Source organism: Kitasatospora sp. NPDC004614 (assembly GCF_042873675.1).
Classification (GTDB): domain Bacteria; phylum Actinomycetota; class Actinomycetes; order Streptomycetales; family Streptomycetaceae; genus Kitasatospora.
In genome coordinates this window covers 1-115,343 of the sequence record NZ_JBIALR010000018.1, presented here as the reverse complement: position 1 = coordinate 115,343, position 115,343 = coordinate 1, and the positions used below count along the sequence as shown (strand labels likewise).

Genomic DNA, 115,343 nt, shown 5'->3' with positions numbered 1-115,343 from the left:
ACGTCCCCCATTCTGGTGCAACGCCCGGTGGTGCCGTCAGGTGTCCGTGCGTCGGGCGCGTTCGCCAGCGGCGGAAGCGGCCCGGGTGACAGGCGGTGTCCCACCGAGGGTCCACAATGGGGGGCGTTCATGCCTTGGCCCTGCCCACCCCAGTACCGCAAGGGAGCCCCGCAGCGATGGCCCGCCGCAGTTCGCCCACCCCGCCGCCCGGTGACTTCGAGGAGCGCATCCTCGATGTCGATGTCGTGGACGAGATGCAGGGCTCGTTCCTGGAGTACGCCTACTCGGTGATCTACTCCCGGGCCCTGCCGGACGCCCGCGACGGCCTGAAGCCGGTGCATCGCCGGATCCTCTATCAGGCCAACGAAATGGGCCTGCGCCCGGAGCGCGGCCACGTCAAGTGCGCCCGCCTGGTCGGCGAGGTGATGGGCCGTCTCCACCCGCACGGCGACGCCTCGATCTACGACGCCGTGGTGCGCATGGCGCAGCCGTTCTCGATGCGGCTGCCGCTGATCGACGGTCACGGAAACTTCGGCTCGCTCGGCAACGACGACCCGCCGGCCGCGATGCGCTACACCGAGTCCCGGCTGACGGCCGCCTCGATGTCGATGGTGGAGTCGATCCACGAGGACACCGTCGACTTCGGCCCGAACTACGACGGCTCCGAGCAGGAGCCCCAGGTGCTCCCCTCGGCGTACCCGAACCTGCTGGTCAACGGCGCCACCGGGATCGCGGTCGGCATGGCCACCAACATGCCGCCGCACAACCTGTCCGAAGTGGTGGCCGCCGCCCGGCACTTGATCAAGCACCCGGCCGCGGACCTGGAAACCCTGATGCGGTTCGTCCCCGGCCCGGACCTGCCGACCGGCGGCCGGATCGTCGGCCTGTCCGGCATCCGCGACGCGTACGAGTCCGGCCGCGGCACCTTCAAGATCCGCGCCACCACCACGATCGAGAACGTCACCGCCCGCCGCAAGGGCATCGTGGTCACCGAACTGCCGTACACCGTCGGCCCGGAGAAGGTGATCGCGAAGATCAAGGACCTGGTCAACGCGAAGAAGCTCCAGGGCATCGCCGACGTCAAGGACCTCACCGACCGCGAGCACGGCCTGCGCCTCGTCATCGAGGTGAAGAACGGCTTCGTCCCCGAGGCGCTGCTGGAGCAGCTGTACAAGTTGACGCCGATGGAGGAGACCTTCGGCATCAACAACGTGGCGCTGGTGGACGGCCAGCCGCTGACGCTGGGCCTGAAGGAGCTGCTGGAGGTCTACGTCGACCACCGCTTCACGGTGGTCAAGCGCCGCAGCGACTTCCGCCGCCGCAAGCGCCAGGACCGGCTGCACCTGGTCGAGGGCCTGCTGATCGCCCTGGTCGACATCGACGAGGTGATCGCGATCATCCGCAACAGCGACGACGCGGCCCAGGCCAAGAACCGGCTGATGGAGCGCTTCGGCATCTCCGAGACGCAGACCGCGTACATCCTGGACACCCCGCTGCGCCGGCTCACCCGCTTCGACCGGGTCGAGCTGGAGGCCGAGCAGGCCAAGCTGCTCAAGGAGATCGCCGAGCTGACCGAGATCCTGGAGTCCGACACCAAGCTGCGTTCCGTGGTGTCCTCCGAACTCGGCGCGGTGGCCAAGCAGTTCGGCACCGAGCGGCGCACCGTGCTGCTGGAGGCCGGATCGGTGCCGTCGGCGGCGCTGTCGGTGCCGCTGGAGGTCGCGGACGACCCGTGCCGGGTGCTGCTGTCCTCCACCGGCCTGCTCGCCCGCACCTTCGACCTGGAGCCGGTCACCGACGAGCCGTCCCGGGCCAAGCACGACGTGCTGGTCTCCGCCGTCCCCGCCACCGCGCGCGGCGACATCGGCGTGGTCACCACGGCCGGCCGGGTGCTGCGCCTGCCGGTGATCGACCTGCCGGCGCTGCCCCCGGGCACCACGGCGCTGGCCGGCGGCGCCGCGGTCTCCGAGTTCCTCCGGTTGGAGGCCGACGAGACGGCGCTGGCGCTGACCACCCTGGACGAGTCCTCGCCGGGCCTGGCGCTCGGCACCGTGCAGGGCACGGTCAAGCGGGTGGTGCCCGAATGGCCCGCCAACAAGGACGAGTTCGAGGTGATCGCGCTCAAGGACGGCGACACCCTGGTCGGCGCGGTCGAACTGCGCACCGGCGAGGAGGACCTGGTCTTCCTCACCTCCGACGCCCAGCTGCTGCGCTACCAGGCGAGCCAGGTCCGCCCGCAGGGCCGCCCGGCCGGCGGCATGGCCGGCATCAAGCTGGCCGACGGCGCCCGGGTGCTGTCCTTCACCGCCGTCGACCCGGCCGAGGACGCGGTGGTCCTCTCGGTGGCCGCCGCCACCGGCACGCTGGACGGCGAACAGCAGACCAGCTGGAAGCTCACCCCGTTCGACCAGTACCCGCGCAAGGGCCGGGCCACTGGCGGCGTCCGCTGCCAGCGCTTCCTGCGCGGCGAGGACGGCCTGGCGTTCGCCTGGGCCGGCCCGGTGCCCGCCCTCGGCGCCGCCGCCAACGGCCAGCCCGTCACCCTCCCGGAGCGCGACCCGCGCCGCGACGGCTCCGGCACCCCGGTGCCGGCGCGGATCGCGGCGGTCGGCGGCCGGATGTGACGAAACGGCGGGCGCCCCCTCGTACGAAGGGGCGCCCGCCGTTTTCACCCGTGCGGATTCAGAACAGCGGCACGCGCTCCGCGGGGCGCTGCACCGGCAGCGGCGCCGGATCGTCCGTCAACACCTCGACGGTGTCGGTCAGTTCGGACAGCAGCGCAACGTACTCCGGCAGGTCGGGCAGCGACGGCGTCGTCAACGAGAACACCAGCAGCTCGGAGATCTCCGGCAGCGGCAGGTAGACGTCCACCCGGACCAGCGGCAGCGCCGGCTGCTCGGGCACCGGCGTCCACTCGACGCCGCTGAACGCCACCACGGCCGGGCCCTGCTCGGTCTCGGTGCGGTGCACGTCGGCGGCCGGGTCCAGCGAGAGGACCTCCTCCAGCGTCTCGATCACCGCCTCCGGGTCGGCCGCCGGCTCCAGCGTCTCGCTGCGGGCCACCAGCGACGCGGTGGACACCCGGTCGTCCTCGGTGGCCATCAGGCACACCCCGGCGTAGCTCGCACCGTCCTCGGCGGCGGCGTCGGCCAGCTCGCCGTAGAACTGCTGGACGCCCGCACGCTGCGCCTCGGTGCCGCCCGCCCATATCTCGCACGCCAGCTCCCGCAGGTGGACGGCGCGTTGATCATCGTCCAGGTGCATGCCGAGGTCGTGGAAGTGCACCGGCACGTCGAAGGTGTAGCTGCTCATCGGGCCACCGTCCGGTTCCACCCGGCCGCGGGGGCCACGGGGGCCAGCTCGACGCCGAACTCGCCCGCGGAGCGGGCCGTCAGGCCGTGCTCGGCGGCGATCGCGTGGATCCGCTCCGGCCGCACGCCCCGGTAGTCCTTCGGGGAGAGCAGGAACGCGGACATCTCGCTTCCCCAGCGCAGCCCGGCCCAGCCGTCGAGCTCCTGCTTCCCGGCCGGCCGGCGCGCGTAGGCCGCGGCCGCGGTGCGGCAGATCGCCGCCATCCGGGCGTCCCAGAGCCGCTCGCCGTCGCCCCACTCGCGGACCAGCCGGACCGGGCCGACGAACCTGGTCAGCGGCCGCAGCAGCATCCGCAGCCAGCCCCGGTCCGGCCACTCCAGGTCGGTGGCCACCTCGATCACCACGAATACCGGCACGTACAGCAGCCGGGCCATCAGGTCCAGCGGGACCAGCACCCACTGGACGGCGAACCACAGCACCAGCCCGATCCGCGAGCGCCGCCCCGCCGACGGGGTCAACGGCGCTGTGCCGTACGTCAACGGCGGTGTGCCGTACATCAGTTGCCTCCGCTGAACTGGTCGTGGATGCCGGTGACGATGCCCGGCAGCGAGGGCACCCCGTTGATGCCCCGGCTCCACCAGGACATCGGGTCGAGGCTGCCGTCGGCCCGGATCGCGTTCTGGAACGAGGGGATCGAGCGCAGGCCCGGCAGGTTGGCGACCCGGGTGGACTTGAACGTGTCGACCGCGGTGCCGTACACCGACTCGGCGACGTGCTTCTCCCAGGCGAACTTCATCCGGTTGCCCATGCCGGGCAGCGCCTTGAAGGTGGTCTTCAGCGCGCCCTCCGCGCCGATCTCGGTGACCCGGACGGCCGACCCGCGCAGTGCGTCGCCCATGTGGTCGACGATCTGGCTCTTGGCGATCTCCCGGACCTTCCCGCCGGTCTGCCGCATCACCGTCCCGCCGGTCTCCAGCGCCACCTTCTCGATCTTCGGGACCAGCTTGGTGGTGACCTTCATGACCGGCTTGGCCGCGGTGCCGACCAGCTTGCCGAACGGCAGCGCACCCAGCCCGTCGCCGACCAGGTCCATCGCGCTGACGTCCGCGCCGCCGAGCTTCGCCAGGCCGTGGCTGGCCAGCGCACCGGCCGAGAGCACGCCGCCGGCCAGCGCCAGCGCGCCGGACAGCGGCGGGAACCACAGGGTGCACAGGGCGGCCACGCCCAGGATGGTGGAGGCGATGCCCAGCCAGTCGCCGATCTTCTTCAGCAGGTCGGCGTGCTTGGTGGCCCACTCCTTGAGCGCGTGCCCGGCCCGCTTCAGCGCGTCCTTGAAGCCGTCCCACATGCTGGTGGACGGCGCGTTCTGGTTTGCCTTGCGCAGGGCCCGGGCGACCTTCCCGGCCTCGTCCTGGTGATCCTCGCGAAGCTCCTTCGCCTGCTTCACTATCGCCCGGAAGGCGTCCTCGGCGTTCTCCAACGCCTGCTTGGCGTCGTCGAGTTCCTCGCCGGCCGCGTTCAACTCGCGCTGCGCGGCGTCGATCTCGGCCTGGGCCTGCCGCAACTGCGCGTCGTCGGTGTACATCCGCCCGGCCAGCCGGAACGCCGGGGCGCCGGCCGCCGTCTCGTACCGCGAGCGGGCGCCGTCCTGCTGACGCTCGCAGGTCTCGCAGCGCCGCTTGGCCGCCTCCGCGTCCGCCTCGTAGCGTCTCGCCACCTCCTGGAAGTGCGTCAACTGGCCGCGCCAGCCTTCCAGTTGCCGGGCCGCCGTGCGCACCGCGTCGTCGCTGTCGCGGAGCAGGCCGGGCAGTTCGCCGACCTTCCCGGCGAACGCGCGCGCCGCGTCGCCGCGCCAGCTGCCGCCGGCCCGGGTGAGCCGCTCCAGGGTGCCGTGGGCACTCTCCAGCGCCCCGGCAGCGGTGGTCAGCCGCTGCACCAACTCGTCCACACTGGCCGGGTTTCCGGGCGCCGGGTCGAAGCCCAGCGCGGGGAACTGCGCCGTGTCGCTCACGCGGCACCGCCGCCGAACGCGTCGCGCAGCGCCTGGTCGGTCTCCGCGTAGGCCCGCCGGGTGATGTTCAGCCCCTCCTCCACCTGCTGGGTGGACTCGGCGATCTTCTTGATCGCGTCGTCCCAGCTGTCGTGGAACTCGTCGCAGGCGTGGTCCAAGGACTTGGCGCCGGTGGTCTTCGGCCCGGTGTCCCGCATCGCGTTCAACGCGGTGCGCAACTCGCCCTGACTTCGGTGCAGGTCCGCCAGCAGGCGGTCCAGGTCCGCCACATCGACCGCGAAAAAAGACCCCAAGACTCCCCCAAAAGAACGTCAAATCCAGGTAATGGAGCCCAGCATAGTGCGCACCCTCCCGACCCTCCGCAGGCGAAGCTCCACCGCTCCGAACGGCCGCCCGGACATAAGGTGGGCAGGTGAGCACCTGTACGACGCTGTCGCGCGAACTGACCGAGCCGCTGGCCGCCACCGCGGCCACCGCCACCACCTGGCTGCTGCTCGAACAGCCCGGCCCCTGGGGCGCCCAGGCGCTCGTCGGCAGCCACCTCGACCACGAGCTCGGGGCGGCGCTGGACCAGGTCACCGATGGCACCGGCGTCCGGGTCGCACTGATCCGCCGGCCCGGCCGGCACGCCGACACCGACACCGCCGCCCGGCACGAGGTGCTGATCGCGCACACCGCGCCCACCGACCCGTGGGTGCGCCGGGCCCGCCTGGACGACCCCGCCGCGCTGCTCGACCTCGACTTCGCCGCCCTCGGCGCGGGCCGCCACGACGGCTTCGGCGCCGAGCACATCGGCGGCCCGATCGCCCTGGTGTGCACCAACGGCCGCCGCGACCGCTGCTGCGCACTGCTCGGCCGCCCGCTGGCCGCCGACCTGGCGTCCGCCGGCCACAGCGAGGTCTGGGAGGTCACCCACCTCGGCGGCCACCGCTTCTCCCCCACCATGCTGGTGCTGCCGCACGGCTACGCCTACGGCCGGCTCACCGCGGAGTCCGCCAAGGAGGTGCTGTCCGCCACCGCCGCCGGCCACACCGTCCCCGCCCACTCCCGCGGCCGCTCGTACTGGCCCCGCCCGTCCCAGGCCGCCGAGCAGGCCGTCCGCGACCTGACCGGCGAGAGCGCCGCCGACGCGCTGACCATGCGCCAGACAGCCGACGGCGACGGCTGGACGGTCGAGGTGGCGCACACCGACGGCCGCCGCTGGCGGGCGACGGTCGCGGAGGCCGCGAGCGAGCCGCCCCGCGCCGAGAGCTGTGGCAAGGCCCCGGGCACCCCGTCCCGGATGGACGTCACCGCCCTCGCGGCCGTCACCGAATGACGAACGGGCCCCGCACCACCCGGTGCGGGGCCCGTCGTCGACGCTCCGTCAGGCGGCTCCGGCGCCGGTCAGGGCGCGGACCTCCAGCTCGGCGTAACCGTCCTCGTCGGCGGGCTCCCGGTCCAGCAGGGTGCCCAGCCAGCCGGCCAGGAAGCCGAGCGGGATGGAGACCAGTCCGGGGTTCTCCAGCGGGAACCAGTGGAAGTCCATGCCGGGCAGCACCGAGGTCTTCGCCCCGGAGACGACCGGCGAGAACAGCACCAGCACCACCGCCGGGACCAGGCCGCCGTATACCGACCAGACCGCACCCCGGGTGGAGAAGCGCTTCCAGAACAGCGAGTACAGCAGCGTCGGCAGGTTCGCCGAGGCGGCCACCGCGAACGCCAGGCCGACCAGGAAGGCGACGTTCAGGCGCTGCGCGTACAGGCTGAGCACGATCGCGAGCCCGCCGATCACCACGGCGGAGACCCGGGCCGCGATCACCTCCTCGCGCTCGGACACCTGCCGGCTGCCCTCCCGCCGCCAGGCCCGGGCGTACAGGTCGTGGGCGAAGGCCGCGGAGGACGCCAGGGTGAGTCCCGCGACCACCGCCAGGATGGTGGCGAACGCGATCGCCGAGATCACCGCGAACAGCAGCAGGCCCCAGGTCGAGCCGTCGCCGCCGCCGAGGTCCAGGGCGAGCAGCGGAACGGCCGTGTTGCCCGCCGCGTTGGACACCCGGAGGTCGTGTCCGCCGACCACCGCGCCCGCCCCGAGCCCGAGCACGATCGCCATCAGGTAGAACGAGCCGATCAGGCCGATCGCCCACATCGTGGAGCGCCGGGCGGCCCGCGCGGTCGGCACCGTGTAGAACCGGCTGAGGATGTGCGGCAGTCCGCCGGTGCCGAGCACCAGCGCCAGGCCGAGGCTGACGAAGTCCAGCCGGTCGAGCGCGCTGGAGCCGTAGTTGAGGCCCGGCCGCAGGTACTTCTCGCCCTCGCCGCTGCGCCGCGCGGCGGTCTCCATCAGCGCGCCCAGGTCGCCGTGGAAGCGGGCCACCACCAGCACCGTGAGCAGCACCGAACCGCCCACCAGCAGGAAGGCCTTGACGATCTGGATCCAGGTGGTGGCGCGCATTCCGCCGACCGTCACGTAGACGATCATCAGGGCGCCGACCCCGATGATGGTCCACGCCTTGGCGGCCCCGCTGTTGGTGCCCAGCAGCAGCGCGACCAGGCTGCCCGCGCCGACCATCTGCGCGATCAGGTACATCAGCGTGACGACCATGGACGACAGGCCGGCCGCGGCCCGCACCGGCCGCTGGCGCATCCGCAGCGCCAGCACGTCGGCCAGCGTGTACCGGCCCGCGTTGCGGACCAGTTCGGACACCAGCATCAGCACGACCAGCCAGGCGACCAGGAAGCCGATGCTGTAGAGCACGCCGTCGTAGCCGTACAGCGCGATCAGTCCGGTCACGCCCAGGAAGGAGGCGGCGGACAGGTAGTCACCGGACAGCGCGAAGCCGTTCTGCAGCGGGGAGAAGTCCCGGCCGCCGGCGAAGAAGTCCTCGGCGGCGTGGCCGCGGCGGCCGACCCAGACGGTGATGGTCAGCGTCACCGCGACGACGACGGCGAACAGGGCGACGGCGAGGCCGTGGTTCGGGTGGTGAGCGGTCATCGCAGCTGGTCCTGGGTGTCCCAGCGCAGCTCGAGGGCGGCTCGATCGCGCTTGGTGCGGGCATTACGGGCATAGAGCCAGGTGAGCAGGAACGTCGAGGCGAACTGGCCGAGGCCGAGCGTCCAGGCCACGTTCAGCGGCCCGGCGATCCGGCGGCCCAGCAGGTCCGGCATGAAGGCCTCGGCCGTCACGAACAGCAGGTACCAGGCCAGGAACCCGGCGCTGGCCGGGAACACGAACGAGCGGTAGCCCCGCCGGATCTCCTGGAAGGCCTCACTGTCCTGGACGCTCCGGTACACCGCGCCCCCGACCCGGTCCTCCGGCGGCACCGCGTCCACTTCCGCACTGCGCCGCGGCGCCACCACCCGCGGTTGGGGGGCGGCGGTCCCGGCCCACCAGTCGACTCTCTCCTGCTGCGCCACTTGCCGACACCTCATCATTTCGGTCGTTACGACCGAACCATGATGGAGTGTCACAAACCACACAACGAAACCCGTGAAGAAACCTTCAACCGAAGCAGCGAAAGGTCGGTACGTTCACCAACCTTCGGAAATTCCATGCTTGAAGGCGTACGCGACGGCCTGCGCCCGGTCCCGGACCGCCGTCTTCGCGAAAAGGTTGTTGATATGGGTTTTCACCGTTGCGGGGCTGACGAACAACCTCTCGGCGATCTCCGCGTTGGACAGTCCGGACGCGATCAGCGCCAGCACCTCGGCCTCCCGCTGGGTCAGCCCGTCCGGCAGCACCGCCCGGGCGGTCTTCCCGGCCTCGGGCTTCGACGGCCGCACCGGCTCCGGGGCCCCGCTCGGCGGCGGACTGGTGCTCGGCGCGCCCGAAAGCCGCTCCAGCAGCCGCAGTTGGACCTGTGGGGAGAGCCCGGCCGCGCCCGAACGGACGTCCGCGACCGCGCGGGCGATCTCCTCCGCGCCGGCGTCCTTGGTCAGGAAGCCGCGCGCCCCGGCCTGCAGCGCGGAGAACAGCGAATCGTCGTCGGCGTACGTGGTGAGCACCACCACCTCGGTGCCCGGGTGCTCGGCGCGGATCCGCCGGGTGGCCTCCACACCGTCGCAGCGCGGCATCCGCAGGTCCATCAGCACCACGTCGGGGGCGTGTTCGGCGACCAGCCGCACCGCCTCCTCGCCGTCCGCCGCCGAGCCGACCACCGTGATGCCCGGCAGCAGGCCGAGCAGCATCACGATGCCCTCGCGGACCACGGTCTGGTCGTCGGCGACCACCACCCGGATCGGTCCGCCCGTCATCTCCGCACCCGTCACGTCGGCACCCGCAGCAGCACGCGCCACCCTCCCTCCTCGGGGCCCGCCAGCAGTTCGCCGCCGAGCAGTTCCGCGCGTTCGCGCATCCCGAGCAGACCGTACCCGCTCCCGCTGTCCCCCAGCACCGGGTGTCCGCCGCGGGGCGCCCGGGAGTTGTGCACCCGCAGCTCCACCGCGCCGTCCAGGTAGCCGAGCCGGACGTCCACCCGGCCGCCGGGCGCGTGCTTGCGGGCGTTGGTCAGCGCCTCCTGGGCGACCCGGCGGACGGCCAGTCCGGCCTCGGCGGGCAGCGGACGGGGCACCCCGTCGACGGCCAGTTCGGCCCCGGACTGCGCGGCCAGCCCGGCCACGAACTCGGTGACGGGGGCGAAGTCGCCGCGCAGCGCGGACAGCGCCTGCCGGGTCTCGGCCAGCCCGTCCTGCGCCATCCGCCGGGCGGCGACCACCCGTTCGCGGATCTCCGCCCGTTCGGCGCCGGCGTCCAGCATCAGCCGGGCCGCCTCCAGGTGCACCAGCTGCGCGGACAGGCTGTGCGCGAGCACGTCGTGGATCTCCCGGGCGATCCTGGTCCGTTCGGCGAGCGCCGCGGACTCCGCCTGCGCGACCTGCGCGGCCCGCTCCTGGGCGAGCAGGGCGCGCTGCGCGGCGCGGGCCTGGCTGTCCAGGCGCAGCAGGTAGCCGAGCAGTCCGAGGCCGCCCGCGACGGCCAGCATCATCAGCATCGAGTCGCCCGAGCTGAGACCGTAACTGCCCAGCGCGGCACCGGCGGTGAGCAGCCCGGCGCCCAGCGGCAGCCGGATCACGGCGAGCACCGCGAGCCCGCACCAGATCACCGAGGCCAGGGTGTCGGCGCCGCCTTCGTGGGCCAGCGCGGAGAACACCAGCAGCCCGGCGGCGCAGCCCAGCGCGGGCCACAGCCGCTGGGCCCGGCAGTTGAAGAACCAGCCGGTGAACAGGGCGGCCGATCCCGCGATCCAGAAGATCGGGGGCAGCAACCGCCAGCCGGAGTACCGCTGTTCGGCGAAGGTCCCGAACAGCACGGCGGCCAGCATCGTGCCCCGGCCGAAGAACGACAGCACGAGCCGGGCCCGGGAGCTGCGTTCCCTGATCGGGACGTCCCCGGCCGGCCACCGGGTCCAGCGTTCCAGCGTGCTCACCGGCTGTTCCTCTCTCAACGGCGGTGCCGCCGACCCCCGTTGCGGGGCCGGCGGCTCTGGTGGTCCGACGGGCCGTCAGGCGGCCAGCGTGTGCTGCTTGCCGCCGTCCAGGTGCTTGGCCCGCCACTGGATGGCCACCGAGCGGGTCAGCAGCAGCAGGCCGAGCGACAGCAGCAGCACGCTGTTGGACTGGTGGATGTGCAGCGCGACGGCCACCCCGTACCAGCCGGCGCGGATCAGGATCGCGCCGACCCAGGCGAACGCGGTGGAGGCGGTGCCCTTGGTCCACAGCGCACCGTCCGACTCGCGCCAGATCCGCACCGTCCAGCCCCAGGCGCAGCCCATGCCGACGGTGGTGATCAGCGAGCAGCCCACGATGACGGCGGCGGCGGTCTTGTGCTGCGGGTCGATCAGCACCGGGTCGCGCAGCGCGACGGCGGCCAGCACCAGCGGCAGCAGCCAGAAGCGGCGTTCGGTGTCCAGCCGGCGGGCCCGCAGCTGCCGGCCGACCACGAGGGCGATCACGGCGACGGCGATCAGGACATCGGACAGGGCGGTCATTTCGGTTGCCTCCTGGGCGGGGTGTTCTCGACACCACGAACGCTACGGAGCACGGGCCGCGGAATCCTCGGAGCGCGGGTTGATCCCGCAGCTGAAAGGGCTCTCCACCCGTGGGTGGAGAGCCCTTCCGAGCGGCTTGCTCAGGCGTCGATCCGGGAGCGGTCCAGGGTGGCCGCCGAATCCACGATGAACTCCCGCCGCGGCGCGACGTCGTTGCCCATCAGCAGGTCGAAGGTCTTCTCCGCGGACTCCAGGTCGCCCAGATTGATCCGGCGCAGGATCCGGTGCCGCGGGTCCACGGTGGTCTCCGCCAGCTGGTCGGCGTCCATCTCGCCGAGGCCCTTGTAGCGCTGGATCGGGTCCTTCCAGCGCAGCCCCTTGCCCTGGAACTCCAGCAGGGTGCGGCGCAGTTCGGCGTCCGAGTAGGTGTAGTGGTACTTCTCCTGGCCGCGCTTGGGGTTGGTCAGTTCGATCCGGTGCAGCGGCGGCACCGCGGCGAACACCCGGCCCTGCTCGACCATCGGCCGCATGTAGCGGTGGAACAGCGTCAGCAGGAGGGTGCGGATGTGGGAGCCGTCGACGTCGGCGTCGGCCATGAAGATGACCTTGCCGTACCGGGCCTGGTCGATGTCGAAGGTGCGGCCGGAGCCTGCTCCTATGACCTGGATGATCGACGCGCACTCGGCGTTCTTGAGCATGTCGCTCACCGAGGCCTTCTGGACGTTCAGGATCTTGCCGCGGATCGGCAGCAGCGCCTGGAACTCGGAGTTGCGGGCCAGCTTGGCGGTGCCCAGCGCCGAGTCGCCCTCGACGATGAACAGTTCGCTGCGGTCCACGTCGTCGCTGCGGCAGTCGGCCAGCTTGGCGGGCAGCGAGGAGGTCTCCAGCGCGGTCTTCCGGCGCTGGGCCTCCTTGTGCTGCCGGGCGGCGACCCGGGTGCGGGCAGCGGCGACGACCTTCTCCAGCACGGCCCTGGCCTGGAGCTTCTCGTCCTTCTTGGCGGAGGTGAGGAAGCTCTTCAGCTCCTTGGCCACCACCGCGGCCACGATCCGGTTGGCCGCCGAGGTGCCCAGCACCTCCTTGGTCTGCCCCTCGAACTGCGGCTCGGCCAGCCGGACGGTGACCACCGCGGTCAGGCCCTCCAGCGCGTCGTCCTTGCTGATGTCGTCCTCGGCGACCCGCAGCAGTTTGCTGGCGCGCAGCACCTCGTTGACGGTCTTGGCGAGCTGCCGCTCGAAGCCGTTGACGTGGGTGCCGCCCTTGGGGGTGGAGATGATGTTGACGAAGGAGCGCACCGTGCTGTCGTAACCGGCGCCCCAGCGCAGCGCGATGTCCACCCCGAGCTCGCGGGTGACCTCGGTGGGGGTCATGTGCCCGAGCTCGTCGAGCACCGGGACGGTCTCCTTGAAGGTGCCCTCGCCGCGCAGCCGCAGCACGTCGGAGACCGGGCGGTCGGGCGCGAGGAACTCGCAGAACTCGCTGATGCCGCCGTCGAAGCGGAAGGTGTCCTCCTGGACCTGCTCGCTCTCCGTCAGCCGCTCGTCACGGACCACGATGGTCAGGCCGGGCACCAGGAACGCGGTCTGCCGGGCGCGGGCGTGCAGCGACTCCAGCGAGAGCTTGGCGTCCTTGAGGAAGATCTGCCGGTCCGCCCAGTACCGGATCCGGGTGCCGGTCCGGGTCTTGGCGAACTTGCCCTTCTTGGTCATTCCGCTGCCGGCCGTGAACTTCGCGTCCGGGCCGTCCTCGCCGAACGTGCCGGGGGTACCGCGCCGGAAGCTGATCGAGTGGGTGGTGCCGGAGCGGTCGACCTCCACGTCCAGCCGGGCGGACAGCGCGTTCACCACCGAGGCGCCGACGCCGTGCAGACCGCCGGAGGCCGCGTACGAGCCGCCGCCGAACTTGCCGCCCGCGTGCAGCTTGGTCATCACCACCTCGACGCCGGACAGCCCGGTCTTGGGCTCCACGTCCACCGGGATGCCGCGGCCGTTGTCCCGCACCTCGACCGAGCCGTCCTGGTGCAGCAGCACGTCGATCCGGTCGCAGAACCCGCCGAGGGCCTCGTCCACCGAGTTGTCGATGATCTCCCACAGGCAGTGCATCAGACCGCGACTGTCGGTCGACCCGATGTACATGCCCGGCCGCTTGCGGACCGCCTCCAGCCCTTCGAGGACGAGCAGATGCCGCGCGGTGTAGTCGGACCCGCCCTCGCCGGTCACCAGTGAGGACGGGACGGTCTTTTCTCCACTCACGCTCTGCACTCCTCCACGATGTTGACGGACACCCCGCATGCTCTCAGCAACTGAGACTTCGGCCGCCGAGGCCCGCGCGCCTTGTACGCGCTGCGCGAACACGACTCCCACCACGAACGCGGCCCCCACCCTGCCATGTCCTGCCGACACCACGGGTCCTGGCGGACCGGGGCGGCCGGGCAGGGCGGCGGAGCTGCTGCGATGCGGTCAAACGGGGTCCGGGACGGGGCTTATGCTCCAACCCAGCGGAGGATTATGCTACGCGGACCTCGCTCCCCGGCCCGATCGGGTGTTCGAGGTGATTGGCAGACCATCGGAATCGGTACGCATGAACCACCGGTGCCCGGGGCACGCCCTCATCAACGAGACAGCAGAATCCTCAAAGAGAAAAGCCACGAGCGGGAACGAATTCGACCTGGTTGGATGTTGATCCTGGTACACAGCTCGTCGAGCTAGAGAAGAGGCGACGTGACTACTGTTCTGACCCCTGCGAGCCCGCTCACCGCGGCAGACCGCTGCGACCGTTGCGGCGCTCAGGCCTACCTGCGCGTCGTCCTTTCCAGCGGTGGAGAGCTGCTGTTCTGCGCCCACCACGGGCGTAAGTTCGAGCCCGAGCTCAAGAAGATCGCCGTGGAGATACACGACGAGAGCGAGCGCCTCTCCGGCACCTCGGCAACGGCCGGCGAGGGCGAGCGCTGACGCTCCCGCTCGTCTCCTGAGCTGCCTGAACGGCCGGGCGGCCCACCCTTCGGGGCGGGCCGCCCGGCCGTGGCGTTCTGCCCGGCCGTCGCGGCAGCTCGCGTCGGGCACGTCACAGCACGTTCTGCACGGACTCCGCGACCGCCGAGATCCTGGTGTACACCCCCGGGCGCCCGGCCTGCGCGCAGCCGGCCCCCCAGGACACCAGGCCGGCCAGCCGCCCGCCCACCAGCAGCGGGCCGCCGCTGTCGCCCTGGCAGGCGTCCTTGCCGCCCCGGTCCTCCCCCGCGCACACCATGCTGCTCGCGTCGTACGCGCTGTCCGGTCCGCCCGGGTAGGCGCGCCCGCAGGCGGCGTCCGAGAGCACCGGCACCGTCACCTGCCGCAGCGTGTTCGAGTAGCTGCCGTTGCCCCGGGTGTCGCCCCAGCCGAACACCGTCGCCGGGGTGCCCACCGCGTACGGCCGGCTCTCGCCCGCGCCCACCATCTCCAGCACCTGCCGGTCCTCCTGCGGCTCGGCCAGGGTGACCACCGCCACGTCCCGCGAATTCGCGGCGAAGCTGTAGTTCGGCTCGATCCACACCCCGCTGACCGCCACCTCCCGCCCCGCGCTGCCCCGCAGGTCGTCCCGCCCGACGATCGCCCGCAGCCCCGGCCGCTGGACCGGCCGGCCGGTGGTCTCGTCGTAGAAGCAGTGCGCGGCCGTCACCACTTTGGTCGGGGTGACCAGCGCCCCGCCGCAGAACTGCCCGGAGCGGGACGAGCCGAACTGCGCACGGCTGGACAGCGCCACCATCCACGGATGATCGCCGGTGCTGGCACTCGTCCCCCCGACGATCCGCCGCTGCGCGGCGGCCGGGGCGGCCGCACCCAGCGCGATCAGCGGGGCAGGCAGGGCCGCCAGGGCGACGAGCGCGACCGCCCGGCGGCGGAGCCGAGGCGCGGACGGGTCCAGGATGGGCACCGGTTCTCCAGGGGGTTCGGCGTGCAGACGTGGGAAGTGCACTGGTCGGAGTGCGACAACCTGCCCAGCGTAGTCACCCCGTCACCCACCGTGCCCAATCTGAACGCACCGGCCACCCCATCGGGCGACCCCCGGACATACGAACGGGCCCCTCCGCCGGCGGCGAAGGGGCCCGTCCAGATGACGAACTGTCAGTCCAGGTAGTCGCGCAGCACCTGCGAACGCGACGGGTGGCGCAGCTTCGACATGGTCTTCGACTCGATCTGACGGATGCGCTCACGCGTCACGCCGTAGACCTTGCCGATCTCGTCCAGCGTCTTCGGCTGACCGTCGGTCAGGCCGAAGCGCATCGAGACCACGCCCGCCTCGCGCTCGGACAGGGTGTCCAGCACCGAGTGCAACTGCTCCTGGAGCAGGGTGAAGGAGACCGCGTCGGCCGGGACGACCGCCTCGGAGTCCTCGATCAGGTCACCGAACTCGCTGTCGCCATCCTCGCCGAGCGGGGTGTGCAGCGAGATCGGCTCGCGGCCGTACTTCTGAACCTCGATGACCTTCTCGGGGGTCATGTCGAGTTCCTTGGCCAGCTCCTCCGGGGTGGGCTCGCGGCCCAGGTCCTGGAGCATCTGGCGCTGCACGCGGGCGAGCTTGTTGATGACCTCGACCATGTGCACCGGGATACGGATGGTGCGGGCCTGGTCGGCCATGGCGCGGGTGATCGCCTGCCGGATCCACCAGGTCGCGTAGGTGGAGAACTTGTAGCCCTTGGTGTAGTCGAACTTCTCGACCGCACGGATCAGACCGAGGTTGCCCTCCTGGATCAGGTCCAGGAACAGCATGCCGCGGCCGGTGTAGCGCTTGGCCAGCGAGACCACCAGGCGGAGGTTGGCCTCCAGCAGGTGGTTCTTGGCGCGGCGGCCGTCCTCGGCGATGATCTCCAGCTCGCGCTTGAGCTTCGGGGCGAGCTTGTCGGCCTGGCTCAGCTTGTCCTCGGCGAACAGGCCGGCCTCGATCCGCTTGGCGAGCTCGACCTCCTGCTCGGCGTTGAGCAGCGGGACCTTGCCGATCTGCTTCAGGTAGTCCTTGACCGGGTCGGCGGTGGCACCGGCCACCGCGACCTGCTGCGCCGGGGCGTCGTCCTCGTCGTCGTCGGAGAGCACGAAGCCCTGGTCCGACTCCTCCTCGGGGCCGCTCTCTTCCTTGCTGTCGCCGGGCAGGGCCACGTCTTCGAGGAGCTCTTCCTCGCCGATCATGTCCTCGTCGCCCTTGGCGCCGGCCTTGCCGGCCGCGGTCTTCTTGGCGGCGGTCTTCTTCGCGGGAGCGGCGGTCTTCTTGGCCGCCGCCTTCTTCGCCGGCGCGGCCTTCTTGGCGACCGGGCGGGCCTCGGCGAGACCGATGGTCTCGACGACGGTGACCTCACCGGTCGTCACTGCGGCGGCCACGGCCACCGACGGGGCCGAGACGGGCGCGCCGGGGGCGATCCGGACCGGGGGCTTGGTCTGGGCGACCGGCGTGCGGGTGGTGACCGCCTTGGTCGCGGTGCGCTTGGTGGTGCTCTTGGCCGCAACGCTCTTGCGCTTGGCGCCGGCCGGCTCGGCCGCGCTGACCATGAGCTCCACCCCCTCCTCAATCAGCACCTGATTGAGGCTGCGCATGACGTTCTTCCACTTGGTGACCGGGATCTGGTCCGCCTCGAACGCGTGGCGCACGTCGTCACCGGCGATCTGCCCCTGGGCCTTGCCCCGCTCGATGAGCGCCAGCAGTGCCGCGGACTCGGCGATCTCGGGGGGAAGCGAACGGGATGTGCTGGCCGACACGAACAACCTCTCGGACGATGAGTGGACGATCCCGCACCGACCGCCCGAGCAGCTCGGGTGGGTGGACGGTGATCGGGGTCTGCAGGACGGCAGCAGCGCCGCGCACCAACACAGCCATCTGGTCTGTGGTGGTATTCCGGAGCTGCTTCCGCTCCGTACACATCGCTGCCGCCACTCAAGTGTTACGCATGCCCGTCGTGGCGCCCGTCACACCACCCGGCGGCCGGTACGGGCTGCCCCGGGCGGCCTATCGGCGAGCGGGGCGCCGGGGCCCTCGCGGCCGGCGGCCGAGGGCCCGGTGGCCCCCTCCCGGACGGACCGCGGGCCTTTGCGGACAAGGTGCCGGGGCCCTCGTGGGCGATGTCTTCGCGGGCCGCCTCGCGGTGTGGCCCGCGCAACTGTGTGGCACGCGACACGCCGATGGCCCCCCGGCTGCGGGTGGAGCAGCAGAAGGGCCATCCGTTCGGAACGGGCGGGGCTGGACCGCTCAGTGCTCCCGCGGGGCCGGGACGGCGTGCTCGACGTCCGGGTGGACGGTGAGCAGCGCGCGGACGGCGGCCTCGGCGGCGGTGCCGTCCCCGGCGCCGAGCGCGTCGACCAGGCGGGTGTGCAGGCCGACCGCCGACTCGGACGTGCGCTCGCAGGTGCTGCCGGAACCGCCGGACACCTGGAGCGCGCCGGCCACGATCCCGGACAGGTGCTCCAGCATCCGGTTCCCGGCCATCTGCAGCACCAGACCGTGCAGCTCGGCGTCGGCGCGGGAGTAGCTGACCAGATCGCCCTGGCTGCCCGCCTGGCTCATGATCTCGGTCAGCTCGGCCAGCCGCTGCTGAACGTCCTCCCGGCCGTGGCCGGCGGCGAGACGGGCGGCCAGCGGCTCGATCGCCCAGCGCAGCTCGAACAGCTCACGGCGCTGCTCGTCGCGCTGCGGCCCGAAGGCGCGCCATTCGATGATGTCCGGGTCCAGCAGGTTCCAGTCGCTGACCGGGCGGACCCGGGTCCCGACGTTCGGCCGGGCCGAGACCAGGCCCTTGGCCTCCAGCACCCGGAGCGACTCGCGCACCACGGTGCGGGAGACCTCGAAGCGCTGGCCGATCTCCTCCGGCACCAGCGGGCGGTCGGCGCCCAGGTCTCCGGAGACGATCATCTGGCCGAGCTGCTGAACCAGCTGGCCGTGCAGGCCGCGGCCGCGGCTGCTGGTGGTCTTCCGACCGGCCCGGGCGAGTTCGTTCTCCGCCCCCTCCCAGCGGGGAGCGGGTGGCATCGGGCGGTCGGCGTACGGAAAACGGTCCAGCTCGGAGGCGGAGATCGACTCGGCCTGGCGAGCGGCGGTCACGGTGGGGTGCGCAAGGGTACTCACGCCATCCTTTGTCGGCGATCGGCGGGGCCGTCTTGAGCATTCTCCTGAAAAGCACACGAAAGGGTGATCGGCCGTGTCTGGATAATTGACTTCTTATCAGCCAGAAATGCGCATATCGGTCATCCTGGCTCGAATTCAGCTGCCGTTCCGAACAGTGCTTCACCCCGCCGCCACCGGCTCCGCCACACCTGCCGAACCGTCAGCACCGGCTGCCCGATGCACCGCCACCGACAGTTCCGGGGCGGGGTTTCCGTGCGGATTCCCGCGGTGCGCGGGGCATCCGAAAGCGGGCGGGGCCTTCACGGCAGGCCGGGTCGCTACAATGCGCGGCGGCGGAACTGGGCCACCAGCACCGCCAGCACCAGCAGCCCGGCCGGCGCCAGCAGGGCGGCGATCACCACGACGTCCAGCGCCGCCGCCGTCCGGTCGGCCGCCTCGCGCACCAGGTTGAAGCCGTACTGGAAGGGCAGCAACTCCCATACCCACAGCGGCCAATTCCGGCCGGAGCGGTGCAGCAGCAGACCGGCGGTGGGCTCCAGCAGGGCAGGCGTCGCGCAGGTGAGCAGAACTCCCAGGACGGCACTGCGCACCAACGTCGCCAGCAACAGGCCGGCCCAGCCACCGGCCACCGCCAGCGCCAGGAACACCGGGAGCGGACGGCCGATCCCGCCCACCGCGAACGGGCCCGCCGCCGGGGCCGGCGCCAGGCCCGGGAAGGCCGTCAGTTCGGCGGGGTGCGGCAGGGCGAACACCGCCGAGGCATCCACCGCGCCGGGCAGCGCGAACCGGACCACCAGGGCGTTCACCACGAGCGTCAGCACCGCCAGCAGGAGCGCCGCCGCCCCGACCACCAGCAGCTTCGCGAGGAGCGCGCCGAGCCGGCGGCCCAGATTCACCCGGGACGCGGCCAGGCCCGGCCAGCGCATCTCGTGGCTGTACGCCAGCGCGCCGAGCACCGCAGCGGCCAGCGCGGTCAGCGGGAGCGGCAGCCACGGGACCACACCGGCCAGCGCCCGCACCGCCCCCGACACCGCCAACTTCCCGGCCGGGAACCGCTGGGCCAACGTCGCCGCCAGCGCCGCGTTCAGCAGCAGTGCCGCCGCGACCACCACCCACGTGGAGCGCACCCCGCGCAGCCGACGCACCTCACAAGCCAGCAACCGCACCGTTACTCACTCCCGTTCTCGTCACCGACGGCACGCCTGCGCACCGCACTTGCCCCGCCCTCGCCCGCCGGCACCTGCGCCCGACCCGCCGCCGCCGACCCGACCGGCCTGGCCGGCCCGGCCGACCGCAACTCGGTGGCGTGGACCGGCCGGAGACGCACCTGCGCCCGGTCCTGCTCCTGCGCGGGCACCGGCCCCTGGGCTTGCGCCGGAGTGGAACCGTGGCCAACTCCCCTGATCCGGGCGGGAGTCAGCAACTCGGCGTCGGTCGGGTTGGCGGCCAACTGGTCGGCCTCGAGCACGATCGGCGTGGACGCTGCGGGCGTCGGGCCGGGCCGGGTCGCTGCGGGCTCGGGAGCGTTTCCGGCGGGCTGCTCCAGGTGTTCGGAGACCGGCTGCTCGGTGCGTACTCGGCGGAGCGCGGAGGCGCCGCGGGGCGTCCGGCGGGTGAGGTCGACAACGGGCGGCTCGGCCGGGGGCGTCGGGGCTGCGGGCGTCGTCTCGGGGGCGGTCGGGGCTGCCGGGGCGGTCGGGGCCGCCGGGTCGGGCGCGAGGGCGGCGGCGGCCCAACGGCCGGCCTGGAGGCCGCGATGGCCGAGGGCGCGGTGCTCGATGGTTCGCTCGGCGTCCGGGCCGGTGGCCGGGCGGCCGACGGTGGCGGGCCTCGGGGCGGCGGGGGCGATCTGGGCCTGCCCGCCGGTACTTTGCCGGACCGGGCTCTGCCAGGCCGGCCGGATCGCGACCTGGCCGGAGTGGCCCGATCCGCTGGGCAGGGCGGCCGGGAAGGAGATCGAACGCTGCACCACCCGGTCGGCCAACTCGTGCAGCAGGACACCGTTGCGGTAGGCGAGTTCGCCGATCTCGGTGCGACCGACCCCGCTCACCGCGAGACCGACACCGCCCTCCCGCCGGACCTGCGCACCTTGGGCGACCAGCAAGTCCGCGAGACGGGCCATCTGCGGGCCCCGGACCAGGACTTCGGGGTGCAGCCGACTGCGGCGGAACTCCACCACGGGCTGGTCGGCGGCCAGCCTGCCAGCGTCCAGGGTGACCACCCGGTCGGCGAGCACGGCGGCCGACTCCGGGCTGCGGGTGGACATCAGCACGGTGCCGCCCGTCAGCGCGAAGGAGCGCAGAAAGCCGTGCAACCACTCCTCGCTGCGCGGAGACAGGCCCTCGGCCGGGGCATCCAGCAGCAGCGTCGCCGGGTCGCCGAGCAGGGCGGCGGCCAGGGCGAGCCGGCGGTGCATTCCGGGCGAGAAGGTGCCGATCCGGTGGTCGGCGACAGGGGCGAGGCGGACCTGCTCCAACAGGTCGTCGGCCCGACGTGCCGAAACCCCGACCGCCCCTGCCAGCATCCGCAGGTGCGCCCGGGCCCGCTGCCCCGGATGTCCGGCCTCCGGCCTGCCGGACGGCAGCAGCGTGCCGATCTCCCGCTCCGGTCGCCGGATCCGCCGATAGGTGCGGCCGTCGAACAGGGTGAGGCCGTGGCCGCGTTCGAGCTCCACCATCAGCCGGAAAGCGGTGGACTTGCCCGCCCCTTCCTCCCCCAGCACCGTGGTGATCATCCCTGGACGGGCGTCGAAGGTCAGGTCCAGCACCGCTGGGGGGTGACCCCTTCGGTATTTCTTGGTCAGTCCGGTGATTTGGATCATCGCCGCCCGCTCCCTCGCCCGCCGACAGACCGGGGTTCGTCCGCCAGGCCTGAGCCTGCACAGTAGGACGCGGAAGCGGTGAAACCAGGCATTCCGGATGGATCGTTGACGGTGTTAGCGCCGAGCTCACCCGAACAGGGGACAGCGCACTCGCGCCACTGACGATTTACTTACGGATCGCCACCACCCCACCACCACAAGGGAACTGGCCCACCTCGTCTCGCCGAGCCCTCCCCTCTGCGACGGCGGCCACGATCTCGCCAGGGTCGGGCGTCAGGCCTCGGGGCGGAGCATCGGCGGATTGAGGACGGTCGCCCCGCCCGCGGTGAACAGCTGTGCGGGGCGCCCGCCTTGACGGGTCGTCGTGCCGCCGGAGGGCAGCAGGAAGCCCGGGGTGCCGGTGACCTTGCGGTGGAAGTTCCGCGGGTCCAACACCACGCCCCAGACCGCCTCGTACACCCGGCGCAGCTCGCCGACGGTGAACTCCGGCGGGCAGAAGGCCGTTGCCAGCGAGGAGTACTCGATCTTCGACCTGGCCCGCTCCACGCCGTCCGCCAGGATCTGGCCGTGGTCGAAGGCCAGCAGTTCACCGTCGTTGCCGTCGACGCCGAACAGTTCACTGACCGGTGCCCACCGGGCGCTGCTGGCGTCGCCGCCCGCACGGGGCGACGGCAGGTCCGGGGCGAGCACCAGGTACGCGACGCTCACCACCCTCATCCGGGGGTCGCGCTGCGGGTGTCCGTAGGTGGCCAGTTGCTCCAGGTGCGCCCCGAACGGGTTCTGCCCCGCCAGGACTTGGCCCGGTGCGGACTGCGCCCTCAGCCCGGTCTCCTCCGCCAGCTCCCGGGACGCCGCCTCGGCCAAGCCCTCGTCCGGCCGCACGAACCCGCCGGGCAGCGCCCAGTAGCCCTGGAACGGCGCCTCACCACGCTTCACCAGCAGGGCGCACAGCTCATGGTCGCGCACCGTCAGCACCACCAGGTCAACCGTGACTGCGAACGGGGGGAAGGCCGACGGGTCATAACGCGACATGTCGCCGATCTTAGTCGTCTCTCTGACGATAATCACAGACCACGGCCTTTTCCCGTCCCCTTTCCCGCGCCTTTCTCTTGTCCTTCTCCCGTCCTTCCCGTCTTCTCTCCCGCCTCCTGGACCGCCCCGCGGACCGTCAGCCGGCGGCCAACTGCAGGAACGACGGCGCCTCTTCCACCACCGCGACGCCGATCCTGCTGACCCGAACCGAGAACGGCTCGCCGGCCACCCGCAGGCCGGTCAGTTCCAATGCGCCCAGGGGCGCGGTGCTCGCCGGGTGGGTGGCCACCCGCCCTGAGGGGACGTCGGGCCGGACTCCGGCCAGTGAGAGCACCAGGTGGACGGCCGCGGCCGCCGACATGGCGGCCGGACGGCAGGCCGCCGGGTGCGGCACCGGCGGGCAGTCGGCGACCTTCTGCTCGCCCGCGTACATCTCCGGCAGCCGGTACTCGAAGTGCGCGGACGCCTCCAACAGGCCTTCCAGCAGAATCTCGGCCTCCCGCTCGAATCCGGCGTCCACCAGCCCGCTCACCGCGAGCGCGGTCTCCTGCACCCGGACCACGCCGCTGCGGTGGCCGAGCGGGTTGAACCGTGGGGACTTCGCGCTCAACGTCCGCAGGCCCCACCCGCAGTCGAGTTCGGGCGTCACCAGCCGCTGGGCGAGCAACCTGGTCTGCTCCCGGTCGAGCAGGCCCTCGTGCAGCTCGCCCTCGGCGCCCAACCCGACGTCGAAGAGGTGGACCAGAGTTGAGGCGAGGGCCGGCACCGGCCGGTCCGGGGCCAGCAATGCGGCTGCCGGCCGACCGCCTGACAGGTCGTCGATCCAGAACTGCTCGCGGAACCGTTCCCTCAACTCTGCTGCCCAGGCCCGCCACTCCGCCGCTCCGGGACGGTCGAACGCCTCCAGAAGGTCCGCCCCTTGGAGCGCCGCGCGGTGCGCCTGCGCCTGGACTTCGCACCTGGCCGGACCTGGCCGCGCGGCCCGCTCCTCCGCCGGGCGACCGAGGTCGGTGACGAAGCCGACCGGCCCGTCCGGCCCCTCCGCCACTGCGGCCCGCAACGCCCCGAGGGCGCGCTCCGCGGCGGGCAGCAACTCGGCGACCTCGGCCCGGGGCATGCCCCAACGCCAGGCCTCTGCCAGCACGGTGACGAACAGCAGCGTCGCCTCCGTGGCCGTGCAGCTCGCCGGCAGCTCCGGGCCTCCGTGCCGCAGCGGCCCGGGGATCACGCCGTCCATCGCCTGCGCCGCCGCACCACTGTCAGTGGCCGGGGCGGACACGCTGCCCACGCCCTGCACAGCGGCAGGCTGCGCTGCCGGTGCGCCGCCCGGCGCGGCGGCGACGGCCGGCGACGAACCGACTGCCGATGGGCTGGACGCCCCGTCGACAGCGCCACTTTCGGCCGGGCGTGCGGCGCCTGCCGATGGCTGGGGCGCGAGGTGCTGGCGGCGGGCCGTCGCGCGGAGCGTTCCGGCAGCGAGCCGGGTGCCGAGCGGCAGCGTCATCCGGGCCGCCCAGAGCGCGTCGGCAGCGGTGAGGCCGAAACGCCAGGGGGCGCCCGAGGCGGTGTAGAGGTCGGTCGGACGGTCCGCGTCGGCGAGCAGCAGCCCGCTCAGCGTGTCGAGGGCGCGGCCGACCAGGCGTGTGGCACGGCGGTCGTCGGCCCGGACCTCCGGCTCGGACCACGGCAGCGGCACACCCGGGCCGCGCCCCGTCGGTGGACGACCGGTCGATGGAGCCTCCAGCTCCACCTGCAGGTCCACCGACCATCGGGCCCCTGGCTGGATGTCCAGATCCCACCGGAGCACACCCGCGCCGGCCAGCACCGCGTGCGGCGACGGGCGGGCGCTGACGGTGGCCGCGCGGCCCTGCCCGGCCCAGCGCAGGCCCGAGGACTGGACCTGGCCCGGCAGGTCGGCCGAGCGCCGGCCCGCCGCGATGTCGGTGAGCTGGCCCAGGTCGGTACCCAGGGCGATCTCCAGTGGGAGGCGGGCCGGTCGGGCACCGGTGTTCCGGACCGTCACGGTCTCCGCGCCGTCGGCGTGCCGCAGCCGTTCGACCGTCAGCGCCGGATCCGGGTCGAGATCGCCCGGCACCCGGACCGAGCCGAGGAACCGAGCCGCCGCCGCGGACGTCAGGGTGCCCTGGAGCGGGAGCGGCTCCACGCCACCGAGGCGCAGCTCCATCCTGGCCAACGTGCGCACGCCGTGCCGGAAGAAGCCGTGCAGGCTCTGGCCCCGAAGCTGTCCGTCCGGGCCGGAGGCTGCCATGCCCGGGGCATTGACGCACAGGACGTCGTGCGCCGCCGAGGGCTGCGGTCGTGGCACCGCCGCCGGAGCCGGCTGGCGGGCCGCCCCTGGAGCGGCCGCACCGGCCACCTGCTCCGAGCGTGCGCCCGCCACGCCACGCCCCGGGGCCGTCGCACCCGGGCCCGGCCGGGTCGGGGTGCCGTACGGCGGGGTGGGAGTGCCGTAGGGCGGGGTGGCCCCCGGTGCGTAGGGCGTGGGCGTGATGGGCGTGCCGTACGGCGGGGTGGCCCCCGGTGCGTACGGCGTGGGCGTGGTGAGCGTGCCGTACGGCGGCGTGGCCCCCGGTGCGTAGGGCGTGGGCGTGGTGGGAGTGCCGTACGGCGGCGTGCTGAGCGGGGCTCCGTGCTGCTGGACGGCGGCACCCGCGAGCGGCGTGCCGTACGCGGGGGTGGCGGATGCCGGGCTCGCGCCGGGCGTCCCGGTGGCGTGGCCGGTGGGTGCCGGGGCGCCGGTGGGCGTGCCGTACGGGGGTGTGGCCCGGCGCGGACTCGGTGGGCCGGCCAAGTGTGGGGGCATGGGGGGAGCCGCTGCTCCGATGGGTGCCGAAGCGCCGCCCGGTGCGGGCGGGTTGGTGGGCGGCAGCGGGTGGGACGCTGCGTGGGGTGGCCTTGAATCGGTCACCAGGCTCTCCTCCCCTCGACCGGCCGACGGCTGCGGGCCCGGCCGGCCGCGAGCGTGCTCGATCGCGGACTGTGCTGCTCTGCCGCCGGAACACGCGGCTCTGACCTGGGCGGGACCGGATCGCCGGTGCTCCGCCCCGACCGGGGTGGTGTCCCGGCCCGGACGCCAGGGTCGCGCGTGGCCCGGTCGCGCCGGGTCGAGCGACGCGTGACCGGTGCCCGACACGGTCGCCCTGGCCACTACTGGCCCGGCGGTGCCGGTTCTGGTTGCGGCGTTCCGCAGGTTGAACGCCGTACACCTGCCCGAGGTCACGCCTGTCCGGCGGACCTCCGGTCGAATGCGGCCACGCGCCGTCGGTCCTTCGGCAGTCTGCAGCCGGCACCTGGGGTGCCCGCTGTGTCGTGGCGCCGTTCGGGGTTCTCCGCACGTGGCGGCCGCCCCCGGGCGGCTCCTGTCCGCCGTCAGGATACGGTGCGAGCACGGCGACGGAACCCCTGGTGACCTCGGTGACCGGCGCCGCAACCAGCCTGTGACCAGCTCACATCTAGGAGTTGCATGTCCTCCCTCAGCCGCATCCCCGGGATCGTCGCCACGGATCATGTCTTCCGGGTGCCGCTGGACCACGGAGCTCCGGGCGGCGAAGCGATCAAGGTCTACGCCCGCGAGGTGGTGGCCGCCGGACGCGAGCACGACGAACTTCCTTGGCTGCTCTACTTGCAGGGCGGCCCGGGTGGAAAGGCCAATCGGCCGCTCGGCCGGGACGGCTGGCTGGACCGGGCGCTCGACGACCACCGGGTGCTGCTGCTGGACCAGCGCGGCACCGGCCGCTCCACGCCCGCCAACCGGCAGACCCTGGCCCGGCGCGGCGACGCCCGGCAGCAGGCCGACTACCTGGCGCACTTCCGTGCCGACTCGATCGTCCGGGACGCCGAGCTGATCCGCCGCCAGCTGCTGGGCGAGGACGGTCGATGGAGCCTGCTGGGGCAGAGCTTCGGCGGCTTCTGCACCCTCACCTACCTCTCGCTGGCCCCGGAGGGCCTGCGAGAGGCGTTCGTCACCGGCGGGCTGGCCGGCCTTCGCCGCTCGGCGGGCGAGGTCTACCGCGCGGCATACCCGCGGGTCGCCCGCAAGAACGCCGGGCACTACGCGCGCTTCCCCCAGGACGTGGCGGCGGTACGGCGAATCGCGGCGCACCTGATCGAGCAGCCCGCGCCTCTGCCGGACGGTGGGGTCCTCACCGTCGAGGCCTTCCAGGCGCTGGGCATGATGCTGGGCAGCGGCACCGGCTCCTACGCCCTGCACTATCTGCTGGAGGAGGCCTGGGTGGAGGGGGCGGACGGGCCGGAGCTGTCCGACACGTTCCTGGCGGGGGCGCAGGTGCAGCTGTCCTTCGCCCAGGGGCCGCTGTACGCCGTGCTGCACGAGTCGATCTACGGGCAGCGCTCGGTCGACGCCGGGGCCACCGGCTGGTCGGCGGAGCGGGTGCGCAAGGAGTTTCCCGAGTTCGACGCCGCGGCAGCGCTGGCCGGGGACGGGCCGGTACTGCTCACCGGCGAGATGATCTACCCCTGGATGTTCGAGACCGACCCGTCGCTGCGGCCGCTGCGCGAGACGGCGCAGCTGCTGGCCGAGCGCACCGAGTGGCCCGACCTGTACGACCCGCAGCGCCTGGCTTCGAACCAGGTGCCGGTGTACGCGGCGGTGTACCACGACGACATGTACGTGGACACGGCGCATTCGCTGGAAACCGCGGATGCGGTGGCCGGTGTGCGGACGTGGATCACCAACGAGTGGGAGCACGACGGGGTGCGGGTGAGTGGCCGCCGGGTGCTGGACCGCCTGATGCGGATGGCGCGCGGCGAGGTCTAGCCGTTCGCCCCGCGGCCGGGGGATGAGCGTACGCATGTCAGCCTCCGGTGGACTGCTGGTGTCGGAATGCCCTGCTGCGGGGCCTGGGGATTCGCGGCGACGCGGCCCGCAGCGGGCAGGATCGGTGCTCGCCGCCCGGCCGGCGGACCTCGGCTGACGCGGCGTCGGGCGAGATTGTCGACCGGCCGCCGCCTGGGCTGCCGTCCTCGCCCGGCTCGGCGTGGCCCGGCCCGGGCTCGGCGCCCGCGCGGTCCGGCCCGGATCCGCCCTGGCCTGCCCTGACGGCTTTCGTCGGTTCGGCGCCGGACCGGGGCGGGGGCCCGGGCGGGGCGGCGGACGCCCGCGAGGGACCGCCGGGCCGTTCGGCTCCCGACGGCCCGGCGGGCGGCAGGAGCTCTGGGTGCCGGCGGCTCCCCGCCCCGCGCAGCCGGGTGCTGCGTTCACTCCGGACCACCTGGAGCAGTGCCTCCGCGGCGAGGCCGGAGTTCAGTGATTCGTAGAGCAGTTGGGCAAGGGTGTAGCCCGCGTCCAGTTCCAGTGCCCTGGCCAGTACGACCCTCGCCGTGGCGGGGTCTCCGGCCAGCCAGGACGTCCAGGCCAGCAGTGTCATCGGCGGGGCGGCGAGGTGTTCGAACGGGTCGACGCAGCGCTGGATGAGGTAGCGCCACAGCTTCTGGGCGGTGGCGAGTTCGTGCGGTTCGGCGTACTCGGCAGCGCGATCGCGGCCGAGTTTGTCCTGCAGGCCGATCAGCAGGCGGGCCGTCCGTCTGGTGTCGAGCTCCCGGGCGCCGCTGCGGAACTCGGCCATCGCGCTGGCCAGCAGCTCGTCGGTGCGCTCGACCGCCGTATGGCGGCCGCCGGGGCCGGCCAGCTCACGGATGAACGGCGGCCCGGCGTCTTCCAGGGCGCGGCGCTGCACCTCGCAGAGCGGCGGGCCCACCGGGGCGAGGCCGGCCACGATCGCCTTGCGGCTGCCCCTCGGGGCGAGGCCCGCGAAGGTGGCCGCGGCGGCGAGCGGACTGGGCTCGTGGGCGGCACGGACCGGAGTGCCGTCCGGCGGACAGCAGTCGACTCCGGTGCACAGGAAGGACCACCAGCGGCCCGCAGAGACGCACAGCGACTCCTTGACGATCACCTGCTCGCCCTGGAAGGCCCTGGTGAGTGCGGCAGCCAGTGGGCGGAGCTCCGCCAGCACGGCCTGCCGCCCCTCGGACACTGGCGTGCCGTCGGCGGGATCCCGGCACAGGTACAGCAGGACTTGGACGGGGCGGCGGTCGCGCTGTTCGGACAGCTCGACCAGCAGCCGGGCGGATTCTTCGGCGGTGCGCTCCCAGGATTCCGGATCGGCCGGAATGTCGATCCGGATCACTCCGCCCTGATCGAGCGCGGGGCCCTGCAGGCCCACCGCGACGATGCTGTCGTCGGGGAAGAAACCCAGCAGGTAGGGGAGCATCTCCGCCATGTCGGCGGGGCCGCGCAGCCGGACCGGGAGGTGGCCGGGGCGCGAGGAGGGCTTGGTGGTGCGGTCGTCTGCGGTCATGGCGGAAAGCCTGGACCCGATTCCGCCACCACTGCGGATATTTCATTCGCCCTGTGGATAAACCGGGGGGTTCAGCATTTGCTACCCCTAATGGCGGACAATTCCGGCCCGAACAGCACACTCTGACGTCATATCACCCGATTAGAGCCAGGTTGTCCACAGCCTCCCATTCGCGGTCCGTCCGTGAAGCGCGGTATCCATGACCTCATGCAGACGCGCGAACTCCATCCGACCACCCCAGCCGACCGCGAAGCCGTCCGGGCCGCCGCGGAAGCCGTGCTGCACAGCCTCGCGGGGCCCTCCGCGACGCTGCGCGAGGACCAGTGGAAAGCCATCGAGGCCCTGGTGGTGGACAGTCGCCGCGCCCTGGTGGTGCAGCGCACCGGATGGGGCAAGTCCGCCGTCTACTTCATCGCCACAGCGCTGCTCCGCGCGCGCGGGGCCGGCCCGACGGTGATCGTCTCGCCGCTGCTGGCGCTGATGCGCAATCAGGTCGAATCGGCCGCCCGGGCGGGCATCCACGCCCGGACGATCAACTCGGCCAACCCGGAGGAGTGGGAGGAGATCCAGCAGGAGGTCGCCGACAGCCGGGTCGATGTCCTGCTGGTCAGCCCGGAGCGGCTCAACAACCCCGACTTCCGCGATCAGGTCCTGCCCAAGCTCGCCGCCTCCACCGGCCTGCTGGTGGTGGACGAGGCGCACTGCATCTCCGACTGGGGCCACGACTTCCGGCCCGACTACCGACGGCTGCGCACCATGCTCGCCGAGCTCTCCCCCGGCGTCCCGGTGCTGGCGACCACGGCGACCGCGAACGCCCGGGTCACCGCGGATGTGGCCGAGCAGCTCGGCACCGGCGTCGGTGACGCGCAGGCCCTGGTGCTGCGCGGCCCGCTGGACCGGGAGAGCCTCAGCCTCTCGGTGCTCTCGCTGCCCGACCCGGCGCACCGGCTGGCCTGGCTCGCCGACCACCTGGCCGATCTCCCCGGCTCCGGCATCATCTACACCCTGACGGTCGCCGCCGCCGAGGAGGTCACCGAGTTCCTGCGCGAGCGCGGCTACCCGGTCGCCTCCTACTCCGGCCGGACCGAGGACGCCGAGCGCCGCGAGGCCGAGGCCGCCCTGCTGGCCAACCGGGTCAAGGCCCTGGTCGCCACCTCCGCGCTCGGCATGGGCTTCGACAAGCCGGATCTCGGCTTCGTGGTCCACCTCGGCTCGCCGAGTTCTCCCATCGCCTACTACCAGCAGGTCGGCCGCGCCGGCCGTGGCGTCGACCGTGCCGAGGTGCTGCTGCTCCCGGGCCGGGAGGACGAGGCGATCTGGCGGTACTTCGCCTCCATCGGCTTCCCCGCCGAGGAGCAGGTCCGCCGCACCCTGGCCGCGCTGGCCGAGGCCGGCCGCCCGCTCTCCACGGCGGCACTGGAGACCTCTGTCGACCTCCGTCGCTCCCGGCTGGAGATCATGCTCAAGGTGCTCGACGTGGACGGCGCGGTCCGCCGGGTGCGCGGCGGCTGGGAGTCCACCGGCGAGCAGTGGCGGTACGACGGCGAGCGGTACGCCAAGGTCGCCCGGGCCCGCGCGGCCGAACAGCAGGCGATGCGGGACTACATCGCGACCGAGGGCTGCCGGATGGAGTTCCTGCGCCGCCAGCTCGACGACCCGGAGGCAGCCCCGTGCGGGCGCTGCGACCGGTGTACCCATGCCCAGCACTCCACCGAGGTGTCGGCCGAAGCCACCGGCGCGGCCCGCGCCGCCCTCGGCCGGCCCGGGGTCTCCTTCGAGACCCGGCGAATGTGGCCGACCGGCATGGAGTCCCTCGGTGTCCCGCTGCGTGGCCGCATCCCTCCCACCCAGCAGGCCGAGCCGGGGCGCGCCCTCGGCCGGCTCTCCGACATCGGCTGGGGCACCCGGCTTCGCACGCTGCTCGACGAGCGCTCCCCGGACGGCCCGCTGCCGCGCGAGGTGCTGGACGCCGTCGTCGGTGTGGTCGCGGACTGGGCACGCGGCCCGGGCGGCTGGGCCGGACCGGCCGGTCCGGACGGCACTCGGCTGGAGCGCCCGATCGGCGTGGTCGCCCTGGAGTCCTCCACCCGACCACAGTTGGTGTCCGATCTCGCCGGAGGCCTCGCCTCGATCGGCCGGATGCCGCTGCTCGGCCGGATCCAGTACGCCACCGGGGAGCCCCCGCACGGGCCGCGCAGCAACAGCGCCCAGCGGCTGCGCTCGGTCGCCGGAACGCTCGTACTCTCGCCGGGCCTGACCGACACATTGGCCGCGACTCCCGGCCCGGTCCTACTGGTGGACGACCTGGTGGATTCCGGCTGGACGCTGACGGTCGCGGCTCATCTGCTCCGCCAGGCGGGTGCCACCGCGGTGCTCCCACTCGTCCTGGCCATCCGGGGGTGAGGACGATTCGGCCGAGCTCGACGCCGGTCCTGGCACTCCGGCACGCCCGGACGCCAGGCCCCGTTCACCGGTCGGCCTCCACCCATACGCACCCCGCTCACCGATCGGTCAGCCGAATGGCCGCACGACAGGGCTGGGACATGTCGGGCAATTAGGCGGGTCCCGGGCGGCGTTTGTCAGTTCATCATTGCCGCCCGGCGGCTCTCGCCCGAGAATTGGAAGGCATCCAGCGCCCGGTCCGTCGGACCCGGCCTTCGGCGTACGCCCGCGCACCTCCGGGAGCGTGGGCACGGGAAGGAGGATCGTGATCAACGGCATCGACCGAGGTCCTTCCCACTACGACGGCCGTCGGGCCATCACGCTGCAGGAGTGGGAGCGCCTCGGCGTGCCCCTCCTTCGCACACCCCGAGAGTTCGTCACCGAACTTCACCAGCGGCACCTACCGCAGCCCGGCACCACCGTGGTCGCGGTACTCGACCCCGAGCATCGGGTGGTGGCGTCGGCCTCCTTCGGCGTCCGCCCGCAGTTCAGCGACGGCTGGGACCACCGCAACGCCCTGCTCGGCCACCTCCGCCGGGTCACCCCGCACGACCTGAGGCGGATATCCCCGAGCCGCACCGCCGTCCTGCTGCGCTGCCGGGACGGCGGGCCGGACTGGACCGAGCAGGACGGGGCCTGGATGTGGGCGCTGCGCGCCGCCGCCGAACTGCACGGGCTGCGCTGCGGCTCGTACCTGACGCTCACCCCGGCCGGCTGGCAGTCGCTCGGCGACGGCCGGCGCGGGCGCAATCCGCACGCCGGGTCGTGGGCGCTCGGCCCGATTCATACCGTCACCGAACTGCCGTCGCGCATCCCGTCCGGCACCGGCTCCGAACACCCCGCACTGCCGGCGCCCTTGGAGCCACCGGTCGCCCCGGTCACCTCACTGAACGCGATCCGCGCCCTGGAGGCCGGCCGCGACAGCCGGGCGATCCGTCGAACCGCCGCCCGCTGAGCGGTCGTCCACCCGCGGTGACCCGCTCACCAAAGCAGGCAGCCCGACGCGCCCCGGCAGCAAGAGCCCCAACGGCACCGCAGGACAACCGCGTTACGGCCCGACGGAACCAGGACACGGCAACGGTCCGGCCCCGCCCGCAGGCGGAGCCGGACCGGCACGACGAACCGGCGGTCAGGCGGACCGACGGACCAGCGGTCAGGCGAACAGCGGGGCGACGGTGTCCGTCTCGCCGCAGACCACCAGCAGCTTCGCGGCACGCTCCAGCGCCTTGCGCGCCGCAGCGGCCACCCGCTCCGGGTGGTTCTCGTTGACCACCAGCACCACCACGTCGCGGCGCAGCGTCCGGGCCGTGGCGGCGTCGGCGTAGAACACGTCGCCGCCGTCGGCAAGTTGAGCCCAGTAGCGCTCCTCGCCGAAGCTCGTCTCGTGCTCCTGCCAGGGGTGCGCGGCACCGACTGTCAGGACCAGCACGTCGCCGGGGCGGCGGCCGGACTCCAGCAGTGCGTCGACGGCCTCGTCGGCGCGGTCGAGCGCCTCGGCCGCAGCCACGGGCAGGAGTTGAACGGTCGGCCGACCAGGGCGCGGCGCGTGGCCGGGCTTGGGTCGGGGTGCGGGCCGCGGACCGGGAATCGGCCGGTCCGCACGGGGCGGTGCGGGACGCGGCGGGCCGGGGCGAGGGCCCGGGACCGGAGCGGCGACGGCGGTGGAGGAAGGCATACGGTGGGCAGGTGCGTCCGACTTGTGGGGAAGGGGAACGCCGGGGCCCGGGATCGTCTCGTGAATCTCCGGCTCCTCGGGGAAGACAGGCATACCCGGATTCCTATCAAATGCCGGTCGGATGCGCACGGGCACCCCACCACTTGAAAGTGTCGCCGCCGAAACGCGGGTACGCGACAACGCCCGAGTGACGGGTGGATGAATGTTGACGAACCGTCAGAATCGACGAATATCGACGGACCTGGTCGTCGCCAAAGCCCTCGGAGGGCACCCGGCAGCCGCAGCGAACCATCGGATTGTGCGACTGCCCGAGGGCGCGTTGCGGCACTGAGGGCGCTCAGAAACCGAGCGAGAGCTGCTCGCCGGTGTCGACCGGGACCCGCTGCCGCTTGAGGTGGCTCCACTTCGGCAGGGCGTCCATGTAGGCCCAGGACAGGCGATGGTGCTCGGTGGGCCCGAACTCCTCCAGCGCGGCGCGGTGGGTCGGCGAGGGGTAGCCGGCGTTCTCCTCGAACGCGAACGCCGGGTGGTCCACCCCGAGTTCGGCCATCAGCGCGTCCCGCCGGACCTTGGCCAGCACCGAGGCGGCGGAGACGCAGACGCACGACTGGTCGCCCTTGATCACCGTACGGACCCGCCACGGGCCGCCCAGGTAGTCGTGCTTGCCGTCCAGGATCACCGCGTCGGGCTGCACCGGCAGCGCCTCCAGGGCGCGGACGGCGGCCAGCCGCAGCGCGGCCGTCATGCCGAGGTCGTCGCACTCCTGGGACGAGGCGGCGCCGATCGCATAGGCGGTCACCCAGTCCTCCAGGATCGGGACGAGCGCCTCCCGGCGCCGCTCGGTGAGCAGCTTGGAGTCGGTGAGCCCCTCCGGCGGGCGGCGCAGGCCGGTGACGGCGGCACCGACCATGACCGGCCCGGCCCAGGCGCCGCGGCCCACCTCGTCCAGCCCGACCACCAGGCGGGCTCCGGCCCGGCGCAGGGAGCGCTCGACCGAGTGGGTCGGGGGGTCGTACGGCATCGGGGTTCCTTCACTGGACAGGGGGACGGCCGGGGCCGCGCCCGAGGACGCGCCCAGCTGCTTTCAGCCTACGCCGCCGCCCGGACAGCCCAGCCGCCCAAGCCGGGCCCGGCGGCCCCGGGCCCGGACCCGCCACGCCACGCCACGCCACGCCACGCCACCGGGCCAAGCCCGCTCCCCCGCCCGGCCCGCGTTACGGCCTGATCGCCGGCAGCAGCACCTGTCCGAGCAGGTCCTCGCAGAACTCGTCGTCGAACACCCCGGCGCAGAACTTGGCGCGGTACAGCAGCATCGCCGGCAGCACGTCGGCGACGATCGACACCGCCGCGCCCCGGCGGACGTCGCCCCGGGCCTCGCCGCGGCGCAGGATGCCGAGGATGCCCTCGGCAGTCGGTCCGACCACCCGCTCGTGCATGAAGCCCTTGAAGAACTCGGCGCGCTCGTAGTCCAGTTCACCCATCAGGGCGCGGACGGCCGCACCGGTCCGGGAGTTCAGCACCGCAATGTAGGCCTGGATGACGTGCCGCAGCTCGGCCTCCGCGGAGCCGAGGTCGGGGATGTCGGCGGGGGGCGGCATCACGGCGACCAGGGCGTCCATCACCAGGTCCGCCTTGGAGGCCCAGCGCCGGTAGAGCGCGGCCTTGCCGGTCTGCGCGGCGCCGGCCACGCCTTCCATCGTCATCCGGGCGAACCCGCCGGACGTGAGCTGGTCGAGCGCGGCCTCGAAAATCGCGGCCTCCAGCGCCTTGCCGCGCCTGCGCAGCGGGGCTCCCTCCACGGGGCCGTCGGCCGATTGCCGCCGGTCCGGCTGATCCATCGTCATCCACCCTAAAAGACGGTTGCGTTCACTATCGGCGCCGACTAATGTCCCCGATAGTGAACGAGACCGTTCACTATCCGTATTGCCGAGCACCTTACCCAGACAGCAACCGATAGCAGTAGCCGGCAGGGGGCACAACAGTGGCTATCTCCGACATGCTCAGCAAGTCGGCTCCACCGGGGGCCGGTCGCGACCGGCGCAAGGGCATCACGCTCACCGTCATCGCGGCCACGCAGCTCATGGTCGTCCTCGACGCGACCATCGTGAACATCGCGCTTCCGCACATCCAGGACGCGCTGAAGTTCTCCACCACCGACCTGTCCTGGGTGATCAACGCCTACACACTGACGTTCGGCGGCCTGCTCCTGCTCGGCGGCCGGGCCGGTGACATCCTCGGCCGCCGGCGGGTGTTCGTCGTGGGCGTGCTGTTGTTCGGCCTGGCCTCGCTGCTCGGCGGTTTCGCGCAGAACGGCGGCATGCTGCTGGCCGCCCGGGCGCTGCAGGGCGTCGGCGGTGCGATCTGTTCACCGACGGCGTTCGCGCTGATCGCCACCAACTTCAAGGAGGGACCGGAGCGGAACCGCGCGTTCGGCGTCTTCTCGGCGGTGGCCGGCTCGGGCGCCGCGATAGGCCTGCTGGCCGGCGGAGTGCTCACGGAGTACCTGAACTGGCGCTGGGTGTTCTTCGTGAACGTGCCGATCGCCGCGCTGATCGCCATCGCCGCGCCGCGCTACATCAACGAATCCGAGCGGCACCCGGGCGCCTTCGACCTGCCCGGCGCGCTCGCCTCCACCCTCGGCCTGGTCAGCCTGGTGTACGGGTTCATCCACGCCGCGGACCCGAAGGCCGGCTGGGGCGACGGCGTGACGATCGCCTCGTTCGCCGTCGGCGCGGCCCTGCTGGTCGCGTTCGCGGTGATCGAGCAGCGCACCGCCCAACCGATCACCCCGCTGCGGCTGCTGCGGAACCGCAACCGCACCGGCGGCCTGATCATGATGCTCTGCCTGGCCGCGGCCATGTTCGGCATCTTCTTCTACGTCACGCTCTTCGTTCAGCGCGTGCTCGGCTACAGCGCGCTCAAGGCGGGTGTGGCCTTCCTGCCGATCAGCGCCGCGATCATCGTCGCCGCGCAGCTCGCCTCCGCCCTCCAGGCCAGGCTCGGGCCCAAGCCGTTCCTGGCCACCGGCAGCCTCCTGGTGACGGCCGGTCTGAGCTGGCTGACGCAGACGGACGTGCACAGCAGCTACCCACTGGGCGTGCTCGGCCCGACGGTCACCTTCGGCTTCGGCATGGGCCTGATCTTCGTCCCGGTCATGCTGATGGCGGTCTCCGGGGTCGCGGCGCACGAGACGGGCGCGGCCTCGGGTCTGCTCAACTCGGTGCAGCAGATAGGTGGTTCGGTCGGCCTGTCGATACTCACCACGGTCTTCGCCAAGGCCGCCACCTCCGAGGGCAGCCGCCAGCAGCCGGACTTCCTCGCCCACGCCGGCCCGGCCGAGCTGCAGTTCGCCCAGCAGCACCAGACCTTCCCGCCCGGCAGCAGGTGGGCCAACGAGGTGCTGGCCTACGCCGTCTCGCACGCCTTCGTGGTGGGTGTGGCGTTCGCGGCGGTCGCGCTGCTGTCCGCAGTGTTCGTGGTCAGGGCGAGGGCCTCCGACCTGACGTCCGAAGCCCCGGCCGGAATAGCGATATGACGCCACATCACGCCGGCTGACACACAAGGAGGGCGGGGGGTGCCACTCGACACTCCCCCACCCCCGTCAACGACCGCCGGCCGCCGCCGCCGAACGTCAGCGGACCTCGATTTCCGTGCCCAGCCCGACCCTCTGGCAGGCCTGGTTCCGGTCCCAGACCACCGGGTGTGCCGCGAGGATCTCCCGGGCGCGGGCCTCGGCCCGGCTGACGGCGTACCAGGAGGGCGCGGGCTCGTTCGCCAGGTCGGCGGCGATCGGCTGGAGCGCGCAGGTGCGCAGGTCCTCGGGCAGCCGGTCGAGAGCGGGCACGGCGTCGACGGAGAGGCCACGCAGGTAGTCGACGTCGAGGCGGGCCGCAGAGGTGCGGTAGCGGTCGACGTTCTGCTCGGCGATCAGGCCGTCGGTCCGCAGCAGGCCGAACAGCGCCACGGCCAGGGCGGCACTGAGCACCACCGCGCGGGGCAGCCAGCGGCGGGAGGAGAGCACCGAGCCGACCAGCACCATCAGGAAGACCAGGCCTAGCCAGATCTCCATCGCGGCGACGTTGACCCGCAGGCGGGTGAGTCCGAACGCGTCCATGTACAGGCTCATCCGGACCAGCGCGGTGCCGACCACCACCAGGGTGAGCGCGCACAGCAGTCCGAGCATCACCTTGACCAGCAGCCGGTCGCCCGCGCTGCTGCGCGGCGCCCAGTACTTGGCGAGCGCGACGACCACCAGGGTGAGCACGGCGATCCAGAGCAGCTGCCAGAAGCCCTGGCGGGCGTACTCGGCGGGGGTCATCCCGGTGCGGCGCATGATCGAGCCGTAGCCGCCGATCAGCACCACCAACTGCACCACCACGAAGACGCCGAACAGCAGGTTCATGACCGCCAGCGGCATCGCCCACTCCAGCCGTCCGCGCTCCTTGCCGGCCCGGGTCCTGGTGCGGTCCCAGCGGCGGGGGACGGCGGCGGCGTGCGCGGCACCCAGGGCAAGCAGCACTCCACCGACGAAGTACACGAAACGCTGCGGGACATCCCCGGCCTCCACCGAGGGAACGAGGTGCCCCAGCAGGTCGGCAACGGTGGAGTCGGCGCCGGCGAACAGCATGCCGAAGACCACCAGCAGCACCAGGGAGACTCCGACGGCCTTCACCACCTGCCCGACCCGGGCCTTGGCCGGAAAGCGACGCTCCTTCAGCGCCCGTATTCCCCAGGCGAGTCCGGGCAGGAAGTGGGCCCACAGACCGATCGATCCCATCGCCACCCCGACCCAGCGGGCGCCGCCGTGCAGGGTGAGTGAGCCGACGCAGATCGCGGCGATCACCGCGAGCGTCACCGCCCCACCCGCACCGCTGACGGCCGGGACCAGGCAGAGCAGCAGCGCGGCCGCCGCGAACGCCAGGTGCCAGGGCTTGACCCGCCGCCCGGTGCCCAGTGCGGTGATCGCGGCACCGACCGCGCCCGCGAGGGCGCAGAGCAGCAGGTTGACGCCGAGTCCGCCACCGAGCGCCAGTGCGCTGACCAGCCCGGACGCGCCCGCCGCCGCCAGCACCCGCAGCCCGGCGGGCTCGATCGTCCGGGCCTTGCTGGGCCGCAGCCACTCCGGCTCGGGCAGCGGCGCCTGCGGCCGGTGCTGGTACGGCGCGTAGGGATTGGCACCCGCCGCACCCGCCGTACCCGCCGCAGTCGCCGAGCCCGCCGCACCCGCCGAGCCCGCAGCGACCCCCAGCGGCGCCCCCTTCCCGAACGCCCCCGGACGCGGCCCCGCAGGTGCCGCGAACGGGTCCGCCGGCTGCGGCTGTTCGCCGGAAGCACCGGGACCGGTAAAACCGCCAGCGCCACTGGAGTCGGACGGCTGCGACATGAAACCCCCTCAGAATGCGGGCATGCGGCGGTTTTTGGCCAGCCGCACGCCCGGTCGTGCCGGTGACTCTAGAGCCCGAACACCACTTCTGAACAGGTTCAAAAAGCCGCCGGGGCGGCTTGGTCACAGACTTGTGACACAAACCGCCCCGGCGGTGGGACGACAAGCGGGACAACGGGTGGGACGTCGGACGGGGCCAACAGGCCCGGTCAGTAGGCCCCGTACAGCGAGTACACGAGGTTGTCCTTCACGGCGGTGCCGAAGCTCGCCGGGAAGGTGCCGAACGGGACGCTCGCGTTGCTGTAGACGCCGGACCCGGCGGGGCCGGAGCTGTAGTGCATGTTGTTGACGGTGGAGCTGGTGCCGTTGGAGTTGTAGACCAGCCAGTAGGTGGTGTTGGCGGCCAGCGTGTAGGTGACGGTGGCGCTGTTCCAGGCGTTGGCGTTCAGCACGCCGACCGAACTGGTGGCCAGCAGGGCGTCCGGCGAGCCACCGTTGTCGCTGTAGACGGCGATCTGGAACTGGTTGTTGGGCGAGGCGCTGGTCTGTCCGGTGTGCACGTTCAGCGAGCTGAGCGCGATCGGCGAGTTGCCGGTGGTGATCTTCGAGCCGTTGAGGTGGTTGGAGTTGGTGTCGTCGAGCTGGGTGCCGATGGCGTTGTTGCCGATGGTCTGCGGCGGTGCGCCGGCGGTGGTGAAGGCCGCCGTGTAGGCGGCGGCCTGGGTGTTGCCCGCCAGGTCCTTCACGTTGGCGACGCTCAGCGTGTAGCCGGTGTTGAGCGAGAGGGCGGCGTTCGGGGTGAAGGTGGCGGTGTTGGTCGCGGAGTCCAGCGCGACGGTGCCGGCCACCGCGGTGCCGCCGCTGGTGGTCTTCAGCGTGACGTTGGTGGAGTTGACGGTGGCGGCCTGGACCGGCTCGCTGAAGGAGGCCTTCACCGGGGCGGTGGCGGCGACGCCGGTCGCGCCGTTGGCCGGGACGGAACCGGTGACGGTCGGCGGGACGGTGTCGGTGCCGTAGGTCGCGGTGTAGGAGCCCACGTTGCCGTCGAAGAAGGCGTACGTGATGCCGTGGATGGTCTCGATCCGGTAGTTGACGGCGGTGGTGCCCTGCTTGATGCCGGTGAGGGTGCCGCCCGCCGAGTTGACCGGGACCATGGCGCGCAGGCCGTTCGCGCCGCCGGTGATGCTGAAGCTCAGGGTGTTCGCGTTCCACGCCATCCCGGAGAACGCGGAGCCGTTGCGGAAGTCCAGCCAGTTCAGCAGCTGGCGGCCGGAGACCACGGGGGTGCCGTGCGCCTTGGCCGAGGCGATGACCTGGTCGGACGCGGTGGAAGCGGCGTAGTCGGTGTGGATGTTGGCGGTCAGGACGGTGTAGTAGCCCTTGGCGTTGTACGCGTTGTCCAGCAGCGTGTTGACGGTGCCCGGCATGGACTGCCCGGACTCGTCGGTGAGTTGGGTGGTGGCCTGGTACTCGTTGATGGTGGCGCCGTTGCTGTCCGCGAACTTCATCGGCAGGCCGGTGCCGTTGAAGTAGCCGGGCCGGTCCTGCACGAAGCTGCCCGGGTAGTAGTAGTAATCGGTGTCCAGCCGGATGCCGTTGGCCAGCTTGGTCTTGGCCTGGGTGGCCCAGTCGTCCCACTCGACGCAGTGGGTGCGGGTGCTGTCCGGGTTGGGCAGCGAGGGGTACTTGGCCTTCCAGGCGGCGAGCTGGGTGGTGTAGACGTTCGCCAGGTCGGTGGGGGCGCCCCACGGGGTGCAGTTGGTGGTGATGTGGGTGCTGATCTCGAAGCCCTGGTCGGAGTAGGCCTTGGCCTGGGCGTCGGTCATCGGCCCGCTGGCGTAGACGTTGGACGAGGCGCGCACGCACTCCCAGTTGGCGACATTGCAGCCGGCCGGGCTCTGCGCGATGTAGCCGTCGAAGCGTCCGGTGGTGCCGCCGATGCCGTGGTCGTCACCGGTCATCACCACGACGGCCTTGACGTCGCGGGGGAAGTACCAGAACTTCGGCAGCGGCTTCTTGGCGGCGTCCATGGTGGTGATCAGGTTGCCGAGCAGGCGCTGCTGTTCGTCGGCGATCGGGATCTGCGCCTTGTCGAGGTTGTTCCAGTTGAGTTGGCCGCCCGTGCCGAAGAACATCTCGCTGGCTTCGATGCCGTCCACGTTGTCGCGTTGCTGGCCGCCCCAGGCGATGTTGCCCTGGCGGGTCTGCACCACGGACTTGGCGAGGTCGAAGGTGAACGCGGCGGCCTGGCCGGTACCGGCGGTGCGCAGGGTGACGGCCGGGTTGGTGGTGGCCACGGCGACGTCGCTGTACAGGGTGGCTACGGCGGTGGCGCCGTTCAGCGTGTACTTGTCGGCGGTGCCGTGGAAGCCCATGGTGTCGGAGGTCAGTCCGGTGCCGGGCGCGGCGGTGGTGTCGATCTTCAGGTAGGAGTCGGCCAGCGTGTCGGTGGTGGCGGTGAGGCCGAGCAGCCCGGCGAGCTGCTTGTCGGGCCGCATCGCGACCAGCCGTCCGCCGCCGTTCACCCAGGTGGTGAACATGCTGGTCTGGGCGGCCGTCAGCTGGTTCTCCGCCAGCAGCACCACGTCGTACTGGGCGAGCGTGGCGGAGGTGACGGTGCCGAGGTCGGCGGTCTTGTAGTAGTTCAGGCCCTCGGCCTTGAGGATCTCGCCGTAGTACGAGGTGTACGGGTTGGCGGGGTCGGTGACCAGCAGGATCGGGCCCTCGTTGCCGGGGCCGTTGCCGGGTGTGGTGCTGCCGCCGCCGGACGGGGTGTAGGTGGCGTAGATGGAGTAGTTGAGGCTGCCGGTGGAGACGGCGCCGAAACTGCTGGGCCAGGTGCCGAAGGCCTGGCCGCCGGTGGAGTAGCCGCTCTGGCCGCCGCTGGAGTAGTTGAGGTTGTTGACGGCGGCGGAGACGCCGTTGGAGTTGTACGCCAGCCAGTAGGGCGTGTTGGGCGCGAGGGTCGCGGCGACCGGCAGGGTGTTCCAGGCGTGCGCGGTGAGCGTGCCGGACGCGGAGGAGCCGAGCAGCGGGCCGGGCTTGCCGGCGACGTCGCCGTACACCGCGACCTGGTACTGGTCGTTGGGCGTGGAGCCGACGGCGCCCACGTACACGCTGACGCTGTTGACCGTTCCGCCGCTGGAGCCGGTCACGAAGCGCGAGGTGTTGATGTAGTTGGAGTCGCCGGAGTCGGTGGCGGTACCGACGGTGTTGTTGCCGAGGACGGCGGTGGTGTCCGCGTGTGCCGCGGGCGCCGCCATCAGTCCGGTGGATGCGAGCAGGGCCACGAGCAGCCCGGCGAGCCGTTTTCTGAACCTCACGCCAACCCCCCAAGGTCGGATGACCGGATGAACGGCAGAAGTGCCGTCCTCCGTCCTATCGGCTCCGACCCCGGCGCGTCCGCAGAATCCTCACATCACAGCCACGACTTCCGGCCAACTCGAACGCGAAAGCTCCGCATCCGACCAGTATGTCTGCACACCTTCAACACAGGCGTTTGCGTTCAACACTTGAACAACCCGGTCGCAGGCGTCACAGGCGTCAGCCCTTCACCGACCCTGCCAGCAGCCCGCGGACGAAGAAGCGCTGCAGCGCGAAGAACACCGCCAGCGGCACCAGCATCGACAGGAAGGCGCCCGCCGAGAGCAGTTCCCAGCGGCTACCGTTGGAGCCGGACAGCTGGGCGAGCCGGGAGGTCATCGGCGCGACCGTCGGATTGCCGCCGGCGAAGGTGAGCGCCACCAGCAGGTCGTTCCACACCCACAGGAACTGGAAGATGGCGAACGAGGCCAGCGCGGGGGCGCTCAGCGGCAGCACGATCGAGCGGAAGATCTTGAAGTGCGAGGCGCCGTCCACCACCGCGGCCTCCATCAGGTCGCGCGGCAGCTGGGCGATGAAGTTGTGCAGCAGGAAGATCGCCAGCGGCAGCGCGAACATCGTGTGGGTCAGCCACACCGGCACATAGGTGTCCTTCAGATTGAGCGCCGGAATGATCGTCATCGAGCCGAGGTGGGCGCCGCCGGAGAACAGCCGCAGCAGCGGGATCAGCGACATCTGAAGCGGAACGATCTGCAGCGCGAAGATCACGAAGAACAGGGTGTCGCTGCCCTTGAACCGCACCCAGGCCAGCGCGTACGCCGCCATCGCGGCCAGCACCAGCGGGAAGACGGTGGCGGGGATGCTGATCGCCACCGAGTTGACCAGGTACGGCATCAGGCCGCCGGAGGTGCCGAAGGAGTTGTCGAACAGCACCGCCCGGTAGTTCTCCAGCCCGAAGTCGGGGTGGACGAACGCCTCCCACCAGCCGGTGGACGCGACGTCGGCCTTGGGGCGCAGCGAGGTGACCAGCAGACCGACGGTCGGGATGGTCCACAGAGCGGTCACGACGACCACCAGGAGGCTCGCCAGCGGGCTGCTGAAGGACCGCCGGACGGCCTTCACGGGCGGCAGTTCGGGCTCGGGTGCCTTGGCGGGGGCCAGGGTGGGCTGGGCGCTCATCGGGTCGCACGCTCCTTGCGCAGCAGGGCGATGTTGTAGACCACCAGGGGGACCACCGCGAGGAAGAGGATCACCGCGAGGGCGCTGCCGCGTCCGTAGTTGTACTGCTCGAAGCTCTGCGAGTACATCTCGTTGGCGAGCACCTGGGTGCCGTAGTTGCCTCCGGTCATGGTGCGGACGATGTCGAAGGCCTTCAGTGTGATGATCATGATGGTGGTGAGCACCACCACCAGCGTGGTGCGGATCATCGGCACGGTGACGTGCAGGAACAGCCGCAGGCCGGTGGCGCCGTCGAGCCGGGCGGCCTCGGTGATCTCGTCCGGGATGGCCTTGATCGCGGCGGACAGCACCACCATGGCGAAGCCGGTCTGCACCCAGATCAGGACGGCCATCAGCAGGAAGTTGTTCAGCGGCTGGGACAGGATCCAGTTCGGCGGGTCGTCCCAGCCGAGCGCGACGGCGAGCTGGCTGAGCAGGCCGACCTGGTTCTGCCCGGCGCCGCGCGACTCGTACACGAGCTTGAAGATCAGCGAGGCGGCCACCAGCGAGACCGCCATCGGCATGAAGATCAGCGACTTCCAGACCGCCTGCCCGCGCATCCGGTCCACCATAAGGGCCAGCGCGAGGCCGAGCCCGGTGGCCGCGAGGGGGGCGATCACCAGCCACAGCAGGGTGTTCAGCAGCACCCCGTGGATGGGTGAACTGGTCAGCGCCCAGCCGTAGTTCTTCCCGCCGACGAAGCTCGCGCTGTCGGCGTCCAGGAAGCTCAGCACGACGGTGCGCAGCAGCGGCACCACCAGGCCGGTGAGCAGCAGGACGATCGCCGGGCCGAGCATCAGCGCGATCGCCAGTGGCCGGGAGAAGCGTCCGGTGGCGCGGCCGGCCGCGAAGAACACGGCGAGCAGGACGCCGACGAAGCCCAGTACGGCGCCGCCGGTGTTGCCGAACTTGACTGCCGCGTCCTGCCACAGCGAGTCCGCGAGCTGGAACGCCGGCCCGGCGAGCCGGGTGTCGGTGGGCATGCGCAGGGTCCTTCCTCAAGACCTGGTGATCCCGGGCATGGGGAGGGCAGCGCGGGCGGACGGCTCACCTGCCCGCGCTGCCCTGCGAGTTCGACCTACTGGGGCCAGGCGGCGTCGATGTCGCCGGCCGTCTTCTGGATCGACTGGCCCTCGGCGAACCAGGCGGTGAGCGCCTTCCATTCGGCGCCGGCGCCGACGGCGGCGGGCATCAGGTCGGAGGCGTCGAACCGGAAGGTGGCGGTCGGGTCGGTGAGGAACTGGGCGGACAGCTTGTCGATCGGGTCGGTGTAGAGGCTCTTGTCGACGCCCTGGTTGGCGGAGACCCAGCCCGGCGAGACCTTGACCCGGCTGCCGGCCCACTCCGAGGTGGACAGGTAGTTCTGCACGGCCTGCACCTCGGGCCGGTCGGAGAACGCGGTGAGGAATTCGCCGCCGCCCTCGACCGGGCTGGTGACCTGCGGGTTCACCGCGGGCAGGTGGAAGGCGAAGACGTCGCCGTCGGGGCCGATGTTGGTGCCCTTGGGCCACTGCGCGCGGTAGAAGGACGCCTGCTGGAGCATCGCGCACTTGTTGCTGAGAATCGGGGTGCCGGCGTCCTGGAAGGTGGTGGTGGCGATCGACTTGACGTCGCCGAAGCCGCCGTTGACCCAGGCCGGGTTCTGCATCCAGTCGGCGACGGTCTTCATCGCTGTGGTGATCTTCTCGTCGGAGAACTTCACCTTGTGGCTGACCCACTGGTCGTAGACGTCGCCGCCGTACGAGCCGAGGACGATCTCCTCCAGCCAGTCGGTGGCGGGCCAGCCGGTGGCGGTGCCGGAGCCGATGCCGCCGCACCAGGGCTTGGTCGCGCCGGCCTTGGCGATCTTGTCGCTGAGCGCCATCAAGTCGGTCCAGGTCTTGGGGACTTCGTAGCCGGCGGCCTTGAAGGCCTTCGGGGAGTACCAGACCAGGGACTTCATGTTGGCGCTCATCGGCGCCGCGTAGAAGGTGCCGTTGACCGATCCGTAGGTCTTCCAGATCGGCGACCACTTGTTCTCGTTGTCGACGGTCTGCTGCGGGGGCTTGACCACCTTGCCGCTCTTCACCATCTGGGCGAGCAGGCCGGGTTGCGGGATGACCGCCAGGTCGGGGGCGTTGCCGCCGGCCACCCGGACCGGCAGCTGCGACTCGAAGTCGTTGGAGCCCTCGTAGACGATTTTGATGCCGGTGCAGGAGCTGAAGTCGGCCCAGGACTTCTCCAGCGAGTCCGACTCGGGCGCCAGGATCGACGCGTACATCGACACCTTGGTGCCCGAATGACCGGCGTAGGCCTGGTACTTGGCGCAGTCACCGGTGAGCGCGGCGGCCGACGATCCGCCCCCGCCGCCGGACGAGGAGCTGTTGGAACAGGCGGCTGTCAATGCCAGTGCCAGAACAGCCGGTACGGCCAGCAGCCTCCGGCGTCCAGTGGTCACGGGGGTGATCAATGCGGTCCTCCTTGCCAGGGCATGGGCATGCCAGCCGTAAGAGAAACAACACTGCGCTGTACCGAAGATGGGGTCTGTGTACCCAGCTGATCGCTGGCTCAAAGACGTTAACCCACCGGCCACCCCACGCCAAGGAGCGCGTTCGACCTTCATCACCCGGCGCCCCAGTTGTGACCGCGCCGTGCTACGAGGCCGCCGCCCGGCCGTCCGTCAGCGCCGCCTCCGCCTCCCGCTCCAGATCCGCCAGGTCCGCACCCCGCTCGCGCAGCAACCGCGCCGCCGCACCGCCCTCCCGGATCAGCCCGAGCAACAGGTGGCCGGTCTCGATCCGGCGCACCCGCCGCCCGGCCGCCGCGCGCAGCGACAGCGCCAGCACCCGCTTGGCCGAGTCGGTGAACCTCGGCCCGCCCCGGCGTGACGGCCGGCCCGGCAGCGGGGCGTCCAGCGCGCCAGGGCCGAACGTCGACTCGACGGCCTCGCGGACCGCCGCCAGGTCGATGCCGATCGCCGCCAGCGCCGCCCCGTCCCGCTCCGGGTCGGGGCCGCCCACCGCGCGCCTGGCCCCGTCGAGGCCGACGCCGAAGCGGCCGAGCAGTACGGCCGTCGGGTCCTGCGGCTGGGCGAGCAGACCGAGCAGCAGGTGCTCGGCGCCCAGGTGGTCGTGGTGCAGGCGCTGCGCCTCCTCGGCGGCGAGCGTCACCGTGCGGCGGGTCTCCGCCGCGAACCGTTCGAACATCTCAGTCCCCTCCCCGTTCCGTCGTCCGCTTGGCGTACTTCTTGTGCACCGCCTGCCGGGTGACGCCCAGGCAGACCGCGATCTCGTGCCAGGACCAGCCCTTGCCGCGGGCATTGCCGACCTGGAGTTCCTCCAGCCGGTCGGCCAGGTCGCGCAGCGCCCGGACGGCGCGCAGGCCGATCGCCGGGTCGCCACTGCTCGCGTCGGCCGCGAGCTGTCTCGTCTCGCTCATGGTGTCAACATAGGTTGACACGACGAGGGGCGTCAACCTTGGTTGACAAAGTCAGTACCGCTCCGCCAGGAACTCCGCGAAGGTGATCCGCCCGTCCGCGTGCTCGGGCGTCAGGTTCGCCCCGGCGCGCATCGCCCGCACCGCCCCGCCCGGCGTCGGCACCCGCAGCACCGGCCGCCGCCGGCCCCGCGCGTGCAGGAACTCGGCCGCCAGCGCCTCCACCGCGCGCACCTGCGGGCCGCCGAAGTCCGCCACCCGCCCGACCGGGCCGCCCTGCGTCAGATCCGCCAGCCGCTCGGCGACGTCCCGGACGTCCACCGGCTGGAAGGCGACGCCGCGCGGCAGCAGCAGCACCGGCGCCTTCGACAGCCCGTCCAGCACCCGCAGCACCAGGTCGTGGAACTGGGTGGCCCGCAGCACCGTCCAGCCGAGACCGGACCCGGCGATCAGCCGCTCGCACTCCTCCTTCGCCCGGTAGTAGCCGAGCGGCACCACGTCCACACCGACGATCGACACGTACACCAGGTGCGCGACGCCGGCCACGCGGGCCGCCGCGACCAGCCTCCGGGTGGCGTCCACGTCGCGCTTCCCGCTGGTGGTCGCGCAGTGCACCACCGTGGTCGCGCCCGCCAGCGCCGCCTCCACCCCGCGGCCGGTCACCAGATCCGCGACCGCCCACCCGTGCTCCCCCGGCGTGTGCGCCTGCCGGCTCAGCACCCGCACCGGGCACCCACGCGCCACCAGCCGGCGCACCACGACCTGCCCCAGCGTCCCCGTCCCGCCCGTCACCACGATCTGCCGCATCGCGCTCACCCCTCTCCTCCCCCAGCCTGCGCGGGCCACCCGCGTCCGGCAGCCCGGCCGACGCACCCGGGGGAACTGGGTCACCCCGGGGTCACAGGTCCTCCGGCCACGGGAAGCCGAGCAGCTCCGCGTACGCCGCGCTGCCGCCGCAGACCCGGGCCTGGCCGCGCGGGTCCGCCGAGGTCAAGCGGTCGACGAGGTCGGCGGCCAGGTCGACCGGGTCGCCGGCGGGGACGGTCAGCTCGGCCAGGAACTGCAGGTAGGGGGATTCGCCGAGGTGGTCCGGCGGTCCGTCCGGGCGCCAGATGAAGGTCAGGTCGATCCGGTCGGGGCCCGAAGTCCAGGTCCACAGGGCGTCGAACTCGCACTCCCAGGCGGCCAACAGCTCCGGCCGGCGGGCGAGTTCGGCCTGCACCAGGCGTCCGACGCCGCGCGCGGGCCAGTCCTCGACCCCGACGCCGGCGCGGTCGAGCTCCGCCAGGTACTGCGCGGCGTCGAACCGGTACGCCGGGAGGTCGAGGTCCTCGATGCCGGGGTTGCGCCATCCGCCCCAGACCACGGCGTCGCCGTCCTGGCGCACCGTCACGTACAGGGCGCCGCAGCACACTTCACCGCACCCGGCCACGTGGAGTTGGACTTCCCGGGGTTCGGGGCCGGGCAGCAGCGGGCTGTACGGCCCGAGCAGGGAGCGCGGGTCCGGGCCGAGGTGCCCGTCGGTGAAACCGGTGTCCAGCAGGTCGCGCCCGTCGGCCAGCAGCCGGAGCTGGCGCCGGCCCTCCGAGGCGTCCTCGATGCGGAGTTCCAGCCGGTTGTTCGATGCATCGTCCATCCCGGCATTGTGTCCGCACACGGCGCAGGGCGCCGACCGAATTAACGGTCGACGCCCTGCGCATCACTGCACGTTGACGGCTTGTCAGCTGCAGCCGCTGGTGGAGCCGCAGCCCTCGCAGAGGTAGCAGCTGCCGGCGCGGCGCATCTTGGTGCCGCAGGAGAAGCAGAGCGGCGCGTCGGCGTTCAGGCCGAGGCGGATCTCGGCGAGCTCCGTGGAGTTGTGCGCGGCCGGGGCCGACTTGGGCTGCTCGACGACCGGCAGGGCGACGTGCGGCTTCTCGGCGGCGAGCGGCGCGGACTGGGCCAGCGACTCGACGTCGAGCTCGTCCTCGATCGGCTCGTAGGAGCCGGTCTCCAGGTGCCGGGTGCGCTCCTCGACGGAGTGGATGCCGAGCGCGGAGCGGGTCTCGAACGGCAGGAAGTCGAGGGCCAGGCGGCGGAAGATGTAGTCCACGATGGACTGCGCCATCCGCACGTCCGGGTCGTCGGTCAGACCGGCCGGCTCGAAGCGCATGTTGGTGAACTTGGCGACGTACGTCTCCAGCGGGACGCCGTACTGGAGGCCGACCGAGACGGCGATGGAGAAGGCGTCCATCATGCCCGCGAGGGTCGAGCCCTGCTTGGACATCTTCAGGAAGACCTCGCCGAGGCCGTCGTCCGGGTAGGAGTTGGCGGTCATGTAGCCCTCGGCGCCGCCGACCGTGAAGGAGGTGGTGATGCCGGGGCGGCCCTTGGGCAGGCGCTTGCGGGTCGGGCGGTACTCGACGACCTTCTCGACCGCGGGGGCGGGCGCAGCCACGGTGGTGGCCACCGGGGCCTTGGTCTTGGCCGAGAGCGGCTGGCCGACCTTGCAGTTGTCGCGGTAGATGGCGAGCGCCTTGACGCCGAGCTTCCAGGCCTGGAAGTAGATCTCCTCGACGTCCTCGACGGTGGCGTTCTCCGGCATGTTGACGGTCTTGGAGATCGCGCCGGAGATCCACGGCTGGATCGCGGCCATCATCCGCACGTGGCCCATCGGGGAGATCGACCGCTCGCCCATGGCGCAGTCGAACACCTCATAGTGGGCGGCCTTCAGGCCGGGCGCGTCGATGACGTTTCCGGTCTCGCCGATGTGCGCGACGATCGCCTCGATCTGCTCGTCCTGGTAGCCGAGGCGCTTCAGGGCGCGCGGGACGGTGCCGTTGACGATCTGCATCGAGCCGCCGCCGACCAGCTTCTTGAACTTGACCAGGGCCAGGTCGGGTTCGACGCCGGTGGTGTCGCAGTCCATCATCAGGCCGATGGTGCCGGTCGGGGCGAGCACCGAGGCCTGCGCGTTGCGGAAGCCGTTCTGCGCGCCGAGCCGGACCACGTCGGTCCAGGTGTCGTTGGCGACGGCCCACACCGGAGCGTCCAGGTCGTCGAGCGGGGCGACGGCGGAGGAGGCGTCCGCGTGCTGCTTCATCACCCGCTGGTGCGGGGCGGCGTTGCGGGCGTAGCCGTCGTACGGGCCGACCACGCCGGCGAGTTCGGCGGAGCGGCGGTAGGCGGTGCCGGTCATCAGCGAGGTGATCGCGCCGGCCAGGGCGCGGCCGCCCGCGGAGTCGTAGGCGTGGCCGGTGGCCATCAGCAGGGCGCCGAGGTTGGCGTAGCCGATGCCGAGCTGGCGGTAGGCGCGGGTGGTCTCGCCGATCTTCTCGGTCGGGAAGTCGGCGAAGCAGATGGAGATGTCCATCGCGGTGATGACCAGCTCGACGACCTTGGCGAAGGTCTGCGCGTCGAAGGTGTCGTCGTCGCGGAGGAACTTCATCAGGTTCAGCGAGGCCAGGTTGCAGCTGGAGTTGTCCAGGTGCATGTACTCGGAACACGGGTTGGAGGCGTTGATCCGGCCCGACTCGGGGCATGTGTGCCAGTGGTTGATCACCGAGTCGTACTGGATGCCCGGGTCGGCGCAGGCCCACGCGGCCTCGGCCATCTTGCGGAACAGGCCCTTGGCGTCGACGGTCTCGATGACCTCGCCGGTCATCCGGCCGCGCAGGCCGAAGCCGGTGCCGTTCTCGACCGCGGTCATGAACTCGTCGTTGACGCGGACCGAGTTGTTGGCGTTCTGGTACTGGACGGAGGCGATGTCGTCGCCGCCGAGGTCCATGTCGAACCCGGCGTCGCGCAGGGCGCGGATCTTCTCCTCCTCCTTCACCTTGGTCTCGATGAAGGCCTCGACGTCCGGGTGGTCGACGTCGAGGACGACCATCTTGGCGGCCCGGCGGGTCGCGCCACCGGACTTGATGGTGCCGGCCGACGCGTCGGCGCCGCGCATGAAGGAGACCGGGCCGGAGGCGTTGCCGCCGGAGGAGAGCAGCTCCTTGGAGGAGCGGATCCGGGACAGGTTCAGGCCGGCGCCCGAACCGCCCTTGAAGATCATGCCCTCTTCCTTGTACCAGTCGAGGATCGACTCCATGGAGTCGTCGACGGACAGGATGAAGCAGGCGGAGACCTGCTGCGGCTGCTGGGTGCCGACGTTGAACCAGACCGGCGAGTTGAAGCTGAACACCTGGTGGAGGAGGGCGTACGTCAGCTCGTGCTCGAAGATCTCGGCGTCGGCCGGGGAGGCGAAGTAGCCGTGCTTCTCACCGGCGGCGCGGTAGGTGAGCACCACGCGGTCGATGATCTGCTTCAGGCTCCACTCGCGCTGCGGGGTGCCGACCGCGCCGCGGAAGTACTTGCTGGTGACGATGTTCACCGCGTTCACCGACCAGAAGTCGGGGAACTCGACGCCGCGCTGCTCGAAGTTGATCGAGCCGTCGCGCCAGTTGGTCATCACCACGTCACGGCGCTCCCAGGAGACCGCGTCGTACGGGTGGACCCCAGGAGTGGTGTAGATCCGCTCCAGCCGCAGGCCCGACTTGGGGGCCTTGGCGCCCTTCGCGGCCTTCTCCGACTTCGACCCGCGCGCGGAACCGCTCGTGGTGTCTGTCATGCCTTGCTCCTCCTCCTGGGCAAACGCCCGAAGTGCCCTGAAAAGTCCGGGCACGACTGGTTCGTTCTCCTGGTGCGCGGGCAGGCCGGAGCCCGGCCACGGCACACGGGTAATGCGGTGACTTGAATGAAAAAAGATGAAAGGAAGGACCCGGCCGTTACGGCACGGGCAGCGGGACCGCGGGCCGCTCGGAGCGCAGCTCCGCGATCGCGGCCTCGAAGTCCTCGAGGTTGTCGAACGCCCGGTAGACGGAGGCGAACCGCAGGTACGCCACCACGTCCAGCTCCTTCAGCGGGCCGAGTATCGCCAGGCCCACATCGTGGGTGGAGAGCTCGGCGCTGCCGCTGGCCCGCACGCACTCCTCGACCCGCTGCCCGAGCTGGGCCAGCGCGTCCTCGGTGACCGGGCGGCCCTGGCAGGCCTTACGGACGCCGGAGATCACCTTCTCGCGGGAGAAGGGCTCGGTGACACCACTGCGCTTGATCACCATCAGGGTGGCGGTCTCGACGGTGGTGAACCGGCGGCTGCAGTCCGGGCACTGCCGGCGGCGGCGGATCGAGCACCCGTCGTCGCTGGCGCGGCTGTCCACGACACGGCTGTCCGGATGCCGACAGAAGGGGCAGTGCACCTGGAACTCCCTCCCTGCGACCCGACGGCGAACGACTCGTACCACTCTACCCGACTCGAAACACAAGACCTGTGCCCGATCGAGGACACTAGCCACTAGATCTAGTGGCGGACGGTGCGGCACGCCGGGCGAACGGGTGACAGCCGGGGGCTGGCCGGGGACATCGCGCGCCGGGACCCCATAGACTGTTCGAGTCGAACATGCAATCGACTTACACCCGGAGGCTTGATCAAGTCAGGCAACCTCGAATAAATTCACTCGAACGTGTGTTTGGCGCAACCTTTCGATAGAGGCGCCAGTTGAGCTGGGCAGTTGGAGCACCAGTCGAGAGGGTCGCCCGCGATGTCCACCCCCAGCGCCGCCAGCGTCATGCACACCATCGAAGCCAAGACCGCCATCCCGGTGCAGGAGCGTTCCGCGCGCACCACTGACCAGGAGAGCATGGATCAGACCATGAGCCGTAGTCAGCCGATCGAGGAGTCCCCGCTCGGTGTGCCCACCCCCGTCGTCCGTGCCCTCCCCGGCCGACCCCCCGGCATCCGCACCGACGAGGCAGGACTGACCGAGCGCCAGCGCCGCGTCATCGAGGTCATCCGGGATTCCGTCCAGCGGCGCGGCTACCCGCCGTCCATGCGCGAGATCGGCCAGGCCGTCGGCCTGTCCTCCACCTCCTCGGTCGCCCACCAGCTGATGGCCCTGGAACGCAAGGGCTTCCTGCGCCGCGACCCGCACCGCCCGCGCGCCTACGAGGTCCGCGGCGTCGAGGTCGCCCGCCCCGCCGCGGCGGAAACCTCCGGCCGGCCCTCCACCTCCTACGTCCCGCTGGTCGGCCGGATCGCCGCCGGCGGCCCGATCCTCGCCGAACAGACCGTCGAGGACGTCTTCCCGCTCCCCCGCCAGCTGGTCGGCGAGGGCGAGCTGTTCGCCCTGACCGTCAAGGGCGACTCGATGATCGACGCCGCGATCTGCGACGGCGACTGGGTCACGGTCCGGCGCCAGCCGGTCGCCGAGAACGGGGACATCGTCGCGGCGATGATCGACGGCGAGGCGACGGTGAAGCGGCTGAAGCGCGAGGACGGGAAGATCTGGCTGATGCCGCACAACGTGGCGTACGAGCCGATTCCCGGCGACAACGCGACCATTCTGGGCAAGGTCGTGGCCGTTCTGCGCCGCCTCTGAACGCACTACGTGGATCGGCCCGAGGAGAGGGGTTCTCTCGTCGGGCCGATCTTTGCGTTCAGCGCCTTCCGCTTCGCGCAGTTCCCCGCGCCCCTGTCGGGGCGCGGGGAGTCAGCGAGGCTTGACCGGGGGCGCGGACGCGTCGATCGCGGCCAGCGACCGGCGGACCTGGTTGCGGTCCGTGGTGTACCAGAAGTCCGGCATGGAGGAGCGGAAGAAGCTCCCGTACCGCGCGGTGGCGAGTCGCGGGTCGAGGACGGCGACGACGCCGCGGTCGTCCGCCGCGCGGACCAGGCGGCCGGCGCCCTGCGCCATCAGGAGTGCGGCATGCGTCGCGGCGACGGCCATGAAGCCGTTGCCGCCGTGGGCTTCGACGTCCTTCTGGCGGGCGCTCATCAGCGGGTCGTCGGGGCGCGGGAAGGGGATCCGGTCCATGACGACGAGCTGGCAGGCGGAGCCGGGGACGTCGACGCCCTGCCAGAGCGAGAGGGTGCCGAACAGGCAGGTCTGCGCGTCGGAGGCGAAGGTGCGGATGAGTTCGCCGAGGGTGTCCTCGCCCTGGAGGAGGATCGGCACGTCGAGGCGTTCCCGGAGGGCTTCGGCCGCGGCCTGCGCGGCCCGCATCGAGGAGAACAGGCCGAGGGTGCGGCCGCCGGAGGCGCCGATCAGTTCGGTGAGTTCGTCGAGCATCTCGGGCCGGTCGGGTTCCCGGCCGGGCGGCGGCAGGTGCTTGGCGACGTAGAGGATGCCCTGCTTGGGGTAGGTGAACGGGGAGCCGACGTCCAGTCCGCGCCAGTACGGCGGGGCGTCCTCTCCGGTCTCGGCGCTGGGCCCGTCGGGGGTGCGGTGGTCGGGCAGCCTGGTCTCGCCGGGCAGGCCGAGGGACGCGGCGACGCCGTTGAAGTCGCCGCCGAGCTTGAGGGTGGCGGAGGTGAGGACCACCGAGCGGTCCTTGTACAGGTTCTCCCGGAGCAGCCCGGAGACGGACAGCGGGGCGACCCGCAGCGACGCGGTGCCGAGGCCGAAGCGGTCGCTTCGTTCGATCCAGATGACGTCGTACTCGGAGCCGGTGAGCAGCCGGTCCGCCGTCTCGTGCAGGGTCTCCGCGGAGGCCATCGCCTGCTTGCGGACGGCGTCCTCGTCGCTGAGGCCCTTGTCGCGGTTCTCGCCGAGCGAGGTGATGACCTGGCGGCAGGCGTCCCGGATGCCGGCCACGGCGTAGCCGAGGTACTCGGGGAGTTCCTCGACCTGGCCGGGCTGGGCGGTCTCCATCAGGCCGTGGAAGTTCTCGGCGGCGGCCTGCAGCGCGTCCACCGCCTTCTCGTTGGCGAGTTTCGCCGCGCGCTTGACCGCCCGGTTGACGGCGCCGACGGTGAGTTCGGCGGTGGCGGCGCCGGTGACGCGGTTCACCAGCTCGTGGGCCTCGTCGATGATCAGCAGGCCGTGTTCGGGGAGGACGGGCGCGCCCTCGATCGCGTCGATCGCCAGCATCGCGTGGTTGGTGACCACCACGTCCGCCAACTTGGCGCGTTCGCGGGCCTGTTCGGCGAAGCACTCCTGGCCGTAGGCGCACCGGGCGGCGCCCAGGCACTCCTTGGAGGTGACGGAGAGCTGGGCCCAGGCCTTGTCGGAGACGCCGGGGGTGAGGTCGTCTCGGTCGCCGGTCTCGGTCTCGTCGGCCCAGTCGCGCAGCCGCAGGACGTCCTGGCCGAGCTTGCCGGTGGGGCCGCCGAGCGCGTCGACCGGGTCGAACAGGCCCTCGCCCTCGTCGCTCGGGGTGCCCTCGTTGGCGCGGTGCAGGCACAGGTAGTTGGAGCGGCCCTTGAGCATCGCGTACAGCGGGCGGCGGCGCAGCGTCGGGTGCAGGGCGTCGACGGTGCGCGGCAGGTCGCGTTCGACGAGCTGGCGCTGGAGGGCGAGCGTCGCGGTGGCGATCACCACGTTGTCACCGTGGGCGAGGGCGGGCACCAGGTAGGCGAGGGACTTTCCGGTGCCGGTGCCGGCCTGGACGAGGAGGTGTTCGCCCTCGTCGACGGCGGCGGCGACCGCCTCGGCCATCCGGACCTGCCCGGGCCGCTCCACGCCGCCGACGGCGTTGACGGCGGCGTGCAGCAGCTCCGGGATACGGGAGGCGGGGACGGGGGGCGCCGATGCGTCCGGGCCGCCGGGCAGGGGTGCGGTGTCGTTCGTCATGACGCAACCAGCCTACGGGGCCGGGGTGACAATTCGGTGCCGTCGGGACGGGAGGTGCGCGGTGCTGTGCAGCGGGTTGTCGACCTGGCCGTGGACGGCGGCGTGCGGACGGTCCGGGCGGTCGCGGTAGCCGTCGAGCAGCAGCCGGTTGCGGTTCAGGCAGAGCCGGTCGATCCGCGGCGCGAACAGGTCGAACAGTTTGTGCCGGTCGGCGAGTTCCGGGAAGCGCCGCTGGCAGTCCCGGATCCGCTCGGCAAGCAGCTCCCAGAACTCGGTCTCGGGGAGGCCGAGTTGTTCCTCCAGCAGGGGTGCGAGGTAGCGGTAGACGCCGATGAACAGCCCGGAGTGCAGGAACTGGCACAGGTAGTCGGGGTTCTCGCGCAGCAGGACGTCGCCGATGCCGTCGGGCAGGTCGGCGAGTTCCGGCAGCGGCTGGTCGCTGATGTTGACGTCGTCGACGAAGTCCTTGACGGCGAGCCGGACGGGGACGTCCTGCTGGTCGAAGACGATGATCGCGTTCTCGCCGTGCGGGGAGAACACCAGGCCGTAGCGGTACAGGAAGTGCAGCAGCGGCGGCAGCATCACGGTGAACAGCCGGTCGGTCCACTCGCGGACGTCCAGGCCCGAGCGGGCGACGAGTTCGGCGGTCAGCGCGCGGCCGTCGGAGCCGGTCTGCAGCAGCGCGGCCAGGGTGCGGCCGTGTTCGCCGTCGTCGAGGTGGCGGCCGAGCGGCTCGCGCCAGATCGCGCCGAGCAGTTCCTTGTACTGGTAGGGCGCGTCGGGCAGGTCCCGGTACAGCGGGTGTTCGACGGTGACGGAGGCGATCTCGCCGAGCAGGATCACCCGGCATTCGTCGCGCAGGTACGGGTCCTGGTCGCGCAACCCCTGGATCCAGCGTGTGACGGCGGGCGCGGCGAGGGCGCGTTCGGTGGGCAGGCCGCGCCAGACCAGGGTGTTGAGGATGGCGAGCGGCAGTTTGACGGTGCACCGGTCGGGGCGGCTGAGGTTGAAGAACGATCGGATGGACTGCTGGGGCAGCCGCAGGTCGCCGTCGGTGGGCAGTGGGACGATCTCGCCGCTGGCGATCCAGGGCGCGAACAGGCCGACCACGGTCTCGTCCCACTGCCAGGGGTGCACCGGCAGCAGCCAGAACTCGTCGGCGCGTTCGCCGAGTTGGGCGCGGAACGCGGGGTCGAGTTCGGTGTCGTAGATGGTCTCGTCGCCGCGGAAGGCGGCCAGGTTCTTGTGCACGGCGAGCCACGGCAGGGCGCGGGGCAGCCGGGCCTCGGGGGCCCAGCGGGCGGCGTCGGCGGCGGAGAAGCCGAGCCGGCCCTTGTTGGCGACGATCCACGGGTGGCCGGTCTGTCTGCCCTCCAGCGCCGCGTGGTCGAGGTCGGCGAGTTCGGCGGCGGTCAGTGCGGTGGCCCGCAGGTGGGCGTCGGCGATCAGGGTGGCGGTGAGTTCGCGGACCAGGTGGCCGGTGGTGTCGCCGGTCAACTTCAGGGTGTGCCGGGCCTGTTGGAGGAATCTCAGCGGGTCGTCGCCGCCGATTATCGAGGCCGGGTCGACCCGCCAGCTGCCGTAGGCGCCCCGGCGCGCGGTGAACCGGTAGTCGGCGTCCGGGAGTTCGAGCAGGTAGTGGTCGCCCTCCGGCCGGGGGTGCAGCAGTTCCTCGTAGGCGAATTCGCCGAGCAGTTTGGCCAGCATGGCGCGTGCGGCGGCCTGCCAGTGACCGGTGGTGAGCTGGGGCGGCAGGTGGAGTGCGGTGTCAACGGCCGGCTGCGGCACGCTCGTTCCCTTCCTGGGGTCGCGGGAGCACCGGGGCCGGGGCGGGCTCGGGTGCGAAGGTGGTCCAGGCGGTGCGGTGGGGCAGCGGGTGCAGGGTCTTGCCCGCGACGGCGTTCAGGATCACGGCGGCGCGGTGCGCGCCGAGCCCGAGGTCCGGGGTGCCGACTCCGTGAGTGTGCAACTCGGCGTTCTGGACGTACAGCCCCCCGGTGAGTTCCGGCCGGGTGGCGACCCGGTGGTCGAGGTCGACCCGGTAGCGGCCCTGTGCGTCCCAGTCGATCAGCCCGGCGATCGGGTCGAGCAGGGCGGGGCGGTGCGCCCGGTAGCCGGTGGCGAGCACCACGGCGTCGGTGCGGATCAGGTGGCGGCGGCCGGAGTCGGTGTGCCGGCAGCGCAGTTCGAGCCGCCCGTCGGGGCCGGGGAGGGCCTCGGTGACGGCGGTGCCGGGGAGGATCTCGACGGGTTCGGCGTCGATCGGGCGGCCCACGGTGCGCTCGTACAGGTGGTCGTGGATCTCGGCGAGGGTCTCCGTGCTGGCCGCCTTGTGCAGTTGCCACTGAGCGGGCACCAGGGCGTCCCGGACCGGCTCGGGCAGGCCGTGGAAGTAGCGGGTGTAGTCGGGGGTGAACTGTTCCAGGCCGAGCTTGGAGTACTCCATCGGCGCGAGCGCCCTGGTGCGGGTGAGCCAGCGCACCCGGGTGCCGTCGCCGGCGTGCCGGCGCAGCAGGTCGAGGAACACCTCGGCGCCGGACTGGCCGGAGCCGACCACCGTGATGTCCCGTGCGCCGTCGAGCCTCCGACGCTCCGTCAGGTAGTCGGCAGAGTGCAGCACCGCCGGGTGGTGGCGCAGCGCCGCGAACGCCTCGGGGCGGGCGGGTTCGGTGCCGACGCCGAGCACCAGGTTCCGGGCCAGGTGCACCGCGCCGGCCGCGTGCACCCGGTAGTGCTGCTGCCCGGCGTCCCAGTGGACGGCGTCGACGGGGCTGTCGAAGCGGCAGTTGGGGAGCCGGTCGGCAGCCCAGCGGCAGTAGTGCTCGTACTCGCGGCGCGGCAGCTGGAAGCGTTCACTGAAGTAGAACGGGAACAGCCGCTGCTGGTGGCGCAGGTAGTTGAGGAACGACCACGGGTTGGTGGGGTCGACCAGCGAGACCAGGTCGGCGAGGAACGGGACCTGCATCCGGGCGCCGTCCACCAGCATGCCGGGGTGCCAGCGGAATTCGGGGCGGGCGTCGAGGAACAGCGCGCTGACGGTGTCGGCCCGGTCGGCGAGCGCGGCCAGCGAGAGGTTGAACGGGCCGATGCCGACGCCGATCAGGTCGTACGGCTCGGGCTGCTGAGTGTTCATGACGTCCTGGGTCTCGGGCCGCGCGCGGATCATCAGGGCGGCGCGCTTGTCGGGGAGGTCGAGATCGGCGGCGCGGGTGAATCCGGCGGCGGTGAACGCCCGGACGGAGGGCGTGTTGCGGACGTCGGGTTCGGCGAGCACCCGGGTGCAGCGGGGTTCGTCCCGCAGCAGCCGGGCAGCGATCGCGTCGAGCAGCAGGGTGCCCAGGCCCCGGCCCCGGGCGGCGGGGGCGAGCAGCAGGTGGATGCCCAGGTCGTGCGGGCGGGCGGGGTAGTGCGCGGCGAGCGGGTCGAGGTCGGCGCGGTACAGCTCGAAGTAGCCGGTGGGTTCGCCGTCGAGCAGCGCGAGGACGGGGCGGCTGCGGCCGTCGCCGTCGAGCTGCCCGGCGAGGTGCGCCGCGGTGGTCCCGGGCGGGCCCGCGAGGGCCCACCAGCGGTCGGTCTCCGGGTCGTTCATCCAGCCGGTGATCAGGTCCAGGTCGGTGCTCAACCGGACGGTGCGCAGGACGAGTTCACCGGCGCTGGTGGCGATGGGCCTCACGCCCGGGCCACCGGGTTGTCGATCTCCACGTACACCGACTGGGTCTCCACCGGGCCGACCAGTTCGTCCAGGCCGTGCAGCCGGGTCAGCAGGTTGGCCTTGCAGCGCAGGGTGGGGGCGTCCAGCAGGTGGGCGGGCAGCGTGGAGCGGGTGGCGGTGGCGGCGGGGCCGGACAGGAAGCGGCGCAGCGCGGCCAGCAGCAGTCGTTCGTCGGCGAGTTGCTGGGAGCCGAAGGCGCCGATGAGGCCGAGCACGTGGTTGATGCCGAGGTAGTAGGCGAAGCGCTCGTCGGCGACCGCATCGGGGACGAAGGTGTCGCTGTGTGCGCCGAGTCCGGGCAGCATCCGGTGCAGCCGGTCGGCGTGCGAGGTGCGGAAGTAGTAGCCCTGGTTGTCGCGGTAGCGGCCGCCGGTGGGCCAGCCCTGCGCGTCGAGCAGGACCAGGCTGTTCTGCTGGTGGGCCTCCAGCGCGATGCCGGCCTGCCCGTCGAGCCAGAGGATCGGCAGCACCACGGCGTCCAGGTAGCGCAGGAACCATTCGGTGGCCACGGTCGCCGCGGGTCGGCCGCTGCGGGCGGCGAGTTCGCCGATCAGCTGGGCGAGTTGCGAGCCGTCCGGGTCGATGGGCTGTTCGGCGACCAGGCCGGCCACGCACAGCGCCCGGTCGGCGGGGCCGAACGGCAGCTCCCGCAGCACGGTGTCCAGGCCGTTGGGGTCGCCGAGGGCGGGGTGGTCGACGCCGATCCAGGCCGGGTCGCGGACGATGTCGAAGCCGGGGTGGGCGGCCTGCCACTTCCGGCCCAGGCCGGCCTCCAGCAGCCGGTGCACCTCGACGCCGCGGTGGAGTTCCTTGCGCAGGTTCTCCCGGCGGGAGTTGGTGATCCGCAGGCCCAGCGAGAGTTTGAGCATCCACGGGGTGCCGGGTCGGCAGACGGTGCGCACCGAGCTGGTGGGGTGCCAGGGTTCGCCGTGCTGTCCGAGGTCGGTCAGCAGGCCCTGGTCCAGCAGGTCGGCGACGGCGGGACGGAGGGTCAGCTCCCGGGCCTGCCACGGGTGCAGCGGCAGTGCGGCGGTGCCGGCGGGCAGCGGGCGGCCGTACAGCTCGGCGGTGAGCCGCTCGGCGGGGGCGCCGGAGGCGGAGTCCGCGGCGAGCAGACTGCGGTCGACGGCCCACCAGTGCAGCCGGAACGAGCCGTGCAGCTCCGGCGAGTAGGCGGCGGACTGGGCGGGGCCGAGGCCGTCGCGGCTCTTCGGGGTGGGGTGCAGCGGGTGGCCGAGCAGCAGCGACTGTTCGGCGCGCAGGAACGGGTCGACGGGGGCGGAGGTGAACGTCCGCCGGTGGGCGAGGATCTCGGCGGTGCGGCCGACCGAGTCGGCCACCCGGGAGGTGAGGTCGGCGAGCTGGCCGGGTTCGGGGCGGCCAGTGGCGCCGGCCACCAGGGCGGCGACGGTGACGGCGTCCACCGGGTGTTCGGCGTTGCCGGTGGAGACGGTGGCGGGGCCGAACCGGTGCCAGCCGCAGGCCGACCAGTGCCGCACCGGCGCGGACAGCTGGGCGGCGCCGCCGAGGACGGGGATGCGCAGCAGGTCGCCGTCGGGGCGTTCGGCGGCGGTCTCCCGGGCCCAGCACCGCAGCAGGCTCTCGGTGGCGGCGTGTTCGGCGGCGACGGCCGGATCCGGGTGGAGCAGCAGGTCCGGGGTGGGGTGCCCGGCCGACGGCAGGACGACCGGGAGAACCTCGGTGAGGGTGGTGGACAAATCCGCTCCTTGAGCCGCGCGAGAGCCTTCGGGTAAGGGTTACCTATCCCGGAGCGCCGGATACAAAATCGCCTCACCCGTTCCAGTGAGTTTCCGTTGATCACCCGCGCAGCAGCCGGCCGGCTGGGATCCTGACGGACCGTCACCATCACGGTTCGATGACCGGACGCCAACAGGACCGCACCGCCCGCCGGTGGTTCGCGCCCCGAATGAAAGACTGTCCCGGGGGAACGGACCGTTTCAGGGGGGTTGAGAGTGAGGGCACGGGGGGTGCTGGCCGCGCTGACCGCGGCAGTGCTGCTGGGCGGGGTGGCCGGCTGCGGCTCGGACGGCGGCCCGGGCGGGGACGGGAACCCGCACAGCTTCGCCGAGTTGAAGCACTGGGGGTTCACCGAGTGGGACCACTGGGCGCAGCGGCACAGCTTCCGCAATCCGGTGGTGGCGGGCGCGTGGAGCGCCGAGACGATGGACCAGGCGCCGCCGCAGCAGCCCGCGCCGGCGCCCGAGTCGGCGGCACCTGAGTCGCCGTCCGCAGCACCCTCGGCGTCCACGGGAACCGGTCCGGGCCCGGTCCCGGCGGTCGCCGCGCAGCCGGTGCCGCGGCCGTACACCAGCTACCCGGCGTCCGGGAAGGTCTTCCTGACCGCGCCGAACGGCGGCACCGGCCAGTGCTCGGCCACCGTGGTGGCCGATCCGGCGAACCCGGGCCACAGCAACCTGGTGTGGACGGCCGCGCACTGCGTCCACCCGGGCAAGGGCGGCGACTGGTACAAGAACCTGGTCTTCGTCCCGGCCTACAACAGCTCGGGCGCGGCCAGCGACCACCAAAAAGCCCCGCTCGCCGAGGTCGCCCCGCTCGGACAGTGGTGGGCGGACAAGGTGATCACCTCACCGCTGTGGACCACCGAGGGCACCAGGGGCGGGGACGCCGCGAACCAGTACGACTTCGCGGTGATCAAGGTGCACGGCCCGGAGGGCGAGAGCCGCTCGCTGGAGGAGGTGCTCGGCACCGCCGTTCCGGTCTGGTTCGACGCGCCGCGCGAGCAGCTCGCCATCCAGGCCTGGGGCTACCCGGCCGTCGCGCCGTTCGACGGGCAGGAGCTGGAGCGCTGCGACTCCGGCCGCCCGGCCGCCCGGAGCTTCGACGCCGCCCGCCCCGCGATGCTGGTGATCGGCTGCACCATGACGGCCGGCGCCTCGGGCGGCGGCTGGTTCGCCGACGGCCCGGACGGCCGCCAACGCCTGGTCAGCAACACCTCCATCGGCACCCAGGCGCACACCGCCCTGAACGGCCCCTACCTGGAGGGCGTGGCCCGCCAGGCCCTCGACTACATCTCCCGGAAGTGACCGCCCGTCACCTCCGCACGACCTTCTCGACCGAACGACGACCACGGGGGGAATCACCCATGACCGATCAGCACCGCGTGAAGCGCCGCATCCGGAACGCGTCCGCGGCCGCCCTGGTGACGGTACTCGCCGTCACCACCGCCGCCTGCCAGAGCGACAAGCCGAAGGCGAGCCCGGCGCCGGCCGGACAGTCCTCCGGGGCTTCGAACAAGGACTCCGTCGACATCGGCGACGTGCAGAACTTCCTTTCCCAGGTGCCGAACTGGAGCGCCGACGACTGGAAGAAGTGGGCGGCCAAGAACGGCTTCAAGCCCGAGGACATCGCGAAGATCAAGGACTTCTGGGACAAGAAGAAGCCTTCCGACCCGACGAAGAGCACCGAGATCACGCCGGACGCCCCCTCGATCAAGGACCTGACCCTCCCGACCCCCGTCAAGGCCAAGGCCCAGCCGCACCCGTACAGCGCAGACACCGCCGTGATCGGGAAGGTCTTCTTCCAGGCCCCCGACGGTCCGATGGTCTGCTCGGGCACCGTGGTCTCCGACCCGGCCCACCCCGGCAAGAGCAACCTCGTGTGGACGGCCGGCCACTGCGTCCACGACGGCAAGGGCGGCGACTTCTTCACCAATTGGATGTTCGCGCCCGGCTACAACCGCAGCGGTGTCACCAGCAACGGGAAGAAGCCGGAGATCACCTGGGCCCAGGCCGCCCCGATGGGCCGCTGGCTGGCCACCGACATGCTGATCATGCCGCAGTGGGCCAAGGAGGGCACCAAGGTCGGCACCGCGGCAATGCAGTTCGACTTCGCGGTGGTCCGGGTGGCCGCGCTCGACGGCTCCGACCGCTCGCTGGAGGAGACCGTCGGCTCCTCCGTCCCGATCTGGTTCGGCGCCAAGCCGGACGAGATCACCTCGCCGTCGGGGTACGGCTACCCGGGCGCCGCGCCGTACAACGGCGAGGAGCTGGAGCACTGTGACGCCCCCAAGCTCAGCCCGTTCGTCTTCGACCGCTCGCGCCCGCCGATGCTCGCCATGGGCTGCACCATGACCGGTGGATCCTCGGGCGGCGGCTGGCTCACCCGCCAGAACGGCAAGACGATGCTGTTCTCCAACGTGTCGATCGGCGACCACGTGAACGACTGGCAGGCCGGGCCGACCCTCGGCCCGGAGGCCAAGAAGATGTTCGACGCCTTCGTCGCCAAGAAGTAGCCGGAACGCCGGACGGGCGGCACGCCACGAAGGTGTGCCGCCCGCCCGTCCGGATGCCTCAGGCCGTGACGACCGCGTACCGCTCCAGCTCGGCCGCCAGCACCGCCGCCACCTTGGCGTGCAGCAGCGTGCCTTCCGCGGTGTGCTCGGCGCTGATCAGCTCGCCCTCCGCGTGCACCCGGGAGACCAGGTCGCCGCGGGTGTAGGGGACCAGGACCTTGACCTCCACCGCGGGGCGGGGCAGTTCCTCGTCGATCAGGGTGAGGAGCTCCTCGATGCCCAGGCCGCTGCGGGCCGAGACCACGATGGCGTGCGGCTCGCGGCGCAGCAGGCGCTGGAGCACCGCCGGGTCGGCCGCGTCCGCCTTGTTGATCACCACGATCTCGGGCACGTTCTGGGCCTCGACCGAGACGATCACCTCGCGCACGGCGGCGAGCTGCGTCTCCGGCTCCGGGTGGGAGCCGTCCACCACGTGCAGGATGAGGTCGGCGTCGGCGACCTCCTCCATGGTGGAGCGGAACGCCTCGACCAGGTGGTGCGGCAGGTGCCGGACGAAGCCGACGGTGTCGGCCAGCGTGTACAGCCGGCCGCTCGGGGTCTGCGCCCGGCGGACCGTCGGGTCCAGGGTGGCGAACAGCGCGTTCTCCACCAGGACGCCGGCGCCGGTGAGCCGGTTGAGCAGCGAGGACTTGCCGGCGTTGGTGTACCCGGCGATGGCCACCGAGGGCACCTGGTGGCGTCGCCGCTCCTGCCGCTTGGTGTCGCGGCCCTTCTTCATGTCGGCGATCTCCTTGCGGAGCTTCGCCATCTTCTCGCGGATCCGCCGACGGTCGGTCTCGATCTTGGTCTCACCGGGACCACGGGTGGCCATACCGCCGCCCGAGGTACCGGAGCCACCGCCACCCATCTGCCGGGACAGCGACGCACCCCAGCCGCGCAGGCGCGGCAGCATGTACTGCATCTGCGCGAGCGAGACCTGCGCCTTGCCCTCACGGGACTTGGCGTGCTGGGCAAAGATGTCCAGGATCAGGGCGGTGCGGTCGACGACCTTGACCTTCACCACGTCTTCCAGGTGGATCAGCTGACCGGGCGTGAGCTCACCGTCGCAGACCACGGTGTCGGCGCCGGAGGAGGCGACCAGGTCGCGCAGCTCCTTGGCCTTGCCGGAGCCGATGTAGGTGGCCGCGTCGGGCTTGTCACGGCGCTGGATCACACCGTCCAGCACTTCGGAGCCGGCCGTCTCGGCGAGCGCGGCGAGCTCGGCCATCGAGTTCTCCGCCTCCTCGAGCGTGCCGTCCGTCCACACGCCGACGAGCACCACGCGCTCCAGGCGGAGCTGGCGGTACTCGACTTCGGTGACGTCCTGCAGTTCGGTGGAGAGGCCGGCGACACGCCGGAGCGCGGCGCGCTCGGAACGGTCGTACTGCTCTCCGTCGTAGTTGCCGAGGCCCTCGTCGATCGCCGCGAGGTCCTCGTCCATCAGGGCTTCCGCCTTGAGGTCGGCGAGGCGGTTGGCCGACTCGCTCGATCGGGTGCGGCTGTCGAACGTGGAGGTCATTTCATCCTTGGATTGATCGGGTGATGCTCTCGGACAACACGGCGGAACCGCCGTGAATTCCCCACGATGGTCGCACGCCCGCTGTGCCCGAGTCATCCCTTTTACCAGCCGCCACGACGGCCTCCGCCACCGGCCCCGGCACGGCCCGCTCCGCCCCGGCCGCCGGCGCCGGGGCCCGGCCGGGCAGCTCCTCGGGCCCGCCCGGCCGGTACACGTCGTACACGCCCGACACCCGGAAGATCGCCCGCATCACGGCGGGCAGCTTGGCGGCGTCGGCGAGTTCCAGGGTGTAGCTGTGCCGCACCCGCAGCTGGCGGGGCGGCTCGACGTCGGCGGAGAAGATCGACACGCCCTCACCGGAGATCGCGGCGGTCAGGTCGGCCAGTAGCCGGGGCCGGTTCAGCGCCTCGGCGTGCAGGGTGGCCCGGTAGCCCCACTGCGGGGCGCCGCCGGGCAGCCAGCGGACCGGGACCGCCCGGCGTCCGCCGCGCAGCATCCGGGTGCCGGCCGAACAGCCGGTCCGGTGCACCGCGACGACGCCGCCGCTCAGCACGATGCCGGTCACCGCGTCGGGCGGCACGGGCGTGCAGCAGCGCGCCAACCGGACGGCGGCGCCAGGCAGTTCGGGCACATCGGCGGGCGCGCCGGGTGCGGCGCCGGGCGACGCGGGCGGGGCGGCGGCGGGCACCGGGGCGCCGGCCGCGGGCGGCCGTTCGGCGGCGGGCGCGGGCAGCGGCCCGGCCGCCAGCCGGCGCTCGATGGCGAGCCGGGCGGCGGGGGTGCGGACGTACTCCAGCCACTCCCGGTCGGGGCCGCTGTCCTCGCCGGGCGGGGCGGTGAGCAGGCCGAGCACGTCGCCGTCGCGCAGTTCGGTGGAGAGCGCGGTGAGCCGGCCGTTGATCCGGGCGCCGATGCAGCGGTGGCCGGTCTCCTCGCCGATCAGGTAGGCGGCGTCCAGACAGCTGGCGCCGGCGGGCAGGTGCAGGGTGGTGCCGTCCTCGGTGACGGCGGTGATCTCGCGGTCGTCGCGCAGGTCGGCGGTGAGCGCGGACCAGAAGGCGTCCGGGTCGGGGGTGTCCTGCTGCCACTCCAGCAGCCGGGCCAGCCAGCCGGGGCGGGCGGGGTCGGTGCGGTCCTCGGGGTCGTCGGCGGCGCCCTGCCGGTCGGCGGTGCGCGGGTCGCCGAGCGCGACCACGCCGGTCTCGGCGACCTCGTGCATCCGCCGGGTGCGCACCAGGACCTCGATCACCTCGCCGCCGGGCAGCGCCACCGCGGTGTGCAGCGACTGGTACAGGTTGAACTTGGGGGCGGCCACGAAGTCCTTGAACTCGCCGGGCAGCGGCGTCCAGCAGGTGTGCAGTTCGCCGAGCACCGCGTAGCAGTCGGCGTTCTCCTCGACCACCACCAGCAGCCGCCCGTAGTCGGCGGGCCGCAGCGCCGCGCCGTCCGGGCCGGCCCCGCGTTTGATCATCACCCGGTGCAGCGAGACCAGGTGCCGGGGGCGGACGGTGACGGCGGAGGAGATCCCGGCCTCGCCGAGCTGGCGGCCGAGTTCGGTGGCGAACGGGGCGAGCACGCCGTCGGCCCAGCCGCCGGCCACGGCGCCGGTGTCCGCGTACTCCTCGGGGTGCAGGGTGGCGAACACGATGTCCTCCAGCTCCGCCTTCACCACCTGGATGCCGAGCCGTTCGGCGAGCGGGATCAGCACGTCCCGGGTGACCTTGGCGATCCGCACCTGGCTGGCCGGCTTCATGTGCCGGATGGTGCGCATGTTGTGCAGCCGGTCGGCGAGTTTGATCACCATCACCCGGACGTCGTCGCCGGTGGCGACCAGCATCTTGCGGAAGGTCTCGGGTTCGGCCGCCGCGCCGAAGTCGACCTTCTCCAGCTTGGTGACGCCGTCCACCAGGTACGCGATCTCCGGCCCGAAGACCTCGGCGACCTGATCGAGCGTCACTTCGGTGTCCTCGACGGTGTCGTGCAGCAGCGAGGCGACCAGCGTGGTGGTGTCCGCGCCGAGCTGGGCGAGGATCATGGTGACGGCGAGCGGGTGGGTGATGTACGGCTCGCCGCTCTTGCGGGTCTGCCCGCGGTGGCTCTCCTCGGCGACCCGGTAGGCCCGGGCCAGCAGCGCCAGATCGGCCTGCGGGTGGTGCACCCGGTGCGCCTGCACGATCGGTTCGATGGCGTCGGGGACGGGCGTCCGCCCGGTGGCGAGCAGCGCCGCCCGGCCGGCCCGGCCGAGCGCCGCACGGCTGAAGCGGCTCGCCTGCTGCTTGGACGGCGAGCCCGCCAACTCGGAGCGGATGGTCATCTGCACCTCCGGCAGCAACACCGGAGCGACGGCCGACCCGGTGGTCCATGCTACCGAGCACAGCACGTTCGGCGAGCCCCCGCTTCGGCTCTGCCACCGGTATCACCCGAACGGGGGGATTAGCCGGATAGCGGCGTGGGAAGCGGGGGCTGACGGTTCGTCCAGCTGACCTGCCGTTACACCAGGACGCCCTCGGCGACGATCACGGCGGGGCCGGTCATCTCGATCCGGCCGTCGGGGAACTCCTCGATCACCAGCCGCCCGCCAGGCAGGTCGACCGTCCAGCTGACGGCCCGTCCGGTGTCCGCCGGGTCCAGTCCCGCGCGGCGGATCGCGGCCACCGCGACGGCGCAGGCGCCCGTCCCGCAGGAGCGGGTCTCGCCGGAGCCGCGCTCGTGCACCCGCATCGCCACGTGCCGCTCGCCGCGGTCCACCACGAACTCCACGTTCACGCCCTGGGGGTACACGCCCTGGGGCGCGGTGGCCGGCGCGTCGTACAGGAGCCCGGCGTGCGCGAGGTCCTCGACGAACGCGACGGCGTGCGGATTGCCCATGTTGACGTTCAGCGCGGGCCAGCTGCGGTCGTCGACGGTGACGGTGATGTCGTCGGGGCCGGGCAGCACCGCGCGGCCCATGCCCACGGTGATCTCGCCCGGGGTGCCGTCGGCGGCGTCCTCGGCGATCCGCACCTGCTTCACCCCGGCCCGGGTGGCGACCGCCAGCTCGCCCGGCTTCGCGTGCCCGGCGTGCACCAGGTAGCGGGCGAACACCCGCACCCCGTTGCCGCACATCTCGGCGATCGAGCCGTCCGCGTTGCGGTAGTCCATGAACCACTCGGCCTGCCCGGCCATCCCCGCCGCCACCGGCTCGGCCGCCGAGCGCACCACCCGCAGCACGCCGTCCGCGCCGATCCCGGCCCGCCGGTCGCACAGGGCGGCGACGGTGGCCGCCGACAGCTCCAGCTCACCGTCCGGGTCGGGGACGATCACGAAGTCGTTCTGGGTGCCGTGCCCCTTGAGGAAGGCCGTTCCGCTGATTCCGCTGCGCTCGCTCACACCGCCGATGGTAACGGCCGCGAGGAGCTAACCGCGCAGGTGGACGACCCGCCAGACGGCCAGCGCCAGGGCGACGGCCACCAGCAGGGTGTAGACCACGATGGCCTTCCAGCCGGCCCGCTCCGAGGAGCCCCGGCGCGGCACGCCCGGCCACTTGTAACCGGCCCGGCGGGCGGCCATCGCACCCCAGCCGACCGAGGCGGCGGTGATCAGCAGGCCGAGCATCCCGATCATCGCGGTCGCGCCCTCGCTGCCGAAGGCCAGCGGGAAGGCGAACATCAGCGAGCCGAACATCACCGTTCCGGCGATCGGCAGGATCTGCCACCAGCGCAGCCGGCGGCGCGGCCGGATGTCCCGCACGTGCACCACGCCCGGCGCGGTGGCCAGGTCGTCGATCGCGGGAAGCGCCACCGCGTACGAGGTGGTCGGGACGGCCAGTTCGGGCAGCGTCTCGGAACCGTCGGACACGTCGCCCAGCAGCTCATCGGTTTCGGGGCCGGTACCCGTTGACACGCGGCCTCCCCTGACGGCTCGACGCGAACTCCGGAGCTCGCGGGCGGTGAGGCCGGCCCGCGTGCCGGGCCTCGGTGCTACCGATGATGGCACGCGGCAAGACCCGGACAGGGCGTCCCACGGGGTGATCGGGTGATCCGATGCCAGGACGTGATCCGGCCGTGACCGCCGGTACCTCCTGCACCTGCGTCTGCCGGTGCAACTGCCCGGGCGACTGGCCTGATCACGCCCCTGGGCAGCCGAAATCCGCCGGTCAGCCGGTGTCGCCGGGGCGTTCCGGGCGATCAATCAGTTCCATTGCGCGGCCCAGGAGTTCGACCGGATCGGCGCCCTCCGGACGGTCCAGCCAGTGGATCCGGTCGTCCCGCCGGAACCACGACTCCTGACGCCTGGCGAACCGCCGGGTGGCCCGCACCGTCTCCGCCCGCGCCTCGTCCTCGGTGCACTCGCCGGCGAAGAACGCCAGCACCTGCTGGTAGCCCAGCGCCCGGCTCGCGGTCAGCCCCTCGCGCAGCCCGACCCGCTCCAGCGCCCGCACCTCGTCCAGCAGGCCGGCCTCCCACATCCGGTCGACTCGCAGCTCGATCCGCCGGTCCAGCTCCGGCCGCGGCACCTGCACACCGATCTGCACCGCCTCGTACACCGCGCGCTGCGTCGGCAGGTTCGCGGTGAACGGCTGCCCGGTGATCTCGATGACCTCCAGCGCCCGGACGATCCGCCGCCCGTTGCTGGTCAGGATCGCCTCCGCGGCCGCCGGGTCCAGCTCGGCCAGCCGCCGGTGCAGCACGCCCGGCCCGACCCGCTCCAGCTCCTCCTCCAGCCGGGCCCGCACCTCGGGGTCCGTACCGGGGAACTCCATCTCGTCGATCGCCGCCCGCACGTACAGGCCCGAACCGCCCACCAGCACCGGCACCCGGCCGGCCGCCAGCAGCCGGTCCATCTCGGCCCGGGCGAGACGCTGGTACTCGGCCACCGAGGCGGTCTCGGTGACCTCCCAGATGTCCATCAGATGGTGCGGAACACCGCCGCGCTCGTCCTCGGGCAGCTTGGCGGTGCCGATGTCCATGCCCTTGTACAACTGCATCGAGTCGGTGTTCACCACCTCCCCGCCGAGCTCACGGGCGATCGCCACCGCCAGATCGGACTTGCCGGCCGCCGTCGAACCGACCACCGACACCACCCGGCGCGGACGTACAGAAGAAGAAGAGGAGGAACCGCTCACCCCACCAGTCTCGCAAAACCCGGGCACCTCTCGTGTCACGACCTCGTTGACCGGGGAAGATCAGCTATGCCTGGTACCGATCTGACACGAAAAGCGAGGAACGCCCCATGGGTCTGATGGACAACCTCAAGGGCAAGGCCGAGGAACTCAAGGACAAGGCCAGTGAGCTGGCCGGAAAGCACGGCGACAAGATCGACAACATGGTGGACAAGGCCGGCGAGACCATCGACAAGGCCACCAAGCACAAGTACAGCGAAAAGATCGAGAAGAGCACCTCGGCCGCCAAGCACGCCCGCGACGACTTCGCGGCGAAGCCCAAGGACGACTGAAACCTCGCGCCCCGGTGGCCTGCTGGCGATCAGCGCCAGGAGGCCACCAGGTAGCCGACACCGTACGGAGCGTCCTCGTACCGCAGCTCGCCGCCGAGCGAGGCACCCTCCGCCGCGCCCGCCAGCACCTGCCAGGGCGCCCGGCCCTCCGCGAGCAGCTCCGCCGAGAGGTCCGCGTCCAGCGCGGCCAGCGCCGCCACGTCCGCCGCGGCCAGCGCTGCCGCCACCGCCCCGTCGTAGCCCTCGGCCCGCTCGTCCAGATACCCCGGAGCCTTCACCGAACGCCGGGCACTGCCGTCACCCAGCACCAACAGACCCACCCGATCAGCGAGTTCGGCCAGCCCCCGGCCCAGCCCCAACAACCGCTCGGCAGCCGTGTCCGGCCGCACCGCGACGGCATGCGTCGGCACCTGGACGCCCGCCTCCTCCAGCAGCCACGCCCCCACCGTCAACGCCGGCGAAAGCTCCGGGCCGTCCACCCCGCCCAGCGGCAGCTTCACGGCCTTCGGCACCCCGTACCGACGGAACGACCCCGCCCCGCCCTCGGTCCACACCCCGGCCTTGTCGCCCGTCCCCACCACGACGACCAGCTCGACATCCGCGAGCCCCCGCACCGCGTCCAGGCACGCCCCCCGCAACGCCTCCGTCTCCCCCGCGGCCCCCACCGCGACCTCGGGCACGAGCAACGGCGGACACGGGCACACGGCGGCGGCAACAAGCATGCCGATCACTCTACGCGGTGCGAAAACAGGGGCGCGGGGATACTTGCGCGAGCTGGCGGGTGACCATTCAGGGGCGCGGGGAACTGCGCGCCAAGCGCACACCACGTCCGCAAGGTCGCGATCACGTGCAGGTCATTGCCCTGCGTCGCGACCTTGCGGTGGGGTTCCTTCCGCTACGCGCAGTTCCCCGCGCCCCCGGTTTCGCACCCACCAGCCGCAGGCACGGGAGCCGGAACGCCGATCGACGGCAGGCCCAGCATCACGCCGGCCGCCTTCGCAGGCGCAGCCTGTCGCTTCTCCCACGCGTCCCCCGCCCGGGTGCGGCGCACGCCGAGCGCGGGGCCCTCCGCGAGGAGGTGGTGCGGGGCGGCGTAGGTGATCTCGACGGTCACCACGTCGCCGGGGCGCACGCCCCCCTCGGGGCGGGTGAAGTGCACGAGCCGGTTGTCGGGCGCGCGGCCGGAGAGGCGGTCCGTCCGGTCGTCCTTCTTGCCTTCGCCCTCGGCGACCAGGATCTCCAGCTTGCGGCCGACCTGCTTCTTGTTCTCCTCCCAGGAGATCTCCTCCTGGAGGGCGATCAGCCGGTCGTAGCGCTCCTGCACCACGGCCTTGGGGATCTGGTTCTCCATCTCGGCGGCCGGCGTCCCCGGGCGCTTGGAGTACTGGAAGGTGAACGCGTTGGCGAACCGGGCCTCCCGGACGACGTGCAGGGTCTGCTCGAAGTCCTCGTCGGTCTCGCCGGGGAAGCCCACGATGATGTCGGTGGAGATGGCGGCGTCCGGCATCGCGGCGCGCACCTTCTCGATGATGCCGAGGAAGCGTTCCTGCCGGTAGGAGCGTCGCATCGCGCGCAGCACGGTGTCGGAGCCGGACTGGAGCGGCATGTGCAGCTGGTGCATCACGTTCGGCGTCTCGGCCATCGCGGCGATCACGTCGTCGGTGAAGTCCTTCGGGTGCGGCGAGGTGAAGCGGACCCGCTCCAGGCCGTCGATCTCCCCGCACGCCCGCAGCAGCTTGGAGAACGCCTGCCGGTCGCCGAGGTCGGAGCCGTAGGCGTTGACGTTCTGGCCGAGCAGGGTGACCTCGACGACGCCCTCGGCGACCAGCGCCTCGACCTCGGCGAGGATGTCGCCGGGCCGGCGGTCCTCCTCCTTGCCGCGCAGGGCGGGGACGATGCAGAAGGTGCAGGTGTTGTTGCAGCCGACCGAGATGGCGACCCAGGCCGCGTACGCGGACTCGCGCCGGGTGGGCAGGGTGGAGGGGAAGGTCTCCAGCGAGTCGAGGATCTCGACCTGCGCCGTCCGCTCGATCGCGGCGCGTTCGAGCAGGGCGGGCAGGTGGCCGATGTTGTGGGTGCCGAAGACCACGTCGACCCAGGGGGCCTTGCGGACGATGGTCTCGCGGTCCTTCTGGGCGAGGCAGCCGCCGACGGCGATCTGCATGCCGCGGTTGGCCTGCTTGGCGGGGGCGAGCCGACCGAGGTTGCCGTACAGCTTGTTGTCGGCGTTCTCGCGGACCGCGCAGGTGTTGAAGACCACCAGGTCGGGTTCGCCGTCGTCGGCGGCCTTGGCGTACCCGGCCTCCTCCAGCAGCCCGGACAGGCGCTCGGAGTCGTGGACGTTCATCTGGCAGCCGTACGTGACGACCTTGTAAGTTCGCAAGCTCTCCTCCATACCCACAGAGCAAGGGTACGGGCAGCGGAAGGGGCCTCCCGCCGGGCGGTCTCGGCTGGCAGTATCCCTGCATGGCTGCTTCGACCGATCCGCCCAGAACCACCGGTGCCGTGCTGCGTTCCGCGGTGCGCAGTCCGCTGGTGCGCGTGCTGGCGGTGTTGCTGCTGGTGGTGGCCGGTGCGAGTGGGTGGTGGGTGTCCTCGGCGCGGACGGGGTCGGGGCCGCGTGGGGAGGCGGCGTTCGCGACCGGGGTTCCGCGCGGGGTGTACGACCGTTACGGGGTGCTGCTGAAGGACTCGATGCGGTCGGCGATGCCGGGGGTGAAGGTCCGGCTGGACAACTCCGAGGGCTCGTTGGACAACCTGAAGCGGTTGGTGTCGGGCCAGGACGACTTCGCGATCGCCACGGCGGACGCGGTGGCCAGCTTCCTGAAGGACCAGGACCGGCCGAAGCCGGACCTGCGGGCGATCGCCCGGCTGTACGACGACTACATGCAGCTGGTGGTGCCGGCGGATTCGCCGGTGAAGACGGTGTCGGACCTGCGCGGCCTGCGGGTGGGGGTGGGCCAGGACGGGTCGGGCGTGAACCTGGTGACCAAGCGGCTGCTGGAGGCGGCGCACCTGAACCCGGGCACGGACATCCAGCCGAAGAAGCTGGGGGTGGGCGACGCGGCGGACGCGTTGCAGGCGAAGCAGCTGGACGCGTTCTTCTGGTCGGGCGGCCTACCGACGGCGGCGCTGACCGACCTCTCGGAGCACACCCCGATCCGGATCGTGCCGCTGGGCGAACTGTCGGATCCGCTGCACAAGTTGGAGGGCGGCGGGATGGACGCGTACCGGGCGGCGACCATCCCCGCGGACGCCTACCCGCTGGCGGGGCCACCGCACACGCCGGTGCCGACGGTGGCGGTGCCGAACCTGCTGGTGACCCGGGCGGGCATGGACCCGGCACTGGTGGAGGCGCTGACCCGGGTGGTGATCGACAGCCGGGACCGGATCGGCGGCGAGGTGCACGCGGCGCAGCTGGTGGACCTCCGCACCGCGGTGTACACCGATCCGCTGCCGCTGCACGAGGGCGCGAAGCGCTACTACCAGTCGGTCAAACCCTGACGTCAGTTCCACTTCCGGCGCGGCACGGTGAGCAGCACGCTCAGCCCGTTCGGTTCGGCGGTCGCGAAGCCGAGGCTGCCGCCGCCGGCCAGCAGCAGGGTGCGGGCGATGGAGAGGCCGAGGCCGGAGCCGTCGACGTTCTGGTGCCGGGAGGAGCGCCAGAACCGGTCGCCGATCCGGGCGAGTTCCTCCTCGGTGAGGCCGGGTCCGGCGTCGGTGACGGTGGCGGTGACCTCGTCCTTGGTGATGGTCAGGCCGACCCGGACGGTGCTGCCGACGGGGGAGAACTTGAGCGCGTTGTCGAGGACGGCGTCCAGCGCGCTGCCGAAGCCGATCGGGTCGGCCCAGGCGTGCGCCATCGGCGGTCCCTGCCACTGGAGCCGGACCTGGCGCCGGTCGGCGAGCGGCTGCCAGGCGTCGGTCCGGGTGCAGACCAGTTCGGCCAGGTCGACGGGTTCGGGTTCGGGCCGGGAGCCTTCGGCGGTGGCGAGTCCGAGCAGGTCGTCGAGGACTCGGGCGAGCCGGGCGCCCTCCTCGCGGACGGCGGCGAGTTCCTCCTCGCTGCCTTCGGGGAGGTCGAGTCCGATCAGTTCGACCCGGAGCATCAGTGCGGCCAGCGGGTTGCGCAGCTGGTGGGAGGCGTCGGCGACGAAGGCCCGCTGCTGGTCGATGGCGAGCACCACGTGGTCGGCCATGTCGTTGAACGAGCGGGCCAGGCGGCGCAGTTCGGGAGGTCCGCCGCTGGGGGCGACCCGGGCGCCGAGCCGTCCGGTGGCGATGTCGTGGGTGGCCCGGTCGAGGGTGCGGACGGGGCGCAGCACCCAGCCGGTGAGGCGCATGGCGAGCAGGATGGCGACGATCATGGCGAGCGCCTCGCCGCCGGCCAGCACCAGCCAGCGGTGCAGGATCCGGGCGCGCAGCGGGCCGGTGGGCGATTCGGTGAGCACCACGGCGACCACGTCGCCGTCGCGGACCACGGGCAGTGCGACGGTGAGGGTGCGGTCGGTGGTCCACGGCCACACCTGGGGCGGGTTGTGGCTGCGCCGGCCGGCCAGTGCCTCCCGGTAGGCCTGGGCGCCGGGGCCGTCCTCGGGGGCGTGCCAGTCGCCGGGGGCGACGGCGACGGCGCTGCCGTCGCGCTGGAAGACGCCGATCCGGGCGCCGTACAGCTCGCGGTAGCGGGCGGCTTCGGTGGTCAGGGCGTGCCGCCGGCCGTCGTCGCCGGGGACGGGCTGCGGGTCGCCCTTGACGGCGCTGGTGCTGGCGCCGCCCTGGGTGGGCAGGTCCTGGGCGAACCGGGCGGCGTCGTCGATCCGGTCGACGACGACCTTGGACTGCTCGGACGAGGCGATCAAGTAGGCCAGCGGCACTCCGAGGGCGGCCAGCACGCAGGCCATCAGGGCGATCAGGATGCCGAGCAGGCGGTTGCGCACGGGTGGTCAGCGCTCCGCGGTGTCGCCGGCGGGCCCGGCCGGGCCCTCGGGGTCGTCGGGGATGAGCCGGTAGCCGACGCCGCGGACGGCCTCGACCAGGCCGGGCAGGCCGAGTTTGGTGCGCAGTGAGCCGATGTGGACTTCCAGGGTGCGGCCGTTGCCCTCCCAGCCGGAGCGCCAGACCTCGCTGAAGATCTGCTCGCGGCGGTAGACCACGCCGGGGCTCTGGGCGAGCAGCGCCAGCAGGTCGAACTCCTTGCGGGTGAGCGGCACGTCGCGTCCGTTGACGCTGACCCGGCGGCGTTCGCGGTCGATCTCGACGCCGCGGGAGGCCAGCGGGCCGTCGAACTCGGGGCCGCTCTCCTCGGCGCCCTTGGGGGTGCCGCGGCGGGCCACCGCGTGGATGCGGGCGAGCAGTTCGCCCATGTCGTACGGCTTGACCACGTAGTCGTCGGCGCCGAGGTTGAGTCCGTGGATGCGGGAGCGGATGTCGGCGCGGGCGGTCACCATGATGACCGGGACGCCGCTGCCGGCCCGGATCCGGCTGCACACCTCGAAGCCGTCGCGGTCGGGCAGTCCGAGGTCGAGCAGCACCACCCGGTAGGGCTCGCTGCCGTCCGGGACGAGCGCGTCCAGCGCTTCGTGGCCGCTGCGGGCGTGCCGGACCTGGAAGCCGTGCCGGCCCAGCACCGCGACCAGAGCGGCGGCGACGCGGTCGTCGTCCTCGACCAGGAGCAGGCGCATCGGGCTCCTTCCTGCGGTGTTCGCCGGTGTACGTGCGGGCCGCCGTCGGCAGTCGGGCGGCATGGCTCGGTCCGATGTGGAACCGGGCCATCCTGGCATCCACTCCCATCCGGCGTCACCAGGTCAACCGCATCGGCCGGTCCGTTACAGCTCCGGTATTCGACGTGCGGTGACTACCTGGCGTAGCCGAACCGTGATCCTCAAGTTCAGCTCAGATCGGCTGACTGGACGTCGTGTACCTGCCTAAAGTCGCCCCGTTCGGGGGGCCGAGAGCTCCGCCGGCTCCGGCCCCCCAGACATCAGACGGACCATCACCGGCTCTGCGGACCAAGCGAGTTGGCCCCGGGTTCGGAGGACGAGGGAGCGGACGGCGATGACCGAGAACAGTGTCGAGCTGCGCGAAACCGCGCCGTTGGTGGCCCTGCGCGGGGTGAACAAGCACTACGGCGCCCTGCACGTGCTGCAGGACATCGACCTGGAGATCGCCCAGGGTGAGGTCGTGGTGCTGATCGGCCCGTCCGGCTCCGGCAAGTCGACGCTGTGCCGCACCATCAACCGGCTGGAGACCATCGACTCCGGGACGATCGAGGTCGACGGCAAGCCGCTGCCGGCCGAGGGCCGCGAACTGGCCCGGCTGCGTGCCCAGGTGGGCATGGTGTTCCAGTCCTTCAACCTGTTCTCGCACAAGACCGTGCTGGAGAACGTGGTGCTCGCCCAGGTGAAGGTGGGCAAGGTCGCCAAGGCCGAGGCCGAGAAGACGGCCCGCGAGCTGCTGGAGCGGGTGGGCGTCGGCGCCCAGGCCGACAAGTACCCGTCGCAGCTGTCCGGCGGCCAGCAGCAGCGCGTGGCGATCGCCCGCGCGCTGGCGATGAACCCGAAGGTGATGCTCTTCGACGAGCCGACCTCCGCCCTCGACCCGGAGATGGTCAACGAGGTGCTCGAGGTGATGCGTTCGCTCGCCGCGCGGGGCATGACCATGGTCGTGGTCACCCACGAGATGGGCTTCGCCCGCTCCGCGGCCAACCGCGTGCTGTTCATGGCGGACGGCCGGATCGTCGAGGAGAACACCCCCGACGCCTTCTTCACCGCGCCGCGCTCCGACCGTGCCAAGGATTTCCTGTCCAAGATCCTGCAGCACTGAGTCCCGCAGTCGATCAAGCGTCAGTAATCGTCAGTTCGCAGTGGCCCGGAGCCTGCCGTGGCCCCCACCCGAGGAGAAGAACGACCGCATGAAGGCCCGTCGCACTGTTGCCGCCACCCTGTCCGTTCTCGCCCTGACGGCTGTCGCCGCCTGCGGCAAGGACGGCTCCCCGAGCGAGACCGCCGCCCCCAACGGCTCGGCCGCCCCGCAGCTGCCGACCTACACCGTCAAGACCGACGCCAAGCTGGACGGTTCGCCGGCGTGGACCGAGGCCAAGAAGCGCGGCAAGCTGAAGATCGGCGCCAAGGCCGACCAGCCGTTCCTCGGCTTCGAGGACGTCCAGACCACCAAGCGCAGCGGCTTCGACATCGAGATCGCCAAGATGATCGCCGCCGACCTCGGCTTCTCGGCCGACCAGATCGAGTTCTCCACCATCGCCTCCGCCAACCGTGAGACCGCGATCACCGGCGGCCAGGTCGACTACTACGTCGGCACCTACTCGATCACCCAGACCCGCAAGGACAAGGGTGTCGCGTTCGGCGGCCCGTACTACATCGCCGGCCAGTCGCTGCTGGTGAACAAGGACAACACCGAGATCACCGGCGCCGAGTCCACCAAGGGCAAGTCGGTCTGCACCGCCACCGGTTCGACCTCGATCACCAACATCCAGAAGTACGAGGCCAAGGTCGTCCAGTTCGACAACTACTCGCTCTGCGTGGAGAAGCTGCTGACCAAGGAGGTCGACGCGGTCACCACCGACGACTCGATCCTCAAGGGCTACGCCGCGAAGAACCAGGGCAAGCTCAAGGTCGTCGGCACCCCCTTCTCCGAGGAGCGCTACGGCGTCGGCCTGAACAAGGGCGACGCGGTGCTGCAGAAGGCGATCAACGACGCCCTGAAGGCGCACGAGGACAACGGCGACTGGAAGAAGGCGTACGACGCCACCCTCGGCCTGTCCGGCTCCGCCGCGCCGAGCATCCCGGCCCTGGACCCGATCGCCGGCTGACGTCCGGTCAGATCCAACTACTGAGAAAGGAGGGCCGCCGGCATGGGATTGATCTTCGAGAACGGAAACTTCTCGGCATTCGCCGAGGGTTTCCTGCGGACGATCGAACTGAGCGCGCTCAGCGCCCTCTTCGCCCTGATCCTGGGCGTCGTGCTGGCGGCCTTCCGGGTCTCGCCCGTCCCGGTGCTCCGAATATTCGGCACCGCCTGGGTGACGATCTTCCGCAACACCCCGCTGACCCTGCTGTTCTTCGCGGTGACCTTCGTACTGCCGCCGCTGGACGTGCACTTCAGCAGCTTCACGCTCGCGGTGATCGCGCTCAGCGCCTACACCGGCAGCTTCGTCTGCGAGGTACTGCGGGCCGGCATCAACACCGTGCCGATCGGCCAGGCCGAGGCGGCCCGCTCGCTCGGCATGGGCTTCGGCCAGACCCTCCGGCTGGTGGTGCTGCCGCAGGCGGCCCGCTCGGTGATCGCCCCGATGGGTTCGGTGTTCATCGCCCTGCCCCGCAACTCGGCCATCGCCGGCGCCTTCAACGTGCCTGAGCTGTTCAGCTTCCAGAAGGTCCTGTCCGAGGAGGCATACGACATCTTCGCCATCTTCTTCTGGATCGCGCTCGCCTACCTGGCGATCAGCTTCAGCATCAACGCCGTGTTCTCCACCCTGGAGCGTCGTGTGGCGGTGGCCCGATGAGCACCCGCGCCGCCTCCGTCCTGTACGACGTCCCCGGCCCCCGGGCCCGGGTCCGCAACCTGATCCTCGGTCTGCTCGGCCTGGCCGGCATCGCCGGCCTGATCTGGTACGTCGTCGTCCGTCTCTCCGACGCCGGGCAGTTCGACGCCATGCTCTGGTCGCCGTTCGAGTACACGGCCGTCCAGCAGCGCATCCTCGACGGCGCGCTGTCCACCCTGGAGGCCTTCGGCCTGGCCGCGGTCGGCTCGCTGGTCCTCGGCTCGCTGCTCGCCGCCGGCCGGCTCTCCGACCACTTCCCGGTGCGCGTCGCCAGCAATGTGGTGGTCCAGTTCTTCCGGGCCATGCCGCTGGTCATCATGATCTTCGCGCTGTACCGCGCGGCGTTCGGCGCCCAGCCGATGTGGGCGCTGGTGATCGGTCTGACCCTCTACAACGGGGCCGTGCAGGCGGAGATCATCCGCTCCGGCATCAACGCCGTCCCCCGCGGCCAGGCCGAGGCGGCCTACGCCCTGGGCCTGCGCAAGACCCAGGTGATGGGCATCGTGCTGGTGCCGCAGGCCGTCCGCTCGATGCTCCCGGCGATCATCGGTCAGCTGGTGGTCACCCTCAAGGACACCTCGCTCGGCTACATCATCACCTACCCCGAGCTGCTGTGGCAGATGAAGCTCATCGCCTCCAACTCGGACGGCTACCCGTACATCCCGGTGGTCCTGATCGGCACCCCGATCTACATCGCGATGTGCCTCGCCCTCACCGCCCTCGCCCGGTGGATCGAGTCCCGCGGCCGCCGCGGCGCGAGCCGCCGCAGCACAACCGCTGCTTGACGGACACCCAGGTGATCTGTTGCATTGCTCTTCGTGACACCACCTGGGACCTCCCACCCGGCAGCTGACGAAACGGCCGCCGGCACCGCCGGCCAGAAGGCCCCGACATGGATCCAGTGATCATCGTCGGGGCCGGGCCGGTCGGTCTCGCCCTCGCCCTCGCCCTGGCCCGCAGCGAAGTTCCCAGCGTGGTCCTCGACGAGGGCACCGGCGTCTGCCCCGAGAGCCCCCGCACCGTCGTCCTCGGCTCCGACACCGCCGCCTTCCTCGCCCGCATCGGCTACACCCGGGTCGGCTCCGACGCCGCCCGCTGGGACGCCTTCACCGTCTGGCGCCGCCGCGCCGAGGTACTGCGGCTGCCGCTGGACGACGAGCCGGTCCTGCACCTCGCCCAGCACCGCCTCCAGCGCGGCCTGCGCGACGCCGCCACCGCCACCCCGCTGATCCGCCTCCTCCCGCGGCACCGGGTGGTCGAACTCGCCCAGGACCGCGACGGCGTGACGGTCCGCACCACCTCCGCCGACGGCGAGACCAGCTGGCGCGGCAGCCACCTGGTCGGCTGCGACGGTGCCCGCTCCACCGTCCGCAAACTCCTCAAGGTCCGCTTCCCCGGCCGTCCCGCCGTCGACCGGCACGCCGTCGCCACCGTCCGCGTCGACCTGCCCTTCCCCGGCGAGGCCCGGCTGCACCGCGAACCCCCGTGGCGCGGCGACCGCGAAGCCTCCGCCCGCCCGCTGCCCGACGGCGTGTGGCGACTCGACTGGCGGCTGCCCCCCGGCCGGCCCCAGCCCACCGAACCCGTCGACCCGCACGCCACCTGGCCGGGCATCGTCACCGGCGACACCCTGCTCACCCGGGTCACCTCCGCGCTCACCGGCTGGTGCGGCGAACTCCCCCCGCACCAACTGCTCGCCGCCGCCGACCACACCTACCAGCAGCGCCTGGCCGGCCGCTTCCGCACCGGCCGCTGCTTCCTGGCCGGCGACGCCGCCCACCTGCACGGCGCGCTCGGCATGCAGAACCTCGCCGACGGCCTGCGCGACGCCGACAACCTCGCCTGGCGGCTCGCCCTCGCCTGGCACCTGCCGCCCGGCGGCTCCCCCGCCGACAGCGCCCTGCTCGACGGCTACGAGACCGAACGCCGCGGCGCGGTCGGCGCCCGCCTGCGCGCCGTCGACCAGACCATGCCGCTGCTCCGCCCGCTGCGCGGCTGGGCCCAGACCCGGCGCGCGCTGATCTCCGGCTCCTTCCGCAAGAACGCTCCGCTGCTCGCCGACGGCCAGCTCGGCACCGGCCGCTTCGGCGGCGCCCCCGCCTACCCGGCGACACCCTCCGGCGTCGCCGTCCGCCTCCCCGAGCAGCGTGGCACCGGCCGCGGCACCTCACTCACCGAACAGCTCGCCCCGACCGCCCCCGGCGTCCAGGTTCCCGACCTGCCCGTGGTCACCGCCGACGGCACCGCCGACACCCTCCGGGCCCGCCTCGGCACCGCGTTCCTGCTCCTCCTGGTCGCCCCCGGCACCACCGTGTGGTCCGCCGAGCACTGGCTCGGCACCGGCCTGATGCCCCGCCTCACCGAACTGGCCGACGCCCTGCCCGTCCCCACCGAGGTCCTGGTCACCGACGCCTACCCGGGCGCCACCCCCCACACCGTCCTCCTCATCCGCCCCGACGGCCACCTCCTCGGCACCACCCCCGGCCTCCACCCCGAAACCCTCCACACCCTCACCGCGCCCTTCCAGGGCGAGCACCACCAGGGCGAGCACCACCAGGGAGGGCACCACCAGGGGCGCGGGGAACTGCGCGAATCGGAAGACGCTCAACCGTGAGGTCGCAACGCAGGACAATGACTTGCACGCGGGCGCGCCCTACCGGTCACGCCTACCGCGCGAACTCCGTCGCACGCGACTCTCGCACCACCGTGATCCGAATCTGCCCCGGGTACGTCAGTTCCTCCCGCACCTGCCGAGCCACGTCCCGCGCGATCTCCTGAGCGCGCACGTCGTCCACCTTCTCCGGCTGCACCATCACCCGGACTTCCCGCCCGGCCTGCATCGCGTAGACCTTGGTGACGCCGTCGTGCGCCCGGGCGATCTCCTCCAGCCGCTCCAGCCGCCGAACGTACGCCTCCACGGACTCCTTCCGCGCGCCGGGACGCCCGGCCGAGCAGGCGTCCGCGGCCTGGGTGAGCACCGCCTCGACGGTTTTCGCCTCGACCTCGCCGTGGTGGGCCGCTATCGCGTGGACGACCTCCGCCGACTCCCCGTGCCGCCGGGCGAATTCCGCGCCGATCAGGGCGTGGCTGCCGGCCACCTCGTGGCTGAGTGCCTTGCCGATGTCGTGCAGCAGCGCCGCCCGCCGTACGGGCTCGGGGTCGACGCCGAGTTCGGCGGCCATCATCCCGGCCAGGTGCGCGGACTCCACCAGGTGCCCGAGCACGTTCTGCCCGTAGGAGGTGCGGTACCGCAACGTCCCGAGGGTGCGCACCAGTTCGGGCGCCATCTCGCCGACGGTGCCGATACCGACGGTGAGCAGCGCGTCCTCCCCGGCCCGGATGCACAGCCGTTCGACCTCGCTGCGGCTGCGCTCGTGCGTCTCCTCGATCCGCGCGGGGTGGATCCGCCCGTCGGTGAGCAGCGACTCCAGGGTGAGCCGGGCGCTCTCCCGCCGGACCGGGTCGAAGCAGGAGAGCTGGACCAGCCCGGGGGTGTCGTCGACGATCAGGTTGACGCCGGTGACGGCTTCGAAGGCCCGGATGTTGCGGCCTTCCCGGCCGATCACCCGGCCCTTCATGTCCTCGCTGGGCAGCCGGAGCGTGGTGACCACGGTCTCGGCGGTGTGTTCGGCGGCCAGCCGCTGGACGGACGAGGCGATGATCTCGCGGGCCCGGCCCTCGCCCTCGACGACGGCCTGCCGTTCGATCTCCCGGACGGTCAGCGCGGCTTCCCGGCGGGCCTCGGCCTCGGCGCCGCGGACCACTTCGTCGCGGGCCTGGGCGGACGTCAGCCCCGCGGTGCGTTCCAGCAGCAGCCGGCTTTCGGTGTCCCGTTCGGCGAGTTCGCCGCGCACCCGCTCGGACTCGGTGGCGCGGGTGGCGAGTTCGTCCTCGTGCTGGTGCAGGCGGTGGAGTTCGGCGGTCAACCGCTCCTCGCGGCGATCGAGTTCGGCGCGGCGCTGCCGGAGCATCCGGAAGCCGACGGCCAGCACCAGGCCGAGCGCGACGATCAGTAGGCCCGCAACCAGCAGCAGGGAGGACCCGCTTCCGGTGTCCTGAGCGATCCCCATCCGGCCACTCCCCGTCCTGCGCGCGGCCGCTGAGATGACCTCCGCGATCGTCCAGCCACTGAGTGCGAGGCTAGGCCGAGGTTACGAAACGGTCAAGATGCGATCGAGAATTGGCTCCGATGATCCGATCAGCAGTCATCATGTCCTCCCGCCGAACAGCGCCGAACAGCGCGGAACGGCACCGGCCAGCGCCGAACGGCACCGGCCGAGACTCCGCGCTACCAGTCCTCGCCCTCCTCCGCCGGCTCCGCGTCCAGCGCCTCCCGGACCACCCGGTACGCCAGGCCCTCCGAGTAGCCGCGCCGGGCCAGCACCCCGACCAGCCGGCGCATCCGCACCTCCCGGTCCAGCCCGGCGGTGGAGCGCAACTTCCGTGCCACCAGCGCCCGGGCGGCCTCCGACTCGTCCTCGGCATCGACCTGCAGCAGTGCCTGCTCCGCGGTCTCGCCGGTGACGCCCTTGGTGCGCAACTCCTGGGCCAGCGCCCGCCGGGACAGTCCGCGCACCGCGTGCCGGGACTCCACCCACGCCTCGGCGAAGGCGGCGTCGTCGATCAGCCCGACCTCCTCCAGCCGGGACAGCACCTGCTCCGCGACCTCGTCCGGGATCTCCTTGCGGCGCAGCGCATCGGCCAGCTGCTTGCGGGACTTGGCGGCCCCGGTGAGCAGTCGCAGGCAGATGTCCCGGGCCCGCTCCGCCGGATCCCCCTGCTCGGCGGCAGCCCCCTGCCCACGCCGCTTCCCCCGCGCGCCCGCCTCGCCCGCCGGACGCTCCGGACCCTCCGAACGCTCCGAATCCTTCGAACGCTCGGACTTCGCCCGCCGCTTCGGCCGCGGCTGCTCCTCCGCCGGTGCCGCGACCGGCAGTTCACCCAGCGCGCTGCGCCGCCGACGCCGCCCCCCGGCCAGCTCGGACGCCCGCATCAGCCCGGGCAGCTCCCCCACCGCGGGCGACTCGCCCGAAGGCGGATCTCCCGCCGCAGGCGGCTCTTCGGCGACCGCCGCGAACCAGTCGGGCGGGCCGGAAGGATCGTCGTCCTCCGCGACCGCCGCGAACCAGTCCGGCGGGCCGGATGCGTCGTTCTGCTCGTCCGCCCATACGCCCGCACCGGGCTCGTCCTCGGACGGGCCCGGTGCCGGGTGGTCGGCGTCATGCCGGTGTGTCAACGGTTCAGCCCTTGGCGGCGGCCGCCGTCTTCTTGGCGGCCGCCTTGGCGGGGGCGGCCGCGGCCGGGATCTCCACCGCGGGGGCGTCGCCCTCGCCGTCGGCCGGCTTCGGGCCGATGCCGAGCTTGCCCTTGATCTTGGCTTCGATCTCGTCGGCCAGCTGCGGGTTGTCGCGCAGGAAGTTGCGGGCGTTCTCCTTGCCCTGGCCGAGCTGGTCGCCCTCGTAGGTGTACCAGGCGCCGGACTTCCGGATGAAGCCGTGCTCCACGCCCATGTCGATCAGGCCGCCCTCGCGGCTGATGCCCACGCCGTAGAGGATGTCGAACTCGGCCTGCTTGAACGGCGCGGCGACCTTGTTCTTGACGACCTTGACGCGGGTGCGGTTGCCGACCGCCTCGGTGCCGTCCTTCAGGGTCTCGATGCGCCGGATGTCGAGGCGGACCGAGGCGTAGAACTTCAGCGCCCGGCCACCGGTGGTGGTCTCGGGGGAGCCGAACATCACACCGATCTTCTCGCGCAGCTGGTTGATGAAGATCGCGGTGGTGTTCGACTGGTTCAGCGCACCGGCGATCTTGCGCAGCGCCTGGCTCATCAGACGGGCCTGGAGGCCGACGTGCGAGTCGCCCATCTCGCCCTCGATCTCGGCGCGCGGGACCAGCGCGGCCACCGAGTCGATGATCACCAGGTCGATCGCGCCGGAGCGGATCAGCATGTCGGTGATCTCCAGCGCCTGCTCACCGGTGTCCGGCTGGCTGACCAGCAGGGCATCGGTGTCTACGCCGAGCTTCTTGGCGTACTCGGGGTCGAGCGCGTGCTCGGCGTCGACGAAGGCGACGGTGCCGCCGGCCTTCTGGGCGTTGGCGGCCAGGTGCAGGGTCAGGGTGGTCTTGCCGGAGGACTCGGGGCCGTAGATCTCGACCACTCGGCCGCGAGGGATGCCGCCCACGCCCAGCGCCACGTCGAGCGCGGTGGACCCGGTGGAGATCACCTCGACCGGCTCGTTCGCCTTCTCGCCGAGGCGCATCACCGAGCCCTTGCCGAACTGCCGTTCGATCTGGGCGAGTGCGGCCTCCAGGGCCTTCTCGCGATCCGTTCCTGCCATGGCTTCCACCCTCGGGTTCTGTCCGTTGCGCTTCATCGTCATCGACGCTAGCGCGTCCCACCGACAAACGGCCCAGATCGGGCTCGGCCTGTGGAAAACTCTGCGCCGAAGCGTACAAAGAACACACGTTCGAATCCAGTCGAAGGTCACCCGACACACCGCGGCCCCGCCCCCCGAACCTCCGGGGACGGGGCCGCGACAGCGCACCGGCCGCTGCTTATCCGTGCTGGCCGGAGTCCGTCGGCGTGCCGCTCTGCTGGCCGGCGAACCGCCAGTCGCCGACGCCCTCGGTGGGCCGCGTCTGCACCCCGTTCACCTGGTACTGGGAGTCCGCGGGGCTGTTCCCGGTCTGCGGCGCGCCACTGGCGCCCTGGCCCGGCTGGCACCCGTCCCCCTTGGCGGGCGCCGGGCCGACGATCGACAGGGTGACCGTGTTCTGCGGCACGCCGGGCGTGCCCGCCCCGTCGAAGACGCTCAGCTGGACGCTCCTCGTCTGCTGCCCAGCAGTCTTCCCGGGCGCCGGGATGCCGGCCAGCGTGTCGCGCTTCTGCCGCGCCCCGTCGACGGTCGAGTACAGGTCGATGATGTCATCGGTGGAGCTCCAGGACTTCTGGACGGACGCCTCCGTCGGCTTCTCGAGCGACGGGTCCGCGGCGTGGCGCTCCTGCCAGATCGCCACCGCCTGCTCATACGCCTTCTCCTTCGGGGCGAGCGGCCAGTGCGACTTCCAGACCTGCCACTTCTTGCCCTCGGTGGTGCCCTCCGTGACCATCTGCCGCTGGGGCTTGAGCGGGTCCCGCCCGTCGGCCTGCGGCTTCGCCGACGCTCCCGCGCAGTCGCCGGCGGCGGCCTGGACCGCCTGCGCGTTCGAACCGTTCCCGCCGAAGCCGTACAGGCCCGCGGCCGTGCCGCCGCCCAGCGCCACCACCGAGGCCAGCGTGAGCGCGCCGAGCATCGTGCGGCGCCGGCGCCGGATCCGCCGTCCGCCGTCCAGGATGCCGTCGACCGGCACCGGGCCGATCGTCACGGCCTCCGCTGCCGCCGCGAGCCCCAGCTCGACCGGCTGGTCCCCACCGACCTCGGGCATTCCGTTCTCCCCCGCAGTCATACCGCACCTCCCACACGCGTCATGTCCGTCAGTTCCTTCAGCCCCGCGGTCGCCCGCAGTTTCGCTATCCCCTTGGCCGCGTGGCTGCGCACGGCCCCCGTCGAGCAGCCCATGGCGGCGGCCGCCTGGCTGTCGGTCAGGTCTTCCCAGTGCCGGAGCACCACGGCCTCGCGCTGCCGGGGCGGCAGTGCGGCGAGTGCCGTCAGCAGCACCCGGCGCTGGTCGGAGCGGGCGTACCCGTCCTCGGTCCCGGCGGTGTCCGGCACGGCGTCGACGAGCACTTCCGGTGCACGGCGCCGGAAGCGGCGGGCGTGCTGGTTGATCATGATCCGACGCACGTAGCTGTGCGCGTCGTCGGCACGGCGCACCTTCGACCAGGCCGCGCAGGTCCGCTCCGCCGCCGATTGCGCGAGGTCCTCGGCCGCGTGCTGGTCACCGGTCAGCAGGTACGCCGTCCGCAGCAGCCAGGGCCAGGCGCCGACGATGAACGCCCGGAACTCCTCGTCCGGACCGATCTGTTTGTCGCCCATGAACACCTCCTCGCCCATCAAGAGCCCAGCGGTGGGGCAAACCGCTTACTCATGCGACGACCGACCTGCCGGACGTCTCCGGACGGCAGGTCGGTCGTGGTGCGGGGTGCGGGTGGTCAGACCTCGGAGCGGCGCTCCTCCGGCTCCGCGCCGGCGTCGGCCGGCCCGCCGCTCACCATCTGCCGCAGTCGCCGCACGGCCTCCCGTCGCCGCTGGCGGCGCTCCTCGCCGCGGTCGATCCGCGGGTCGTCCTCGACCTCGTAGCGCCGCACGTAGGTGCCGACGAAGCCCTGCAGGGTGGCGGCGGCGGGGATGGCGATCAGTGCGCCGACCGCGCCGAGCAGCGCGGCGCCGGCGATCACCGCGCCGAAGGCGACGGCGGGGTGGACGTCGACGGTCTTGGCGGTGATCCGCGGGTGCAGCAGGTAGTTCTCGATCTGCTGGTAGACGATCACGAAGCCGAGCACCCACACGGCGTCCACCGGCTGGCCGGTGAGCGCGACCAGGACGGGCAGCGCGCCCGCCAGGTAGGTGCCGATGGTGGGGACGAACTGCGACATGACGCCGACCCAGACGCTGAGCGCGGCCGCGTACGGCAGTCCGATGATCGTGAAGAACGCCCAGTGCCCGAGGGTGGAGACCAGCGCCAGCACCGCCCGGGAGTACAGGTAGCCGCCGGTCTTGGCGAGCGCGATCTCCCAGGCGCGCAGCACCTCGGCCTGCTTGGTGGGCGGCAGCATCGAGCAGACGGTGCGCCGCACCCGGGGGCCTTCGGCGGTGAAGTAGAAGGTGAACAGGCCGACGGTGAAGGCCTGGAAGAGCCCGCCGACCACGGTGCCGGTGACGCCCCAGACGTTGTCGGCGGCCTGCTGGGCGTACTTCTCGATGGTGCCGGAGTCCTTGAGCACCTGGTGCTGGAGCTGGTCGAGGGACAGCTCGGTGTGGAAGGTGTGGTTGATCCAGTCGATCAGGTCGTGCAGCATCTGCGGCAGCTTCCCCGCGACCTGGGTGACCTGGTCGACCATCAGGGTGCCGAGCGCGGTGAGGAAGCCGGCGACGGCCAGGCCGACGCCGATGAACACCAGGAAGGTGCCGACGCCGCGGCGCACGCCGCGGGCGGCCATCCGGTCGACGGCGGGTTCCATCGCGAGCGACAGGAAGAACGCGACCAGCAGCATCACGAACAGGTTGATCAGCTGGTGGAAGGCCCAGTCGGCGAGCTGGAACAGGCCGACGCCCACCAGTGCGAGCAGCATCGCCTTGGGCAGCCAGCGCGGCATCGCACCGCTGCCGGCGCCACCGCGGCGCAGCCGGTGGCCGGTGGGGTCGGCGGTGTCGCCGCCGCTCTGTGCGCCCGGCGGGGCGCTCACGGGGAGGTGTTCGTCGGAAAGCTGGTCGGGGGTCTCTGCACTGCTGGCCACCGACCAAGTCTCACCCAACGGCCGGAGAATCGGGTCACCGCAGCTGTGCGGACACTCCCTGGGTGACGCAGACCACTCGCCACACGTCCTTGGCCTCCCAGCCGGCGTCCAGTGCCTGGCGGACGGTGCGGCCGTCGAGTTCGGCCATCACGTGGTCCTGGGCGAAGGACTCCGCGTACGCCTCGCCGAAGTGCAGGTGCATCCGTCGCCAGAATTCGGTCAGCCTCATGCGCCCAGTATCCGGTACCGGCAGGTCAGTGCGGCAGGGCGAGGATGCCGGAACCGTAGTAGTCGCGGTTCTCGCAGCCGACCGGCAGGGTCTGCACGCAGTTGCCGTCGGCGGCCCGGGTGAGCGCGGCGGTGATCCGGTCGGGGTCCCAGTCGGGGTGTTGGGCGGCGACCACGGCGACGGCGCCGGTGACGTGGGCGGCGGACATCGAGGTGCCGGCCAGGGCGGCGTACTTGCCGCCGGGCCAGTCGGAGATGACGGCGCCGTCGGTGCCGCCGTCCGGGTCGCCGCCGGGTGCGGTGAGGGAGATCCGGCCCCGGCCGTAGTTGCTGTAGGAGGCGGGCAAGCCGTTGCGGTCGACGGCGCCGACGGTGACCACGCCGGGCAGTTCGCCGGGCAGCCGGATGCATTCGGTGCCGAGTTCGCGGTCCTGCGGGGGGCCGCCGGTGCGGTCGTTGGGGCTGCGGTGGTCGGGCCGGGTGGCGGCGAGGTCCTGGGCGTCGTTGCCGGCCGAGGCGACCACCACGGCGCCCTTGCGCTGGGCGTAGGCGACGGCGCGGCCGACGGCGGCGATCAGCGCGGCCTGGTCGGCGTCCTCGGGGCAGTTGTACTTCCACGGGTCGGCGAAGTAGCTGTCGTTGATGGCGCGGGCGCCGTGGTCGGTGGCCCAGAGCATGCCGCAGACGATGTTCTCCGCGTAGTACTGGCCGAGCGGGCCGAGCAGCCGGACGGCGGCGATCCGCACGCCGGGGGCGACGCCGGTGACGCCGTGGCCGTCGCGGGCGGCGCCGACGATGCCGGCGACGTGGGTGCCGTGGCCGCTCTCGTTGATGGCCGGGTCGGGCCGCCAGGCGCCGCTGCGGGAGTCGGGGCGGCCGTCGGCGCAGGACGCGGAGGCGGCGGGGTCGACGGCCTCGCGCAGGTCGGGGTGGGTGTCGTCGACGCCCGAGTCGAGCACCGCGACGGTGACCTGGGACAGCTGCTGGGCGGTGGGGACGGCGCCGGTGCGGTCGGCGGAGCGGTCGGCCGGGCGGTCCAGCGGCGGGTGCAGCAGCGCGGCGTGGCCGACGGGGCGTTCGACGGCGCCGATCATGGCGAGGTTCCAGTCGCTGTGCTCGCCCGGGTCGGGGACGGTGGCGGTGCTGTCGTCCTGGGCCTCGATCGCGTCGGTGGTGCCGGCACCCGGTCCGAAGGCGGCGCCGGCCAGCGGCCGGGGCGGGGACGGCACGGGAACGGTGCGGGTGGCGCCGACCGCGGCTATCCCGGGCCGGGCGCGCAGCTTCTCGGCGAACCTGCCGTCGGCATAGGCGAGCACGGCGCCGATCTGCGGGTAGCCCTGGACGACCTGCCCGCCGGCCGCCCGGACCTGGTCGGCGGCGTGGTCGGCGCCCTGGGCGTCGGCGCGCTCGTCCAGCACCAGGTAGCTGAGGTAGCTGCTGTCGGTGCCGGTGACGTAGGGGACGGCTCCGCCGAGCAGCAGTCCGGAGAGCAGGGTGGCGCCGAGGATGCGGGCGCTGCGGCGCCGTGGGGTGCTGTCGGGGGCCTGGCTCACCTGCTCCATCGCACGCTCCGCTCGTCGGCCGGGCCGGACGCCCGAGGGGCCGGGCGTCCGGTTCCTCACGATATGAGCGATTTATACGATTTGCTGAGCGGGCTGCGGCAGACGGTGACCACCCCCTGACCTGTCAGCGCGTCGGGGCACCATGGGTGCATGGCCACCTCCGTCCCCGCCCCGTCCCCGAACCCACTGGACGGCTTCGCGCCGGCCACCCGGTCCTGGTTCACCGGCGCGTTCGCCGCCCCCACCGAGGCCCAGTCCCGGGCCTGGGCGGCGATCCGGCTGGAGACGGACGTCCTGGTGGTCGCCCCGACCGGCTCCGGCAAGACCCTGGCGGCCTTCCTGTCCGCCCTGGACCGGCTCAGCTCCACCCCGCCCCCGGCCGACCCCAAGCGCCGCTGCCGGGTGCTCTACATCTCCCCGCTGAAGGCCCTCGCGGTGGACGTCGAACGCAACCTGCGCGCCCCGCTGGCGGGCCTGCGGCAGGCCAGCGTCCGGCTCGGCCTGCCCGAGCCCGAGGTGCAGGTCGGCATCCGCTCCGGCGACACCCCCGCCGCCGACCGCCGCAAGTTCGCCACCCACCCGCCGGACATCCTGATCACCACCCCCGAGTCGCTGTTCCTGCTGCTCACCTCCGCCTCCCGGGAGGCGCTGCGCGGCATCGACACGGTGATCCTGGACGAGGTGCACGCGGTGGCCGGCACCAAGCGCGGCGCGCACCTGGCGCTCAGCCTGGAGCGACTGGACGAGCTGCTGGACCGCCCGGCCCGCCGGATCGGCCTGTCCGCCACCGTCCGCCCGGTCGAGGAGGTCGCCCGCTACCTGAGCCCGCAGCGCGGCGCGGCAATCGTCCAGCCCGGCAGCGACAAGCGTTTCGACCTGTCCGTGGTGGTGCCCGTCCCCGACCTCGCCGACCTGCCCGCCACGCCCGCCGAGGAGTCCGACCCGCAGCGGCAAAGCTCGATCTGGCCGCACGTCGAGGAGCGGATCGTCGACCTGGTGCAGGCACACCGCTCGACCATCGTGTTCGCCAACTCCCGCCGCCTCGCCGAGCGGCTGTGCAACCGGCTGAACGAGATCGCCTACGAGCGGGCCACCGGTGCCCCGCTGCCCGAGTCGCACGCCCCCGCCGAGCTGATGGGCGGCTCCGGCGCCGCCGCCGGCGCCCCGCCGCTGCTGGCCCGGGCGCACCACGGCTCGGTGTCCAAGGAGCAGCGCGCCCTGGTCGAGGAGGAGCTGAAGGCCGGCCGGCTGCCCGCCGTGGTCGCCACCTCCAGCCTGGAACTGGGCATCGACATGGGCGCCGTCGACCTGGTGGTGCAGGTCGAGTCACCGCCCTCGGTGGCCTCCGGCCTGCAGCGGGTCGGCCGGGCCGGGCACCAGGTCGGCGCGGTCTCCACCGGCGTGGTCTTCCCCAAGTACCGGGGCGACCTGGTGCAGTCCGCCGTGGTCACCGAACGGATGCGCTCCGGCGGCATCGAGGCCCTGCGGGTGCCCCGCAACCCGCTGGACGTGCTCGCCCAGCAGCTGGTCGCGACGACCGCCCTGGACACCTGGGACGTGGACGAGCTGCTCGCGCTCTGCCGCCGCGCCGCCCCGTTCGCCACCCTCCCGCAGTCCGCGTTCGACGGCGTCCTCGACATGCTGGCCGGCCGCTACCCGTCCGACGCCTTCGCCGAGCTGCGCCCCCGCCTGGTCTGGGACCGCGTCGCCGGCACCGTCACCGGCCGCCCAGGCGCCCAGCGCCTCGCCGTCACCTCCGGCGGCACCATCCCCGACCGCGGCCTGTTCGGCGTCTTCATCGCCGGCGCAGACCCGAAGAAGGGCGGCGGCCGGGTCGGAGAGCTCGACGAGGAGATGGTCTACGAGTCCCGGGTCGGCGACGTGTTCACCCTCGGCACCACCTCCTGGCGGATCGAGGAGATCACCCACGACAAGGTGCTGGTCACCCCCGCCCCCGGCATCCCCGGCCGGCTGCCGTTCTGGAAGGGCGACTCGCTCGGCCGCCCGCTCGAACTCGGCCGCGCCGTGGGCGCGTTCGTCCGCGAGGTCGGCGCGATGGAGCCCGCCGCCGCCACCGCCCGGCTCCGCGAGGCCGGCCTGGACGACTGGGCGTCCGGCAACCTGCTCGCCTACCTCGCCGAACAGCGCGAGTCCTGCGGCCACCTGCCCGACGACCGCACCATCGTGGTGGAACGCTTCCGCGACGAGCTCGGCGACTGGCGCATCATCATCCACTCCCCCTTCGGCGCCCAGGTGCACGCCCCGTGGGCGCTGGCCATCGGCGCCCGCCTGCGGGAGAAGCACGGCCTCGACCCGCAGGTGATGCACGGCGACGACGGCATCGTGCTGCGCCTGCCCGACGCCGACCTGCTGGCCGACTTCCCCTCCGGCATCGCGGCGCCGCCCGCCGACGAGGCCCCGGTCGGCGCCGACGCCGCCGTCTTCGACTCCGGCGACATCGAACAGCTCGTCACCGACCAGGTCGGCGGCTCCGCCCTGTTCGCCGCCCGCTTCCGCGAGTGCGCCGGCCGCGCCCTGCTGCTGCCCCGCCGCAACCCCGGCAAGCGCACCCCGCTCTGGCAGCAGCGCCAGCGCGCCTCCCAACTCCTCGAGGTCGCCGCCGAGTACGGCTCCTTCCCGATCGTGCTGGAAGCCGTCCGCGAATGCCTGCAGGACGTCTTCGACGTCCCCGGCCTGGTCGAGCTGATGCGCGACCTGGAGTCCCGCGCCGTCCGCCTGGTCGAGGTCACCACCCCCGAACCGTCTCCGTTCGCCCGCTCCCTGCTGTTCGGCTACGTCGCCCAGTTCCTGTACGAGGGCGACTCCCCGATCGCCGAACGCCGCGCCGCCGCCCTCTCGCTGGACTCCCGGCTGCTGTCCGAACTGCTCGGCCAGGCCGAACTGCGCGAACTGCTCGACCCGAAGGTGCTCGCCGACCTGGAGGCCGAACTCCAGCGCCGCACCCCCGAGCGCCGGATCAAGGACGCCGAGGGCGTCGCCGACGCCCTGCGCCTGCTCGGCCCGCTCGGCGAGGACGAACTCACCGAACGCGGCGCCGAACCGCTCTGGGCCCTGGAACTCGAAGCCGCCCGCCGGGTCATCCAGGTCCGGATCGGCGGCCACCTGCGCTGGTCCGCCATCGAGGATGCCGGCCGCCTCCGCGACGCCCTCGGCACCCCACTGCCGGTCGGTGTCCCCGAAGCCTTCACCGAGCCCGTCAAGGACCCGCTCGGCGACCTGCTGGCCCGCTACGCCCGCACCCACGGCCCGTTCACCGCCCACGAGGCCGCCGAACGCTTCGGCCTCGGCAGCGCCGTCGTCACCGGCACCCTGCACCGCCTGACCGCCGCCGGCCGCCTGGTCCAGGGCGAGTTCAGGCCCGAAGCCACCGGCACCAGCACCACCCCCGAATGGTGCGACGCCGACGTCCTGCGCCGCCTGCGCCGCCGCTCGCTCGCCGCCCTCCGCCACGAGGTCGAAGCCGTCCCCCCGAAGGCCCTGGCCGCGTTCCTCCCCCAGTGGCAGCACCTCGCCGGGCACCGCCTGCGCGGCGCCGACGGCCTCTACCGGGTCGTCGAACAGCTCCAGGGCACCGCCCTGCCCGCCTCCGCCCTCGAGAAGCTCGTCCTGCCCGCCCGCCTCACCGACTACTCCCCCGGCCTGCTGGACGAACTGATGGCCGCCGGCGAGATCGGCTGGTCCGGCGCGGGCGCACTGCCCGGCAAGGACGGCTGGATCAGCCTCCACCTGCCCGAGAACGCCCACCTGCTGCGCCCCGAACCCCTGCCGCTCACCCCCGGCCCCGTCCACACCGCCCTGCTGGAGGCGCTCACCGGCGGCTACGGCGCGTTCTTCCGGCAGCTCGCCGAACGCGTCCCCGACACCCCGGACGCCGAGATCGTCGAAGCCCTCTGGGACTTGGTCTGGGCCGGCTACGTCACCAACGACACCCTGGCCCCCCTGCGCAACCTGCTCGGCTCCGGCCGCACCGCCGGCGCCACCGCCCACCGGGCGCCCCGCTCCACCCCGCGCGGCCGCTACGGCGGCGCGGGCCGCGGCCTGGCCCGCCCCAGCTCCCGCTCCGGCCCGCCGACGGCCGCCGGCCGCTGGTCCCTGCTGCCGTCCTTCGGCGGCGACCCGACCGTACGGGCCGCCGCCCAGGCCCAGGCCCTGCTGGACCGCCACGGCATCCTCACCCGCGGCACCGTCACCGCCGAACGCGTCCCCGGCGGCTTCGCCGGCGTCTACCGCGTCCTGGCCGCCTACGAGGAACGCGGCAAGGCCCGCCGCGGCTACTTCGTGGAAGGCCTAGGCGGCGCGCAGTTCGCCATGGAGGGCGCCGCGGACCGCCTGCGCTCCGTCAACTCCCGCCTGGAGCGCACCAACGGCGACTGGTCCACGAGCACACCCGCGGAGGCCCCGCAGGCAATCGCACTGGCCGCCGCCGACCCCGCCAACGCGTTCGGCGCGGCGCTGCCCTGGCCGGAACCCCCCGCGGACACCACCGGCGCCCACCGCCCCGCCCGCAAGGCCGGTTCGCTGGTCGCCCTGGTCGACGGCGAGCTGGTCCTCTACCTCGAACGAGGCGGCAAGTCACTGCTCACCTGGTCCACCGACGCCCCGACCGTCACCGCGGCCCTCACCGCCCTGTCCCAACCCCTCACCATCGAACGCGTCAACGGCCACCCCGCCCTCACCAGCCCCCTGGGCCCCCACCTGGAAACGGCCGGATTCCACCCCACACCCAAGGGCTACCGGATTCGGTGAAGCAACCAGGGGAGCGGGGAACTGCGCGACAAGCGCACACCACGTCCGCAAGGTCGCGCTCAAGTGCAAGTCACTCTCCCGCGTCGCGATCTTGCGGTTGGGTGCCTTCCGCTTCGCGCAGTTCCCCGCGCCCCCGGTTTCGCACCCGCTCGCTCTGCTCTCCCCGGTTTCGCAACGTCCGCGCGTGCACCGGAATGAGCCCCGCCCCCCACCAGCCCGCCGCAAGCATGCCGAGGGCGGCACCGCCATCTCTCGCGGTGCCGCCCGTAAGCAGCAGTATCAGACCCAGGCCCACCAGTGCTGTCGCACCCAGCAGCAGCGCTCTGCGCAACGCGGGCATTGCGCCCCTCCTTCACCCGGCGCTCCGCGAGTGCGGAACGGTCGAGGTCCGGTCAGGCCGCCACCACGTCCATCGCCGCCTTGGGCGAGATGGATCCGGACCGGTCGACGCCGGGGGCCGGCAGCGGAACCGGTTCGAGCACCGGCCTCAACAGGTCACCCTCGGAGAGGGTGGCCATCGCCGCAAGTTCGGCGAGCGACAGTTCGTCGCTGACCTCGCGCATGACCTCCGACATCCGCACGTCGAGTGCGTCGCAGATGGCGGAGAGCAACTCGGAGGACGCCTCCTTCTGACCCCGCTCGACCTCGGAGAGGTACCCGAGCGAAACCCTGGCGGCTGCCGACACCTCGCGGAGTGTGCGGCCCTGGCGCTGGCGCTGCCGACGCAGCACATCGCCAAGCAGGCGACGGAGCAGAATCATCGGTGCCTCCCTCCTCGGACTGCGGATCGAGATGTCACGACCCCACCGTACCGCCTTGTCCGTGTCCCGTGCGGGGACCGGGGTCGTGTTCACTCTGGGCTGCAAGGCGTCCCCTCCCCTGTTCTTCCCCTTCCGGGCCGTCGAACCACCCGTGACGGGCAGATGTCCGGCTCCGGACGCCCGGTCGAATCCTGGTCGACGCGGGGGCGGTCCGACCGGGTTCGGCCCGGCCGGAGCATCCGGTGTAACACGTTCCTCCATCGGCTGCTGCGGGTTCACGGGTTTCGGCCCGCCCCGGCCCGGCTGCCGGTGATGGTCAGCCGTTGGCGTCGGGCCCGGTCAGCCGGCGCAGCAGCAGATCGAGCGCGGCGTCCACCGACTGGTGCCGGATTGTGTCACGCCCACCCGACAACCGGAGCGGCAGTGCTTCTGTTCCCCGCGCTCCGGCGAGGCCCACGTACACGGTGCCGACGGGCTGTCCGTCCTGCGGGTCGGGCCCGGCGACGCCGGTGGTGGCCAGGGCCCAGTCGGCGCCGAGCAGGTGCCGTGCCCCCTCGGCCATCTGCCGGGCCACCACGGGGTGGACCGGTCCGTACACGTCCAGCAGGCCTTCGTCCACGCCGAGCACGGAGGCCTTCAGGTCGGTGGCGTACGCGGTGACCGAGCCCCGGAACACCGCGGAGGCGCCGGGGACGTCGACCAGGGTGGCGGCCAGCAGGCCGCCGGTGAGCGACTCGGCGACGGCCAGGGTGGCGCCGTCGGCCCCCAGCGCCGCGAGCAGGCGGGCGGCGAGGTCACTCACCGCGGCGCTCCCGGGCGATGCCCTCGCGGCGCAGCCGGACCGCCTGGACCACGTAGTCGAGGCCGGTGCCGACGGTGAGGACGACGGCGATCGCCATCATCACCGCGCGGCCGGTGGCCAGCGGGCCGGTGAGCACCAGGACGTACATGCCGACGGCGATGCCCTGGGCGAGGGTCTTGAGCTTCCCGCCGCGGCTGGCCGGGATGACCGCGTAGCGGATCACCCAGAACCGCATCAGGGTGATGCCGAGTTCGCGGGCCAGGATCACGGCGGTGACCCACCAGGGCAGGTCGCCGAGGATCGACAGGCCGATCAGGCCGGCGCCCATGATCGCCTTGTCGGCGATTGGGTCGGCGATCCGGCCGAAGTCGGTGATCAGGCCCTTGCTGCGGGCCAGCGCCCCGTCGAACACGTCGGTGATCATGGCGACGGCGAACGCCGCCCAGGCGAACGCCCGCCACTTGGGGTCGTGCCCGCCGTCGGCGAACATCAGCGCCACGAAGACCGGGACCAGCAGCAGCCGGAACATCGTCAGGACGTTGGCGATGTTCCACAGGCCGGGCTGCGGCGGCGGGACGGCGGCCGGGGTCGGCCGGGTCTCGGCCGGGGCCCCCGGCCCCTTGGTCATACGTCGGCTCCGAGCTGCGTGATCGCCTCGGCGACCAGGTCGACGCCCTCGGTGCCGACCACGGTGGCCCGGTAGAACTGCCCGATCTCGGCGTCGTCGGCGCCGAGCAGGGTGGTCAGGCCGTCGGTCTCGGGGGCCTGGTGGACGGCGCGGCCCTCGACGACACCGTCCTCGATCGACTCGACCAGCACGGTGACCTCGCTGCCGACGCGCTGTTCGGCGCGCTGCGCGGTGAGTTCCTCGGCGAGCTTGGAGAGCCGGGTGACGCGGTCGTCGACCACGTCCTGGTCGAGCTTGCCGTCGTAGCCGGCGGCCTCGGTGCCGTCCTCGTCGGAGTAGCCGAAGACGCCGATGGCGTCCAGGCCGGCGTGCGTGATGAACCGTTCCAGCTCGGCGAAGTCCTCCTCGGTCTCGCCGGGGAAGCCGACGATGAAGTTGGAGCGGGCGCCGGCCTCGGGGGCCTTGGCGCGGATCGACTCCAGCAGGCCGAGGAACTGCTCGGTGGAGCCGAAGCGGCGCATCCGGCGCAGCACGGCGGGCGCGGAGTGCTGGAAGGACAGGTCGAAGTACGGCATGACCTTGTCGGTTCCGGTCATCACGTCGATCAGGCCGGGGCGCATCTCGGCGGGCTGCAGGTAGCTGACCCGGACCCGCTCGATGCCCTCGACGGCGGCGATCTCGCTGAGCAGGGTCTCCAGCAGCCGGATGTCGCCGAGGTCCTTGCCGTACGAGGTGTTGTTCTCGGAGACCAGCACGACCTCGCGCACGCCCTGACCGGCCAGCCAGACGGCCTCGTTCAGCACGTCGCTGGGGCGGCGGGAGATGAAGGAGCCGCGGAAGGCGGGGATGGCGCAGAACGAGCAGCGGCGGTCGCAGCCGGAGGCCAGCTTGATCGAGGCGACCGGGGCGTCGTCCAGGCGCTTGCGCAGGGTGCGCGGGCCGGAGGCGGGGGCGAGGCCCTCGGGGAGGTCCTCGGGGGTGCCGTGGCCGGGCAGCGCGACCTCGGCGGCGGCGGCCTGGCGTTCGACGGGGGTGAGCGGGAGCAGCTTGCGGCGGTCGCGGGGCGTGTGGGCCTCGACGTGGCCGCCGGAGAGGATGGTGTTCAGGCGGGTGGAGATGTCGGCGTAGTCGTCGAAGCCGAGGACGCCGTCGGCCTCGGGGAGGGCGTCGGCGAGTTCCTTGCCGTAGCGCTCGGCCATGCAGCCGACGGCGACCACGGCCTGGGTACGGCCGTGGCCCTTGAGGTCGTTGGCTTCGAGCAGGGCGTCGACGGAGTCCTTCTTGGCGGCCTCGACGAACCCGCAGGTGTTGACGACGGCGACATCGGCTTCGCTGGCGTCGTCGACCAGCCGCCAGCCATCGGCCTCCAGTCGCCCGGCGAGTTCCTCGGAGTCGACCTCGTTGCGGGCGCATCCGAGCGTGACCAGGGCGACAGTGCGGGGTTCAGGCATGACGCCAAGATTAACGCGCGCCCCCCGGTGGAGTTCCCCCCGGAGGGCGCGCGATCTGTTCGGGCGGCCGGATCAGCCCGCCTGCGGGTCGCCCGGGGTGTACGTGAGGTGCACCACCTGGCCGTCCTGACCGGCCGGACCGAGGTCCTTGCCGTTGACGAACAGGTGCACGGCCCCGGCGTTGCCGATCACCAGAGTGATCTTCTTCGGGTCGGTGAAGGTCTGGTCCTGGCCGGCTTCCAGGTTGTTGGAGAACAGCGACTTGCCGCTGCTGTCCTTGGCGGTGACCCAGCTCTTGTCCTGCCCGGCGACCAGCTTGACGGTGACCTTGTCGGCGGGGGCGGCGGCGACCGCTCCGGTGCCCGTCTCGGGGGCCGGCGGCTGCGCGGAGGCCTCCAGGGTGGCCGGGGCGGAGACGCCGGACGGCAGCGGGGCGCTGGCCGCGCCGGGGCCGTTGTCGGTGGAGGACGAGGAGCCGACCAGGTTGTAGCCGATCAGCACGACCACCGCGACGATCGCCAGGACCATCGCGGCGGTCCAGTTCGGGCGGCGGTGGTCGGTGACCTTGACCGGCCCGACGTCGAACAGCCGGGCCGCGGGCGCGGCGCCGCCGTGCTCGGCGTCGTAGCGGGCGACCAGCGCCTCGCCGTCCAGGCCGACCTCGCGGGCCAGCAGCCGCAGGTGGCCGCGGGCGTAGAAGGCGCCGCCGCAGCGGTCGAAGTCGTCGGACTCGACGGCGTGCACGATCGGCACCCGGATCCGGGTGCGGGTACTGACCTGGTCGACCGTCAGACCGGCGTCGATCCGGGCCCTGGCGAGCAGCCGCCCGATGCTCGGCCCGTCGGCGGCGTGACTCGGCTCCGCAGGCGGCTCTGGGTTGACGGAGGCGAGCGCGGAGGAGCCAAGGGCGGAGCGGCGGGGGAACTTGCCGATGGTCACTGGGCACGCCTTTCGAGCGGAGGCCATCTGCTGAGTAACCAGTCTAGGGGTGCTGACGTAACGTTTCTCAACCGGAGGGGGCCCGAACGTGCCACAGCCCTGCCACAGAAGTTGACGGGCGGTCACCTCGCTTCCCGGCCACCGGCGACCACCCGCCGCTCACCCCCTCAGCGTCATCAGGACCCCGTCCAGCTCGTCCGGCTTGACCAGCACGTCGCGGGCCTTGGAGCCCTCGCTGGGGCCGACGATGCCGCGCGACTCCATCAGGTCCATCAGCCGGCCGGCCTTGGCGAAGCCGACCCTCAGCTTGCGCTGGAGCATCGAGGTGGAGCCGAACTGGGTGGTGACGACCAGTTCGACGGCCTGGACCAGCAGGTCGAGGTCGTCGCCGATCTCCTCGTCGATCTCCTTCTTCGGGCCGGAGCCGACCACCACGTCGTCCCGGTAGCGGGCGGCCAGCTGGTCCTTGCAGTGCTGGACGATCCTGGCGATCTCCGCCTCGGTGACGAACGCGCCCTGCATCCGGACCGGCTTGGACGCGCCCATCGGCAGGAACAGCGCGTCGCCCTTGCCGATCAGCTTCTCCGCGCCGGGCTGGTCGAGGATGACCCGGGAGTCGGCCATCGCCGAGGTGGCGAAGGCCAGCCGGGACGGCACGTTGGCCTTGATCAGGCCGGTGACCACGTCCACCGAGGGGCGCTGGGTGGCCAGCACCAGGTGGATGCCGGCGGCGCGGGCGAGCTGGGTGATCCGGACCACCGAGTCCTCGACGTCGCGCGGGGCGACCATCATCAGGTCGGCCAGCTCGTCGACGATCACCAGCAGGTACGGGTAGGGCGTCAGCTCGCGTTCGCTGCCGAGCGGCGGCTGCACCGTGCCGGCCCGCACCGCGGCGTTGAAGTCGTCGACGTGCCGGAAGCCGTAGGCCGCCAGGTCGTCGTAGCGCATGTCCATCTCGCGCACCACCCACTGGAGGGCCTCGGCGGCCTTCTTCGGGTTGGTGATGATCGGCGTGATCAGGTGCGGGATGCCCTCGTAGGCGGTCAGCTCGACCCGCTTGGGATCGACCAGCACCATCTTGACCTCGTCGGGAGTGGCGCGCACCAGCACCGAGGTGATCAGGCAGTTGATGCAGGACGACTTGCCCGCGCCGGTGGCGCCCGCCACCAGCACGTGCGGCATCTTCGCCAGGTTGGCCATCACGGTGTGGCCCTCGACGTCCTTGCCCATGCCGACCACCATCGGGTGGGTGTCCTCGGCGGCGGTGCGCGAGCGCAGCAGGTCGCCGAGGGTGACCATCTCGCGGTCCCGGTTGGGGATCTCCACGCCGACCGCGGACTTGCCGGGGATCGGCGAGATGATCCGCACGTCGGGGGTGGCCACCGCGTAGGCGATGTTCTTCGCCAGCGCGGTGATCCGCTCGACCTTCACGGCCGGGCCGAGCTCGACCTCGTAGCGGGTGACCGTCGGACCGCGGCTGAAGCCGGTGACCCTGGCGTCCACCTTGAACTCGGCGAACACCCCGGTGAGCTGGCTGACGATGTCGTCGTTGACCTGCGAGTGGGCCTTGGCCGGGGCCCCGCGCTCCAGCAGGTCCATCGACGGCAGGGAGTAGGCGATGTCGCCGGACAGCTGGAGCTGCTCCATCCGGACAGGCGCCTCGCCGTGGCCGTCGGGCGCCTCGGACGGCCAGGGCTCCTCCGGGGGAGCGGTGTTGTCCTTCACCTGGCCGACCATGCTGGCCACGGTGGGCGAGCCGGCCACGCCGAACAGCAGCGCACCGTCCACCAGGTCCGCGGCGGCGCCGGCGGCCAGGTCGCGGGTCTGGTAGGGGTCCTTCTCGAACGAGACCGGCACCGGGGCGGACGCCTGGTCCTCGTCGCTCTTGCGGCGACGGCGCCTGCGGGGGGCCTCGTCCTCGATGGTGATCGGCAGCGCGTCGGGGTCGGCGTCCTCCGGCGGGGCGGTGGAGTACTCGCGCTCCCCGGTGCCGGGCTCGCCGTCGGCGTCCTCGTACTCGCTGGGCAGCGGCTCGGCGACGCCCAGGCGGACGCCCAGCAGGCGCAGGCGCTGCGGGATGCGGTTGATGGGGGTGGCGGTGACCACCAGCAGCCCGAAGAAGGTGAGCAGCAGCAGCAGCGGGACGGCCAGCGGCGGGCCGGCGGCGGCCATCATCGGGGTGGACACGGCCCAGCCGATCAGGCCGCCGGCCTGCCGGATCCGGGTGGCGCCGGTGCCCATCGCGGGCGCGCCGCAGCCGATGTGCACCAGGCCGAGCACGGCGATCACCAGCGCGGTCAGGCCGATCACTATCCGGCCGTTGGCCTCCGGCAGCTCGGGGTGGCGCATCAGGCGGACCGCGACGGCGCCCAGCAGGAACGGCACCAGCACGTCGAGCCGGCCGAACAGGCCGGAGACCACGGCGGTGGCGGCCTCGCCGAACCAGCCCTGCGGGCTGGCCCAGGTGCCGGCCGCGACGACCAGGGTGAGCGCCAGCAGCAGCAGCCCCACGCCGTCCTTGCGGTGCTCGGGGTGCAGGTTGCGGGCGCCGTGCCCGTAGCTGCGGAACACCGCGCCGATCGCGTGCGCCAGGCCCAGCCAGATCCGCCGGACGGCCCGGAAGAGTATCGGCCTGGGCGCGGGCGCCGCGGGTGCGGCGGCGGCCGCCTTCTTGGCCGGGGCCTTCTTCGCCGGAGCCTTCTTGGCAGCGGGCTTCGCGGCGGATTTGGCGGCGGATTTGGCGGGGGCGGCCTTCTTGGCGGCTGTCTTCTTGGCCGGCCCGGGCTTGCTGGTGCGTGCGTCGGCGCTTCCGGGCGTTCGTGTGGCCATGGGTGGCAGCCTACCGGCGCCACCGGGCCCCGGACATGCGCGGGCGCACTTCGGCGGGTTGCACCGTCGACGTACCGTCAGCGGCCAGCGAACCACTCGAACGAGTGACGCTGACGGCCGTTCAGTTCGCGCCGGGGCGCAGCGCGTCCAGGGCCCGGCGCAGGCCGGCCAGTTTGCGCTCCAGGTGGGCGGCGGTCGCGGCGGCGCCGGCGCTGTCGGCGGTGGCGTCGAGCTGCTTGGTGAGCGCCTCGGCCTGTTCCTCGACGGCGGCCAGCCGGGCCGACAGCTCGCCGAGCAGCGCCCCGCCGATGGCCGGTTCCTCGTCCGTCTCCAGTTGCAGGCGCAGCAGCGCGGCCTGCTCCTTGAGCTGGGTGTTCTTCACGTACAGGTCGACGAAGACGGAGACCTTGGCACGCAGCACCCACGGGTCGAAGGGCTTCGAGATGTAGTCGACCGCGCCGGCCGCGTAGCCGCGGAAGGTGTGGTGCGGACCGTGGTTGATCGCGGTCAGGAAGATGATCGGAATGTCCCTGGTCCGCTCGCGGCGCTTGATGTGCGCGGCGGTCTCGAAGCCGTCCATGCCGGGCATCTGAACGTCCAGCAGGATGACCGCGAAATCGTCGGTGAGGAGCGCCTTGAGCGCCTCCTCGCCCGAGGAGGCGCGTACGAGCGTCTGGTCGAGCGCGGAGAGGATCGCCTCCAGGGCGAGCAGGTTCTCCGGACGGTCGTCGACCAGGAGGATCTTCGCCTTCTGCACCAGGACCCGCCCTCCTGCCGGTTGTTTCCCCAGAGCGGGCACCTTCGTGCCGCCCATCACTGCCCCGGTCATGCTAGCCGTACCCCCTTGCCTGCCACAGGCCCGGTGCCGGCCGTCACCGTCCGGTCACTGTTGGCAACGACGGGTGACCTTACCGGGTTCCCGGCCGGGGCCGCCAGCGCGGGCGGCCCCGTCGGGCGGCGGTTACCTGACGGGCAGGTGCTGGCGCATCACCGCCAGCAGGTGATCGGTCTCCACCGGCTTGGTGATGTGGTCGGTGGCGCCCGCCTGGAGGCTCTTCTCGCGGTCGCCCTTCATCGCCTTGGCGGTCAGCGCGATGATCGGCAGGCCGGCGAACCGGGGCATCCGGCGGATCTGCTCGGTGGTCGCGTAGCCGTCCAGCTCCGGCATCATGATGTCCATCAGCACCAGGGCGACGTCCTCGTGCTGTTCGAGCATCTCGATGCCCTCGCGGCCGTTCTCGGCGTACAGCACGGTCAGGCCGTACTGCTCCAGCACGCTGGTAAGGGCGAACACGTTGCGGATGTCGTCGTCGACGATCAGCACCCGCTCGCCGTCGAAGCGAACCTGGGTGCCGGCGCTGGTGCGCACCGGGTCGCCCTGGCGCGGGATGCTCTCCTCGGCCGCGCGCGGGGCTTCCTCGGGGCGGGCGGTGCGGCGGCGTTCCAGGGTGGAGCGGCGGCGTTCCTCGACCAGGCCGCGGGCCTCCTGGGTCCACTGCTCGGCGGGCGTACGGGAGGGCTCCAGGGCGCGCGGGACGGCGCCGCGCTCCAGCGCGACCGGCTCGGGGCCCTCGCTGCGCAGCGGCAGGTAGAGCGTGAAGGTGGAGCCGCCGCCGAGTTCGCTGGCCACGTGGATCTCGCCGCCCAGCAGCCGGGCGATCTCCCGGCTGATGGACAGCCCCAGGCCGGTGCCGCCGTACTTGCGGCTGGTGCCGCCGTCGGCCTGCTTGAACGCCTCGAAGATCTCCCGCAGCTTGTTGCCGGGGATGCCGATGCCGGTGTCGGAGACCGAGAAGGCGATCAGCTGCTCGTCGGGGTCGCCGATGGTGCCGGTCTCCAGCAGTTGCTCGCGCACGTGCTGGGGGGTGTCCGGGCCGGACACCGGGCGGATCATCAGCTCGACCGCGCCGGCGTCGGTGAACTTCACCGCGTTGGAGAGCAGGTTGCGCAGCACCTGCTGGAGGCGCTGCTCGTCGGTGTGCAGGGTGACCGGCAGGTCCGGGGAGACCCGGACCGCGAAGTCCAGGTTCTTCTCGGCGGTGAGCGGCCGGAACGCGGCCTCCACGTAGTCGACCAGCTGGACCAGGGCGATCCGGGCCGGGCGGACGTCCATCTTGCCGGCCTCGACCTTGGACAGGTCGAGGATGTCGTTGATCAGCTGGAGCAGGTCGCTGCCCGCGCCGTGGATGGTCTCGGCGAACTCGACCTGCTTGGCGGACAGGTTGCCCTCGTTGTTGTCGGAGAGCAGCTTGGCCAGGATCAGCAGCGAGTTGAGCGGGGTGCGCAGCTCGTGCGACATGTTGGCGAGGAACTCGCTCTTGTAGCGGGAGGCCAGCGCGAGCTGTTCGGCGCGCTCCTCGAGGATCTGCCGGGCCTCCTCGATCTCGCTGTTCTTGATCTCGATGTCGCGGTTCTGCTGGGCGAGTTGCTCGGCCTTCTCCTGCAACTCCTCGTTGGTGCGCTCCAGTTCCTCCTGGCGGGCCTCCAGCTCGGCCGAACGCATCGACAACTCGGCGGTCAGCCGCTGGGATTCGAGCAGCAGGCCCTCGGTCTTGGTGTTGACCGAGATGGTGTTGACAGTGACGCCGATCTGGTCGGCGATCTGGATCAGGAAGTCCAGCGCGACGGTGGTGAAGCTGGAGAAAGTGGCGAGTTCGATCACGCCGAGCAGCCGGTCCTCGAACAGCACCGGCATCACCACCACGTGCGCCGGGGAGGATTCGCCGAGGCCGGAGGAGATCTTCAGGTACCCGGGCGGGGTCTCCTTCAGCACGATCGGCCGCTTCTCCACCGCGGCCTGCCCGATCAGGCCCTCGCCGAGCCGGAACGTGGTGGGCATGGTGCGCCGGTGGTAGCCGTAGGAGCCGATCAGGCGCAGCACGATGTCGTTCTCGTCGTCGTCCTCGGTGACGAGTTCGGCGGTACGCCCGGCAGGCTGGGCGAGGAAGAACGCGCCGTGCTGGGCGGAGACCACCGGGGTGAGCTCGCTCATGATCAGCGAGGCGACGGCGGACAGGTCGCGGCGGCCCTGCAGCAGGCCGGACATCCGGGCCAGGTTGGACTTCAGCCAGTCCTGTTCCTTGTTGGTCCGGGTGGTCTCACGCAGGTTGGCGATCATCTGGTTGATGTTGTCCTTGAGCTCGTCGAGCTCGCCGGACGCGTCCACGTTGATCCGCAGCGACAGGTCGCCCCTGGTGACGGCGGTGGCGACCTGGGCGATCGCGCGCACCTGCCGGGTCAGGTTGTTGGCGAGTTCGTTCACCGACTCGGTCAGGTCCTGCCAGGTTCCGGCCACGCCGGGGACGCGGGCCTGGCCGCCGAGCCGGCCGTCGGTGCCGACCTCGCGGGCGACCCGGGTGACCTCGTCGGCGAACGCGGACAGCTGGTCGACCATGGTGTTGATGCTGGTCTTGAGCTCCAGGATCTCGCCGCGGGCGTCCACGTCGATCTTCTGCGAGAGGTCGCCGCGGGCGACCGCGGTGATGACGAGCGCGATGTTGCGGACCTGGCCGGTGAGGTTGTTGGCCATCAGGTTGACGTTCTCGGTCAGGTCCTTCCAGATGCCGGCCACGCCCGGCACCCCGGCCTGGCCGCCCAGCATGCCGTCGGTGCCCACCTCGCGGGCCACCCGGGTCACTTCGAAGGCGAACGCCGACAGCTGGTCGACCATGGTGTTCAGGGTGTCGGCGAGCGCCGCGACCTCACCGGCCGCGTCGACGGCGATCTTCTTGGACAGGTCGCCGCGGGCCACCGCGGACGCCACCTCGGCGATGTTTCGCACCTGGGAGGTGAGGTTGGACGCCATCAGGTTGACGTTGTCGGTCAGGTCGCGCCAGATGCCGGAGACACCGGAGACCCGGGCCTGACCGCCCAGCATGCCGTCGGTGCCGACCTCGCGCGCCACTCGGGTGACCTCGTCGGCGAACGCGGACAGCTGCTCGACCATGGTGTTGACGGTGGTGACGAGCTCGCGGATCTCGCCCTTGGCGTCGACGGTGATCTTCTTGGAGACGTCGCCCCGGGCCACCGCGGTGGTCACCTCGGCGATCGAACGCACCTGACTGGTCAGGTTGTTGGCCATCAGGTTGACCGAGTTGGTCAGGTCCTTCCAGGTGCCGGACACCCCGGGCACGCTGGCCTGGCCACCGAGGATGCCCTCGGTGCCGACGTCCCGGGCGACCCGGGTGACCTCGTCCGCGAACGCCGAGAGCTGGTCGACCATGGTGTTGATGGTGTTCTTGAGCTCGAGGATCTCGCCGCGCGCGTCGACCTGGATCTTCTGCGACAGGTCGCCCTTGGCGACCGCGGTGGTGACCTGCGCGATGCCGCGGACCTGCGAGGTGAGGTTGTTCGCCATCGAGTTGACGTTCTCGGTCAGGTCCTTCCAGACACCGGCCACGCCCGGCACCTGCGCCTGACCCCCGAGGATGCCCTCGGTACCGACCGCGCGCGCCACCCGGGTCACCTGCTCGGCGAAGCCCGACAGCTGGTCGACCATGGTGTTGATGGTGTTCTTGAGCTCGAGGATCTCGCCGCGGGCGTCAACCTCGATCTTGCGCGACAGGTCGCCCTTGGCGACCGCGGTGGTCACCTCCGCGATGTTGCGGACCTGCGCGGTCAGGTTGGCGGCCATGAAGTTCACCGAGTCGGTCAGGTCGCGCCACACACCGGCCACGCCCGACACCTGCGCCTGACCGCCCAGGCGGCCCTCGGTACCCACGTCACGGGCCACCGTGGTGACCTGCGCGGCGAAGGAGTTGAGCTGGTCCACCATGGTGTTGACGGTGTTCTTCAGCTCCAGCATCTCGCCGTCGACATCGACGGTGACCTTCCGCGACAGGTCGCCGCGGGCCACCGCGGTGGTCACCTCCGCGATGTTGCGCACCTGCGCGGTCAGCCGGCCGGCCATGGTGTTGACGGAGTCGGCCAGGTCCTTCCAGGAACCGGAGACGCTGCGCACCCGGGCCTGACCGCCGAGCTTGCCCTCGGTGCCGACCTCGATCGCCACCCGGGTCACCTGCTCGGTGAACTCGCTCAGCTGGTCGACCAGCCCGTTCACGGTGCGGCCGACCTTCAGGAACTCGCCGCGCAACGGGTAACTGGCGCCGGTGGTGTGCACCGAGCGCAGCTCCATGGTCTGCGTCAGGTCGCCCTCGGCGATCGAGGACAGCACCCGGCCGACCTCGGCCATCGGCCGGGCCAGATCGTCGATCAGCGCGTTGCAGTTGTCGACGGCCGCCATCCAGGCGCCCTCGCCCACACCGGTCTCCAGGCGCTCGGACAGCCGGCCCTCGCGGCCCACCGCCCGCCGCACCCGGGCCAGTTCACCCGTCAGGTGCTGGTTGCGCTCGGCGACCTCGTTGAACACCGCGGCGATCTCCGCCAGCAGGCCGTCGCCCGGGAAGGTCAGCCGGCGGCGGAAGTTGCCGTCGCGCATCGCGGTCAGCGCGGCCAGCAGCTTGCGCAGCTCCGCGGGCTCCGCGCCGCGCTGACCGGGGCCCTGGCGCCGGCCGCCGGCCCGGGCGGGCGGCGCCGACCGCGTGCCGCGTGCAGCGGCCGTCGTGGTTCCGGACACGTCCTTGGTCGCCGAACTCAACGGGGCCCTCCCAGGTCCTCACTGTCACCGCGGCGGAAGGGCCGGAGAAACGGCCCGTCGATTCCCCGCCGTCCCCTCGACCGTACTGCGGTGGTGACGGCACACGGACCCCCCAGTGTGACAGCACTGGCACCCGGTGTCGGACCGGTTGAGGAGGGTTTTCGCGGGCGACCAGGGGAACGACCGGAGAAAGTCGTGAAGGAAATCACCCCCAGGGGCTTGTTTCAGCTCCCCGCCCCCGCGGGGTACCAACCGGAAAGTAGGGTGGAGGGCCGCACCGGGTCGAGGCGACCCCGCCCTGGCCCGCCGCAGATCCCGCCCCACCCGACGTACCAGCAGCAGAGGAGACGTGGCCGTGGTCACCGCGCGCGCAGCCGCCACCTTCGAACCGGTCGACCGGTCGGCCGCCGCGGCCCGCGGCTTCGTCCGGGACGCCCTGCTCGGGTGGGACCTGCCCGAGGTGGTGGACGACGCCGTGGTGCTGGTCAGCGAACTGGTCACGAACGCCGTGGTGCACGCCGGGACGGCCGCCGAGGTGGCCTGCGTGCGCGAGGAGGAAACCGTCCGGATCGAGGTCAGCGACCGGCACCCCGAACGCGGCCAGACCTCGTTCGCCAACGTGACGCTCAACTCCGACCGGTACGCCGACCCGGACAGCGAGGGCGGCCGCGGCCTGCTCATGTGCTCGGCGCTGTCCAGCAGTTGGGGCATCGAGTACGCGGCCGGCCGGAAGACCGTCTGGTTCCGCCTCGCCCTGCCCCAGCAGCAGCCCGGCACCCGGTACGTGCTGCCCAGCCTGCCCGGCGGCGAACTGCCCGCCGCGGACGGGCCGGTGCGGGTCGCCGTGGTCCAGCTCGACGACCACGGCCGGATCCGGCACTGGAACGCCGACGCCGAATCACTCTTCCAGCTCCCCGCCGACGCCGTGTTCGGCCGCCCCTGGGCCGAACTCGCCGTCTGGCCGCAGACCCCCGGCCTCGGCCTCGGCGACACCCTGCGCCTGGCCCGCTGGGAGGGCAGCTACACGGTGCGCGGCGGCGACGGCACCGCCCGCGAGGTGTACGGCGCCCACGTCCGGCTGCGCGACAGCGGTGGCGCGCCGATCGTGATGTGCCTGCTGGTGCGCGAGTCCGACCGCGCGGTGCTGCGCACCCCGGGCACCGCCGCCTCCACCGAGGCCGCCACCACCGCCGTCGAACCGCTCGACCTGCTGGTCGGCCCGGTCGCACCCGACGACCTGTCCAGCCTGCTGCAGCGGATCGTCGAACGCGCCCGCGACCTGCTCGACGCGGACGCCGCCTACCTGATGCTCACCAGCGAGGACGAGACCGAGTTCGAACTGCGCGCCGCCACCGGCCTGGCCGGCCCGGCCCGCCGCTTCGCCCGGCTGCCGATCGACGGCGGCGCCGGCCGCTTCGACTCGGCCCGGCTCCCGGCCGTCCACGAGGACCTCGCGGTGCGGCCCGGCGCCGCACCGCTACTGGCCGGCACCGACCTGCGCTCGCTGATCACCGTCCCGCTGAAGGTCGAGGGCCGCCTCACCGGCTCGCTCGGCGTGGCCGCCGCCCCGCCCGGCCGCTACGACAACGAGGACGCGCTGCGCCTCCAGTTCGCCGCCGACCGCATCGCGCTGGCCCTGGAGAGCGCCCGGCTCGGCGAGCTGGAGCGGCTGCGGCGCGGCTCGCTGTCCTTCCTGGTGGAGGCCTCCGACCTGCTCGCGGGCACCCTCGAGCACGAACAGACGCTCGCCCTGATGGCGCAGATGGCGATCCCCACCCTGGCGTCCTGGTGCGCCGTCTACACCACCGCGGACGCCGCCGCCGGCGCCGACCTCGCCTTCGTCCTGCACGAGGACGAGGACCGGATCGACGCGCTGCGCGCCCTGCTCGACAAGACCCCCGCCCCGGAGGCGGTGTACAGCCCCGGCGCCCGCACCTGGGCCGCACCCGCCGAGACCGCCCACGCGCTGGGCCTGGCCGACAGCCCCGAACTGGCCGGGCTGCTCGGCGAGACGGTGGTGCTGCCGCTGTCCGCCCGCAACCGGGTGATCGGCCTGCTGGTGCTCGGCACCCGGCGCGGCGTCCGGTTCCGCCAGGAGATCCTGGAACTCGGCGAGGACCTCTCCCGCCGGGCCGCCCTGGCGCTCGACAACTCCCGCCTGTACTCGGAGCGCACCGCCATCTCGCAGGCCTTCCAGCGCGCCCTGCTGCCGCCGGAGCTGCCGAAGATCCCCGGCGTCGAGGTCGAGGTGTTCTACCAGGCCGCGGGCGAGGGCAACGAGGTCGGCGGCGACTTCTACGACCTGTTCCCGATCCGCGAGGGCACCTACGGCTTCGCCATCGGCGACGTCTGCGGCACCGGCCCCGAGGCCGCCTCGGTCACCGGCCTGGCCCGCAACTCGCTGCGCCTGCTGGCCCGCGAGGGCCTGAGCGCCCCGCAGGTCCTCACCCGGCTGAACGCGGCCATCCTGGACGAGGGCAGCCGGGCGCGCTTCCTCACCCTGCTGTACGGCGAGCTGACGCCCCGCGAGGACGGCTCCACCGCCCTGTCGCTGGTCTGCGCCGGCCACCCGCTGCCACTGCGGCTGCGCACCGACGGGCAGGTCGACCAGGCCGCCTCGCCGCAGCCGCTGCTCGGGGTGATGGACGAACTCGACCTGACCGCCGAGGAGTTGGTGCTCGCCCCGGGCGAGGTGCTGCTGTGCGTGACGGACGGCGTCACCGAGCGCCGGGAGGGCCGCCGGATGCTCGGCGACGACGGCCTGATCGAGGTCCTGACCGGCTGCGCGGGCCTCACCGCCGGCGCGGTCGCCGCCCGGGTGCACCGCGCGGTGGAGCGCTTCGCACCCGAGCCGCCGTCCGACGACATGGCGATCCTGACCCTGCGCATCCCGACCCAGCGGCTCAACTAGTCACGTTTTGCTCACACTTGCTCGTTCAGCGCGGTTCACAAGGGTACAAATCCCGGAGGCCGGGTAGACCGTAGGCGCCGGGGGATTCCACCCCGGAGGGCATCGACCGGCGGCTCGGCCGCCGGTTCTCTCATTCGCCGCAGCCGCCGCACCCCTCTTCGGTGCGCCCACGACCCGGCACCCGGAACCACCTCGCACACCCACCCTTCACCGCGATCTCGCCATGCCCTGGCGCAGAGTGAAAGGAGCCTCCGGTGAGCAATGACGCCTCCGGGGCGAACGCCCGATCCGCAGACGCGGGTCCTCTCGGTTACCTGGCCCTCGGTCTCACCCTGCTCGCGTACGGCCTGCTCGGCACCGGTGTCCTCAGCGGCACCTCGTCCGGCGGCGCCTCCGCGCTGGCCCACCTGGTCGGCGGGGTGACGCTGTTCGTCGCCGGCCTGTGGCAGTTCCGTGGCGGCGACCGCTTCAGCGGCACCGCGTTCACCGCTCTCGGCGCCTTCTGGGCGACCTGGGCGGCGGCCGGCGGGGCCGGCCGGCACACCGCGGGCCTGTTCCTGCTGCTGTGGGCGCTGCTGGCGCTCACCCTGACCGCCGCCTCCTGGGGCGACGGCCTGCTCGCCCGCGCGGTCTACGGCCTGCTGACGCTGTCCCTGGTGCTCAGCGCCATCGGTGTCCTCAGCGACACCGGCGGCTGGGGCAAGGTCGGTGCCTGGATCGCCGCCCTCTCCGGCCTGGCCGCCTGGTACTGGGCCACCGCCACCCTCACCGGCGGACGCTGGGGCCGGGTGGCACTCCCGGTCAAGTAACCGTCGCAGTCCCCGAGGCCCGGACGCCACCCCCACGGCGCCCGGGCCTCGGCATGTCCGCACCCATCTCCGCTGGTCAACGCCCTTGATGAAACCCTTACTTGACGATTCGTCGGATCGTCAGTTCTATAGTGCTAGGAAGCTAGATAAATGAGGTTGTGGTGATCGAGTTCCACATCGAGCCCCGGTCCGGTGTCGCCCCTTACCTGCAACTGGTCCACCAAGTACGACAGGCCCTCCGACTGGGCCTGCTGCACCAGGGCGACCGGCTGCCGAAGGTCAAGGACGTCGCGGCCAAGGTCGCGATCAACCCCAACACCGTGCTCAAGGCTTACCGCCAACTGGAGAACGAGGGCCTGGTCTCCCCCAAGCCCGGCGTCGGCACCTTCGTCACCGGCACGCTCGGCGACCCCGCCACGTCCGAACACGAGCCGCTGCGGCAGGAGTTGCGCCGCTGGCTGGCCTCGGCCCGGGCCGCCGGACTGGACCCGGAGTCCATCGAGGCCCTCTTCCTCCAGACCTTCCGAAGCACCGTCGAAGAGGAGCGATGACCGCGATCGTCGAAACCCGGGCGCTGACCAAGCGCTACGGCCGCCGCACGGCCCTGGCCGACTGCACCCTGACCGTCCCCGCCGGACGCGTCGTCGGGCTGGTCGGCCCCAACGGCGCCGGCAAGTCCACCCTGCTGCAGCTCGCCTGCGGCCTGCTCACCCCCACCAGCGGCACCGTCGAGGTGTTCGGCCGGCCCCCGGCCGCCGACAGCGCCCAACTCGGCCGGGTGGGCTTCGTCGCCCAGGACACCCCCACCTACGCCGCCCTGAGCATCAACGACCACCTGCGCCTGGGCGCCAAGCTCAACCCCCGCTGGGACGCCGCCCTCGCCGACCGCCGCATCCGGCAACTCGGCCTCGACCCCACCCAGCGGGCCGGCCGCCTCTCCGGCGGCCAGCGCGCCCAGCTCGCCCTCACCCTCGCCGTCGCCAAACGGCCCGAACTGCTGCTGCTGGACGAACCGGTGGCCGCCCTCGACCCGCTCGCGCGGCGTGCCTTCCTGCAGAGCCTGATGGAGTTCGTCGCCGAATCCGAGTCGCAGGCCACCGTGGTGCTCTCCTCCCACCTGGTCTCCGACCTGGAACGGGTCTGCGACCACCTGATCGTGCTGGCCGGCTCCCGCATCCAGGCCGACGGCGAGATCGACGACCTGCTCGCCACCCACTTCCGGCTCACCACCGCCCGCCGCGACGCCGACACCCTGCCGGCCGGCATGCGGGTGATCCACGCCGAACACACCGAACGCCAGAGCACCTTCGTGGTCCGCGCCGACGCCGCCGTCGACGACCCGTCCTGGGTGATGGAACCGCTCGGCCTGGAAGACCTCGTCCTCGCCCACCTCGAAGCCACCGCCGACCCCCGACCCGCCCTGGAGCTCCAGCGATGATCTGGCTGACCTGGCGCCAGTTCCGCGCCCAGTTCATGGTGGCCGCCGCCGTACTCGCCGCCGCCACCGCCTTCCTGCTGATGTCCGGCCTGGACCTGCGGGACAAGTACCACGACCTGACGTCCGGCTGCCCCGGCGGCGGCTGCGCCGACGGGAACCAGCTGATCGACACCTACGCCTTCCCCTACTGGACGGGTACGACGCTGGTCATCGTGGTGCCCGCACTCATCGGGGCGTTCTGGGGCGCGCCGCTGATCGCCCGCGAGCTGGAGACCGGCACCCACCGGCTGATCTGGAACCAGGGCATCGGCCGCGGCCGCTGGCTGGCCGTCAAACTGCTGCTGGTCGGCGCCACCGCCGTGATCGTCACCGGGCTGCTCAGCCTGCTGGTGACCTGGTTCTCCGCCCCGCTGGACCACCTCAGCCACGACCGCTTCACCCCGGTACTGTTCTCCGCCCGCGGCATCGTCCCGCTCGGCTACGCCGCGTTCGCCGTCGCCCTCGGCACCTGCCTCGGCCTGTTCCTGCGCCGCACCGTCGCCGCGATGGCCCTCACCCTGGCCGCCTTCGCCGCCGTCCAGGTGCTGGTCCCGCTCGCCGTCCGCCCCCACCTCGAGCAGCCCGTGCACAGCGTGATCGCACTGGACGCCGACGCCCTGAGGTCCACGCGGATGCTCGGCTTCACCGGCGCCCACGGGCCGTCCGCGACCTTCGTGGCCGGCATCGACAAGCCCGGCGCGTGGATGCTCTCCAACAGCTCGCCCGTCCAGGACAGTTCCGGCCGGACCCTCACCCTCGGCACCCAGCCGTGCGCGAACAACAGCCACGACGTCCCGTCCGAGGAATGCCTCGCCCAGGCGAACCTGCACGTCGCCGTCGACTACCAGCCCGCCGACCGCTACTGGCCGTTCCAGTGGATCGAGACCGCGATCTACCTCGCCCTCGCCGCCGCCCTGGCCGCCCTCACGACCTGGGGCCTGCACCGCCGCCTCGGCTGATCAACACACAGGAGCGGCCGAAGCCAACGCAACTGGCTTCGGCCGCCCCCTCACCCTACGACCGACCGAGTCACCGGCTGAACGATCCCGCAATCCACTCCCGCCCCACCGACCGATTGCTAGGGTCTCCGATCGGAGGCTACGCATGGGCCAGTGGCAGGTGGGCACGGAGACACTCGCCGCATGCCGTTTTGCGTTCTCGCCGCTGGTCGAGACCGTCGCCACCCTCGGCATCCTCGCCGAAATCCGGCCCGAACCCTGGCGCCGCGCCTGGCTCGCCACCCACCAGCCCGCGTTCCACCAGCACCTCGCCACCGCGCCCCAGCTCGCCGACTGGCTGGCCGGCCGCCAGGCCGCCTACTGGCCCACCGAGTTCCGGCTCCCACCGCCCGACCCGGACGCCACCCCGCACGAGTTCGACCTCACCGGGCTCGACCTGGCCCCCGCACTCGCCGCACTCCTCGGCTGGACCTGGCAGCACGTCGTCCGCCCCGAATGGCCGGCCCGCCTGCGTGCGCTGCGCGCCGACGCCACCGGCCGCCGCCGCCTCGCCGACCACCACGGCTGGCCCGCCGCCCTCCCCGTGCTCGGACCCCGGCACCGCTGGCTCTCCACCGGCCGGCTCCAACTCACCGTCCCCACCGACGGCCCCCCGGACGCCGAGCTGCTGTTCGTCCCGACCGGCGCCCGCCACGGCTGGATCACCCAGGACGCCACCCGCGTCGCCGTGATCTACCCGATCTCCGCCGCGCCCGTCCCCACCCCGCGCACCCCGCCCGCCAGCCTCGGCCGCCTGCTCGGCAGCGCCCGCGCCGAACTGCTCGCCGGCCTCGACCGCCCGCGCGACACCGTCCAGCTCGCCACCCTCACCGGCCTCAGCCCCGCCGCCGTGGACGACCACCTCACCGTGCTGCTCGACGCCCGCCTGGTCGCCGGCGCCCGCTCCGGCACCGCCGGCCGCTACTACCGCACCGCCCTCGCCGAAGCCCTGCTCTCCGCCCAGCCCGGCTGAGCCCGTCAGCCCTCCACCGCGCTGGACTCCCGCTCCTGCTCCTCGGGAAGTACCGCCACCGCCTCCTCCGGCTCCTCCGGCCGGCGCCACCCCGACAGGGCCGCCTGCACCAGGTAGACGGTCAGCAGGATCGCCAGCGCCACCAGCCCGTCCGCCCAGAAGTGGTTGGCCGTCACCACGACCACCCACACCGTCACCAGCGGGTGCAGCACCATCAACCACCGCCACGGCCCGCGGGCGACCGTGATCACCGCCACCGCCGTGATCACGCACCATGCCACGTGCACCGAGGGCATCGCCGACAACTGGTCCGCCACCACCCCCGCGACCGCGTTGCCGTACACCGACTGCCCGTACTGCGCCGCCAGATCCACGAACCCGTTCCCCGGCAGCATCCGCGGCGGCGCCACCGGAATGAACTGGATCAGCAGACACACCGCCGTGGTCGCCACCACCGTGGTCCGCACCCACGCGTACCGCTGACGGTGCCGCAGGAACAGCCACAGCAGCACTATCAGCATCACGCCGAAGTGCATCGTCGCGTAGTAGTAGTTCGCCGCCTGCACCAGCCACGGATGCCCCACCACCGACCGCTGCCAGTCCGCCTCGTCCGGCAGCCCCAGTCCCAGCTCCGTCCGGTGGATCCAGTCCGCCCGGTCCAGCGCATGGTCCGTCCCCACCAGCGACAGATGCCCCACCACCTGCCACAGCGCGAACAACGCCAGCAGCGTCCCCGCCTCCCGCAGCACATCCGCCACGACCCGCCCCCGACGCCACTCCCCCGTACTGGCCCGCCGCGCGGCCACCCGACCGACGGTGAACGCCGCTCCGTACAGCGCCGCGGAGGCCGCGGCCGAGGTTTGCCAGGTCAAGGTCAGGTTCTGCATTTGCGAAGGCTATCCGGAAATTTTCCGGCCGGGAATGCAAAGAAGCCCCCTGACATCCCGTCAGGGGGCTTCTTCTGAAGAATTGTTCGGCGGCGTCCTACTCTCCCACAGGGTCCCCCCTGCAGTACCATCGGCGCTGTGAGGCTTAGCTTCCGGGTTCGGAATGTAACCGGGCG

87 protein-coding genes and 1 rRNA gene are annotated in these 115,343 nt (G+C 72.2%); 24 read left to right on the top strand and 64 right to left on the bottom strand.

Annotation, left to right across the window (positions count from 1 at the left end; translation table 11 throughout):
- Positions 1-176: 176 nt before the first annotated feature.
- Positions 177-2,624 carry a DNA topoisomerase (ATP-hydrolyzing) subunit A gene (locus tag ACFYST_RS29290; RefSeq protein ID WP_387866691.1) on the top strand — a complete coding sequence of 816 codons (2,448 nt, stop codon included), beginning with the start codon at positions 177-179 and terminating at the stop codon, positions 2,622-2,624.
- 58 nt (positions 2,625-2,682) lie between these two features.
- Here ACFYST_RS29290 and ACFYST_RS29285 read toward each other — a convergent pair whose 3' ends face one another.
- From ACFYST_RS29285 to ACFYST_RS29270, 4 genes are read right to left on the bottom strand one after another with little or no spacing between them, the layout of a single operon-like run.
- The gene (locus ACFYST_RS29285; RefSeq protein WP_387648875.1) at positions 2,683-3,312 is read right to left on the bottom strand and encodes a hypothetical protein; all 630 of its coding nucleotides are present in this window, start codon (positions 3,310-3,312) and stop codon (positions 2,683-2,685) included.
- Complete coding sequence (locus ACFYST_RS29280; protein WP_387866688.1) at positions 3,309-3,869, bottom strand: hypothetical protein; 561 nt, start codon at positions 3,867-3,869, stop codon at positions 3,309-3,311. Before ACFYST_RS29280 ends, ACFYST_RS29285 begins: the two co-directional genes overlap by 4 nt.
- Complete coding sequence (locus ACFYST_RS29275) at positions 3,869-5,323, bottom strand: putative T7SS-secreted protein (protein ID WP_387866686.1); 1,455 nt, start codon at positions 5,321-5,323, stop codon at positions 3,869-3,871. The genes ACFYST_RS29280 and ACFYST_RS29275 overlap by 1 nt, the downstream gene beginning before the upstream one ends.
- A complete protein-coding gene (locus ACFYST_RS29270) occupies positions 5,320-5,616 on the bottom strand; it encodes a WXG100 family type VII secretion target (RefSeq protein ID WP_387648868.1) in 297 nt (98 codons plus the stop codon). The genes ACFYST_RS29275 and ACFYST_RS29270 overlap by 4 nt, the downstream gene beginning before the upstream one ends.
- Positions 5,617-5,735: 119 nt before the next feature.
- On the opposite strand from ACFYST_RS29270, the gene ACFYST_RS29265 reads away from it, so the two are divergent.
- Entirely contained in the window at positions 5,736-6,641 is a 906-nt protein-coding gene (locus ACFYST_RS29265) for a sucrase ferredoxin (RefSeq protein WP_387866684.1), read from the top strand.
- 48 nt (positions 6,642-6,689) lie between these two features.
- On the opposite strand, the gene ACFYST_RS29260 is transcribed toward ACFYST_RS29265, so the two are convergent.
- The 6 genes from ACFYST_RS29260 to ACFYST_RS29235 form a co-directional block, all read right to left on the bottom strand.
- Complete coding sequence (locus tag ACFYST_RS29260) at positions 6,690-8,297, bottom strand: cation acetate symporter (RefSeq protein WP_387648864.1); 1,608 nt, start codon at positions 8,295-8,297, stop codon at positions 6,690-6,692.
- Entirely contained in the window at positions 8,294-8,719 is a 426-nt protein-coding gene (locus tag ACFYST_RS29255; RefSeq protein WP_387648861.1) for a DUF485 domain-containing protein, read from the bottom strand. Before ACFYST_RS29255 ends, ACFYST_RS29260 begins: the two co-directional genes overlap by 4 nt.
- 114 nt (positions 8,720-8,833) lie before the next feature.
- Complete coding sequence (locus tag ACFYST_RS29250) at positions 8,834-9,556, bottom strand: response regulator (RefSeq protein WP_387866724.1); 723 nt, start codon at positions 9,554-9,556, stop codon at positions 8,834-8,836.
- A gap of 11 nt (positions 9,557-9,567) precedes the next feature.
- Positions 9,568-10,728, bottom strand: coding sequence for a sensor histidine kinase (locus tag ACFYST_RS29245; protein ID WP_387866682.1), 1,161 nt, complete (start codon positions 10,726-10,728; stop codon positions 9,568-9,570).
- Positions 10,729-10,803: 75 nt separating this feature from the next.
- Complete coding sequence (locus tag ACFYST_RS29240) at positions 10,804-11,289, bottom strand: DUF1453 domain-containing protein (RefSeq protein ID WP_387648854.1); 486 nt, start codon at positions 11,287-11,289, stop codon at positions 10,804-10,806.
- A 140-nt stretch (positions 11,290-11,429) separates the two neighbouring features.
- The gene (locus tag ACFYST_RS29235) at positions 11,430-13,580 is read right to left on the bottom strand and encodes a type IIA DNA topoisomerase subunit B (RefSeq protein WP_387866681.1); all 2,151 of its coding nucleotides are present in this window, start codon (positions 13,578-13,580) and stop codon (positions 11,430-11,432) included.
- A gap of 429 nt (positions 13,581-14,009) precedes the next feature.
- On the opposite strand from ACFYST_RS29235, the gene ACFYST_RS29230 reads away from it, so the two are divergent.
- Positions 14,010-14,240: a hypothetical protein gene (locus ACFYST_RS29230; protein ID WP_387648848.1), complete on the top strand. Its 231-nt coding sequence runs from the start codon at positions 14,010-14,012 to the stop codon at positions 14,238-14,240.
- A gap of 112 nt (positions 14,241-14,352) precedes the next feature.
- Here ACFYST_RS29230 and ACFYST_RS29225 read toward each other — a convergent pair whose 3' ends face one another.
- The 7 genes from ACFYST_RS29225 to ACFYST_RS29195 form a co-directional block, all read right to left on the bottom strand.
- Positions 14,353-15,204 carry a S1 family peptidase gene (locus ACFYST_RS29225; protein WP_387866678.1) on the bottom strand — a complete coding sequence of 284 codons (852 nt, stop codon included), beginning with the start codon at positions 15,202-15,204 and terminating at the stop codon, positions 14,353-14,355.
- A gap of 191 nt (positions 15,205-15,395) precedes the next feature.
- Positions 15,396-17,018, bottom strand: coding sequence for an RNA polymerase sigma factor (locus ACFYST_RS29220; RefSeq protein ID WP_387866677.1), 1,623 nt, complete (start codon positions 17,016-17,018; stop codon positions 15,396-15,398).
- Positions 17,019-17,505: 487 nt separating this feature from the next.
- Complete coding sequence (locus ACFYST_RS29215; protein ID WP_387866675.1) at positions 17,506-18,378, bottom strand: FadR/GntR family transcriptional regulator; 873 nt, start codon at positions 18,376-18,378, stop codon at positions 17,506-17,508.
- Between the two features lie 317 nt (positions 18,379-18,695).
- A complete protein-coding gene (locus ACFYST_RS29210; RefSeq protein ID WP_387648837.1) occupies positions 18,696-19,505 on the bottom strand; it encodes a hypothetical protein in 810 nt (269 codons plus the stop codon).
- 41 nt (positions 19,506-19,546) lie between these two features.
- Positions 19,547-21,145: an ATP-binding cassette domain-containing protein gene (locus tag ACFYST_RS29205; RefSeq protein WP_387866673.1), complete on the bottom strand. Its 1,599-nt coding sequence runs from the start codon at positions 21,143-21,145 to the stop codon at positions 19,547-19,549.
- A 327-nt stretch (positions 21,146-21,472) separates the two neighbouring features.
- Complete coding sequence (locus tag ACFYST_RS29200) at positions 21,473-22,231, bottom strand: NUDIX domain-containing protein (protein WP_380486908.1); 759 nt, start codon at positions 22,229-22,231, stop codon at positions 21,473-21,475.
- Positions 22,232-22,367: 136 nt separating this feature from the next.
- Complete coding sequence (locus ACFYST_RS29195) at positions 22,368-25,055, bottom strand: glycogen debranching N-terminal domain-containing protein (protein WP_387866671.1); 2,688 nt, start codon at positions 25,053-25,055, stop codon at positions 22,368-22,370.
- Positions 25,056-25,715: 660 nt separating this feature from the next.
- Between ACFYST_RS29195 and ACFYST_RS29190 the strand changes: the two genes are divergently transcribed.
- Positions 25,716-27,029 (top strand): alpha/beta fold hydrolase, encoded by a 1,314-nt coding sequence (locus ACFYST_RS29190; RefSeq protein ID WP_387866670.1) that lies wholly within the window; start codon positions 25,716-25,718, stop codon positions 27,027-27,029.
- A gap of 37 nt (positions 27,030-27,066) precedes the next feature.
- On the opposite strand, the gene ACFYST_RS29185 is transcribed toward ACFYST_RS29190, so the two are convergent.
- Entirely contained in the window at positions 27,067-28,569 is a 1,503-nt protein-coding gene (locus tag ACFYST_RS29185) for a DUF4192 domain-containing protein (protein ID WP_387866667.1), read from the bottom strand.
- A 207-nt stretch (positions 28,570-28,776) separates the two neighbouring features.
- Between ACFYST_RS29185 and ACFYST_RS29180 the strand changes: the two genes are divergently transcribed.
- The gene (locus ACFYST_RS29180) at positions 28,777-30,972 is read left to right on the top strand and encodes a RecQ family ATP-dependent DNA helicase (RefSeq protein ID WP_387866664.1); all 2,196 of its coding nucleotides are present in this window, start codon (positions 28,777-28,779) and stop codon (positions 30,970-30,972) included.
- Positions 30,973-31,279: 307 nt separating this feature from the next.
- Positions 31,280-31,966, top strand: coding sequence for a hypothetical protein (locus tag ACFYST_RS29175; protein WP_387866721.1), 687 nt, complete (start codon positions 31,280-31,282; stop codon positions 31,964-31,966).
- A 198-nt stretch (positions 31,967-32,164) separates the two neighbouring features.
- Here the strand turns inward: ACFYST_RS29175 and ACFYST_RS29170 are convergent, their stop codons facing one another.
- The 3 genes from ACFYST_RS29170 to ACFYST_RS29160 form a co-directional block, all read right to left on the bottom strand.
- On the bottom strand, positions 32,165-32,518 hold the full coding sequence (locus ACFYST_RS29170) for a hypothetical protein (RefSeq protein ID WP_387866662.1): 354 nt from the start codon (positions 32,516-32,518) through the stop codon (positions 32,165-32,167).
- Between the two features lie 505 nt (positions 32,519-33,023).
- On the bottom strand, positions 33,024-33,707 hold the full coding sequence (locus ACFYST_RS29165; protein WP_387648821.1) for a ribonuclease HII: 684 nt from the start codon (positions 33,705-33,707) through the stop codon (positions 33,024-33,026).
- A gap of 193 nt (positions 33,708-33,900) precedes the next feature.
- Positions 33,901-34,524, bottom strand: coding sequence for a TetR/AcrR family transcriptional regulator (locus ACFYST_RS29160; protein WP_387866660.1), 624 nt, complete (start codon positions 34,522-34,524; stop codon positions 33,901-33,903).
- 143 nt (positions 34,525-34,667) lie between these two features.
- On the opposite strand from ACFYST_RS29160, the gene ACFYST_RS29155 reads away from it, so the two are divergent.
- Positions 34,668-36,221 (top strand): MFS transporter, encoded by a 1,554-nt coding sequence (locus ACFYST_RS29155; protein ID WP_387866658.1) that lies wholly within the window; start codon positions 34,668-34,670, stop codon positions 36,219-36,221.
- A gap of 96 nt (positions 36,222-36,317) precedes the next feature.
- Here the strand turns inward: ACFYST_RS29155 and ACFYST_RS29150 are convergent, their stop codons facing one another.
- The 11 genes from ACFYST_RS29150 to nrdR form a co-directional block, all read right to left on the bottom strand.
- On the bottom strand, positions 36,318-38,069 hold the full coding sequence (locus tag ACFYST_RS29150) for a DUF4153 domain-containing protein (protein WP_387866655.1): 1,752 nt from the start codon (positions 38,067-38,069) through the stop codon (positions 36,318-36,320).
- A 209-nt stretch (positions 38,070-38,278) separates the two neighbouring features.
- Positions 38,279-41,392 (bottom strand): Ig-like domain-containing protein, encoded by a 3,114-nt coding sequence (locus ACFYST_RS29145; protein WP_387866652.1) that lies wholly within the window; start codon positions 41,390-41,392, stop codon positions 38,279-38,281.
- A 220-nt stretch (positions 41,393-41,612) separates the two neighbouring features.
- On the bottom strand, positions 41,613-42,569 hold the full coding sequence (locus ACFYST_RS29140; RefSeq protein ID WP_387866649.1) for a carbohydrate ABC transporter permease: 957 nt from the start codon (positions 42,567-42,569) through the stop codon (positions 41,613-41,615).
- The gene (locus tag ACFYST_RS29135) at positions 42,566-43,591 is read right to left on the bottom strand and encodes a carbohydrate ABC transporter permease (RefSeq protein ID WP_387866647.1); all 1,026 of its coding nucleotides are present in this window, start codon (positions 43,589-43,591) and stop codon (positions 42,566-42,568) included. Before ACFYST_RS29135 ends, ACFYST_RS29140 begins: the two co-directional genes overlap by 4 nt.
- Positions 43,592-43,686: 95 nt before the next feature.
- Positions 43,687-45,057 carry an ABC transporter substrate-binding protein gene (locus ACFYST_RS29130; RefSeq protein ID WP_387866644.1) on the bottom strand — a complete coding sequence of 457 codons (1,371 nt, stop codon included), beginning with the start codon at positions 45,055-45,057 and terminating at the stop codon, positions 43,687-43,689.
- 184 nt (positions 45,058-45,241) lie between these two features.
- A complete protein-coding gene (locus ACFYST_RS29125) occupies positions 45,242-45,793 on the bottom strand; it encodes a Clp protease N-terminal domain-containing protein (protein ID WP_387866642.1) in 552 nt (183 codons plus the stop codon).
- 1 nt (position 45,794) lies between these two features.
- Entirely contained in the window at positions 45,795-46,025 is a 231-nt protein-coding gene (locus ACFYST_RS29120) for an RNA polymerase subunit sigma-70 (protein WP_387648797.1), read from the bottom strand.
- 51 nt (positions 46,026-46,076) lie between these two features.
- Positions 46,077-46,829: an SDR family oxidoreductase gene (locus tag ACFYST_RS29115; RefSeq protein ID WP_387866720.1), complete on the bottom strand. Its 753-nt coding sequence runs from the start codon at positions 46,827-46,829 to the stop codon at positions 46,077-46,079.
- Between the two features lie 91 nt (positions 46,830-46,920).
- On the bottom strand, positions 46,921-47,658 hold the full coding sequence (locus tag ACFYST_RS29110; RefSeq protein ID WP_387866639.1) for a hypothetical protein: 738 nt from the start codon (positions 47,656-47,658) through the stop codon (positions 46,921-46,923).
- A gap of 84 nt (positions 47,659-47,742) precedes the next feature.
- Entirely contained in the window at positions 47,743-50,616 is a 2,874-nt protein-coding gene (locus ACFYST_RS29105; RefSeq protein ID WP_387866637.1) for a vitamin B12-dependent ribonucleotide reductase, read from the bottom strand.
- Between the two features lie 157 nt (positions 50,617-50,773).
- Positions 50,774-51,244: a transcriptional regulator NrdR gene (nrdR, locus tag ACFYST_RS29100; protein ID WP_387648791.1), complete on the bottom strand. Its 471-nt coding sequence runs from the start codon at positions 51,242-51,244 to the stop codon at positions 50,774-50,776.
- A 453-nt stretch (positions 51,245-51,697) separates the two neighbouring features.
- Here nrdR and lexA point away from each other — a divergent pair, with 453 nt between their 5' ends.
- Positions 51,698-52,423, top strand: a complete 726-nt coding sequence (gene lexA, locus ACFYST_RS29095; RefSeq protein ID WP_198520699.1) for a transcriptional repressor LexA — start codon at positions 51,698-51,700, stop codon at positions 52,421-52,423.
- Between the two features lie 111 nt (positions 52,424-52,534).
- On the opposite strand, the gene ACFYST_RS29090 is transcribed toward lexA, so the two are convergent.
- The 4 genes from ACFYST_RS29090 to ACFYST_RS29075 are packed head-to-tail and all read right to left on the bottom strand — an operon-like array spanning position 52,535 to position 60,046.
- On the bottom strand, positions 52,535-54,616 hold the full coding sequence (locus ACFYST_RS29090; RefSeq protein ID WP_387866634.1) for an ATP-dependent DNA helicase: 2,082 nt from the start codon (positions 54,614-54,616) through the stop codon (positions 52,535-52,537).
- 12 nt (positions 54,617-54,628) lie between these two features.
- Positions 54,629-56,404: an IucA/IucC family protein gene (locus tag ACFYST_RS29085; protein WP_387866633.1), complete on the bottom strand. Its 1,776-nt coding sequence runs from the start codon at positions 56,402-56,404 to the stop codon at positions 54,629-54,631.
- Positions 56,385-58,289, bottom strand: a complete 1,905-nt coding sequence (locus ACFYST_RS29080; protein ID WP_387866630.1) for a GNAT family N-acetyltransferase — start codon at positions 58,287-58,289, stop codon at positions 56,385-56,387. The genes ACFYST_RS29085 and ACFYST_RS29080 overlap by 20 nt, the downstream gene beginning before the upstream one ends.
- Positions 58,286-60,046 (bottom strand): IucA/IucC family protein, encoded by a 1,761-nt coding sequence (locus tag ACFYST_RS29075; protein WP_387866628.1) that lies wholly within the window; start codon positions 60,044-60,046, stop codon positions 58,286-58,288. Before ACFYST_RS29075 ends, ACFYST_RS29080 begins: the two co-directional genes overlap by 4 nt.
- Before the next feature lie 255 nt (positions 60,047-60,301).
- Between ACFYST_RS29075 and ACFYST_RS29070 the strand changes: the two genes are divergently transcribed.
- Entirely contained in the window at positions 60,302-61,393 is a 1,092-nt protein-coding gene (locus tag ACFYST_RS29070; RefSeq protein ID WP_387866625.1) for a trypsin-like serine peptidase, read from the top strand.
- A gap of 59 nt (positions 61,394-61,452) precedes the next feature.
- Complete coding sequence (locus tag ACFYST_RS29065) at positions 61,453-62,601, top strand: trypsin-like serine peptidase (RefSeq protein ID WP_387648778.1); 1,149 nt, start codon at positions 61,453-61,455, stop codon at positions 62,599-62,601.
- Positions 62,602-62,659: 58 nt separating this feature from the next.
- On the opposite strand, the gene hflX is transcribed toward ACFYST_RS29065, so the two are convergent.
- The 5 genes from hflX to miaA all read right to left on the bottom strand — a co-directional run bounded on the left by hflX (position 62,660) and on the right by miaA (position 69,263).
- A complete protein-coding gene (gene hflX / locus ACFYST_RS29060; RefSeq protein WP_387648776.1) occupies positions 62,660-64,159 on the bottom strand; it encodes a GTPase HflX in 1,500 nt (499 codons plus the stop codon).
- Between the two features lies 1 nt (position 64,160).
- Positions 64,161-66,473: a RelA/SpoT family protein gene (locus ACFYST_RS29055; RefSeq protein ID WP_387866622.1), complete on the bottom strand. Its 2,313-nt coding sequence runs from the start codon at positions 66,471-66,473 to the stop codon at positions 64,161-64,163.
- A gap of 176 nt (positions 66,474-66,649) precedes the next feature.
- Positions 66,650-67,528: a diaminopimelate epimerase gene (gene dapF, locus ACFYST_RS29050; RefSeq protein ID WP_387866619.1), complete on the bottom strand. Its 879-nt coding sequence runs from the start codon at positions 67,526-67,528 to the stop codon at positions 66,650-66,652.
- Between the two features lie 27 nt (positions 67,529-67,555).
- Entirely contained in the window at positions 67,556-68,041 is a 486-nt protein-coding gene (locus ACFYST_RS29045; RefSeq protein WP_387648770.1) for a hypothetical protein, read from the bottom strand.
- 253 nt (positions 68,042-68,294) lie between these two features.
- Positions 68,295-69,263: a tRNA (adenosine(37)-N6)-dimethylallyltransferase MiaA gene (gene miaA, locus ACFYST_RS29040; protein WP_387866616.1), complete on the bottom strand. Its 969-nt coding sequence runs from the start codon at positions 69,261-69,263 to the stop codon at positions 68,295-68,297.
- Positions 69,264-69,370: 107 nt separating this feature from the next.
- Between miaA and ACFYST_RS29035 the strand changes: the two genes are divergently transcribed.
- On the top strand, positions 69,371-69,592 hold the full coding sequence (locus ACFYST_RS29035) for an antitoxin (protein ID WP_387648766.1): 222 nt from the start codon (positions 69,371-69,373) through the stop codon (positions 69,590-69,592).
- 29 nt (positions 69,593-69,621) lie between these two features.
- On the opposite strand, the gene ACFYST_RS29030 is transcribed toward ACFYST_RS29035, so the two are convergent.
- Positions 69,622-70,314 (bottom strand): class III extradiol dioxygenase subunit B-like domain-containing protein, encoded by a 693-nt coding sequence (locus ACFYST_RS29030; protein ID WP_387866614.1) that lies wholly within the window; start codon positions 70,312-70,314, stop codon positions 69,622-69,624.
- Positions 70,315-70,487: 173 nt separating this feature from the next.
- Positions 70,488-71,987: a tRNA (N6-isopentenyl adenosine(37)-C2)-methylthiotransferase MiaB gene (gene miaB, locus ACFYST_RS29025; protein WP_387648761.1), complete on the bottom strand. Its 1,500-nt coding sequence runs from the start codon at positions 71,985-71,987 to the stop codon at positions 70,488-70,490.
- A gap of 71 nt (positions 71,988-72,058) precedes the next feature.
- Here miaB and ACFYST_RS29020 point away from each other — a divergent pair, with 71 nt between their 5' ends.
- Positions 72,059-73,096, top strand: coding sequence for a TAXI family TRAP transporter solute-binding subunit (locus ACFYST_RS29020; RefSeq protein ID WP_387866613.1), 1,038 nt, complete (start codon positions 72,059-72,061; stop codon positions 73,094-73,096).
- A gap of 2 nt (positions 73,097-73,098) precedes the next feature.
- Here ACFYST_RS29020 and ACFYST_RS29015 read toward each other — a convergent pair whose 3' ends face one another.
- Both ACFYST_RS29015 and ACFYST_RS29010 read right to left on the bottom strand, forming a co-directional pair.
- Positions 73,099-74,529 (bottom strand): sensor histidine kinase, encoded by a 1,431-nt coding sequence (locus ACFYST_RS29015; RefSeq protein WP_387866611.1) that lies wholly within the window; start codon positions 74,527-74,529, stop codon positions 73,099-73,101.
- Positions 74,530-74,535: 6 nt separating this feature from the next.
- Positions 74,536-75,273: a response regulator transcription factor gene (locus ACFYST_RS29010; RefSeq protein WP_387648754.1), complete on the bottom strand. Its 738-nt coding sequence runs from the start codon at positions 75,271-75,273 to the stop codon at positions 74,536-74,538.
- A 373-nt stretch (positions 75,274-75,646) separates the two neighbouring features.
- Between ACFYST_RS29010 and ACFYST_RS29005 the strand changes: the two genes are divergently transcribed.
- The 5 genes from ACFYST_RS29005 to ACFYST_RS28985 all read left to right on the top strand — a co-directional run bounded on the left by ACFYST_RS29005 (position 75,647) and on the right by ACFYST_RS28985 (position 80,766).
- Positions 75,647-76,414 carry an amino acid ABC transporter ATP-binding protein gene (locus ACFYST_RS29005; RefSeq protein WP_387648751.1) on the top strand — a complete coding sequence of 256 codons (768 nt, stop codon included), beginning with the start codon at positions 75,647-75,649 and terminating at the stop codon, positions 76,412-76,414.
- 88 nt (positions 76,415-76,502) lie between these two features.
- Entirely contained in the window at positions 76,503-77,420 is a 918-nt protein-coding gene (locus ACFYST_RS29000) for a glutamate ABC transporter substrate-binding protein (protein WP_387866609.1), read from the top strand.
- A gap of 42 nt (positions 77,421-77,462) precedes the next feature.
- Positions 77,463-78,113 (top strand): amino acid ABC transporter permease, encoded by a 651-nt coding sequence (locus tag ACFYST_RS28995; protein WP_387648746.1) that lies wholly within the window; start codon positions 77,463-77,465, stop codon positions 78,111-78,113.
- Positions 78,110-78,937: an amino acid ABC transporter permease gene (locus tag ACFYST_RS28990; RefSeq protein ID WP_387648744.1), complete on the top strand. Its 828-nt coding sequence runs from the start codon at positions 78,110-78,112 to the stop codon at positions 78,935-78,937. Before ACFYST_RS28995 ends, ACFYST_RS28990 begins: the two co-directional genes overlap by 4 nt.
- Positions 78,938-79,044: 107 nt before the next feature.
- Positions 79,045-80,766, top strand: coding sequence for an FAD-dependent monooxygenase (locus tag ACFYST_RS28985; RefSeq protein WP_387866607.1), 1,722 nt, complete (start codon positions 79,045-79,047; stop codon positions 80,764-80,766).
- A gap of 52 nt (positions 80,767-80,818) precedes the next feature.
- Here the strand turns inward: ACFYST_RS28985 and rny are convergent, their stop codons facing one another.
- The 8 genes from rny to ACFYST_RS28945 all read right to left on the bottom strand — a co-directional run bounded on the left by rny (position 80,819) and on the right by ACFYST_RS28945 (position 89,339).
- Positions 80,819-82,222 carry a ribonuclease Y gene (rny, locus tag ACFYST_RS28980; RefSeq protein WP_387866604.1) on the bottom strand — a complete coding sequence of 468 codons (1,404 nt, stop codon included), beginning with the start codon at positions 82,220-82,222 and terminating at the stop codon, positions 80,819-80,821.
- Between the two features lie 218 nt (positions 82,223-82,440).
- The gene (locus ACFYST_RS28975) at positions 82,441-83,388 is read right to left on the bottom strand and encodes a regulatory protein RecX (RefSeq protein ID WP_387866602.1); all 948 of its coding nucleotides are present in this window, start codon (positions 83,386-83,388) and stop codon (positions 82,441-82,443) included.
- Between the two features lie 4 nt (positions 83,389-83,392).
- Entirely contained in the window at positions 83,393-84,490 is a 1,098-nt protein-coding gene (gene recA / locus ACFYST_RS28970; RefSeq protein ID WP_387866599.1) for a recombinase RecA, read from the bottom strand.
- 217 nt (positions 84,491-84,707) lie between these two features.
- Positions 84,708-85,598 (bottom strand): hypothetical protein, encoded by an 891-nt coding sequence (locus ACFYST_RS28965; protein WP_387866597.1) that lies wholly within the window; start codon positions 85,596-85,598, stop codon positions 84,708-84,710.
- Positions 85,595-86,128 carry a SigE family RNA polymerase sigma factor gene (locus ACFYST_RS28960; RefSeq protein ID WP_387648728.1) on the bottom strand — a complete coding sequence of 178 codons (534 nt, stop codon included), beginning with the start codon at positions 86,126-86,128 and terminating at the stop codon, positions 85,595-85,597. The genes ACFYST_RS28965 and ACFYST_RS28960 overlap by 4 nt, the downstream gene beginning before the upstream one ends.
- A gap of 116 nt (positions 86,129-86,244) precedes the next feature.
- Positions 86,245-87,549: an AI-2E family transporter gene (locus ACFYST_RS28955; RefSeq protein ID WP_387866595.1), complete on the bottom strand. Its 1,305-nt coding sequence runs from the start codon at positions 87,547-87,549 to the stop codon at positions 86,245-86,247.
- Between the two features lie 34 nt (positions 87,550-87,583).
- A complete protein-coding gene (locus ACFYST_RS28950) occupies positions 87,584-87,778 on the bottom strand; it encodes a DUF3046 domain-containing protein (RefSeq protein ID WP_387648722.1) in 195 nt (64 codons plus the stop codon).
- A gap of 25 nt (positions 87,779-87,803) precedes the next feature.
- Entirely contained in the window at positions 87,804-89,339 is a 1,536-nt protein-coding gene (locus ACFYST_RS28945; protein WP_387648720.1) for a S8 family serine peptidase, read from the bottom strand.
- 150 nt (positions 89,340-89,489) lie between these two features.
- Between ACFYST_RS28945 and ACFYST_RS28940 the strand changes: the two genes are divergently transcribed.
- On the top strand, positions 89,490-94,106 hold the full coding sequence (locus ACFYST_RS28940) for an ATP-dependent helicase (protein WP_387648717.1): 4,617 nt from the start codon (positions 89,490-89,492) through the stop codon (positions 94,104-94,106).
- Between the two features lie 70 nt (positions 94,107-94,176).
- Here ACFYST_RS28940 and ACFYST_RS28935 read toward each other — a convergent pair whose 3' ends face one another.
- The 9 genes from ACFYST_RS28935 to ACFYST_RS28895 all read right to left on the bottom strand — a co-directional run bounded on the left by ACFYST_RS28935 (position 94,177) and on the right by ACFYST_RS28895 (position 106,953).
- Complete coding sequence (locus ACFYST_RS28935; RefSeq protein ID WP_387648714.1) at positions 94,177-94,446, bottom strand: hypothetical protein; 270 nt, start codon at positions 94,444-94,446, stop codon at positions 94,177-94,179.
- 52 nt (positions 94,447-94,498) lie between these two features.
- Positions 94,499-94,867, bottom strand: coding sequence for a helix-turn-helix domain-containing protein (locus tag ACFYST_RS28930; RefSeq protein WP_030457965.1), 369 nt, complete (start codon positions 94,865-94,867; stop codon positions 94,499-94,501).
- 316 nt (positions 94,868-95,183) lie between these two features.
- The gene (locus ACFYST_RS28925) at positions 95,184-95,669 is read right to left on the bottom strand and encodes a CinA family protein (RefSeq protein WP_387866593.1); all 486 of its coding nucleotides are present in this window, start codon (positions 95,667-95,669) and stop codon (positions 95,184-95,186) included.
- Positions 95,662-96,297: a CDP-diacylglycerol--glycerol-3-phosphate 3-phosphatidyltransferase gene (pgsA, locus tag ACFYST_RS28920; protein WP_387648709.1), complete on the bottom strand. Its 636-nt coding sequence runs from the start codon at positions 96,295-96,297 to the stop codon at positions 95,662-95,664. The genes ACFYST_RS28925 and pgsA overlap by 8 nt, the downstream gene beginning before the upstream one ends.
- Positions 96,294-97,748 (bottom strand): 30S ribosomal protein S12 methylthiotransferase RimO, encoded by a 1,455-nt coding sequence (rimO, locus tag ACFYST_RS28915; RefSeq protein ID WP_387866591.1) that lies wholly within the window; start codon positions 97,746-97,748, stop codon positions 96,294-96,296. Before rimO ends, pgsA begins: the two co-directional genes overlap by 4 nt.
- A 72-nt stretch (positions 97,749-97,820) precedes the next feature.
- Positions 97,821-98,714 carry a helix-turn-helix domain-containing protein gene (locus ACFYST_RS28910; RefSeq protein WP_387648704.1) on the bottom strand — a complete coding sequence of 298 codons (894 nt, stop codon included), beginning with the start codon at positions 98,712-98,714 and terminating at the stop codon, positions 97,821-97,823.
- 132 nt (positions 98,715-98,846) lie between these two features.
- Positions 98,847-101,516: a DNA translocase FtsK gene (locus ACFYST_RS28905; protein WP_387866588.1), complete on the bottom strand. Its 2,670-nt coding sequence runs from the start codon at positions 101,514-101,516 to the stop codon at positions 98,847-98,849.
- Positions 101,517-101,637: 121 nt separating this feature from the next.
- Positions 101,638-102,276, bottom strand: a complete 639-nt coding sequence (locus ACFYST_RS28900; RefSeq protein WP_380488803.1) for a two-component system response regulator — start codon at positions 102,274-102,276, stop codon at positions 101,638-101,640.
- 201 nt (positions 102,277-102,477) lie between these two features.
- Positions 102,478-106,953: a HAMP domain-containing protein gene (locus ACFYST_RS28895; protein WP_387648930.1), complete on the bottom strand. Its 4,476-nt coding sequence runs from the start codon at positions 106,951-106,953 to the stop codon at positions 102,478-102,480.
- Between the two features lie 514 nt (positions 106,954-107,467).
- Here ACFYST_RS28895 and ACFYST_RS28890 point away from each other — a divergent pair.
- The 6 genes from ACFYST_RS28890 (at position 107,468) to ACFYST_RS28865 (ending at position 114,280) form a co-directional block, all read left to right on the top strand.
- Positions 107,468-110,023, top strand: coding sequence for a SpoIIE family protein phosphatase (locus tag ACFYST_RS28890; protein WP_387866587.1), 2,556 nt, complete (start codon positions 107,468-107,470; stop codon positions 110,021-110,023).
- A gap of 254 nt (positions 110,024-110,277) precedes the next feature.
- Positions 110,278-110,832, top strand: a complete 555-nt coding sequence (locus tag ACFYST_RS28885) for a GPR1/FUN34/YaaH family transporter (RefSeq protein WP_387866585.1) — start codon at positions 110,278-110,280, stop codon at positions 110,830-110,832.
- Between the two features lie 161 nt (positions 110,833-110,993).
- Positions 110,994-111,383 carry a GntR family transcriptional regulator gene (locus ACFYST_RS28880; RefSeq protein ID WP_380488798.1) on the top strand — a complete coding sequence of 130 codons (390 nt, stop codon included), beginning with the start codon at positions 110,994-110,996 and terminating at the stop codon, positions 111,381-111,383.
- Positions 111,380-112,270: an ABC transporter ATP-binding protein gene (locus ACFYST_RS28875; RefSeq protein ID WP_387866582.1), complete on the top strand. Its 891-nt coding sequence runs from the start codon at positions 111,380-111,382 to the stop codon at positions 112,268-112,270. Before ACFYST_RS28880 ends, ACFYST_RS28875 begins: the two co-directional genes overlap by 4 nt.
- Complete coding sequence (locus tag ACFYST_RS28870) at positions 112,267-113,268, top strand: ABC transporter permease subunit (RefSeq protein ID WP_387648689.1); 1,002 nt, start codon at positions 112,267-112,269, stop codon at positions 113,266-113,268. Before ACFYST_RS28875 ends, ACFYST_RS28870 begins: the two co-directional genes overlap by 4 nt.
- Before the next feature lie 145 nt (positions 113,269-113,413).
- Positions 113,414-114,280 (top strand): winged helix-turn-helix domain-containing protein, encoded by an 867-nt coding sequence (locus ACFYST_RS28865; protein WP_387866580.1) that lies wholly within the window; start codon positions 113,414-113,416, stop codon positions 114,278-114,280.
- Between the two features lie 5 nt (positions 114,281-114,285).
- Here the strand turns inward: ACFYST_RS28865 and ACFYST_RS28860 are convergent, their stop codons facing one another.
- Together ACFYST_RS28860 and rrf are read right to left on the bottom strand one after the other, a co-directional pair.
- Positions 114,286-115,167 (bottom strand): phosphatase PAP2 family protein, encoded by an 882-nt coding sequence (locus ACFYST_RS28860; protein ID WP_387866578.1) that lies wholly within the window; start codon positions 115,165-115,167, stop codon positions 114,286-114,288.
- 84 nt (positions 115,168-115,251) lie between these two features.
- Positions 115,252-115,343: ribosomal RNA gene (rrf, locus tag ACFYST_RS28855) — 5S ribosomal RNA — on the bottom strand; the annotation flags it as partial.

Bases quoted from the DNA above. Each gene is read 5' to 3' on its own strand.
- ACFYST_RS29125 (WP_387866642.1), bottom strand. From the start codon at position 45,793: ATGTTCGAACGGTTCGCGGCGGAGACCCGCCGCACGGTGACGCTCGCC.
- ACFYST_RS28940 (WP_387648717.1), top strand. From the start codon at position 89,490: ATGGCCACCTCCGTCCCCGCCCCGTCCCCGAACCCACTGGACGGCTTC.
- ACFYST_RS28860 (WP_387866578.1), bottom strand. From the start codon at position 115,167: ATGCAGAACCTGACCTTGACCTGGCAAACCTCGGCCGCGGCCTCCGCG.
- ACFYST_RS29030 (WP_387866614.1), bottom strand. From the start codon at position 70,314: ATGCTTGTTGCCGCCGCCGTGTGCCCGTGTCCGCCGTTGCTCGTGCCC.
- pgsA (WP_387648709.1), bottom strand. From the start codon at position 96,297: ATGACCAAGGGGCCGGGGGCCCCGGCCGAGACCCGGCCGACCCCGGCC.
- ACFYST_RS29200 (WP_380486908.1), bottom strand. From the start codon at position 22,231: ATGTCGCGTTATGACCCGTCGGCCTTCCCCCCGTTCGCAGTCACGGTT.
- ACFYST_RS29160 (WP_387866660.1), bottom strand. From the start codon at position 34,524: ATGGATCAGCCGGACCGGCGGCAATCGGCCGACGGCCCCGTGGAGGGA.
- rimO (WP_387866591.1), bottom strand. From the start codon at position 97,748: ATGCCTGAACCCCGCACTGTCGCCCTGGTCACGCTCGGATGCGCCCGC.
- ACFYST_RS29000 (WP_387866609.1), top strand. From the start codon at position 76,503: ATGAAGGCCCGTCGCACTGTTGCCGCCACCCTGTCCGTTCTCGCCCTG.
- ACFYST_RS29290 (WP_387866691.1), top strand. From the start codon at position 177: ATGGCCCGCCGCAGTTCGCCCACCCCGCCGCCCGGTGACTTCGAGGAG.
- ACFYST_RS28870 (WP_387648689.1), top strand. From the start codon at position 112,267: ATGATCTGGCTGACCTGGCGCCAGTTCCGCGCCCAGTTCATGGTGGCC.
- hflX (WP_387648776.1), bottom strand. From the start codon at position 64,159: ATGACCTCCACGTTCGACAGCCGCACCCGATCGAGCGAGTCGGCCAAC.
- ACFYST_RS28945 (WP_387648720.1), bottom strand. From the start codon at position 89,339: ATGGAGCAGGTGAGCCAGGCCCCCGACAGCACCCCACGGCGCCGCAGC.
- ACFYST_RS29035 (WP_387648766.1), top strand. From the start codon at position 69,371: ATGGGTCTGATGGACAACCTCAAGGGCAAGGCCGAGGAACTCAAGGAC.
- ACFYST_RS29120 (WP_387648797.1), bottom strand. From the start codon at position 46,025: ATGAGCGAGACGAGACAGCTCGCGGCCGACGCGAGCAGTGGCGACCCG.
- ACFYST_RS28875 (WP_387866582.1), top strand. From the start codon at position 111,380: ATGACCGCGATCGTCGAAACCCGGGCGCTGACCAAGCGCTACGGCCGC.
- recA (WP_387866599.1), bottom strand. From the start codon at position 84,490: ATGGCAGGAACGGATCGCGAGAAGGCCCTGGAGGCCGCACTCGCCCAG.
- ACFYST_RS28905 (WP_387866588.1), bottom strand. From the start codon at position 101,516: ATGGCCACACGAACGCCCGGAAGCGCCGACGCACGCACCAGCAAGCCC.
- ACFYST_RS29190 (WP_387866670.1), top strand. From the start codon at position 25,716: ATGTCCTCCCTCAGCCGCATCCCCGGGATCGTCGCCACGGATCATGTC.
- ACFYST_RS29140 (WP_387866649.1), bottom strand. From the start codon at position 42,569: ATGAGCGCCCAGCCCACCCTGGCCCCCGCCAAGGCACCCGAGCCCGAA.
- ACFYST_RS28895 (WP_387648930.1), bottom strand. From the start codon at position 106,953: ATGCGCGACGGCAACTTCCGCCGCCGGCTGACCTTCCCGGGCGACGGC.
- ACFYST_RS28965 (WP_387866597.1), bottom strand. From the start codon at position 85,598: ATGACTGCGGGGGAGAACGGAATGCCCGAGGTCGGTGGGGACCAGCCG.
- ACFYST_RS28990 (WP_387648744.1), top strand. From the start codon at position 78,110: ATGAGCACCCGCGCCGCCTCCGTCCTGTACGACGTCCCCGGCCCCCGG.
- ACFYST_RS29250 (WP_387866724.1), bottom strand. From the start codon at position 9,556: ATGACGGGCGGACCGATCCGGGTGGTGGTCGCCGACGACCAGACCGTG.
- ACFYST_RS29105 (WP_387866637.1), bottom strand. From the start codon at position 50,616: ATGACAGACACCACGAGCGGTTCCGCGCGCGGGTCGAAGTCGGAGAAG.
- ACFYST_RS29110 (WP_387866639.1), bottom strand. From the start codon at position 47,658: ATGGACGATGCATCGAACAACCGGCTGGAACTCCGCATCGAGGACGCC.
- ACFYST_RS29090 (WP_387866634.1), bottom strand. From the start codon at position 54,616: ATGACGAACGACACCGCACCCCTGCCCGGCGGCCCGGACGCATCGGCG.
- ACFYST_RS29195 (WP_387866671.1), bottom strand. From the start codon at position 25,055: ATGCCCCCACACTTGGCCGGCCCACCGAGTCCGCGCCGGGCCACACCC.
- ACFYST_RS29020 (WP_387866613.1), top strand. From the start codon at position 72,059: ATGGCTGCTTCGACCGATCCGCCCAGAACCACCGGTGCCGTGCTGCGT.
- ACFYST_RS29280 (WP_387866688.1), bottom strand. From the start codon at position 3,869: ATGTACGGCACACCGCCGTTGACGTACGGCACAGCGCCGTTGACCCCG.
- ACFYST_RS29135 (WP_387866647.1), bottom strand. From the start codon at position 43,591: ATGCCCACCGACACCCGGCTCGCCGGGCCGGCGTTCCAGCTCGCGGAC.
- ACFYST_RS28960 (WP_387648728.1), bottom strand. From the start codon at position 86,128: ATGGGCGACAAACAGATCGGTCCGGACGAGGAGTTCCGGGCGTTCATC.
- ACFYST_RS29185 (WP_387866667.1), bottom strand. From the start codon at position 28,569: ATGACCGCAGACGACCGCACCACCAAGCCCTCCTCGCGCCCCGGCCAC.
- ACFYST_RS29285 (WP_387648875.1), bottom strand. From the start codon at position 3,312: ATGAGCAGCTACACCTTCGACGTGCCGGTGCACTTCCACGACCTCGGC.
- ACFYST_RS29180 (WP_387866664.1), top strand. From the start codon at position 28,777: ATGCAGACGCGCGAACTCCATCCGACCACCCCAGCCGACCGCGAAGCC.
- ACFYST_RS29115 (WP_387866720.1), bottom strand. From the start codon at position 46,829: ATGCGGCAGATCGTGGTGACGGGCGGGACGGGGACGCTGGGGCAGGTC.
- ACFYST_RS28865 (WP_387866580.1), top strand. From the start codon at position 113,414: ATGGGCCAGTGGCAGGTGGGCACGGAGACACTCGCCGCATGCCGTTTT.
- lexA (WP_198520699.1), top strand. From the start codon at position 51,698: ATGAGCCGTAGTCAGCCGATCGAGGAGTCCCCGCTCGGTGTGCCCACC.
- ACFYST_RS28930 (WP_030457965.1), bottom strand. From the start codon at position 94,867: ATGATTCTGCTCCGTCGCCTGCTTGGCGATGTGCTGCGTCGGCAGCGC.
- ACFYST_RS28995 (WP_387648746.1), top strand. From the start codon at position 77,463: ATGGGATTGATCTTCGAGAACGGAAACTTCTCGGCATTCGCCGAGGGT.
- ACFYST_RS28985 (WP_387866607.1), top strand. From the start codon at position 79,045: ATGGATCCAGTGATCATCGTCGGGGCCGGGCCGGTCGGTCTCGCCCTC.
- rny (WP_387866604.1), bottom strand. From the start codon at position 82,222: ATGGGGATCGCTCAGGACACCGGAAGCGGGTCCTCCCTGCTGCTGGTT.
- ACFYST_RS29235 (WP_387866681.1), bottom strand. From the start codon at position 13,580: ATGCGGGGTGTCCGTCAACATCGTGGAGGAGTGCAGAGCGTGAGTGGA.
- ACFYST_RS29005 (WP_387648751.1), top strand. From the start codon at position 75,647: ATGACCGAGAACAGTGTCGAGCTGCGCGAAACCGCGCCGTTGGTGGCC.
- ACFYST_RS29055 (WP_387866622.1), bottom strand. From the start codon at position 66,473: ATGACCATCCGCTCCGAGTTGGCGGGCTCGCCGTCCAAGCAGCAGGCG.
- miaB (WP_387648761.1), bottom strand. From the start codon at position 71,987: ATGGAGGAGAGCTTGCGAACTTACAAGGTCGTCACGTACGGCTGCCAG.
- ACFYST_RS29065 (WP_387648778.1), top strand. From the start codon at position 61,453: ATGACCGATCAGCACCGCGTGAAGCGCCGCATCCGGAACGCGTCCGCG.
- ACFYST_RS28950 (WP_387648722.1), bottom strand. From the start codon at position 87,778: ATGAGGCTGACCGAATTCTGGCGACGGATGCACCTGCACTTCGGCGAG.
- ACFYST_RS28935 (WP_387648714.1), bottom strand. From the start codon at position 94,446: ATGCCCGCGTTGCGCAGAGCGCTGCTGCTGGGTGCGACAGCACTGGTG.
- ACFYST_RS29165 (WP_387648821.1), bottom strand. From the start codon at position 33,707: ATGCCGTACGACCCCCCGACCCACTCGGTCGAGCGCTCCCTGCGCCGG.
- ACFYST_RS29150 (WP_387866655.1), bottom strand. From the start codon at position 38,069: ATGTCGCAGCCGTCCGACTCCAGTGGCGCTGGCGGTTTTACCGGTCCC.
- ACFYST_RS29010 (WP_387648754.1), bottom strand. From the start codon at position 75,273: ATGCGCCTGCTCCTGGTCGAGGACGACGACCGCGTCGCCGCCGCTCTG.
- ACFYST_RS28910 (WP_387648704.1), bottom strand. From the start codon at position 98,714: ATGGCCTCCGCTCGAAAGGCGTGCCCAGTGACCATCGGCAAGTTCCCC.
- ACFYST_RS29240 (WP_387648854.1), bottom strand. From the start codon at position 11,289: ATGACCGCCCTGTCCGATGTCCTGATCGCCGTCGCCGTGATCGCCCTC.
- ACFYST_RS29260 (WP_387648864.1), bottom strand. From the start codon at position 8,297: ATGACCGCTCACCACCCGAACCACGGCCTCGCCGTCGCCCTGTTCGCC.